This is a genomic window from Streptomyces sp. NPDC029151 (assembly GCF_055564315.1).
In genome coordinates, this window is sequence record NZ_JBVHWQ010000001.1 from 1,698,819 (window position 1) to 1,814,161 (window position 115,343).

General features: G+C 74.2%; 55 protein-coding genes and 1 pseudogene (1 of these 56 only partly in view). 23 read left to right on the plus strand and 33 right to left on the minus strand.

The features are described 5' to 3' along the window. The 3 genes in view from scpA to ACZ4VF_RS06900 are tightly spaced (at most 21 nt apart) and all read left to right on the plus strand, a layout consistent with a single transcriptional unit that may run on beyond the window. A protein-coding gene (scpA, locus tag ACZ4VF_RS06890; RefSeq protein ID WP_467923573.1) for a methylmalonyl-CoA mutase crosses the window boundary here: on the plus strand, positions 1 to 7 show its 3' portion. It extends 2,168 nt beyond the left edge of the window; the window shows 7 of its 2,175 coding nt (coding positions 2,169–2,175); the start codon falls outside the window, past its left edge; its stop codon occupies positions 5 to 7. A 7-nt stretch (positions 8 to 14) separates the two neighbouring features. Further along, on the plus strand, positions 15 to 1,019 hold the full coding sequence (gene meaB, locus ACZ4VF_RS06895) for a methylmalonyl Co-A mutase-associated GTPase MeaB (RefSeq protein WP_467923574.1): 1,005 nt from the start codon (positions 15 to 17) through the stop codon (positions 1,017 to 1,019). Between the two features lie 21 nt (positions 1,020 to 1,040). Next, on the plus strand, positions 1,041 to 1,337 hold the full coding sequence (locus tag ACZ4VF_RS06900; protein ID WP_467923575.1) for a wHTH domain-containing protein: 297 nt from the start codon (positions 1,041 to 1,043) through the stop codon (positions 1,335 to 1,337). 46 nt (positions 1,338 to 1,383) lie between these two features. On the opposite strand, the gene ACZ4VF_RS06905 is transcribed toward ACZ4VF_RS06900, so the two are convergent. The 6 genes and pseudogenes from ACZ4VF_RS06905 to ACZ4VF_RS06930 all read right to left on the minus strand — a co-directional run. Further along, positions 1,384 to 1,839 (minus strand): nuclear transport factor 2 family protein, encoded by a 456-nt coding sequence (locus tag ACZ4VF_RS06905; RefSeq protein WP_467923576.1) that lies wholly within the window; start codon positions 1,837 to 1,839, stop codon positions 1,384 to 1,386. Between the two features lies 1 nt (position 1,840). Beyond that, on the minus strand, positions 1,841 to 13,798 hold the full coding sequence (locus tag ACZ4VF_RS06910) for an SDR family NAD(P)-dependent oxidoreductase (RefSeq protein WP_467923577.1): 11,958 nt from the start codon (positions 13,796 to 13,798) through the stop codon (positions 1,841 to 1,843). Then, a complete protein-coding gene (locus ACZ4VF_RS06915) occupies positions 13,798 to 23,916 on the minus strand; it encodes a type I polyketide synthase (protein WP_467923578.1) in 10,119 nt (3,372 codons plus the stop codon). The genes ACZ4VF_RS06910 and ACZ4VF_RS06915 overlap by 1 nt, the downstream gene beginning before the upstream one ends. A 78-nt stretch (positions 23,917 to 23,994) precedes the next feature. Continuing rightward, positions 23,995 to 41,643 (minus strand): SDR family NAD(P)-dependent oxidoreductase, encoded by a 17,649-nt coding sequence (locus ACZ4VF_RS06920; RefSeq protein WP_467923579.1) that lies wholly within the window; start codon positions 41,641 to 41,643, stop codon positions 23,995 to 23,997. Between the two features lie 29 nt (positions 41,644 to 41,672). Beyond that, entirely contained in the window at positions 41,673 to 42,569 is an 897-nt protein-coding gene (locus tag ACZ4VF_RS06925) for a methylenetetrahydrofolate reductase (protein ID WP_467923790.1), read from the minus strand. Further along, positions 42,552 to 42,926, minus strand: a pseudogene (locus tag ACZ4VF_RS06930) (chorismate synthase); the annotation flags it as partial. The gene ACZ4VF_RS06925 and the pseudogene ACZ4VF_RS06930, both read right to left, overlap by 18 nt. A 346-nt stretch (positions 42,927 to 43,272) precedes the next feature. On the opposite strand from ACZ4VF_RS06930, the gene ACZ4VF_RS06935 reads away from it, so the two are divergent. Then, on the plus strand, positions 43,273 to 44,532 hold the full coding sequence (locus tag ACZ4VF_RS06935) for an MFS transporter (RefSeq protein ID WP_467923580.1): 1,260 nt from the start codon (positions 43,273 to 43,275) through the stop codon (positions 44,530 to 44,532). Positions 44,533 to 44,611: 79 nt separating this feature from the next. Here ACZ4VF_RS06935 and ACZ4VF_RS06940 read toward each other — a convergent pair whose 3' ends face one another. Beyond that, a complete protein-coding gene (locus ACZ4VF_RS06940) occupies positions 44,612 to 45,475 on the minus strand; it encodes a helix-turn-helix transcriptional regulator (RefSeq protein WP_467923581.1) in 864 nt (287 codons plus the stop codon). A gap of 218 nt (positions 45,476 to 45,693) precedes the next feature. On the opposite strand from ACZ4VF_RS06940, the gene ACZ4VF_RS06945 reads away from it, so the two are divergent. The 3 genes from ACZ4VF_RS06945 to ACZ4VF_RS06955 are packed head-to-tail and all read left to right on the plus strand — an operon-like array spanning position 45,694 to position 58,957. Then, positions 45,694 to 52,008, plus strand: coding sequence for a protein kinase domain-containing protein (locus tag ACZ4VF_RS06945; RefSeq protein ID WP_467923582.1), 6,315 nt, complete (start codon positions 45,694 to 45,696; stop codon positions 52,006 to 52,008). A gap of 23 nt (positions 52,009 to 52,031) precedes the next feature. Then, complete coding sequence (locus ACZ4VF_RS06950; RefSeq protein WP_467923583.1) at positions 52,032 to 54,968, plus strand: helicase-related protein; 2,937 nt, start codon at positions 52,032 to 52,034, stop codon at positions 54,966 to 54,968. Then, on the plus strand, positions 54,968 to 58,957 hold the full coding sequence (locus ACZ4VF_RS06955) for an Eco57I restriction-modification methylase domain-containing protein (RefSeq protein WP_467923584.1): 3,990 nt from the start codon (positions 54,968 to 54,970) through the stop codon (positions 58,955 to 58,957). The genes ACZ4VF_RS06950 and ACZ4VF_RS06955 overlap by 1 nt, the downstream gene beginning before the upstream one ends. A gap of 169 nt (positions 58,958 to 59,126) precedes the next feature. Here ACZ4VF_RS06955 and ACZ4VF_RS06960 read toward each other — a convergent pair whose 3' ends face one another. The 3 genes from ACZ4VF_RS06960 to ACZ4VF_RS06970 all read right to left on the minus strand — a co-directional run bounded on the left by ACZ4VF_RS06960 (position 59,127) and on the right by ACZ4VF_RS06970 (position 70,514). Next, a complete protein-coding gene (locus tag ACZ4VF_RS06960; RefSeq protein WP_467923585.1) occupies positions 59,127 to 65,378 on the minus strand; it encodes a hypothetical protein in 6,252 nt (2,083 codons plus the stop codon). Positions 65,379 to 65,503: 125 nt separating this feature from the next. Continuing rightward, a complete protein-coding gene (locus ACZ4VF_RS06965; protein WP_467923586.1) occupies positions 65,504 to 67,924 on the minus strand; it encodes a hypothetical protein in 2,421 nt (806 codons plus the stop codon). 214 nt (positions 67,925 to 68,138) lie between these two features. Continuing rightward, on the minus strand, positions 68,139 to 70,514 hold the full coding sequence (locus ACZ4VF_RS06970; RefSeq protein ID WP_467923587.1) for a DUF2786 domain-containing protein: 2,376 nt from the start codon (positions 70,512 to 70,514) through the stop codon (positions 68,139 to 68,141). Between the two features lie 130 nt (positions 70,515 to 70,644). On the opposite strand from ACZ4VF_RS06970, the gene ACZ4VF_RS06975 reads away from it, so the two are divergent. From ACZ4VF_RS06975 to ACZ4VF_RS07000, 6 genes are all read left to right on the plus strand, one after another. Further along, positions 70,645 to 72,453: a DUF4357 domain-containing protein gene (locus tag ACZ4VF_RS06975; protein ID WP_467923588.1), complete on the plus strand. Its 1,809-nt coding sequence runs from the start codon at positions 70,645 to 70,647 to the stop codon at positions 72,451 to 72,453. After that, positions 72,450 to 73,661 carry an McrC family protein gene (locus ACZ4VF_RS06980; RefSeq protein WP_467923589.1) on the plus strand — a complete coding sequence of 404 codons (1,212 nt, stop codon included), beginning with the start codon at positions 72,450 to 72,452 and terminating at the stop codon, positions 73,659 to 73,661. Before ACZ4VF_RS06975 ends, ACZ4VF_RS06980 begins: the two co-directional genes overlap by 4 nt. 38 nt (positions 73,662 to 73,699) lie before the next feature. Next, positions 73,700 to 75,829, plus strand: a complete 2,130-nt coding sequence (locus ACZ4VF_RS06985) for a UvrD-helicase domain-containing protein (RefSeq protein ID WP_467923590.1) — start codon at positions 73,700 to 73,702, stop codon at positions 75,827 to 75,829. 406 nt (positions 75,830 to 76,235) lie between these two features. Beyond that, a complete protein-coding gene (locus ACZ4VF_RS06990) occupies positions 76,236 to 77,093 on the plus strand; it encodes a LysR family transcriptional regulator (protein ID WP_467923591.1) in 858 nt (285 codons plus the stop codon). A gap of 174 nt (positions 77,094 to 77,267) precedes the next feature. Then, on the plus strand, positions 77,268 to 77,672 hold the full coding sequence (locus tag ACZ4VF_RS06995) for a tautomerase family protein (RefSeq protein WP_467923592.1): 405 nt from the start codon (positions 77,268 to 77,270) through the stop codon (positions 77,670 to 77,672). 157 nt (positions 77,673 to 77,829) lie between these two features. Continuing rightward, positions 77,830 to 78,570 (plus strand): hypothetical protein, encoded by a 741-nt coding sequence (locus tag ACZ4VF_RS07000; protein ID WP_467923593.1) that lies wholly within the window; start codon positions 77,830 to 77,832, stop codon positions 78,568 to 78,570. A 100-nt stretch (positions 78,571 to 78,670) separates the two neighbouring features. On the opposite strand, the gene ACZ4VF_RS07005 is transcribed toward ACZ4VF_RS07000, so the two are convergent. Next, entirely contained in the window at positions 78,671 to 79,237 is a 567-nt protein-coding gene (locus ACZ4VF_RS07005; RefSeq protein ID WP_467923594.1) for a TetR/AcrR family transcriptional regulator, read from the minus strand. 153 nt (positions 79,238 to 79,390) lie between these two features. Here ACZ4VF_RS07005 and ACZ4VF_RS07010 point away from each other — a divergent pair, with 153 nt between their 5' ends. Next, positions 79,391 to 80,902: an MFS transporter gene (locus ACZ4VF_RS07010; protein ID WP_467923595.1), complete on the plus strand. Its 1,512-nt coding sequence runs from the start codon at positions 79,391 to 79,393 to the stop codon at positions 80,900 to 80,902. 116 nt (positions 80,903 to 81,018) lie between these two features. On the opposite strand, the gene ACZ4VF_RS07015 is transcribed toward ACZ4VF_RS07010, so the two are convergent. After that, complete coding sequence (locus ACZ4VF_RS07015; RefSeq protein ID WP_467923596.1) at positions 81,019 to 82,449, minus strand: non-reducing end alpha-L-arabinofuranosidase family hydrolase; 1,431 nt, start codon at positions 82,447 to 82,449, stop codon at positions 81,019 to 81,021. A 617-nt stretch (positions 82,450 to 83,066) separates the two neighbouring features. On the opposite strand from ACZ4VF_RS07015, the gene ACZ4VF_RS07020 reads away from it, so the two are divergent. Together ACZ4VF_RS07020 and ACZ4VF_RS07025 are read left to right on the plus strand one after the other, a co-directional pair. Further along, the gene (locus tag ACZ4VF_RS07020) at positions 83,067 to 84,500 is read left to right on the plus strand and encodes an endo-1,4-beta-xylanase (protein ID WP_467923597.1); all 1,434 of its coding nucleotides are present in this window, start codon (positions 83,067 to 83,069) and stop codon (positions 84,498 to 84,500) included. A gap of 100 nt (positions 84,501 to 84,600) precedes the next feature. After that, a complete protein-coding gene (locus ACZ4VF_RS07025) occupies positions 84,601 to 85,899 on the plus strand; it encodes an RICIN domain-containing protein (protein ID WP_467923791.1) in 1,299 nt (432 codons plus the stop codon). A 639-nt stretch (positions 85,900 to 86,538) separates the two neighbouring features. On the opposite strand, the gene ACZ4VF_RS07030 is transcribed toward ACZ4VF_RS07025, so the two are convergent. The 6 genes from ACZ4VF_RS07030 to ACZ4VF_RS07055 form a co-directional block, all read right to left on the minus strand. Then, positions 86,539 to 88,224 (minus strand): ribonuclease J, encoded by a 1,686-nt coding sequence (locus tag ACZ4VF_RS07030; protein WP_467923598.1) that lies wholly within the window; start codon positions 88,222 to 88,224, stop codon positions 86,539 to 86,541. A 295-nt stretch (positions 88,225 to 88,519) separates the two neighbouring features. Beyond that, positions 88,520 to 89,032 carry a hypothetical protein gene (locus tag ACZ4VF_RS07035; protein WP_467923599.1) on the minus strand — a complete coding sequence of 171 codons (513 nt, stop codon included), beginning with the start codon at positions 89,030 to 89,032 and terminating at the stop codon, positions 88,520 to 88,522. Positions 89,033 to 89,267: 235 nt separating this feature from the next. Then, positions 89,268 to 89,792 (minus strand): hypothetical protein, encoded by a 525-nt coding sequence (locus tag ACZ4VF_RS07040; RefSeq protein ID WP_467923600.1) that lies wholly within the window; start codon positions 89,790 to 89,792, stop codon positions 89,268 to 89,270. 18 nt (positions 89,793 to 89,810) lie between these two features. Further along, entirely contained in the window at positions 89,811 to 90,050 is a 240-nt protein-coding gene (locus ACZ4VF_RS07045; RefSeq protein WP_467923601.1) for a NucA/NucB deoxyribonuclease domain-containing protein, read from the minus strand. 748 nt (positions 90,051 to 90,798) lie between these two features. Continuing rightward, complete coding sequence (locus tag ACZ4VF_RS07050) at positions 90,799 to 92,130, minus strand: class I SAM-dependent RNA methyltransferase (RefSeq protein WP_467923602.1); 1,332 nt, start codon at positions 92,128 to 92,130, stop codon at positions 90,799 to 90,801. A gap of 197 nt (positions 92,131 to 92,327) precedes the next feature. Continuing rightward, a complete protein-coding gene (locus ACZ4VF_RS07055) occupies positions 92,328 to 94,376 on the minus strand; it encodes an APC family permease (RefSeq protein ID WP_467923603.1) in 2,049 nt (682 codons plus the stop codon). A gap of 371 nt (positions 94,377 to 94,747) precedes the next feature. On the opposite strand from ACZ4VF_RS07055, the gene ACZ4VF_RS07060 reads away from it, so the two are divergent. Together ACZ4VF_RS07060 and ACZ4VF_RS07065 are read left to right on the plus strand one after the other, a co-directional pair. Then, on the plus strand, positions 94,748 to 95,419 hold the full coding sequence (locus ACZ4VF_RS07060; RefSeq protein ID WP_467923604.1) for a potassium channel family protein: 672 nt from the start codon (positions 94,748 to 94,750) through the stop codon (positions 95,417 to 95,419). Next, entirely contained in the window at positions 95,419 to 96,087 is a 669-nt protein-coding gene (locus ACZ4VF_RS07065; RefSeq protein WP_189305043.1) for a potassium channel family protein, read from the plus strand. Before ACZ4VF_RS07060 ends, ACZ4VF_RS07065 begins: the two co-directional genes overlap by 1 nt. Positions 96,088 to 96,170: 83 nt before the next feature. On the opposite strand, the gene ACZ4VF_RS07070 is transcribed toward ACZ4VF_RS07065, so the two are convergent. The 8 genes from ACZ4VF_RS07070 to ACZ4VF_RS07105 all read right to left on the minus strand — a co-directional run bounded on the left by ACZ4VF_RS07070 (position 96,171) and on the right by ACZ4VF_RS07105 (position 103,591). Continuing rightward, a complete protein-coding gene (locus ACZ4VF_RS07070) occupies positions 96,171 to 96,971 on the minus strand; it encodes a DUF3159 domain-containing protein (protein WP_467923605.1) in 801 nt (266 codons plus the stop codon). A 3-nt stretch (positions 96,972 to 96,974) separates the two neighbouring features. Further along, the gene (locus ACZ4VF_RS07075) at positions 96,975 to 97,373 is read right to left on the minus strand and encodes an OB-fold nucleic acid binding domain-containing protein (protein WP_467923606.1); all 399 of its coding nucleotides are present in this window, start codon (positions 97,371 to 97,373) and stop codon (positions 96,975 to 96,977) included. Positions 97,374 to 97,436: 63 nt separating this feature from the next. Further along, the gene (locus tag ACZ4VF_RS07080; RefSeq protein WP_467923607.1) at positions 97,437 to 98,123 is read right to left on the minus strand and encodes a response regulator; all 687 of its coding nucleotides are present in this window, start codon (positions 98,121 to 98,123) and stop codon (positions 97,437 to 97,439) included. Continuing rightward, positions 98,120 to 100,678: an ATP-binding protein gene (locus ACZ4VF_RS07085; protein WP_467923608.1), complete on the minus strand. Its 2,559-nt coding sequence runs from the start codon at positions 100,676 to 100,678 to the stop codon at positions 98,120 to 98,122. The genes ACZ4VF_RS07080 and ACZ4VF_RS07085 overlap by 4 nt, the downstream gene beginning before the upstream one ends. 136 nt (positions 100,679 to 100,814) lie before the next feature. Next, on the minus strand, positions 100,815 to 101,507 hold the full coding sequence (locus ACZ4VF_RS07090; protein WP_467923609.1) for an ABC transporter ATP-binding protein: 693 nt from the start codon (positions 101,505 to 101,507) through the stop codon (positions 100,815 to 100,817). Between the two features lie 188 nt (positions 101,508 to 101,695). Continuing rightward, a complete protein-coding gene (locus tag ACZ4VF_RS07095; RefSeq protein ID WP_467923610.1) occupies positions 101,696 to 102,457 on the minus strand; it encodes a DUF3710 domain-containing protein in 762 nt (253 codons plus the stop codon). A 1-nt stretch (position 102,458) separates the two neighbouring features. Next, complete coding sequence (dut, locus tag ACZ4VF_RS07100; protein ID WP_467923611.1) at positions 102,459 to 103,010, minus strand: dUTP diphosphatase; 552 nt, start codon at positions 103,008 to 103,010, stop codon at positions 102,459 to 102,461. After that, on the minus strand, positions 103,007 to 103,591 hold the full coding sequence (locus ACZ4VF_RS07105) for a PaaI family thioesterase (RefSeq protein WP_467923612.1): 585 nt from the start codon (positions 103,589 to 103,591) through the stop codon (positions 103,007 to 103,009). Before ACZ4VF_RS07105 ends, dut begins: the two co-directional genes overlap by 4 nt. A 58-nt stretch (positions 103,592 to 103,649) precedes the next feature. Here ACZ4VF_RS07105 and ACZ4VF_RS07110 point away from each other — a divergent pair, with 58 nt between their 5' ends. Beyond that, positions 103,650 to 104,114, plus strand: coding sequence for a DUF3093 domain-containing protein (locus ACZ4VF_RS07110; protein ID WP_467923613.1), 465 nt, complete (start codon positions 103,650 to 103,652; stop codon positions 104,112 to 104,114). A gap of 46 nt (positions 104,115 to 104,160) precedes the next feature. Here the strand turns inward: ACZ4VF_RS07110 and ACZ4VF_RS07115 are convergent, their stop codons facing one another. The 4 genes from ACZ4VF_RS07115 to ACZ4VF_RS07130 all read right to left on the minus strand — a co-directional run bounded on the left by ACZ4VF_RS07115 (position 104,161) and on the right by ACZ4VF_RS07130 (position 107,694). Further along, entirely contained in the window at positions 104,161 to 105,075 is a 915-nt protein-coding gene (locus ACZ4VF_RS07115) for a hypothetical protein (protein ID WP_467923614.1), read from the minus strand. Positions 105,076 to 105,088: 13 nt separating this feature from the next. After that, on the minus strand, positions 105,089 to 105,385 hold the full coding sequence (locus tag ACZ4VF_RS07120; RefSeq protein ID WP_005481602.1) for a DUF4193 domain-containing protein: 297 nt from the start codon (positions 105,383 to 105,385) through the stop codon (positions 105,089 to 105,091). A gap of 393 nt (positions 105,386 to 105,778) precedes the next feature. After that, entirely contained in the window at positions 105,779 to 107,035 is a 1,257-nt protein-coding gene (locus tag ACZ4VF_RS07125; RefSeq protein WP_467923615.1) for a sensor histidine kinase, read from the minus strand. A gap of 5 nt (positions 107,036 to 107,040) precedes the next feature. Beyond that, the gene (locus tag ACZ4VF_RS07130) at positions 107,041 to 107,694 is read right to left on the minus strand and encodes a response regulator transcription factor (RefSeq protein WP_007387794.1); all 654 of its coding nucleotides are present in this window, start codon (positions 107,692 to 107,694) and stop codon (positions 107,041 to 107,043) included. Between the two features lie 410 nt (positions 107,695 to 108,104). On the opposite strand from ACZ4VF_RS07130, the gene ACZ4VF_RS07135 reads away from it, so the two are divergent. Further along, entirely contained in the window at positions 108,105 to 108,278 is a 174-nt protein-coding gene (locus ACZ4VF_RS07135) for a hypothetical protein (RefSeq protein WP_023546087.1), read from the plus strand. 179 nt (positions 108,279 to 108,457) lie between these two features. On the opposite strand, the gene ACZ4VF_RS07140 is transcribed toward ACZ4VF_RS07135, so the two are convergent. Both ACZ4VF_RS07140 and ACZ4VF_RS07145 read right to left on the minus strand, forming a co-directional pair. Beyond that, positions 108,458 to 109,273, minus strand: coding sequence for an inositol monophosphatase family protein (locus tag ACZ4VF_RS07140; RefSeq protein WP_467923616.1), 816 nt, complete (start codon positions 109,271 to 109,273; stop codon positions 108,458 to 108,460). A gap of 8 nt (positions 109,274 to 109,281) precedes the next feature. Then, positions 109,282 to 110,409, minus strand: coding sequence for a ferrochelatase (locus ACZ4VF_RS07145; protein WP_467923617.1), 1,128 nt, complete (start codon positions 110,407 to 110,409; stop codon positions 109,282 to 109,284). A 161-nt stretch (positions 110,410 to 110,570) separates the two neighbouring features. Here ACZ4VF_RS07145 and ACZ4VF_RS07150 point away from each other — a divergent pair, with 161 nt between their 5' ends. Together ACZ4VF_RS07150 and ACZ4VF_RS07155 are read left to right on the plus strand one after the other, a co-directional pair. Continuing rightward, complete coding sequence (locus tag ACZ4VF_RS07150; protein WP_467923618.1) at positions 110,571 to 111,809, plus strand: MFS transporter; 1,239 nt, start codon at positions 110,571 to 110,573, stop codon at positions 111,807 to 111,809. Next, on the plus strand, positions 111,769 to 113,088 hold the full coding sequence (locus ACZ4VF_RS07155) for a D-arabinono-1,4-lactone oxidase (protein ID WP_467923619.1): 1,320 nt from the start codon (positions 111,769 to 111,771) through the stop codon (positions 113,086 to 113,088). Before ACZ4VF_RS07150 ends, ACZ4VF_RS07155 begins: the two co-directional genes overlap by 41 nt. Here the strand turns inward: ACZ4VF_RS07155 and ACZ4VF_RS07160 are convergent. Next, positions 113,012 to 113,791 (minus strand): hypothetical protein, encoded by a 780-nt coding sequence (locus tag ACZ4VF_RS07160; RefSeq protein WP_467923620.1) that lies wholly within the window; start codon positions 113,789 to 113,791, stop codon positions 113,012 to 113,014. The genes ACZ4VF_RS07155 and ACZ4VF_RS07160 overlap by 77 nt on opposite strands. Positions 113,792 to 114,271: 480 nt before the next feature. On the opposite strand from ACZ4VF_RS07160, the gene sepH reads away from it, so the two are divergent. Further along, positions 114,272 to 115,312, plus strand: coding sequence for a septation protein SepH (sepH, locus tag ACZ4VF_RS07165; RefSeq protein WP_467923621.1), 1,041 nt, complete (start codon positions 114,272 to 114,274; stop codon positions 115,310 to 115,312). The last annotated feature ends 31 nt before the right edge of the window (positions 115,313 to 115,343 follow it).

A 115,343-nucleotide genomic window follows, 5' to 3' on the forward strand; every position in this document is an offset into this window, starting at 1 on the left:
GCTGTAGCGCCGCCATGGCAGCGATCGATCTCGACACGTACGTGAAGGGCGTGCTCGACGGCAAGCGGGCCCTGGTGGCCCGCGCCATCACACTCGTCGAGTCCACCCGACCACAGCACCGGGCGCTGGCGCAGCAGTTGCTCACCGAGCTGCTGCCGCACAGCGGCCGGGCGCGGCGGATCGGCATCAGCGGGGTCCCCGGTGTCGGCAAGTCGACGTTCATCGACGCGTTCGGCACGATGCTGACCTCGCTGGGCCACCGGGTGGCGGTCCTCGCCGTCGACCCCTCCTCCACCCGCACGGGCGGCTCCATCCTGGGCGACAAGACCCGGATGGAGCGCCTGGCGGTCGACCCGGCGGCCTTCGTCCGACCCTCCCCGAGCGCGGGCACGCTGGGCGGGGTCGCGAAGGCCACCCGGGAGTCGATGGTGGTGATGGAGGCGGCCGGCTACGACGTGATCCTCGTCGAGACCGTCGGCGTCGGCCAGTCCGAGACGACGGTCGCCGAGATGGTCGACTCCTTCCTGCTGCTCACGCTGGCCCGCACCGGGGACCAGCTCCAGGGCATCAAGAAGGGCGTGCTGGAGCTGGCCGACGTGATCGCCGTCAACAAGGCGGACGGCCCGCACGAGCGCGACGCCCGCGCCGCCGCCCGCGAACTGGCGGGCGCGCTGCGCCTGATGCACGGCAAGGACGCGTTCTGGACCCCGCCGGTGCTGCACTGCAGCGCCCGCGAGTCGACCGGCCTCGACACGGTCTGGGAACGCCTGGAACAGCACCGCACGCTGCTCGACTCCACCGGCCGGCTCGCCACCAAGCGCCGCGACCAGCAGGTCGGCTGGACCTGGGCGATGGTCCGCGACGAGCTCCTCGGCCGCCTGCACTCCGACCCCGCGGTCCGCGCCACGGCCCCGGACCTCGAACAGCAGGTCAGGGACGGCCGCCTGACGGCGACGCTGGCGGCGGAACGGATCCTGGCGGCGTTCGAGGCCCGCACGCCGTCCACGCCCGGCGACTGAACGGCCGGGCCCGCCGCGTGGGTGGACGCGACGGGCCCGCCGCGGGGGTGGACGCGACGGGCCCGGCGCGGGGGTGGACGCGGCGGGCCCGGCGCGGGGACGGCGGCCCGGAGCGGGTTTGGCGCAAACCGCTCCTGGCGACCGTCGTCCTGGCGTGACCTGGACGGCGAACCACCCTGGATCGACCACGACCGGCCGGTCGACCCCCTGCACATCATGCGCGCCGCCGAGGCCACGAACCGGTCGCCCCAGGCAGTCCTCGCCCGGCTCGAAGAGCTCGGCCTCAGGCTGCACGACGCGGTGGCGCTGAGCCCCTGAGGCTCGGTCGGTGTCGCCGCCGGCCCGGGGCCGGCGGCGACGTGTCTCACGCGTACCGGCGTTCGCCGTCGCCGTCCAGCGGGGACCACCACTGGTCGTAGTTGGTCGAGCCGTCGCCGAAGAAGCCGGCCCGGCCCTCGACGATGCGGCCGTTCTCCCAGCGGAAGACCTGTATGCCGTCGGCGTCCAGGACGTCGTAGGGGGAGGTGCTGCCGTCCGGGGCGCCGGGGCGGACCGCGTGGACCTTGACCACGTCCATGCACTCGTTGCCGCTGATCATGGAGGTGACCAGCTCCACCTCGAACTTCCCGCCCGCCGCGTCCGTCAGTGCGCGCCGGAAGGCGAGGAGGGCGTCGAGGCCGACGTGCCAGCCCGCCTGGGCGTGGCGGCCGGGGACCGAGAAGCGGACGTCCTCCGACCAGTACTTGGCGGCCTCCTCCCGGTCCAGGGAGACGAGGGCGACGTACGCCTTCTCGACCAGTTCGGGGGTGATCTCGGTCATGTCATGCGCTCCTGTGCGTCGTGGTGTCGGACCGTCCGGCCCGGGAGAGCCAGGTGTGGACGGCTTGTGCGGTGGGACCGGCGTGCTCCTCCAGCATCGAGAAGTGGTCGCCGGGGGTCTCCTGCGGCGTGGCGTCGGCGGCCCAGGACGGCTGGGGCCCGGACGGGGCCCCGGGCAGTGCTTCGGCGGCGCGCAGGAAGAGGGTGGGGACGGTGGGGCGGGCAGGTGTCCAGTCGGCGAAGAGCCGGAAGTAGGCGCCCATCGCGGTCAGTGAGCGGGTGTCCGTGGCCGCCTCGGCGCCGTGCCGGGTGAACAGGCCGTCGGTCAAGGCGGTGGCCAGGGTGTCGCTCGTCTCGCTCTGGAGGTAGGTGTCGAGGAGCACCAGGGCCGCCGGGGCCTGGCCGTCCGCCGCGAGGTGCGCGGCCACCGCGTGGGCGATCCAGCCGCCCGACGAGTAGCCGAGCAGCGCGACGGGCCGGCCGGCCGCGTACCGCCGTACCGCCTCGGCCTGTGCCTCGACCACCGCCTCCCGGGTGCCGGGGAGGGGTTCACCGGGCAGGAATCCGGGCTGGGGCACCGCGGCCACCTCGCGTCGGCCGCGCAGCGCGCCCGCGAACCGGGCGAACTGGTGCGGGCCGGACATGGCCACCACCGCCGGGAAGCAGACCAGCGCGGGCTCCGTGCCGTCGCCGCTCGCCAGCCGGACGGGTCCGGACCGCTCCCCCAGCTCGGCGGGGGTGGTGAAGGAGGGGAGGAACCGGGAGGCCGTGCGGAGCAGTTCGATGCCCTCCAGGGTGCGGCCCGCCTCCCGGGCCCGCCGGAACAGCGCGCCGATGCCGTCGTCCTCGGGCGGGACCACGGTGGCAGCGGCCGTGGTGGAGGAGGGGGTCGCGGCCAGTTCGGTTCTCAGGTGGCGGACGAGGGCGGGGAGGGTGGCGTGGTCGAAGACGACGGTCGCCGCCAGGCGCAGGCCGGTGGTCCGCTCCAGCCGGTTGCGCAGTTCCACCGCGGTGAGCGAGTCCAGGCCCAGCTCGGGCAGTGACCTGTCCTCGTCCACGTCGTCGGGCCCGGAGAAGCCGAGGACGGCCGCCGCCTCCGTGCGGACGGCGGTGCGCAGCGCGTCCTCCAGGGCTGTCCCGCGCAGTCCGGCCAGGCGCGCCGGCCGGGGGGCGGTGCCGGTGGGGTGGCCGCCGGCCGGGGCCGGCGTGGGCCGTGCGGGGTGCCGGGCCAGCAGGCGCAGCGGTGCGGGCAGGCCGGGGTCGTCGGCCAGGGCGCGCAAACGCTCCGGGGCCGTGGTGAGCGGGGCCAGGACCGGGTCGGGGGCGTCCGCGCCGACGGCCGCGTCGAACAGCGCGAGTCCCCGCTCGGGGGTCAGCGCCTCGATGCCCGCGCGGGCCGTGCGGCGGAGTTCGGGGGCGCCCGCCATGCCTTCACCGCCCTGGTCCCACGGCCCCCACGCGAGGGACAGCGCGGGCAGGCCGTGCGCCCTGCGGTGCTGGGCGAGGGCGTCGAGGAAGGTGTTGGCGGCGGCGTAGTTGGCCTGGCCGGGGGCGCCGAGCAGGCCGGCCGCCGAGGAGAACAGCACGAAGGCGGACAGGTCCGCGTCCCGGGTCAGCTCGTGCAGGTGCCAGGCCGAGGCCGCCTTCGCGCGCAGCACGCGTTCCAGGTGCCGCGGGGTCAGGGAGGCCACGACCGCGTCGTCCAGGACGCCCGCGCAGTGGACGACCGCGCCGACCGGACGGTCCGCCGGGACGCCGGCCAGCACCCCGGCCAGGGCGTCCCGGTCGCCGACGTCACAGCCGGCGACCGTCGCCGTGCCGCCGAGCCCCTCGATCTCGTCGGCCAGCGCGGCCAGCCGGGGATCGTCGGCGTGCCGGCCGACGAGCAGGACGTGCCGTACCCCGTGCGCGGCGACCAGGTGACGGGCCGTCGAGCGGCCCAGGGCTCCCGCGGCGCCGGTGACCACGGTGGTGCCGCCGGGCCGGAAGGCGGCGGCGCCGGGAGCGAGGGCCGAGGGCACGAGGTGGGGCGTGCGCGGTTCTCCCCCGCGGATCGCCACCTCGGCCGCCCCCGAGGCCACGGCGGCCGGCAGGGCGTCCCAGGACTCCGGCGCGCCGTCCACGTCCACCACGGCGAACCGGCCGGGGTGCTCGGAGGCCGCGGAGCGCAGCAGCCCCCACAAGGGGGCGTGCGCCAGGTCCGGTACGTCCTCCTCCGGCCCCGCCGCCACCGCGCGGCGCGTGACGGCCACGAGCCGGGACCGTGTCAGGCCCGCGGTGGACAGCCAGGTCCGGATCAGCTCCAGTGCCCGGTGCAGGGGGGTCGTGTCGAGCGGGTCGTGCGGGTCCTGTGCCGTGAGGAACGGGACGAGGACGGTGTCGGTGCCGTCCGGGACCCGGGTCGGGTCGTCCACCCGGGGCAGGGAGCCGAGCGGGGCGGAGCCGAGGACGGCCCACGTGCGCGTGTCCGGTGTCGGCGCCGGGACCTCCGGGCGGGTCCAGGCGACGCGCAGCAGGGACCGGTCGGGGCGGGGGGACGCGGACACCGGGCGCAGGGACAGGGCGGTGACGGAGGCGACCGGAGCGCCGGCGGGGTCGGTCAGCTCCACGGCCACGGTGCCCGGGGTGCCGGCCGGGGTCAGGCGCACCCGCAGCGCCCGGGCCCCGGTGGCGTGGAGCCGGACGCCCCGCCAGGAGAACGGCAGGACGGGCGGGGCGGGGCGGTCGCCGTCCCCGACACCCAGGACGTGCAACGCCGCGTCCAGCAGGGCGGGGTGCACGCCGAAGGTGCCCGGGTCCGTGCCGTCGGGGAGCGTGACCTCGGCGAGGAGCACGTCGCCGTCGCGCCACGCGGCCCGGAGGCCCTGGAAGGCCGGTCCGTGCCACAGGCCTGCCCCGGCCATCCGCTCGTAGCCGCCGGTGAGGTCGACGGGGGACGCTGCCGCGGGCGGCCATGTCCCGGCCGACGGGGGCGGGTTCTGGCCGGCGGCGGACAGGGTGCCGGTGGCGTGCCGGGTCCAGGTGCCGCCGGTGAGGGCGTGGACGCCGAACGACCGCCGGCCGTCGGCGTCCGGTTCCTGCACGGACAGCCTCAGGGGCACGGGGCCGTGGTCGGGGACGGCGAGCGGGGCCTCCAGGACGAGGTCCTCGACCGTCGGGCAGCCCAGCTCGGCGCCCGCGCGCAGGGCCAGTTCCGCGAGGGCCGCGCCGGGCAGGACCGCCGTACCGGCGACGCGGTGCTCGGCCAGCCAGGGCAGGGTCCGCGCGTCGAGTTCGCCGGTGAAGACGGAGCCCCGGATGTCGGGGGCGGAGACGGCGGGGCCCAGCACGGGGTGTTCCCGGTCCGCCTGCCGGGGGGCGGCCGCGAGCCAGTACCGGCGGCGCTGGAAGGGGTAGGTCGGCAGGTCCACCCGGCGTGCCCCGGTGCCGTCGAAGTACTCCGTCCAGTCGACGTCCACGCCGTGGACGTGCGCTTCGGCGAGGGCGGTGGTCAGGGCCCGGGGTTCCGGGAGGCCGGGCCGGAGCAGGGGCACCACGGTGTGCCCGCGGTCGGCGAGGCAGTCCCGGGCCGCCGCGGTGAGCGCGGTGCCGGGGCCGACCTCCACGAGGACGGCCGCGCCGTCGGCCTCCAGCCGGGCCACGGCGTCACGGAACCGCACCGGCTCCCGCAGCTGGCGCACCCAGTACTCGGGCGAGCACAGGTCGGCGGCGGAGGCGGGCCGGCCGGTGGTCGCGGAGACCACGGGCAGTGACGGTTCCCGGAAGGTGACGCCCTGCGCGACCCGCCGGAACTCGTCGAGCATGCCGTCCATGTGCGCGGAGTGGAAGGCGTGGCTGACACGCAGCCTCCGGGTCCGGCGGCCGGCCCGCGTGAGCCGGGCGGTCAGCGCGTCCACCGCGTCCGCGTCACCGGAGACGACCACGGAGGCGGGCCCGTTGACGGCGGCGAGCACGACCCCGTCCGTCAGCAGCGCCGCGACCTCCTCCTCGGGTGCCTGGACGGCCGCCATCGCGCCGTGGACCGGCAGCGCCTGCATCAGCCGGCCGCGCGCCGCCACCAGCGTGGCCGCGTCCTCCAGGCTCAGGACGCCCGCGACATGGGCGGCGACCAGCTCGCCGAGGGAGTGTCCGGCGAGCGCGTCGGGCCGTACGCCCCACGACCGCAGCCGGTGCGCCAGCGCCGTCTCCACGGCGAACAGGGCCGGCTGGGTGTAGTCGGTGCGGTCCAGCAGGGCGGCGTCGGCGGTGCCCGGTTCGGCGAACAGCACGTCACGCAGGGGCCGTTCGAGGAGCGGGTCGAGGTATCCGCACACCTCGTCCAGGGTCTTGGCGAACACCGGGTCGGCCGTGGCCAGTTCGCGCCCCATGCCGGGCCGCTGGCTGCCCTGGCCGCTGAAGAGGAAGGCCACGGTGCCGTCGGCGGTGTGTCCGGTCAGGGCGCCGGGCCCGGGCGTCCCGGTGCCGGCGAGCCGTTCCAGGGCGGCCGTCCGCTCCTGGGGTCCGACGGCGACGACGGCCGCGCGGTGGCGGAGTGCGGAGCGGGTGGTGGCGAGGCTGAAGGCGAGGTCGGCGGCGGGGGTGTCCGGCCGGGCGCGCAGGTGTTCCAGCAGGCGCCGTGCCTGGTCGCGCAGGGCCGACGGGGTCGAGGCCGACAGCAGCCAGGGCGCGCCGTCGTCCCGCGGCTCCCGGGCGGGGTCCGCGGGCGCCGGGTCCGGGCCGGGTGCGGCCGGTTCCTCGGGGGCCTGTTCGATGACGGCGTGGGCGTTGGTGCCGCTGATCCCGAAGGAGGAGACGCCGGCCCGGCGCGGCTCCCCGGTGTCGGGCCAGGCGACGGCGTCGGTCAGGAGCCGTACCCCGCCGGCCGACCAGTCGACGTGGGGGGTGGGGCGGTCGATGTGCAGGGTCCGCGGGAGCGTCCCGTGGCGCATGGCCTGCACCATCTTGATCACGCCGCCGACGCCCGCCGCGGCCTGCGCGTGCCCGATGTTCGACTTGAGGGAGCCGAGCCACAGGGGCCGGTCCGGCTCGTGCTCGCTGCCGTAGGTGGCCAGCAGGGCCTGGGCCTCGATGGGATCGCCCAGGACCGTTCCGGTGCCGTGCGCCTCGACGGCGTCGACCTGGCGGGCGGTCAGTCCGGCGGCGGCCAGCGCCTGCCGGATGACCCGCTCCTGCGCCGGTCCGCTGGGCGCGGTCAGCCCGTTGCTGGCGCCGTCCTGGTTGACGGCGCTGCCGCGCACCACCGCGAGGACGCGGTGGCCGTTGCGGCGGGCGTCCGAGAGCCGTTCCACGAGGAGGACCGCGACGCCCTCGCCCCAGCCGGTGCCGTCCGCGCCGGCGGCGAACGACTTGCACCGGCCGTCGGGGGCGAGGCCCCGCTGACGGCTGAACTCGATGAACGGCCCCGGGGTCGCCATGACGGTGGCGCCTCCGGCCAGGGCGAGGGAGCACTCGCCGGAGCGGAGCGCCTGGGCGGCGAGGTGCAGTGCCACCAGCGACGACGAGCAGGCGGTGTCCACGGTCACGGCGGGGCCTTCGAGGCCGAGGGCGTAGGCGACGCGGCCGGAGGCGACGCTGCCCGCGGTGCCCGAGCCGAGGTAGCCCTCCACGTCCTCGGGGGCGCCGTCCGCGGCCCAGGAGCCGTAGTCGTGGTACATCACGCCCGCGAAGACGCCCGTGTCGCTGCCGCGCACCGACAGCGGGGCGATGCCCGCCCGTTCGAACGCCTCCCACGACACCTCCAGCAGCAGCCGCTGCTGCGGGTCCATGGCGAGGGCCTCGCGCGGGCTGATGCCGAAGAAGCCGGGGTCGAAGTCGGCGGCGCCGTCCAGGAATCCGCCGTGGCGGGTGGCGATGGTGCCGCGCCGGCCGGGTGCGGGGTCGGGGTCGTAGCGGCCGTCGATGTCCCAGCCCCGGTCGCGGGGCATCTCGGCGATGGCGTCGCGGCCGGACACGACGAGGTCCCACAGGTCCTCGGGGGAGGTCACGCCACCGGGGTAGCGGCAGGCCATGCCGATGATGGCGATCGGCTCGTCGGCGGGGGCCGCGGGGCCGCGGACCGGGGCCGCGGCCGCCGCCGCGGTGCCGGACAGCAGCACGCGCAGGCGTGCGGCGAGGGCGCCGGGAGTCGGGTGGTCGAAGACCATGGTCGTCGGCAGCCGCAGGCCGGTGCGGGCGCCGAGCCGGTTGCGGAGTTCGATCGCCGCGAGCGAGTCGAAGCCGGCTTCCGCGAAGGTGCGGTCGTCGGGGACGTCCCGCGCGCTCTCGTGGCCGAGGATCGCCGCGGCCTCGGCCCGCACCAGCTCGGTCAGCTCGCGCAGCTGCTCGGCCTCGGGCAGGGCGGCGAGGCGTTCGGCGGGGCCGGTGCCGCCCGGCTCCGCGGGGGACGCCGTGCGCCGCCGGGGTGCGGGCCGCGCCAGGGCGCGCAGCAGCGCGGGTGCGGTGGCCGCGTCGAGCCGGCGCGGGTCCAGGTGGAGCGGCGCCACCAGCGGCTCGTCACCGGCGAGGGCGGTGTCGAACAGGGCCAGCCCGTCCGCCTCGGGGATCGGCCGCATGCCGAGGGCCGCCAGCCGGCGGCGCGCCGGGGCGTCGACCCCGCCGACCATGCCGGTGGTGCCCTCCCACAGGCCCCAGGCCAGGGACAGGGCGGGCAGTCCGCGGCGGCGGCGGTGTACGGCGAGGGCGTCCAGGAAGCCGTTGGCCGCGGCGTAGTTGGCCTGGCCGGGGGCGCCGAGCAGACCGGCCGCCGAGGAGAACAGCACGAAGGCGGACAGGTCCATGTCCCGGGTCAGCTCGTGCAGATGCCAGGCGGCGTCGGCCTTCGGCGCCATGACGCGGCGCACCCGGTCCGGGGTCAGCGCCTCGACGGTGCCGTCGTCGAGGATGCCGGCCGCGTGGACGACGGCGGTCAGCGGACGCTCCGGCGGCAGCGCGGCCAGCAGGCCGGCCAGGGCCTCCCGGTCGGCGGCGTCGCACGCGGCGACGGTCACCTCGGCGCCGAGGTCGCGCAGCGCGGCGGCGAGGCCGTCCGCGCCCTCGGCGGCCGGGCCGCTGCGGCTGGTCAGCAGCAGGTGCCGCACGCCGTACCGGGCGACGAGGTGCCGCGCCAGCAGTCCGCCGAGCGCCCCGGTGCCGCCGGTGATCAGGACGGTGCCGTCCGGGTCGAACACGGGGGGCGGGCCGGCCGGGGTGCCGGTGGCCACGGGGACGGACGGGTGGGCGGGCGGGGTGTCGGTGGGGGGCGGGGGGGACGACTGGACCGGTGGGGTGCCGGTGGGGGGCGGGGCTGACGACTGGACCGGCGGCACGCCAGTGGGGGTCACGCCGGACGGCCGAGCGGATGCGTTGCCGGCCGGGGCCGCACCGGACGACTGGACCGGTGGGGTGTCGGTCGGGGCCGGAGCGGACGACCGAGCGGATGCGTTGCCGGCCGGGGCCGCACCGGACGGCTGGACCGGCGGCACGCCAGTGGGGGTCACGCCGGACGGCCGAGCGGATGCGTTGCCGGCCGGGGCCACACCGGACGACTGCACCGACGGCACGCCGGTCGGGGCCGGGGCGGACGGCTGGACCGGCGGCACGCCGGTCGCGGGCACGCCGGACGGCCGAGCGGTCGCGTTGCCGGACGGGTTCACGCCGGGCTGCCGGGCGGCCGGGGGGTCGGTGGGGATGAGGCGGGGGACGAGGAGGCGGCCGGCCCGGACGGCGACGGCCGGTTCGTCCGAGCCGAGTGCCGTGGGCAGGTCCCGGGGCAGTTCGCCGGGGGCGTCGGTGTCCACCAGGAGGATCCGTCCCGGATGCTCCGACTGGGCCGACCGCAGCAGACCGAGGGCGGCGGCGCCCGGCAGGTCGGTGACGTCCTCGTCGGGTCCGGCGGCCACGGCCCCGCTGGTGACGACGGCCAGGCGGGTGCCGGTGAACCGGTCGTCGGCGAGCCAGGCCCGCAGCTGCTCAAGGGTGTGGGCGGCGCGGTCCGCCGCCGCACGGTCCGGCCGGTCGGCGGGCGGGGTGTCGAGGAGCGGCAGGAGCAGTACCCCGGGGGGCGCGGCGGCCGAGCCGAGCGCCTCGGCGAGCGGTGCGGCCGCGCCGTACGACGCCGGTACGACGGGTGTCCGCGGCGGGACCCAGGTGGGGCGGAGCAGCGGTTCACGGGGGCCGGCGCCCTCGGTGAGCTTCCCGGCCGGGCGCAGTGCCAGCGACCCGGCGGTGAGGACCGGCCGACCGGCCGGGTCGGCCACCTCGACGGTGACGGTGCCGGGTCCGCCCGGGGTGAGCCGTACGCGGGCGGCGACGGCACCGGCCGCGTGGAGGGACACGCCGTGCCAGGAGAACGGCAGGGAGGCGGTGTCGGGGGTGCCCGGGAGCGTGCCGAGTCCCAGGGCGTGCAGGGCGGCGTCGAGCAGGGCGGGGTGCAGGCCGAACGCGCGGGCGCTGTCGTGCTGTTCGCCGTCCAGGGCGACCTCGGCGAACAGCTCCTCGCCGCGCTGCCAGGCCGCGCGCAGGCCCTGGAAGGCGGGGCCGTACTGGAGGCCTTCGGCGGCCAGGCGGTCGTAGAGCCCGTCCAGGTCGAGGGCGGTCGCGTCGGCGGGCGGCCAGGGCGCCGGGCTGTCGCCGGTCCGGGGCGGCTGCGGGGCCGTGCCGGTCAGCACACCGGTGGCGTGCCGGACCCAGGGCTGCCCGGTCAGGGCGTCCTCGTCGCGCGCGTACACCTCGACCGGCCGCCGGCCGTCCTCGCCGGGCGCGCCGACGCGGATCTGCAGGTGCGCGGCCCGGTCGGCCGGGATCACCAGGGGGGCGGTGAGGGTGAGCTCCTCGACGTGGTCGCAGTCCGCGTGCAGGCCCGCGCGCAGCGCCAGTTCCAGGAACGCGGTGCCCGGCAGCAGCACGGACCCGCCCACGGCGTGGTCGGCGAGCCAGGGCTGGGCGGTGGGCGTCAGCCGGCCGGTGAACAGGTACTCCTCGGAGTCCGCCACGAGCACGCTCGCGCCGAGCAGCGGGTGGTCGGGGAAGCCGAGACCGGCCGCGGAGACGTCGACCCGGTCGCGGGCCGGTGCCGTGAGCCAGTGGCGCCTGCGCTGGAAGGCGTACGTCGGCAGCTCCACCCGGCGCGCGTGCGTGCCCTGGAAGAACGCCTCCCAGTCGACGCCGGCGCCACGCGTGTGGAGGTGGCCGGCGGCGGTGGTCACCGTGGCGGCCTGCGGGCGGCCGGCGCGCTGTGCCGGTACCGCCGCGGAGGCGGCGGTCAGGCAGGCCTCGGCCATGGGTGCGAGGGCCGCGTCGGGTCCGAGTTCGAGGAAGGTCCGCACCCCGGCGGCTTCGAGGTGGCGTACGGCGTCGGCGAACCGGACGGGCCGGCGGGCGTTGCGCACCCAGTACTCGGGGGTGCACAGCTCGTCGGCGTCCGCGGGCGCCCCGGTGACGGTGGAGACGAAGCCGATGCGGGGCGGCCGGAGGTCGAGGCCGGCGGCGATCTGCCGGAGTTCGTCCAGCATGGGGGTGACGCGCGCGGAGTGCGAGGCGTAACTGACGTTCAGCCGACGGGTCTTGCGGCCCTGCCGGGCGAAGTGGCCGGCGAGCGCGGTGACGGGCTCCTCGTCGCCGGTGAGGACCACCGCGCCGGGGCTGTTGACGGCCGCGATCTCGGCGCCGTCGGTGAGCAGGGGGCGGACCTCGTCCTCGGCGGCGGCGACGGCCACCATGGCGCCGCCGACGGGGAGTTCCTGGGTGAGCCGGCCCCGCGCGGCGACCAGGGCCGCCGCGTCGGCGAGGGAGAGCACGCCGGCGACGTGGGCCGCGGCCAGTTCGCCGCCGGAGTGGCCGAGGACGTGGTCGGGTTCGACCCCCCAGGAGCCGAAGAGCCGGAACAGGGCCACCTCCACGGCGAACAGGGCGGGCTGGGCGTAGGCCTGCCCGGACAGGAGCGTGGCGCCGTCCGGGCCCGGTTCGGCGAAGACGGCGGGACGCAGGGGGGCGGGCAGGTGCCGGTCCAGTTCCGCGCAGGCGGCGTCGAACGCGTCGGCGAAGGCGGGGAACGCGGCGTACAGGTCGCGGCCCATGCCCGGGCGCTGGCTGCCGCCGCCGGTGAACATCATCGCGAGGCCGCCGGGGGCGGTGCGTCCGTGCAGCAGTCCGGGCGCGGGCCGTCCGGCCGCGAACTCCTCCACGGCGCACAGCAGTTCCTCCCGGTCGTCGCCGGTGAGGACCGCGCGGTGCTCCAGGGGGGTGCGGGTGGTGAGCAGGGAGTAGCCGACGTCGAGCGGGCTGGGCCCGGGGTGGCGGCGCAGGTGCGCGCAGAGGCGGGCGGCCTGGGCGCGCAGGGCCTGTTCGGAGGCGGCGGTCAGGGCCCACAGGGCGGGTCTCGACGGTGCCGTGCCGGCCGCGGACCGGGGCTCGTCGGACGGCGGTTCCCCGGACCGGCGGACCCCGGACGGCCTTTCCCCGGCCGATGCTTCCCCGCCCGGCTTTTTCCCGACCGGCTTTTCTCCAACCGGCTTTTCCCCGACCGGCTTTTCCCCGACCGGCTTTTCCCCGACCGGTGTTTCCCCGGCCGACGGCTCCTCCGACGGTGGCTCCTCGATGACGACGTGGGCGTTGGTGCCGGAGAAGCCGAAGGACGAGACGCCGGCGCGCCGCGGTGTCGCGGCGCGGGGCCACGGGCGGGGCTCGGTGAGGAGTTCCAGGGTGCCGGAGGACCAGTCGACGTGCGGGGTGGGCTCGTCGACGTGGAGGGTCCTGGGCAGCAGCTGCTCGCGCAGGGCGAGGACCATCTTGATGACGCCGCCGACGCCGGCGGCGGCCTGGGTGTGGCCGATGTTCGACTTGAGGGAGCCCAGCAGCAGGGGGTGTTCCGGGGCGCGGCCCCGGCCGTAGGCGGCGAGCAGGGCCTGGGCCTCGATGGGGTCGCCGAGCGTGGTGCCGGTGCCGTGCGCCTCCACGGCGTCGACGTCGCCGGGGCCGAGGCCGGCGTCGTCGAGGGCCTGCCGGATGACCCGCCGCTGCGCGGTCCCGTTGGGGGCGGTCAGGCCGTTGCTCGCACCGTCCTGGTTGACGGCGGTGCCGCGGACGACGGCGAGGACGCGGTGGCCGTTGCGGCGGGCGTCGGAGAGCCGTTCCAGCAGGAGCATGCCGGCGCCCTCCGCCCAGCCGGTGCCGTCGGCGGCGGCCGCGAAGGACTTGCACCGGCCGTCCGAGGAGAGGCCCTCCTGGCGGCTGAAGTCCACGAAGGGCAGCGGGGAGGCCATCACGGTGGCGCCTCCCGCCATGGCGAGGGAGCACTCGCCCTTGCGCAGCGCGGTGACGGCCAGGTGCAGGGCGACCAGGGAGGAGGAGCAGGCGGTGTCGATGGTGACGGCCGGCCCCTCCAGACCGAAGGTGTAGGCGATGCGGCCGGAGGCGATGCTGCCGGAGGTGCCGGTGCCGAGGTAGCCCATGACCTCCTCCGGCAGTTCCCTCAGCCGGGCGGCGTAGTCGTGGTACATGATCCCGGCGTAGACGCCGGTGCGGCTGCCCCGCAGGGTGGCCGGGTCGATGCCCGCGTGCTCGAAGGCCTCCCAGGCGGTCTCCAGCAGCAGCCGCTGCTGGGGGTCCATGGCCGTCGCCTCGCGCGGGCTGATGCCGAAGGGCGCCGGGTCGAAGTCGGCGACGTCGTACAGGAATCCGCCCGCGTGGGCGTGGCTGGTGCCGGCGTCCTCGGCCCGGGGGCCGTGCAGGGCGCCGAGGTCCCAGTCGCGGTCGGTGGGGAAGGCGGAGACGGCGTCCCGGCCCTCGGCGACGAGCTGCCAGAGGTCCTCGGGGCTGCGGACGCCGCCGGGGTAGCGGCAGGCCATGCCGACGACGGCGACGGGTTCGCGGGCGGCGTCCTCGGTCTCCCGCAGCCGCTTGCGGGTCTGGCGCAGCTCCGCGGTCAGCCGTTTGAGGGAGTCGAGGACCTTGTCGTCGTACGGTGTCCGGTCGGTGCCCGTCATCAGGCGTTCCCCAGTTCTTCGTCGATGATGTCGAGCAGCTCGCCGAGGTCGGCGGCGTCGAGTGCGTCGTCCGCGTCGTCCGTGCCGTCGGCGGCGCCGGCGCCGGCGCCGGTGGTGGCCTCGTCCCAGGCGGCGAGCAGGCCCTTCAGCCTGAGCCGGATCTGTGCGGCCGCCTCGGGGTCGCCGGACAGCTGCGGGAGGGTGTCGCGGAGCCGGTCGAGGTCCGCGAGGGCGGTGTCGGCCGGGTCGGGCGCGGCGGGGACGAGGGTCTCCTTCAGGTGGGCGGCGAGCGCGGCGGGTGTGGGGTGGTCGAAGACCACGGTGGCCGGGAGCCGGACGCCGGTGGCGGCGTCGAGCCGGCCGCGGATCTCCACGGCCGCGAGGGAGTCGAGCCCGGACTCGGTGAAGGACCGGTCCGCCGGGACGGCATGCGGCGAGCTGTGGCCGAGCACCGCGGCGGCCTGGGCGAGGACGAGGTCGAGCAGCAGGCTCTCCCGTCCGGCGTCGTCCAGCGGGAGCAGCCGGTCGGTGAGCGACGGCCCGCCCACGGCCGCGGCGGCGGTGGCCGCGGGGTCGGTCGCGGGGGTGCGGGCCGGGGGCACCAGGCCCCTGAGCACCGGCGGGAAGTCGGGGTTCTGGCTGCGCGGCCGGAGCAGCGGCAGGTCGAACCGGGCGGCGACGAGGACGGGCTCCGGCCGGTGGAGCGCGGCGTCGAACAGGGCCAGTCCGGTGTCGGGGGCGATCGCGCCGAAACCGGCGCGGGTGATGCGGTCGCGCTCGGCGTCGGTCAGGCCGCCCGCCATGCCGCCCCGCTCCTGGTGCCACAGGCCCCAGGCGAGGGAGGTCGCGGGCAGTCCGGCGGCGGCGCGGTGCGCGGCGAGTCCGTCGAGGAAGCCGTTGGCGGCGGCGTAGGCGCCCTGCCCGGCGGAGCCGAGGACCCCGGCCGCCGAGGAGAACAGGACGAAGGCGGCGAGCGGCAGCTCCCGGGTCAGCTCGTCCAGGTGCCGGGCGGCGACGGCCTTCGGTGCCATGACGCCGGCCAGGCGCCGCGGGGTGAGGGAGCCGAGCACGCCGTCGTCCAGGACGCCCGCGGCGTGCACCACCGCGGTCAGCGGCCGGTCGGCCGGTACGGCGGCGAGCAGCGCGGCCAGCGCGTCACGGTCGGCCGCGTCGCAGGCGGTCACCGTCACGTCGGCGCCCCGCGCGCGCAGTTCGGCGGCGAGTTCGGCCGCGCCCTCGGCTGCCGGGCCCCGGCGGCTGGTCAGCAGGAGGTGGCGCACGCCGTGCGCGGTGACGAGGTGCCGGGCGAGGAGCGCGCCGAGGTCGCCGGTGCCGCCGGTGATCAGGACCGTGCCGTCCGGGTCGAGGACGGTCCCGGGGCCGTCGCCCGGTGCGGGGGTGCGGTCCAGCCGGGGCACGAGCAACCGGTCGCCGCGCAGCGCGAGTTGCGGCTCGTCCGTGGCGAGGGCGGCGGGCAGGGCGGCCCAGGCCGCGTCACTGCCGTCCAGGTCGGCGACGACCACCCGGCCGGGGTACTCCGCCTGCGCGGCCCGGGCCAGCCCCCAGACGGCCGACTGGGCGGGAGCGTCCAGTCCCTCCTCCGGGGTGCAGGCGACGGCTCCGGTGGTGACCAGCACCAGCCGCCCGCGCGCGGACCGCTCCGTGTCGGCCAGCCAGGACTGGAGAGCGGCGAGGGCCGCTGCCGCGGCGGCGACGGGGTCCGGGGGGCCGTCGTCGGCGGTGGTGAGCGGTACGAGGGTGAAGTCGGCGTCCGTGCCGGGGTGGGCGCCGGTGAGGACGGCGGGTGCGGGGGGAGCGCCCAGCCAGGTGAGGGTGGGGAGTTCGGTGGGTGTGGGGGCGGGGGCCGGGGTCCAGGCGACGCGGTAGAGGTCCGCCGGCTCGTGGGCGTGCCCGGCGCCGAGGTGGCGGGCGGACACGCGGCGTGCGGTCAGCCGGGCGACGCCGGCCACCGGGTCGCCCCGGCCGTCGGCGATCCGCAGGGTGACGGTGTCCTCGCCGGCCGGGGCGATCCGCACCCGCAGGCGGGTGGCCCCGGCGGCGTGCAGCCGGACTCCGGCCCAGGAGAACGGCACCGCCGCGCCCGGTCCGGAGCCCAGTCCGTCCATGGCGGCCAGGTGCTGGGCGGCGTCCCAGAGGGCGGGGTGGACGGCGAAGGCGCCGGCGTCGGCGCCGTCCGGGAGGGCGACGTCGGCGTAGAGCACGTCGCCGTCGCGCCAGGCGGCCCGCACGCCCCTGAACAGCGGGCCGTAGCGGACGCCCTGGGCGGCGAAGTCGTCGTACAGGCCGTCGACCGGGACGGGGACGGCGCCCTCCGGGGGCCAGACACGCAGGTCGGGTTCGGGCGTGGGATCGCCGTCGGCGAGCGCGCCGCTCGCGTGCAGGGTCCACCGGTCCGGGTCCGTGCCGTCGTACGGGCGGGCGTACAGGCGCAGGGGCCGGCCGCCGGAGTCGTCCGGTTCGTCGAGCAGCAACTGGAGTTCGAGGTCGTCGCCGGGGCCGAGGAGCAGCGGGGCGTGCAGGGTCAGTTCCCGCACCACCGGGCTGCCCACGGCCTCCGCGGCCTGCACGGCGAGTTCCAGGGGGAGGGTGCCGGGTGCGACCGTCGCGCCGAACACCTCGTGCTCGGGGAGCCACGGCACGGTGGCCGTGGAGAGCCGGCCCGTGGCCAGGAACCGGTCGCTGTCGCCCAGCCGTACCAGCGGGCCGAGCACGGGGTGCCCGGCGCCGGGGTCGAAGCCGGTGCCGGGTCCGCTGCCGCGGGCGGCCCCGCGGCGCGGCCAGTAGCGGCTGCGCCGGAAGGCGTACGTGGGCAGCTGGACCGTGCGCGCGCCGCGCCCGGCGAGGACGGCGGCCCAGTCCACCGGGACGCCGTGGGCGTGCAGGGTCCCGACGGCGTGCAGCAGCGTGGCCTCCTGCGGCCGGTCCCTGCGCTGCGCGGCCACGACGGTGCCGCGGCCGTCGAGGCTGTCGGCGGCCATGGGGCCGAGCGCGCCGAGGCCCAGCTCGACGTAGAGGCTCGCCCCGGCCTCGTCCAGGGAGCGGACGGCGTCGTGGAAGAGCACGGTGTCGCGGACGTGGCGGACCCAGTGGCCGGGCGAGCACAGCTCCTCGGCGGTCGCGGGGCGGCCGGTGAGGGTGGAGACGACGGGGATGCGCGGCGGGCTGTACGTCAGCCGCCGTGCGACCTGCTCGAACTCGGCGAGCATCGGGTCCATGAGCGGGGAGTGGAAGGCGTGGCTGACCCGCAGCCAGGAGACGCGCCGGCCCCGATCCCTGAGGACGGCGACCACCTCGGCCACCGCCTCGCGCGCACCGGAGAGCACGGTCGCCCGGGGCCCGTTGACCGCCGCGACGGCGACACGGCCGCCGGTGTCGCCGAGCAGGTCGGCCGCCTCCGCCGGGGCGGCCTCCACGGCGGCCATGGCGCCGCCCTCCGGCAGGGCCTGCATCAGCCGGCCCCGGGCCGCGACCAGGGCCGCGGCGTCGGCGAGGGAGAGCACCCCCGCCACGTGCGCGGCGGCGATCTCGCCGATCGAGTGCCCGGCGAGAAGGTCGGGGCGGACGCCCCAGGACTCCAGCAGCCGGAACAGCGCCACCTCGAACGCGAACAGCGCCGGCTGCGCGTACTCGGTACGGTCGATCGGCCCGGCCGTAACGGTGCCGGCCCCATCGCCGTCGGCCGACCCGGCCGTAACAGGACCGGCCCCATCGCCGCCGGCCGACCCGGCCGTAACAGGACCGGCCCCGCCGCCGGCCGACCCGGCCGTAACAGAACCGGCCCCGCCGCCGCCGGCCGACCCGGCCGTAACAGAACCGGCCCCGCCGCCGCCGGCCGACCCGGCCGTAACGGAACCGACCCCGCCGCCGCCGGCCGACCCGGCCGTAACGGAACCGGCCCCGCCGCCGCCGGCCGACCCGGCCGTAACGGAACCGGCCCCGCCGCCGCCGCCGTCGCCGTCGCCGGCTCCGGCTCCGGCTCCGGCTCCGGCTCCGGCTCCGGCGAACACGATGTCGCGCAGCGGCCGCGGCAGATGCGGGTCGAGCGCGGCGCACACCGCGTCGAAGGCGTCGGCGTAAGCGGGGTGGGCGGCGTACAGCTCCCGTCCCATGCCGACGGCCTGGCTGCCCTGGCCCGCGAAGAGGAACGCCGTACGGTGGTCCTCGCGGGCCTGTGCGTGGACGACACCGGCGGCGTCCTCGCCGGCTGCCAGGGCGGCGAGCGCGGCGGACGCCCGCGCGGCGGCCTCCGTGTCCCGGGCGTCCTCCACCAGGACGACGGCCCGGTGCCGCAGGGCCGCGCGGGTCGTGGCGAGGGACCAGCCGACGTCCAGCGGGCGTGGCGCGGGTGCGGCGGACGCCAGGTGCCCGGCCAGGTTCCGGGCCTGGGCGCGCAGGGCGTCGGGGCTCTTGGCGGACAGCGTCCACACGACCGGGCGGCCGTCCGGCCCGGAGCGGGCGTCCTGCTCCGAGGGCGTCTCCCCCGGGGTGTCCGTTGCGGGGACCGCGGGAGGTTCCTCGATGATGACGTGCGCGTTGGTGCCGCTGATGCCGAAGGAGGACACCCCGGCCCGGCGGGGGCGCCCGGCGCGCCGCCAGTCACGGGGCTCCACCAGCAGTTCCACCGCCCCCGCCGACCAGTCGACGTGCGGGGTCGGCTCGGTCACGTGCAGGGTCCGCGGCAGCCGCTCGTGCCGCAGCGCCTCGACCAGCTTGATGATCCCGGCGACGCCGGAGGCGGCCTGGGTGTGGCCGATGTTCGACTTCAGCGAGCCCAGCAGCAGCGGAGCGCCGGCGGGGCGGCGCTGCCCGTAGGTGGCGATCAGTGCCTGGGCCTCGACGGGGTCGCCGAGCTTGGTGCCGGTGCCGTGCGCCTCCACCGCGTCCACGTCGGCGGGGGTGAGGCCGGCGTCGGCGAGCGCGCTGCGGACGACCCGTTCCTGGGCGGGGCCGTTGGGGGCGGTCAGGCCGTTGCTGGCGCCGTCGGAGTTGACGGCGGAGCCGCGGACCACGGCCAGCACCCGGTGCCCGTGGCGCCGCGCGTCGGAGAGCCGCTCCACGAGCAGGACGCCGACGCCCTCGCTCCAGCTGGTGCCGTCCGCGTCGGCGGAGAACGAACGGCACCTGCCGCCCGGGGAGAGCACCTTCTGCCGGTTGAACTCGGTGAACAGCAGCGGGCTGGTCATCAGCGTGACGCCGCCCACCAGCGCGAGCGAGCACTCGCCCCGGCGCAGCGCCTGCGCGGCCCAGTGCAGCGCCACCAGGGAGGAGGAGCAGGCGGTGTCGACGGTGACGGCGGGGCCGCCGAAGCCGAACGCGTAGGCGAGGCGCCCGGCGAGGACGCTGGCGGCGTTGCCGGTGCCGACGTAACCCTCCAGGTCGTCCTTGCCGGTGGCCAGCACCCGGGGGTAGTCCTGCCCGTTGGTGCCGACGAAGACGCCGACCTGTCCGGCGGTCACCCGGGTGGGGTCGATGCCGCCGCGTTCGAACGCCTCCCAGGTGGTCTCCAGCAGCAGCCGCTGCTGGGGGTCCATCGCGAGGGCCTCGCGCGGCGAGATCCCGAAGAAGTCCGCGTCGAAGTCGGCGACGGTGTCGAGGAAGCCGCCCTGGCGGGCGTACGTGGTGCCGGGCCGGTCGGGGTCGGGGTGGTGGAGTTCGGCGAGGTTCCAGCCGCGGTCGTCGGGGAAGTCGCCGATGGCGTCGACCCCGTTGTCGAGCACCTGCCAGAGCTGTTCCGGTGAGTGCACGCCGCCCGGGAAGCGGCAGCTCATCGCGACGATCGCGAGGGCGTCGGCGGCCGGATCGGGCCGGTCGCCGGGGTGCGCGGGCGCGGTGTCGGCCGGTGCCGCGTCCGCGCCGCGGGCCGGCTGCCCCTCGGTGCGGGCGAGGACGTGTTCGGCGACCGCCCGCGGGGTGGGGTGGTCGTAGACGAGGGTCGCCGGGAGCCGCAGCCCGATCGCCGTGCGCAGCCGGTTGCGCAGCTGCACCGCGGTGAGCGAGTCGAGCCCGAGTTCCTGGAAGTTCTGGTCGTACCCGACGGTGCGCGGGTCGTCGTGGCCGAGGACCGCGGCGACCTGCGTGCGGACGGCGTCCAGCACGAACGCGCGGCGGGCGGCCGGGTCCATCCCGCCCAGCGCGCCGGCGTCCGCCGGGGCGAGGGGCGCGGCGGTGCCGGGGTGTCCGGGCTGCGGCAGGACGAGGACCGCCTGGCCGGCGTGCCGGTCCGCGGCGAGCCGTTCCAGCGCCTCGGAGGCCCGGTCGACGTCCCAGACGGGTACGGACGGCGGGTGCAGCGTCCCGTCGGCGAACAGCGCGGCGAGTTCGGTCAGGGCCGCGTGGATCCGGTCCGGTCCGGCGTCGGCCAGATCGGCCGTCAGGTAGACGACGCCGGGGTGGTCCGCGGCGACCCGGCCGGCGTCGCGGATCTCCGTGCGGCCCGTCTCCACGAACCGCCCGCCGCGCGGCAGCATCCGCAGGCCCTCGTCGGTGAACTCCCCCGTCAGGCAGTTGACCACGACATCGGCGCCCTGTCCGCCGGTGGCGGCGAGCAGCGGTGCGGCGAAGTCGGGGCCGGCCGAGGAGGCGAGCCGGTCCTCGGGCAGGCCGAGCGCGCGCAGGGCCTCCGCGTGGTCGGGGGTGTCGGTGGCGAGTACCCGGGCCCCGTGGTGCAGGGCCAGTTGGACGGCGGCGCGTCCCGTGCCGCCGCTCGCGGCGTGGACCAGCACCGTCTCGCCGGGGCGCAGCGCGGCGAGCGTGAACAGGGCGTGGTGGGCGGTCAGGAAGGCCAGCGGGGCCGCGGCCGCCTGGGCGAAGGACCATCCGTCGGGGACGCGGACGGTGTAGCGGTGGTCGGTGACCGCGAACGGGCCGGCGGCGCCCCGGGGGAACAGACCCGTCACCGCGTCGCCCACGGCGATGTCCGTGACGCCGGCTCCGGTGTCGAGGACGACACCGGCGGCCTCCACGCCGGGTGCCGTGCCGCCCTCGCCGTGCGTGGCGAGGCCGAGGCCCACGAGGACGTCCCCGAAGTGCAGTCCGGTGGCGCGGACGGCGACGCGGATCTCGTGGGGCGCGAGCCGGTCCCGTACGTCGGAGGCGGGCACGGGGGCGAGGCTGGCGAGGTCGCCGGGCTCCGTCACCTCCAGCCGCCAGGGTTCCTCGGACGCGGCGGCGGGCCGCGGTGCCGGGGCGGCGTCGCCCGCCAGCCAGAACCGGGTGCGCTGGAAGGCGTAGGTGGGGAGGTCGACGCGGTGCGCGGCGCCGAAGTACCGGTCGGCGTCCAGGCGTGCCCCGGCCGCGACCGCCTCGGCGACCGCGTCGGCGAACCGGCGCGGACCGGTGTCGCCGCGCTGCGGGAGGCCCACGACGGCCGCCGCGTCCTCCACGGTCTCGCCCAGGGCGCGGGTGAGGACGGGCTGCGGAGCACACTCGATGAACAGGTCGTAGCCGTCGGCGAGCAGGGCCCGCGTGGCCTGCTCGAACTCCGCCGGCTGCCGGGGGTGCCGGTACCGGAGGCCGCCGTCCTGGGCGGCCGGTTCCACGAGCCCGCCGGTGGCGGCGGAGTAGACGGGCAGCCGTCCGGGCCGCGGCACCGCCGAGGCGAGCGCGGCGGCCGGGTCCTCGTGGGCCGCTTCGGCCCGCGGCGTGAGCGCGTCGTGGGCCGCCGGGAGGCGTCGCGCCGGGACTCCCTCGGCCTCGCACCGCGCGCGCAGCGCGTCGAGGTCCGCGTCGGGCCCGGTGACGACCACGGACCGGGGCCCGTCGACGGCCGCGAGGGTCAGCGAGCCGGCCCCGGCCGCCAGCCAGGCGCGTACGGTCTCGGGTGTCGCGGAGACGGACAGCAGGCCGCCGCCGCGCAGCGGCCCGGGCGCCCGGGCGCCCGACGCCACCAGGCGGGCGGCGTCCGGCAGGGTGAGCCAGCCGCTGACGGTGGCCGCGGCGATCTCGCCGTCCGCGTGGCCCAGGACGGCGGATATCCGCACGCCGCAGGACTCCCAGAGGGCGGCCAGGGCGACCATGACGGCCCACAGCGCGGGCGGGGCGACCTCGGCGCCGGCCGGCGCGGGCGCCCCGGGCACGCCGCGCAGGACGTCGGTCAGCGACCAGCCGGTGTACGGGCGCAGGGCCTCGGCGCACTCCTCGATCCGCCGGGCGAACACCGGTGAGGCGTCCAGCAGTTCGCCGGCCGTGCGGACCCACTGGTCCCCGGTCCCGGGCAGGGCGCCGGGCAGGCCTCGGAAGGAGACGCCGGGGAAGGTCTCCGGGAGGGCTTCGGGGGAGCTTCCGGGGAAGACGAGGACGGCCCGGCCGGTGCCGGCGGGGGTCCGCACGCCGTCGCCGACCGCCCCGGCCGCCAGCGCGTCGACGGCCGCCAGGAGTTCCTCGCGGTCGGCTCCCACGACGGCGGCGCGGTACGGGAACGCCGTGCGGGTGCGGACGAGCGACCAGCCGATGTCGGCGGGCCGCAGCTCCGGGTGGGCGCGTACGTGCCGGGCGAGCCGCCCGGCCTGGGCGACCAGCGCCTCGGGGCTCTTGGCGGACAGCGCCCACAGCGGCGGCAGTCCGCCGTGCACGCGGCCGGCCTGCCCGGGCGACGACGCGTGGCCTGCCTGCTCGGACGACGGCACGTGGCCTGCCTGCTCGGACGACGCGTGACCGGCCTGCTCGGGCGACGGCGCGTGACCGTTCCGCTCGGTCTGCTCGGGTTCCGGGGCGGCCGGGGCCTGTTCGAGGAGCACGTGCGCGTTGGTGCCGCTGATGCCGAACGCGGAGACGCCCGCCCGACGGGGCTCGCCGGTGTCGGGCCAGGGACGCGCCTCGGTGAGCAGCGCCAGGGTGCCGGCCTGCCAGTCCACGTGCGGGGACGGCTCGTCGGCGTGCAGGGTCCGCGGCAGCACGCCGTGCCGCATCGCCATCACCGTCTTGATCACCCCGGCGACCCCCGCCGCCGCCTGGGTGTGCCCGATGTTGGACTTCAGCGAGCCGAGCCACAGCGGCCGGCCGTCCGTCCGTTCCCTGCCGTACACCGACTGCAGCGCCCGGGCCTCGATGGGGTCGCCGAGCACGGTTCCGGTGCCGTGCGCCTCGACGGCGTCGACCTGGTCCGGCCGCAGCCGGGCGTTGGCCAGGGCCTGCCCGATGACACGTTCCTGCGCGGGCCCGTTGGGTGCGGTGAGCGCGCCGCTGGCGCCGTCCTGGTTGACCGCGCTGCCCCGGACGACGGCCAGGACCGGGTGGTTGTTCGCGCGGGCCGTGGAGAGCCGTTCCAGCAGGAGCAGACCGGCGCCCTCCGCCCAGCCGGTGCCGTCCGCGCCGGCCCCGAACGCCTTGCACCGGCCGTCGGGGGCCAGACCGCGCTGCCGGCTGAACCCGACGAAGGTGGCCGGGGTGGCCATCAGCGACACCCCGCCGGCCAGGGCGCGTTCGCAGTCGCCCTGGCGCAGCGCCTGGACGGCGAGGTGGAGGGCGACGAGCGAGGAGGAGCAGGCGGTGTCGACGGTGACGGCCGGGCCCTCCAGGCCGAACGTGTAGGCCACGCGGCCGGAGGCGACGCTGCCGGCGCTGCCGGTGCCGAGGTAGCCCTCGATGTCCTCGGCGGGGTGGCTCACCCGGCTGCCGTAGTCGTTGTACATCACTCCGGCGAACACGCCGGTGCTGCTGCCGCGGACCTCTTCGGCGGGCAGACCGGCCCGCTCGAACGCCTCCCAGGCGAGCTCCAGGAGCAGCCTCTGCTGGGGGTCGGTCGCGAGGGTTTCCTTGGGACTGATCCCGAAGAAACCGGGGTCGAAGTCGGCGCAGCCGTCCACGAATCCGCCGTGGCGGGTGTACGACGTGCCCGCACGGTCCGGGTCCGGGTCGTACAGGGCGTCCAGGTCCCAGCCCCGGTCGGTGGGGAAACCGGTGACGGCGTCGGTACCGGCGGACACCAGCCGCCACAGCTCCTCGGGCGAGCCGACGCCGCCGGGCAGGCGACAGCTCATCGCCACGATGGCGATGGGCTCCTGCGCCGCCTGTTCGACCTCGTCGAGCCGCCGGCGGGTCGCCTGCAGGTCGGTGGTCACCCACCGGAGGTACTCGACGAGTTTCTCGTCCTCGGCCATCGATCCTCACTCGTGTGTCATGGTCGGTCGCGGGTTGTCGGGGCGGTCAGGACCTTCTGCGATCGGGGCCTTCCGACGTCATGGCCTTCCGACGTCAGGCCTTCTGAGGTTCTTGTCGATGAAGGCCAGGAGTTCGTCGGCGGTGGTGGCGTCGGCCAGACCGCCGTCCTCCCCCACCGGGGCCGGGGAGTGCTTCGGCGCCGCCTCGACCGGGTCCCGTCCGGTCGGCCGGGAGCCGGTGGTGTCCGCCAGGGAGGCCGACAGGTGACCGGCCAGACGGGCGGGTGTCGGGTGGTCGAAGACCAGCGTGGTGGGCAGGTCCAGGCCGGTCAGTTCACCGAGCCGGTTGCGGAGTTCCACGGCCGTGAGGGAGTCGAAGCCCAGGTCGAGCAACCGGTCGTGGGCGTCCACGCCCGCGGGGGACGGCCTGCCGAGGACCCTGGCCACCTCGCGGCGCACCAGGGTGAGCAGTACGTCCTCGCGCTGCCCGGGGCCGGTGTCCCGCAGCCGTTCACGCCACGGCGCGGTCTCCGGAGCCCGGTCGGCGGGCGACGGGGCCCGGCCCTCGGCGACCGGCGCCAGGTTCCCGGGGGCCGGTGACGGGTCGGCGACCAGCTCCCGCAGGACCGGCGGGAGCGTTCCCTGCCGGGCCCGCTCCCGCAGGGCTTCGGTGTCCAGGCGGACCGGCACGAGCACCGCCGTCTCCCGGCCGAGGGCCGTGTCGAACAGGGCGAGCGCCTCCGCGGGGGCGAAGGCGGCGACGCCCGTCCTGGCCAGCCGGGTCCGGTCGGCGGCGCCGAGTCCGCCCGCCATGCCCTCCGCGCCGCCCCACCAGCCCCAGGCAAGCGCCGTACCGGGCAGGCCCTGGGCGCGGCGCAGCGAGGCGAGGGCGTCGAGGAAGGCGTTGGCGGCCGCGTAGTTGCCCTGCCCGGCGGCGCCGAGGACACCGGCGACGGACGAGAAGAGCACGAACGCGCCGAGCTTCCGGTCCGCGGTCAGCTCGTGCAGGTACCAGGCCGCGTCGGCCTTCGCCCGCAGGACCCGGTCCACGCGCTCGGGTGTGAGCGACTCCAGCACCCCGTCGTCCAGCACCGCCGCGCAGTGCACCACGGCCGTGAGGGGCCGGTCGGCCGGCACGGAGTCGAGGAGCCGGGCGAGGGCGCCGCGATCGGACACGTCACAGGCGGCGACGCGCACGTCGGCGCCGGCCCCGGCCAGCTCGGCGGCCAGCCGCGACGCCCCCGGCGCCGCCTCCCCGCGCCGCCCGGCCAGCAGCAGGTGCCGCACGCCGTGCGCGGAGACGAGATGCCGGGCGACCAGCGCACCCAGCCCCCCGGTGCCACCGGTGACCAGGACGGTACCGGCGGGGTCGAAGGGAGGGAGGGGGGCGGCGGGTCGGGCAGGGGCGGTGGCGGGCTCGTCAGCACCGGGAGCGGACCCGGCCGCCGCGGGGAGGGACCCGGCCGCCGCGGGAGCGTGCCCGGCCGGGGAGGGAACGTGCCCAGCCGACGCGGGAGCGTGCCCGGTCGGGGAGGGAGCGTGCCCGGTCGGGGAGGGAACGTGCCCGGTCGGGGAGGGAACGGGAGCGGCCGGGGAAGTAACGGGAGCGGCCGGCGCAGCCGAAGGAGCGTTCGGCGAGGGAACGGACCCCGACGACGCGGGAGCGGATCCGGCCGACGCGGTGACGTCCCCGGCCGGCGCGGGAGCGAGCCCGGCCGACGCGGGAGCGAGCCCGGCCGACGCGGGAGCGGACTCGGCCGGGGAGGGCGGGTTCCCGGTCGGGGAGGGAGCAGACTCGGCCGGGGAGGGCGCGTTCCCGGTCGCGGAGGGAACGGGAACGGCCGGGGAGGGAACGGAGCCCGTCGGCTCGGCGGCGGACCCCGTCGGCGCGGATGCGGGCCCGTTCCGGGTGGGGGTGAGCCGGGGGGCGGTGACGGTGCCGGTGCGCAGGGCGATCTGGTGCTCGCCGGTCTGAAGGGCCCCCGGGAGTACGGCGGTCGAGGCGGGGTCGTCGTCCGTGTCCACGAGGACGACCCGGCCGGGGTGTTCGCCCTGCGCCGAGCGTCCGAGGCCCCACACCGCGGCGGCCGCCGGGTCGGGTGCCGGGTCACCGGGTACGGCGGCCACCGCGCCGCGGGTCAGCAGCACCAGGCGGGTGGCGGCCAGCCGCGGCTCCGCCGACCAGCGCCGCAGCAGGCCGACGGCCGTGTTCAGGGCGGCGCGGGCACGTGCGGTGACGTCCGCGTCCAGGGCCCCGGTGCCAACCGGCGCGAGGAGCAGCTCCGGTGCCGCCGCACCCCCGTCGAGCGCCGCGAGCAGGGCGTCGAGGCCGGCGTACCGGACGGCTCCCGGCACGGCGGCCGGACCATCCGCCGACACGCGCTCCGGCGCCGCGTCCGGGCCACCGACCGCCCCGGCACCCGGCACCCCGGCCGAGCCGGCCACCCGTGCCACACCGGGCTCACCATCCGCACCGTCCACCGGCACGGCACCCGGGACCGTGTCCCGGCCGTCCAGCCTCACGGCACCCGGCGCAGTGTCCAGACCACCGACCGCCCCGGCACCCGGCACCCCCTCCGGACCGCCCACCGCCCCGGCACCCGGCACGGCGTCCGCACCGTCCGCCCGTACGGCGTCCAGCAGGGCCACCGGGCTCGTTCCCGTCGGGGCCGGGCCTGTGGGGACGGGGGGCCAGTGCAGTTCGTAGAGGGACGGGGGCCGTTCGGCCGCCGTGGCGGTCGGGCGCAGCAGGAGTGAGCCGATGGTGCCGGCGGGGTGTCCGGCCGCGTCCGTGAAGCGGAGCGTCAGGGCGTCGCCGCGTGCCGTGAGCCGTACCCGGAGTCGGTCCGGGCCGTCGGCGGGCAGCGCCACGTCGGACCAGGCGAACGGCAGGCGCGGGCCGGGGGCGTCGCCGCCGCGCGGCGCGAGCAGGGCCGCGGCGTGCAGGGCCGCGTCCAGCAGGGCGGGGTGGAGGCCGAACCGTACGGCGTCCTGGGCGGCCTCCTCCGGCAGCGCCACCTCGGCGAGGACGTCGCCGTCGTGCAGCCAGGCCGCGCGCAGTCCGCGGAACGGGCCGTCGTACTCCACTCCGGTCGCGGACAGTTCGCCGTACAGGCCCTCGACCGGCACCGGTACCGAGCCGGGCGGCGGCCAGGCGCCGGCGGGCGGGCGGTCCCCGGCGGGTGCGGGCCGGGCCAGCAGGCCGGTGGCGTGCCGGGTCCACGGTTCCGTGGGCGCGGCGCCGGCGCGGCGGGCGTGGACCGTCAGCCGGCGTCGGCCGTCGTCGGCGGGCCCGCTCACCCGTACCCGCAGCTGCACGGCCCCGTGGGCGGGCACGACGAGGGGGGTGTGCAGGGTCAGGTCGGCGAGGTGGCCGCAGCCGAGCCGGGCTCCGGCGTGGCGGGCGAGTTCGACGAAGGCGGCGCCGGGCAGCAGGATCTCGCCGCGCACCCGGTGGCCGGCCAGCCACGGGTGCGTGTCGGTCGACAGCGCGCCGGTGAGCACCAGTTCGTCGGTGTCCGGGAGTTCGACGCAGGCTCCCAGCAGCGGGTGGCCGGGGGCGTCGAGTCCGGAGTGCGCGAGGTCCGGGGCGGACGGCTCCGCCGCGGCGGGCAGCCAGAACCGCTCCGGCCGGAACGCGTACGTCGGCAGGTCCACGCGCCGGGCGCCGGTCCCGGTGAAGTACGCCTCCCAGTCGACCGCGACCCCGCGGACGTACAGCCGGCCGAGGGCGTCGGCCAGTGTCTCCGTCTCGGGGCGGTCCCGGCGCAGTGCGGGGACGGCCGCCACGCCCGGGTCCCCGGCGCCCGCGGCGAGACCGGCGAGCGAGCCGTCGGGCCCGACGTCCAGCAGGGTCCGCGCGCCGTCCCGCACCAGTCGTCGTACCGCGTCGTGGAAGCGGACGGGCCGGCGTGCCTGTTCGGTCCAGTACGCCGGTGAGGTCAGCTCCTCGGCGGTCGCCGGCTGTCCGGTCACCGTGGACACGAGGGGGATCCGCGGCGGATGGAACGTCAGGCCCTTGGCCACGGCGCGCAGGTCGGCGAGCATCGGCTCCATCCGGGGCGAGTGGAAGGCGTGGCTGACCCGCAGCCGGGTGACCCGGTGCCCGCGCTCGTCCAGCCGGTCCGCGACCGCGACGACGTCCTCGGTCCGCCCGGACAGCACCACCGCGGCCGGGCCGTTGACGGCGGCGATCGCGACGTGCTCGGTGAGCAGGGGCAGCACCTCCGACTCGGGGGCGCCCACCGCGACCATCGCCCCGCCCGGCGGCAGGGACTGCATGAGCCGGCCCCGGGCGGCCACCAGCGCGGCCGCGTCGGGCAGGCTCAGCACGCCGGCGACGTGGGCGGCGGCCAGTTCGCCGACGGAGTGCCCGGCCAGCACGTCGGGGCGGACACCCCAGTGGTCGAGCAGCCGGAACAGGGCCACCTCGACCGCGAAGAGGGCCGGCTGGGCGTACTCGGTGGTGTCGAGCAGCGCCGACTCCTCCGTGTCGTCCTCCGCGTCGACGACCTCGCGCAGCGGCCGTGCCAGGTGGCGGTCCAGCTCCGCGCGGACCGCGTCGAACGCCTCGGCGAAGACGGGGTACCGGGCGCGCAGCCGACGGCCCATGCCGAGGCGCTGGCTGCCCTGTCCCGCGAACAGGAAGGCCAGTCGGCCCCCGGCGGCACGGCCCTGCGCCGGGCCGTCCCCGTCGTCCCCGGAGCACAGCTCGTCCAGCCGCTCCAGGAGGTCCTCGCGGCCGGCGCCGACGAGTGCCGCCCGGTGCTCGAAGGCGGTGCGGCCGGTGGCCAGCGAGTAGCCGACGTCGACCGGGCGCAGGTCGGGGCGCTCGGCGAGGCGCTGCCGCAGCCGCACGGCCTGGGCGCGCAGTCCCTCGGCGCTGCGGGCCGACAGCAGCCAGGGCACGGTCTCGCCGGCGGCCGCCGGCCCCGGCGGCTGCGGGGGCCGCAGGGCGTGCGGGCGCCGGGCGGCGGCCGGTTCCGGCGGGGCCTGTTCGAGGATGACGTGGGCGTTGGTGCCGCTGATGCCGAAGGAGGAGACACCGGCCCGCCGGGGCCGGCCCGTCGCCGGCCAGGGCACGCTCTCGTCGAGCAGCCGTACCGCGCCGGAGGACCAGTCGACGTGCGGTGTCGGCTCGTCGAGGTGCAGGGTCTTCGGCAGGGCGCCGTGCCGCATGGCCATCACCATCTTGATGACGCCGGCGACGCCCGCGGCGGCCTGGGTGTGGCCGAGGTTGGACTTGACCGACCCCAGGAGCAGGGGCCGCTCCGGCGGGCGGCCCTCGCCGTAGACCGCGAGGAGCGCCTCGGCCTCGATCGGGTCGCCCAGCGAGGTGCCGGTGCCGTGCGCCTCGACGGCGTCCACGTCGGTGGCGGTCAGTCCGGCGGCGGTGAGCGCCTGGCGGATCACCCGCTCCTGGGAGGGGCCGTTGGGCGCGGTCAGCCCGTTGCTCGCGCCGTCCTGGTTGACGGCGGTGCCGCGCACCACGGCGAGCACGGGGTGGCCGTGGGCACGGGCGTCCGACAGCCGCTCCAGGAGGAGGACGCCGACGCCCTCGCCCCAGCCGGTGCCGTCGGCGGCCGCGGCGAACGGCTTGCAGCGCCCGTCGGCGGCGAGCCCGCGCTGGCGGGAGAACTCGATGAAGGGCGTGGGCGTCGACATCACCGTCACACCCCCGGCCAGCGCCAGGTCGCTCTCGCCCGAGCGGAGGGACTGCACCGCCAGGTGCAGCGCCACCAGCGAGGAGGAGCAGGCGGTGTCGACGGACACGGCGGGGCCTTCCAGGCCCAGGGTGTACGCCACCCGGCCCGACGCCACGCTGCCCGCCGTGCCGGAGCCGAGGTAGCCGGCGACCTCCTCGGGCACGCGGCGCGCCCAGGAGCCGTAGTCGTGGTACATGACGCCGGCGAAGACCCCGCTGCGGGTGCCGCGCAGGGTGGCCGGGTCGATGCCGGCCCGTTCGACGGCCTCCCAGCCGGCCTGGAGGAGCAGCCGCTGCTGGGGGTCCATGGCGAGGGCCTCGCGCGGGTTGATGCCGAAGAAGTCGGCGTCGAAGTCGGCGGCGCCGCGCAGGAACGCGCCCCGGCGGGTGTAGGTGCGGCCCGGGCGGCCCGGCTCGGGGTCGTACAGCTCTTCCACGTTCCAGCCCCGGTCGTGCGGCATGTCGCCGACGGTGTCGGCTCCGGCCGCCACCAGTGCCCAGAGGGCGTCGGGGGTGGTGATGTCGCCGGTGTCGGGGGTGCCGGGGTAGCGGCAGGCCATGGCGACGATCGCGATGGGCTCGTCGTCGGCGGCCCGGGCGGGCTGCCGGGCCGGGCCGGGTTCGGGGGCGTCGGAGCCGAGGAGTTCGGCCGCCAGCCACCCGGCCAGCTCGCCCGGTGTGGGCTGGTCGAACACCAGCCCGGCGGGGAGGGTGAGCCCGGTCAGCGCGGCCAGTCTGTTGCGCAGTTCGAGCCCGGTGAGGGAGTCCATCCCCAGGTCGGCGAAGGCCCGTGTGTCGTGCGTGTCGTCCATCGGGTCCAGGCCGAGCACGGCGGCGGACTCCTCGCGCACCAGGCCGGCCAGGACGCGCAGGCGCTCGGTCCCGGTCATGGCGCGCACCCGCTCGGCGAACGCGCCGGCCGGGGCGGCCGTCCGCCGGGAGCGGCGCGGGCGGCCGGGCGCGGCGGGGCGCGGCAGTGCGCGCAGCGGTGCCGGCAGCGGGCCGGCCGCCGCCTGACCGGGGCCGCGGTCCAGGTGCGCCGGTACCAGGGCGGGCTCGTCGGCGGCGAGGGCCGCGTCGAGGAGCGCGAGCCCGTCCTCGGTCGTCAGCGGCCGGACCCCGGTCCGTGCGAGGCGCCGCACATCGGTGCCGTCGAGTCCGGCGGTCAGCGCGCTGCGCTCCTCCCACAGCCCCCAGGCCAGTGAGGTGGCGGGCAGGCCCTGGGCCCGGCGGTGGGCGACGAGGGCGTCGAGGAAGGCGTTGGCCGCCGCGTAGTTGCCCTGCCCGGCCGAGCCGAGCACCCCGGCGGCGGACGAGAACAGCACGAAGGCGGACAGGTCGAGGCCTCGGGTCAGCTCGTGCAGCCGCCAGGCCGCGTCGGCCTTCGGGCGCAGCACGCGGTGCAGGCGCTCGGGCGTCAGCGATCCGACCGGGCCGTCGTCCAGCACGCCGGCGGCGTGCACCACGGCCGTCAGCGGGTGTGCGGCCGGGAGCGCCGCCCACAGCGCGGCCAGGGCGTCGCCGTCGGCCAGGTCGCACGCGGCCACGGTCACCCGGGCGCCGTGCCCGGTGAGTTCGGCCCGCAGTTCCCCGGCGCCGGGTGCGTTCTCACCGCTCCGGCTGACCAGCAGCAGGTGGCGTACGCCGTGCTCGGTCACCAGGTGGCGGGCGACGAGCCGGCCCAGCAGGCCCGTGCCGCCGGTGACGAGGACGGTGCCGTCCGGGTCGAACACCGGGGCGGCCGGCCGCGCCGGCGCGCCGTGCCGGACCAGGCGGGGGACGTGCGGTGTGCCGTTCCGCAGGGCCAGTTGGGGTTCGTCGCCGGCCGCCGCGGACACCAGCGCGCGTGCCGAGGCCTCCGTGCCGTCCACGTCGGCGAGCACGAAGCGGCCTGGGTGCTCGGTCTGCGCGGAGCGCAGCAGGCCCCAGACGGCGGCTCCGGCGGGGTCGGCCGGCTCGGCCGCGGACACCGCCACGGCCGCCCGGGTCACCAGCACCAGCCGGGCGCTGCCCAGCCGGTCGTCGGCGAGCCACTCCTGGACGAGCTCCAGGACACGGGCGACCGTCTCGGCCGCCGCACCGGGGAGCGCCTCGGCGGGGGCGGGGTCAGGCGCGACACCGCCGGGCCCCTCGGCTCCTGCGCCATGGGGTACCACGCCGGCCAGGACGAGGTCCGGGACCGGAGCGCCCGCGGTGATCGCGGTGCGCAGGGCGGTGAGGTCGGGGTAGCGGGGCATCGGTGTGCCGGTGGCCGGGGCCGTGGGCAGCGGGGTGGTGTCCGGGGCGAGCAGGGCCGTGCGGGGTCCGGCGTCCCCGTCGGGTGTGGGCGCGAGGGGGGCGGCCGGCCAGTCCAGGCGGTACAGCGCCGTCGCCCCGGCGGGCGGGCCGGCCGTCAGGTCGTCGGGTACGGGGCGCAGGACGACGGAGCCGATGGCCGCCACCGGGCGTCCTTCCTCGTCGTACGCGGTCAGCGCGGCCCGCGCCGGTCCGGTCATCGCCAGCCGTACCCGCAGGGCGGCGGGTCCGCGGGTCGTGACGGACACCTCCTGCCAGGTGAACGGCAGCACGGCCGGGGTGTCGTCGGTCCCGCCGGCCGCGAGGGCGATGGTGTGCAGGGCGGCGTCGAGCAGGGCGGGGTGCAGCCCGTAGCGGTCGGCCTCGGCCGCCTCGGTGTCGGCCAGGGCCACCTCGGCGAGGACGTCGTCGCCGTGCCGCCAGGCCCGCGACAGACCCTGGAACGCGGGGCCGTAGCCGTAGCCGCGGCGGGCCAGCCGCTCGTAGAGGTCGCCGACGGCGACGGGCGACGCGCCGGGCGGCGGCCACGCGCCGGGGTCTCCCGTTCCCTCGCCGGACTCCGTTCCCTCGCCGGGCTCCGTGGCGGTGCCGAGCACACCGTCGGCGTGCCGGGTCCAGGGCTGGTCGGCGTCCGCGTCCTCGGGACGGGAGAAGATCCGCACGGGGCGGCGGCCCGTCTCGTCGGGGGTGCCGACGGACACCTGGAGCGCGATGCCGGCGGAGGGCGGGGCGAGGAGCGGGGCGGTCAGGCTGAGTTCGTGCAGGGTGTCGCAGCCGAGGTGGGTGCCGGCGCGCAGCGCGAGTTCGACGAAGGCGGTGCCCGGCAGCAGCACGGTTCCGGCGACCTGGTGGTCCTCCAGCCACGGGTGCGCCCGGCCGGCGAGGCGGCCGGTGAACACGTGGTCGCCGGTGCCCGCCAGGTGGACGACCGAGGACAGCAGCGGGTGGTCCAGCGGCCGGCCGGCGCCGGGTGCGGCCGGGGCGGCGGGGGCGTCCAGCCAGTACCGCTTGTGCTGGAAGGGGTAGGTGGGCAGCTCCGCCGGCGGCCCGTCGGCGCGGCCGAGGACCGCCGTCCAGTCCACCTCGCCGCCCCGGGCGAAGTCCGCGGCGGCCTCCGCCACCGGCCCGGCTGCGGGCACGCCGCCCTCGGCGGCCGGCGCCACCACGCCCTGGGCGCCGGCGGCGACGTCGGTCAGGCCCGCGAGGAGCTCCTCGCGGCTGCCGCCGAGCACCACGGCGCGGTACTCGAACGCCGAGCGGGTGGTGGCGAGGGCGCGGGCGACGGCGAGCGGGTCGGCGGTGCCGGGGCTCCGCGTCACGGCGTGCGTCAGCCGGGCGGCCAGGGCGCGCAGCGCGCCGGGGGTGCGTGCGGAGAGCGTCCAGGGGACGGTGTCCGGGCCGCCGGACGGCGCGGGCGAGGAGGCGTCGGCGGGCCGGGGACCGGGCTCTTCGAGGATGACGTGGGCGTTGGTGCCGCTCATCCCGAAGGAGGACACGGCCGCCCTGCGCGGTCCGTCCGCCTTCTCCCAGGGGGTGTTCCCGGTCAGCAGCGCGACCGCGCCGGCCGACCAGTCCACGTGTGGTGTCGGCTCGTCCACGTGGAGCGTGCCGGGCAGCACGCCGTGCCGCATCGCCATCACCATCTTGATGACGCCCGCGACGCCGGCGGCGGCCTGGGAGTGTCCGATGTTGGACTTCAGCGAGCCGAGGCGGACGGGCCGCTCGGGGTTGCGGCCGCGGCCGTAGGTCGCGAGGATCGCCTGCGCCTCGATGGGGTCGCCGAGCCGGGTGCCGGTGCCGTGCGCCTCGACGGCGTCCACGTCGGCGGCGGTCAGCCCGGCACCGGCGAGGGCCTGGCGGATGACGCGTTCCTGGGAGGGGCCGTTGGGCGCGGTGAGGCCGTTGCTCGCGCCGTCCTGATTGACGGCGGAGCCGCGGACCACGGCGAGCACGCGGTGCCCGTTGCGCCGGGCGTCCGACAGCCGTTCCAGCACCAGCACGCCGACGCCCTCGGCCCAGCCGGTGCCGTCGGCGGCGGCCGCGAAGGCCTTGCAGCGCCCGTCCGGCGCCAGCCCCCGCTGCCGGGAGAACTCCAGGAACACCCCGGGGCCGGACATGACCGTGACGCCGCCGGCCAGGGCCAGCGAGCACTCCCCCTGGCGCAGTGCCTGCGCGGCCAGGTGGAGCGCGACGAGCGAGGAGGAGCAGGCGGTGTCGACGGAGACCGCGGGGCCTTCGAGTCCGAGCGTGTAGGCGAGCCGGCCGGAGATCACGCTGGCGGCGCCGCCGGTGAGGGCGTAGCCGTCGGCGCCGCCGGCCGGGTCGGCCAGGCGCGGGCCGTACTCGCCGGCGGACGCGCCGACGTAGACGCCGGTGTCCGTGCCGCGCAGGGCGGCCGGATCGATCCCGGCCCGCTCGACGGCCTCCCAGCCGGTCTCCAGCAGCAGACGCTGCTGGGGGTCCGTCGCGAGCGCCTCACGCGGGCTGATGCCGAAGAACTCGGCGTCGAAGTCGGCGGCGTCGTACAGGAATCCACCGCTGCGGGTGTACGTGGTGCCGGGCCGGCCCGGTTCCGGGTGGAAGAGCCGGTCCAGGTCCCAGCCCCGGTCGCGCGGCATCTCGCCGATCGCGTCGCCTCCGGACGCGACGAGCTCCCACAGTTCCTCGGGCGAGGTCACCGCGCCCGGGTACCGGCAGGCCATGCCGACGATGGCGATCGGCTCGGCGGGGCCGGCGGTGCGCGGGGCGTCCGGGTGCGGGGCGTCCGGGCGGGTGGAGCGGTCCGGGGCGGTGGCGTCCTCGCCGGTGAGCAGGCCGAGGACGAACCGGGTGACGGCCCGGGGCGTGGGGTGGTCGAAGACGAGGGTCGTCGGCAGCCTCAGGCCGGTGGCGGCGCCCAGCCGGTTGCGCAGGTCCACCGCCGTGAGGGAGGTCAGGCCGAGTTCGTGGAAGGTGCGCCGGTCGCGGATCCGCCGCGTGGAGTCGAAGCCGAGCACGGCGGTGACGGTCCGGCGGACGACGGCGGCCACCTCCTCCTCGCGCTCCGCCGCGCCGAGACCGGTCAGTCTCCGTGCCAGGTCGGCGGCGGAGGGCCGCTGGGGGGCGGCGGCCGCCCTGCGGGCCTCGGGGAGCGTGTCGAACAGGGGGCGTGGACGGGCCGCCGCGGCGGCGGGCAGGAAGGTGTCCCAGTCGACCCGTGCCACGGTGACGCAGACGTCCTCGTTCGCGAGGGCCCGGCCCAGCGCGTCGAGGCCCTCCTGGGGGCGGATCCGTCCCAGGCCGATGCGGGCGAACTCCCGGGCCACGGCCGTGCCCTCGGCCATTCCGGCGCCGTCCCAGGCGCCCCAGGCGAGGGAGGTGGCGGGCAGGCCCTCGGCTCGCCGGCGTTCGGCGAGGGCGTCGAGGAAGGCGTTGCCGGGCGCGTATCCGCCCTGTCCGGGCAGGCCCCAGGTGGCGGCCACGGAGGAGAAGAGGACGAACGCGGTCAGGTCCCGGTCCCGGGTCAGCTCGTCCAGGTTGCGGGCCGCCGTCGCCTTGGCGCCGAGCGCCCGCCCCAGCTGGGCCGGGGTCAGCGTGTCGAGCAGGGCGTCGTCGAGCTGCCCGGCCGCGTGCACCACGGTGGTGAGGGGCAGGTCCGCCGGTATCGCGGCGAGTACGGCGCCGAGGGCGTCGCGATCGGCGGCGTCGCACGCGGCGAACGTGACGCGCGCCCCGAGCGCCTGGAGTTCGGCGCGCAACTCCCCGGCACCCGCCGCCCGTTCGCCGCTCCGGCTCACCAGCAGCAGATGCTCGGCGCCGGCCGCGGCCAGCCACCGCGCGACCTGGCCGCCCAGCGCGCCCGTGCCCCCGGTGACCAGCGCGGTACCGCGGGTCCGCCAGGGCCGGCGGGCGGCCGCCCTGGCCGGGGCGTGCTCCAGGCGGCGGGCCAGTACGCCGTACGGCCGTACCGCCACCTGGTCCTCGGCGCCCGCGGCACCGGCGAGCACACGGCCCAGGTGCTCGGCCGAGGCGTCGTCGGGGTGTTCGGGCAGGTCGAGGAGGCCGCCCCACCGCTCGGGGTGCTCCAGCGCGGCGATCCGCCCCAGCCCCCACAGCTGGGCCTGTCCGGCGTCGCGCACCGGGTCGTCGGGGCCGGTGCCGACGGCTCCCGTGGTGGCGCACCAGAGAGGGGCGGCCACCTCCAGATCGCCGAGGGCCTGGACGACGGCGAGCAGACGGGCCGGCCCGGCCGGCAGGTGCGGGTGCCCGACCGAACGCCCCGGCTCGGGGGCCGGCAGCAGCAGGATCCCGGCCGGCTCGTCGGCCTCCACGTGCGGCCGGAGCAGCTCCCCTACGGCCGTACGGTCGGCACCGGGGGTGAGACGGACCTCCCGGACGCCGGCGCCGTGGGCGGTGAGGGCCCGCACCGCCGCCTCGGCCCACGGACCGGGCGGGGTCCCACCGGGCAGCACCACGAGCCACGTCCCGCGGACCACGGCGGCCGGAACGGGCCCGAGCCGCCGCCAGCCGATCCGGTACCGCAGCCCGTCCACGACGCTCTCGGCCTGCCGCCCGCTGTACCAGCGGGACAGCAGGGGGAGGGCGGCGGTCAACGCGGTGGCGCCGGTGGCGGTGGGGGCTCCGGGGCCGGCGGACGTACCGCCGTCGCCAAGGCCGCCGGACGCGCCCCCGTCACCGGCCGTGCCGGGGTCGTGGAGCCCGAGTTCGTCCGCGAGTGCCCGGGGGTCGCCCTGCTCCACCGCTGCCCAGAACCGTCGTTCCGCGTCCGGCGCGGCGGACGCGGGGGTGCCGGTGCGGGGGGCGGGGGTGTCGAGCCAGTGCCGTTCCTTGCGGAAGGGGTAGACGGGCAGCTCGGCCGGGCGCGCGCCGCTGCCGGCGAAGAGGACGTCCCAGTCCACGCCGACGCCCTGGACGACGTCCTCCGCGGCGGACGCCACCAGCCCGGGTACGGCACCGGCGTCCCCCTCCGTCGCCGGCGCCACCACGCCCTGGGCGCCGTCGGCGACGGCGGCCAGGCCCGCGAGGAGCTCCTCGCGGCCGCTGCCCAGCACCACGGCCCGGTGTTCGAACAGCGACCGGGCCGTCGCCAGGGTGTACGCGACGTCCACCGGACGCGGCGGGTGCGCGGCCGTCAGGTGCCGGGAGAGCCGCAGCGCCAGCTCGCGCAGGGCGTCGGGGTGCTTGGCCGACAGCACGAACGGCAGCGTCTCCAGGGGACCCGGCGACGCCGCGGGCTCCGCCGTATCCCCGGAACCCGCCGACGCCACCGACTCCACCGGACCCACGGGCGCCACCGGTTCCACCGAAGCCACGGCACCCGCGGAGCCCCCGGACCCCCCGGTCTCCCCCGCCCCGCCGGCTTCCGGCTCCCCCACCGGCTCCTCCAGGATCACGTGCGCGTTGGTGCCGCTGATCCCGAACGAGGACACCGCCGCCCGCCGCGGCCCGTCCGTCTTCTGCCAGGGGGTGTTCTCGGTCAGCAGCGCGACCGCGCCGGCCGACCAGTCCACGTGGGGCGACGGCTCGTCTACGTGCAGCGTCCGGGGGAGCACGCCGTGCCGCATCGCCATCACCATCTTGATGACGCCGGCGACGCCCGCGGCGGCCTGCGGATGGCCGATGTTGGACTTGACCGAGCCGAGCAGCACGGGCCGCCCGGCCGGGCGTTCCCTGCCGTACGTGGCGAGGATCGCCTCGGCCTCGATGGGGTCGCCGAGCCGGGTGCCGGTGCCGTGCGCCTCGACGGCGTCCACGTCGGCGGCGGTCAGCCCGGCACCGGCGAGGGCCTGACGGATCACCCGTTCCTGGGCGGGGCCGCTCGGCGCGGTGAGGCCGTTGCTCGCGCCGTCCTGGTTGACCGCGGAGCCGCGGACCACGGCGAGCACGCGGTGCCCGTTGCGCCGCGCGTCCGACAGCCGCTCCACGAGCAGGACCCCGACGCCCTCGCCCCAGCCGGTGCCGTCGGCGGCGGCCGCGAACGCCTTGCAGCGCCCGTCCGGCGCCAGCCCCCGCTGCCGGGAGAACTCCACGAACGTGCCGGGGTTCGGCATCACGGTCACCCCGCCCGCCAGGGCCAGCGAGCACTCCCCCTGGCGCAGCGCCTGCACGGCCAGATGGAGCGCGACCAGGGAGGAGGAGCAGGCCGTGTCGACGGAGACCGCGGGGCCTTCGAGACCGAAGACGTAGGCCAGCCGTCCGGAGGCCACGCTCCCGGCGGTGCCGGTGAGCAGGTGTCCGTCGGTGCCGTCCCCGGCCTCGTGCAGGCGGGGCCCGTAGTCGGATGCCATCAGACCGGTGAAGACGCCGGTGCGGCTGCCGCGCAGGGCGGCGGGGTCGATTCCGGCCCGTTCGAACGCCTCCCAGGCCGTTTCGAGGAGGAGCCGCTGCTGGGGGTCGGTCGCCCGGGCCTCGCGCGGGGACATCCCGAAGAACTCGGCGTCGAACCGGTCGGCGTCGTGGAGGAATCCGCCGTGCCGGGTGTAGGAGGTGCCCGGGTGCGCGGGGTCGGGGTGGTAGAGGGCGTCGAGGTCCCAGCCCCGGTTGTCCGGGAACGGGGTGATCGCGTCCCGGCCGTCGGCGACCAGCCGCCACAGGTCGTCGGGGCCCTCGACGCCGCCCGGGAAGCGGCAGGCCATCCCCACGATGGCCACGGGGTCGTCGGCGGGGACGGGGACCGGTTCGGCGGCGGGCGCCACGGCGGGGGCGGTGCCGAGCAGTGCGGCGCTGAGGTGGGCGGCGAGGGCCTGCGGGGTGGGGTGGGCGAAGACGGCGGTGGCGGGCAGGCGCAGGCCGGTCGCGGCGCTCAGGCGGTTGCGCAGGTCGACCGCGGCGACGGAGTCGAAGCCGAGCGCCTTGAAGTCCTGCCGGGTGTCGACGGCGGCGGCCGTGTCGTGGCCCAGCACGGCGGCGGTCTCCTCCTGGACCAGTTCCAGCAGCAGGGCCTCCCGCTCCGGCTCGGTCGCCGCGGCCGGCAGCCGCGCCGGCGACCGCGGCGAGGCGGCGGACGGCGCCCCGTCCGGGGAGGCCGTGCCGGTCGCCCGGCCGGCGGGCGCCTCGCCCGGCAGCCAGTACACCCGCCGCTGGAACCCGTACGTCGGCAGGTCCACCGCCCGGGCTTCCCCGAACACCGGCGTCCAGTCCACGTCCGCCCCGGCCGTGTGGGCCTGTGCGAACGAGGTCAGCAGCCGGACCGGGTCGTCCTGGCCTCGGCGGAGGGTGCCGACCGTCACCGCCGGGTCGTCCGGGGTGGTGGCCAGGTCGATGGTCTCCTGGACGCCGACGGTGAGCACGGGGTGCGGGCTGGACTCCACGAACAGGCGGTGGCCGTCGGCGAGGAGCGCGCGGACGGTCTCCTCGAACCGGACAGTCCGGCGCAGGTTGCGGTACCAGTACTCGGCCCCCAGCCGCGTGGTGTCCTCGACGCGGGACGCGGTCACGGTGGAGTAGAACGCGGTGCCGGCGGCGGGTCGCGGGGCGATGTCGGCGAGGGCGTCGAGGAGTTCCTCCCGTACGGCCTCGACGCCCGGCGAGTGGGAGGCGTAGTCGACGTCGATGCGCCGTGCCCGTACCCCCTCGGCCTGGTAGGCGGTCAGCAGCTGGTCGAGGACGGCGCGCTCGCCCGCCAGCACGGTGGAGGACGGTCCGTTGACGGCGGCGACGGCGAGCCGGTCGCTCCAGGGGGCGATGCGGTCGGCGACCTCGGCGACGGGCAGGGGCAGGGAGACCATGCCGCCGGTGCCCGCGAGCCGGGCGAGGGCGCGGGAGCGCAGGGCGACGATCTTCGCGGCGTCGCGCAGCGTCAGTACGCCGGCCACCTGGGCGGCGGCGATCTCGCCCTGGGAGTGGCCCACGACCGCGTCGGGTGTCACTCCGTGGGCCCGCCACACCTCCGCGAGGGACACCATGACCGCCCACAGCACGGGCTGCACGACGTCGACCCGCTCCAGCGAGGGCGCGCCGGGGGCCTCCCGCAGCACCTCGGTCAGGGACCAGTCGACGAACGGCGACAGGGCCTGTTCGCACGCGGCGATCCGCCGCGCGAAGGGCTCGCTGTCGGTGAGCAGCCGGCGTCCCATCCCGGCCCACTGGGAGCCCTGGCCGGGGAAGACGAGGACGGTCCGGCCACGGGCGGCCGGGCCGGTGGAGACGACGGTGTTCCTGGCCGACCGGCCCTCGCGTACGGCGGTGAGTCCGGCGAGGAGTTCCTCGGTGCCGGTGCCCACGACGACCGCGCGGTGCTCGAACGACGACCGGGTGGTGACCAGGGAGTGGCCGACGTCGGCCGGGTCGGGGCCCGGCCGGTCCGTCAGGAAGCCGACGAGGCGCGCGGCCTGTTCGCGCAGCGCCTCGCCGGTGCGCGCCGACAGGACCCAGGGCACGGCGGCCGTCTCGCGCGGGCCGGTCGCGGGCTGCCGCGGCGCGGGGCGGGCGGCGGGCGGGGCCTCGGCGAGCACCACGTGGCAGTTGCTGCCGCCCACGCCGAAGGAGCTGACGCCCGCCACGAGGTCGCGGCGTTCGTCCGGCCAGGGTGTCAGCTCGGTCTGGACGCGCAGGTTCAGCTCGTCCAGCGGGATGCGGGGGTTCGGGGTCTCGTGGTGGAGGGTCGGCGGGAGCCGGCGGTGCTTCAGGCTGAGGGCCACCTTGACCAGCCCGGCGATGCCCGCGGCGCCCTCCAGGTGGCCGATGTTGGTCTTGACGGACCCGACGCGCAGCGCGGGGGTGCCCGGGGTGCGGGGCCGGCCCAGGGCGGCGCCGAGCGCGGCGGCCTCGACCGGGTCGCCGACGGGCGTTCCGGTGCCGTGGAGTTCGACGTACTGGATGTCGTCGGGGCGGGTGCCGGCGCGTGCGTGGGCCTGCCGGACGACCTCTTCCTGGGCGCGGGGGTCGGGGGCGGTCAGGCTGTCGCCGCCGCCGTCGTTGTTGGTCGCGCTGCCGCGGATCACGCACACGACCGGGTCGCCGTCGGCGAGGGCCCGTCCGAGGGGTTTGAGGACGACGAGGGCGCCGCCCTCACCGCGCACGTAGCCGTTGGCGCGGGCGTCGAAGGTGCGGACGCGTCCGTCCGGGGACAGGGCGCCCATCGCCTCGGAGACGGCGGCGCTCTCCGCGGCCAGGGCCAGGTTGACCCCGCCGGCCAGGGCGAGTTCGCTCTCGCCGCGGCGCAGGCTCTCGCAGGCGAGGTGCACGGCGACCAGCGAGGAGGACTGCGCCGAGTCGACCGTCAGGCTCGGTCCGCGCAGGCCCAGGCCGTAGGACAGGCGATTGGCGATGACGCCGCGCTGGAGCCCCGTCAGCCAGTGCCGGCCGGCGGCGTCGGTGCCCTGGCGGCGCAACAGGGTCGCGTAGTCGTCCCAGATGGCGCCGACGAAGACACCGGTGCGGCTGCCGGCCAGGTGCCCGGGGACGATGCGGGCGTCCTCCAGGGCCTCCCAGCCCAGTTCGAGCATCAGCCGCTGCTGGGGATCCATCGCCAGGGCCTCGCGCGGACCGATCCCGAAGAAGGCCGCGTCGAACCCGGTGACGGCGGACCAGTCGAGGAACCCCCCGTGCCCGCCACCCCACCGCTCGGGGGGCGTGGGCACGACGGCGTCCACTCCCTGCGTGAGCAGACGCCAGTACGCCGCCGGGGAGGAGGCACCGGGCAGCCGGCAGGAGACGCCGACGACCGCGATCGGGGTGTCCTCGGCGCGGGAGGGCGTGGCGTCCGCCTCGGGATGTCCGCTGTCCATGGGAACGCGACCTTTCGTGTTCTGGGCGGTCAGCCGGTGAGGGACAGGGCGGCCGGCCGGGGGGCCGGTGAGCGGTGGGGGGCGAGGTCGTCGTGGATGCCGAGCGCGGCGGACGACCGGTTGAGCGTGATGCGGTGCGGCCCCGGTGCGCCTTCGGCGAGCGGCCGCCGGCCGAGCGCGGTGGTGTGGTCCACGCCGACGCGGTGGGCGGCGGCCGGATCGTCGCGTGCGCCGTCCAGCGCCTCGGCGAGCGGGGCGGGGAAGGCGGCGTTGCCGAGTTCGACGAGGCGCCGGATCTGCCGTACGTCGCCGGCGGGCGTGATCGCCGGGATGATCGGGGTGTCGCGGCCGGCGGCGGCGACGCGGTCGCGCAGCCGCGGGTGATCCTCCGCGTGGGAGAACATCCGGGTGATGGTGTGGTCGGCGCCCGCCTGGCACCTGGCGGCGAAGTGCCGGATCTCGCTCTCCCGGTCCGGCGACCGCGGATGGCGTTCGGGGAAGGCCGCCCCGCCGACGCTGAAGTTCCCTGATCCCGTGGTGAGGCGGGCGAGTCCACGGGCGTGGGTGAAGCCGTCGGGGTGGGGCGCCCACGGGCCTCGCGGGTCGCCCGGCGGATCGCCCCGCAGGGCCGGCACGTCGTGCACGCCGACGGCGGCGCAGGAGCCGATGATCTGCGGGAGCTCGGTCATCGAGTGGCCCACCGCGGTGAGGTGGGCGACCGGGCGCAGGGTGGTCTCCGCGGCGATCCGGTGCGTCGGTTCCACGGTGCGCTGCCTGGCGGATCCCGACCGTAACGGCCTTTCGGCCAAGGGTAACTCGGGTGGGGGGAACCCCGACGCGTAGCGAGCCCGACCCGGTTCCGGCAGACGGCGGGGTGTGGCTGGGGAATCCGTGCCCGGTTCCTTCACGTGCGCCCGGCCCACCATGTGCAGCGCCCCACGCTTCGCGGTCTCCCGAGCCGAGGCGTGGGTGTCGTCGAAGCCGTGGTTCCGCAGGCCCGCCAGGTCGGCGCGACCCGGACGGGGGCGAGTCGGCGGCGCGTCACGGGCCGGCGCCTCCGGCCCGGTGGCCATGACCTCGGGAAGCGACACCGAGTGGCCTAAGCGGGCGGAGTTCCGCACGAACGTCACCCGCGCACCGCGTCCATGCCCCGAGCGCCGTCGCGCCAGGCGGTCCGCCACCGTCTCCGTGGTGACCGGCACGCCGACGGGAAGGCCCCCCCACGTCGCGACCGGTGCCGGACCGTGCGTTTCCCCCGCGGTCAGTAAGCGCAACCTGCTCAAGGCCGCTCCTCACCGCGGCGCGTGCGTAAGCCCACTCCGCTGCCCCCGTTCATCTCGACGATCATAAAAGCGAGTTCGAGCGACTGGCTCCGATTGAGGCGGGGATCACACGCCCTCGCATCGCTGCCGCAGGTCGCCATCCCCGTCAGTTCCCCCAGGGGCCCCCGGGGACGACAACACCGCCGTGCGGAGCGTGAGTCGGGCTGCACTCGCCGAAGCTGCCGTAGGCATTACTTCCACTCACCGGACCAACGCCTGGCTGGTTGGCCCGCGCGGGGGTCGCCAAGGTGGTCGAGCCGGCAGCCGGAATTCCCCGACCGCTCTCGCCCGAAAGGCAGTTCCCCCCATGGACAGTCCACCCACCGCACCCGCCACCCCGGCTTCCGCCCCGGCACGGCTCCGCTGGGGCCCCTACGCCTCGGTGTTCGTGCTGCTGTTCCTGTTCGGCACCGAGACGTTCCTGGTGTCCCCGCTGCTCCCGACGATCGCCGACGACCTCGGCATCTCCGAGCAGTCGGCGGCGTACAGCGTGACGGCGTACGTGCTCGTGTACGCGGTGTGCGCTCCGTTCCTCGGCCTGCTCAGCGACCGCGTGGGACGCCGTCGCACGCTGTTGCTGGGCTCGGCGCTCTTCCTGCTGTCGAACGTCGCCGCCGCCCTCTCCGACGACCTGACGCCGCTGGTGCTCTCGCGTGCCCTGGCCGGTCTCGCGGCCGCCGCGGCGGGCCCCGCGATCTGGGCGCACATCGCGGAGACCACCGAGGACACGGTGCGCGGCCGCGCCCTGGGTCTGGGCATGGCGTTCTTCTCGTGCGGCCAGGTGCTCGGTGTACCGCTGGGCAGCCTCCTGGCGGGCGCCGCCGGCTGGCGGGCCGCGTTCTGGGCCATGGCCGCGGGCACACTGCCGGTCGTCCCGATGCTGCTGAAGCAGATCCCGGCCGGTGCCTCCCGGGCCGCCGGCGGCCTGGGCGTCGGAGCGGTGTTCGCCGCCTGGGGTCACCCCGCGCTGCGCAAGGCGCTGCTGGTCAACACCGCGTTCAACGCGGCCGGCCTGGGCGCCTACACGTTCATGGGCGCGGTGCTCGCGGAGCGCTTCGACCTGTCCGTCTCCGCGCTGGGTCTGGTCGGCGTCCTCGTCGGCCTCGGCAGCGTCGTGGGCTCCACGGCCGGCGGCCGGCTGGGCGACCGGGCCCGGGCCCGGGGCCGTACGCACCTGCCGATGCTCGCCGTGTGGGGTCTGCTGCTGGCCGCCGGTGTCGCGCTCACCGTCCGGGGCCCCGGTCTGGTCCTCTCCCTGGCGGGTGTCGCCCTCTGGTTCTTCGCCGGCGGCGGCTTCGTCACCGATCAGCAGACGCTGGCGGGTACGGCCGCCCCCGAGCTGCGGGCGACCTCCAGCGCCTGGATCACCTCGACCATGTACGCCGGTACCGGTGTCGGTGCCTGGGCGATCGGCCGGTTCTCCGACCTGACCCTCGCCACCGCCGTGGTCGGTGTCGGCCTGGCCCTGGTCGCCTCCCTCGGCGCTCTGCTGGTCGGCACCCAGCTGCGGCGTGACACCGGCGCCCGGCCGGCGGTCGACGGGGTGGGAGCCCCGAAGGAGGTCTGAGCTGCGGCTCGGGCAGTGCTCCCCCACCCCGGGGACAGGGCTGTAGGCGCGGTCGACCGATCCCGCACGGGACGCGCCTTCAGCCCGCTTTGCGTGCCGGGCCGACACGGCGCAGGGGCCGGTTCACCAGAGCCGACACCCTGGCTCCGTCGTCCTGGCTCTCCGGCGTGAACAGCAGGATCAGCGACGCGGGGTCGTCCACCGGGCGCAGGGACGACAGGGACATGCGGATCGGCTCGCCGCCGGCGGGGGTGGCGGTGACGACGCGGCTGGTCAGCTCCCCCACCGAGTGGCAGCTCCACCAGTGGCTCAGCTCGGGCACGTCCGCCGCCAGCCGGCCGTACACCGCGGCGATGCGCTCGTCGGAGGGGACCCGGCCGGCCTGGGCGCGGAAGTGCTGGAAGACGCTCATGGCGAGCGGTTCCCAGTCGGTGTCCGGCAGGGCCCCGCGCAGCCGCTCGTCGGCGGTGACGAACCACATCAGGTTGCGGCGGTCGGCCGGCACCGCCGAGGGCTCCCCCCAGACGGCGGACCACGCCGCGTTCCAGGCGACCAGGTCGAAGTTCCGGTCGAGCAGGACGGCCGGGCTCACCGGCCAGGAGTCCAGCATGGGCTGCACCGCCCCGTTCGCGGCCCCGTGGGCCGGGCTCGCCTCCGGCTCGTAGTAGCCGGCCAGTCTCAGCACATGGCGCAGCTCGGCGTCGTCGAGGCGCAGCGCCCGGCCGACGGACTCCAGAACCTGCCGTGAGGCGGTGACCCTGCCCTGTTCCAGCCAGGTGTACCAGGCGATGCTCACCCCGGAGAGGGAGGCGACCTCTTCCCTGCGCAGGCCGGGGGTCCGGCGGCGGGAGGTGGGCGGGAGGCCGACCTCCTCCGGCTTGAGCAGGGCGCGGTGAGCCCGCAGGAACGCTCCGAGTTCCTGGTGTGCGGCGGGAGTTGACATGGCGTGTGACTCCTTACGCGGGCCGTGAGGGCCCGGGCCATGATAGGCCGCGCTCGAAGAGTCCGATCCGATTCCAACCCGGACGCATTCACCGCGTTGACATTGTCAACGTGCACGCACTTCACCAATCCTGCCTCCTCGTGTACGGTTCGAGGTGCCTCACCGCCACCCCTGACAGGATGGGCAGCGCGAAGGCAGCACAGGGCAGAGGAGCGGCAGTGGGCCACCAGCTCATCGACGGCAGATTCCGCATCGGACGCGCCATCGGCAGGGGCAACATGGGAGAGGTCCATCAGGCCGAGGACCTCCGGGTGCCCGAGGGGGCTCCCGGGCGTACGGTCGCCGTCAAGACCGTCCTGCGCCGCCGCACCGGCATCCGCGTGGCCACCGGAAGCGACACCAAGGCCGTGGAGCGCTTCGCCCGCGAGGTGGCCATCATGCGCCGCCTCGACCACCCCAATCTCACCCGGCTCGTCGCGGGCGGCATCGCCGGGGACTGCGACGACCTGCCCTACCTGGCCATGGAGCTGCTGGACGGCCGCTCGCTGCGCGACCTGGTCGAGGAGGAGTCCCAGCTGCCGGTCGCCTGGGCCGCCGCCGTCGGCGCGCAGATCGCCGCGGGGCTCGCCGCCGCCCACGCGCAGGGCGTCGTCCACCGTGACCTGAAGCCCGCCAACGTCATGCTCACCCGCGGCGGCACGGTGAAGGTGCTCGACTTCGGCATGGGCAGCATCGTGGAGGACCCGGACCAGACGCGGCTGACCAGCACCGGCGTCAGCGTGGGCACGGCCCGCTACATGGCGCCGGAGCAGTGCCAGGCCAGGCAGGTCACGCAGGCCGCCGACCTGTACGCGCTGGGCTGCGTGCTGTACGAGATGCTGGTCGGGGTCCCCCCGTTCACCAGCGAGTCCGCCTACGAGCTGGCCGAACGGCACGTCCACCAGGAGCCGGCCCCCGTCCGCCGGATCCGCGACGGCATCCCCGCGGAGCTGGCCCGCCTCGTGGAGCGGCTGCTGGCCAAGAACCCCGCGGACCGCCCGGCCGACGCCGTGACCGTGCGGGACGCGCTGCTCCCCCTCGCCGTACCCGCGGACGAGCGGAGCCTCGTACCCGCCTGGGACGAACTGGACCCGACGCGGCCCCTGCGGCGGGCGGCCCCGGAGCCGGTCCGGGCCCCCGCCGAGCAGCCGGCTCCGGTGGCCGCGTCCGGTTCGGGCATGGACGTCTTCCGCGTCCACGAGGCCCTCATCCGCGACTACCGCTCCTTCACGGAGGGCGGCACCGTCATCCGCGACGACCGCGTCAAGGCGTACGTCGCGAAGGACCTGGACGACAAGTCCCAGTGGCCGAATCCCTGGCTGTCGCTCAACCCCTTCTTCCAGGGCGGCGGTTCCGTGGTCGAGCTGGCCCAGCAGAAGGTGCTGCACCCGGAGTGCGCCCGCGTCTTCCAGGCGAGGAAGACCAAGGGCGGCACCGTCTGCGACGGCCGTCCGCTCACCCTGCACCGGCACCAGCGCGACGCCATCGACGCCGCCGCGTCCGGCGCCTCGTACGTGCTGACGACCGGCACCGGCTCCGGCAAGTCGCTGTCCTACATCGTCCCGATCGTCGACCGGGTGCTCCGCCGGCGCGACGAGGAGGGCCCGAACGCCCCGAAGCGCGTCCGCGCGATCATCGTCTACCCGATGAACGCGCTCGCCAACAGCCAGCTGGAGGAGCTGCGGAAGTTCCTCCACGACGGCTACGGCGAGGGCCGGGAGCCCGTCACCTTCGCCCGCTACACCGGCCAGGAGGGCGACCTGAGGCGCAGGGAGATCCGCGACAACCCGCCGGACATCCTGCTCACCAACTACGTGATGCTGGAGCTGATGCTGACCCGCCCGGCCGACCGGGCGAGCCTCATCCGCATGGCCCGCGGCCTGGAGTTCCTCGTCTTCGACGAACTGCACACCTACCGGGGCCGCCAGGGAGCCGACGTCGCCCTGCTGATCCGCCGCGTCCGCGAGGCGTGCCGGGCGCAGGACCTCCAGTGCATCGGCACGTCGGCCACCATGTCGACGGAGGGCACGCCGGAGGACCAGCGCCAGGTGGTCGCCCGTGTGGCGAGCACGCTGTTCGGTACGCCGGTGCGCCCCGAGCACGTCATCGGCGAGACCCTGGTCCGCGCGACCGGCGAGGCCCCCGCCGCCGTACCCGCCGAGCGGCTGGCCTCCCCCGCCCCGCGCGGCTACGACGACCTCGTGCGCGACCCGCTGGCCCGCTGGATCGAGGACCGCTTCGGGCTGGCCGAGGACGCGGCCGGGGGTCGGCTGGTGCGGCGGCCCCCGACGCAGGTCGAGGTCGCCGCACGGGAGCTGCACGAGCTGTCCGGGGTGGACGAGGAGAGGTGCGCGCAGGCCATCCGCGACACCCTGGAGGCCGGCGCGCAGGCCCGCAACCCGCGCACCGAGCGCCCCCTGTTCGCGTTCCGTCTGCACCAGTTCCTGTCCAAGGGCGACACGGTGTACGTCACCCTGGAGGACAAGGCCTCCCGTCACCTCACCCGCTCCTACCAGCTCGAACAGCCGGGAAGTGGCGGCAAGTTGCTGATGCCGCTGGCCTTCTGCCGGGAGTGCGGGCAGGAGTACCTGACGGTGTGGCGCACGGAGAAGGACGGCGAGGTGCGCTACGAGGCCCGCCGCGACACCTCGGCGACGGGCGGCAGGCAGGGCGACGGCTACCTCTACGTCGACCACGAGCGGGAGTGGCCGTCCGACGTGCGGTACGCCGTGCACGACCGCCGGCTGCCCGAGTCCTGGCTGGAGCTGGACGACACGGGCCAGGAGGTCGTCAAGCGCGCCTACCGCGACCGCGTCCCGAAGGCCGTCACCGTGGACCCGTTCGGGCAGGAGGGCCGGGGCGAGCTGAAGGCCGCGTTCATCCCGTCGCCGTTCCTGTTCTGCCTGCACTGCGGTGTGGCCTACGAGCAGACGCGCGGCCGGGACTTCGCCAAGCTGGCCACGCTCGACCAGGAGGGCCGCTCCTCGGCGACCTCGCTGGTCTCGGCGTCGATCGTCCGCTCGCTGAAGTCGGTACCGCGGGAGGCGCTCGACCCGCGGGCCCGCAAGCTGCTCACCTTCGTCGACAACCGGCAGGACGCCTCCCTCCAGGCCGGTCACTTCAACGACTTCGTGCAGATCACCCAGCTGCGCGGCGCGCTGTACCGGGCGGCCTTGGAGGCCGGCGAGGAGGGCCTGCACCACGAGGAACTGGCCTCGGCGGTGACCGGCACGCTGGCCGTCAGCCCCGGCGACTACACCGGCGAGAGCGACCTGCCGCCGTCGCTGGCCCGCAACGCGGCCCGCACGCTGCGCGACGTGGTCGCCTTCCGGCTCTACCTCGACCTGGAGCGCGGCTGGCGCGTCACCATGCCCAACCTGGAACAGACCGGGCTGCTGGAGATCGACTACGAGGACCTGGACTGGGTCGCCGCCAGGCAGGACCGCTGGGACGGCACCCACCGGGCGCTGCGGGACGCCGACCCGGCGCTGCGGGCCGAGATCACCAGGACGCTGCTGGACGAGATGCGCCGCTCGCTGGCCATCGACGTGTCGTACTTCCGTGACGACACCTTCGACTCGCTCCAACGGGCCAGCGAGGAGCGGCTGGTGGACCCCTGGGTGCTGTCCTCCGCGGACAAGCCCCGGGTGGGCACCGCCTACCCGCACCCCTCCCGGCCCGGCATGGACCGCTCCGGCCTGTTCCTGTCGGCGCGCGGCAAGTTCGGCAAGTACCTGCGCCGGGCCGACCGCGCCTTCCGCGACCTCGACCAGGACGACGTCCAGCTGATCATCACCGAGCTGCTGAAGGTGCTGGCCGGGGCCGGCCTGGTCAAGGAGGTGGAGGCGGCACCGCAGCGGGCCGGCCGCTACCGCAGGGCGTCCTCCGCCACCACGACCGGGTACCGGGTGGCCGCCCAGTCGCTGGTGTGGCGGGCCGGCAAGGGCGAGTCGGGCGCCCACGACCCGCTGACCCGCACCTACCAGAGCGGCGACGGTCCCCGCATCAACACGTTCTTCCTCACGCTGTACCGGGAGACGGCCGACGCCCTGTCGGGCCTGTACGCCCGGGAGCACACGGCGCAGGTGTCGCCGGAGGACCGCGAGGCGCGCGAGAAGGCCTTCCGCGAGGCGGAGCTGAAGCTGCTGTACTGCTCCCCCACGATGGAGCTGGGCGTCGACATCTCCGAGCTGAACGCGGTGATGATGCGCAACGTGCCGCCCACCCCCGCCAACTACGCCCAGCGTTCGGGCCGCGCGGGCCGCAGCGGTCAGCCCGCGCTGGTGACGACGTACTGCGCGACGGGCAACAGCCACGACCAGTACTACTTCCGCCGCTCCGAGCGCATGGTGGCCGGCTCGGTCGCCCCGCCCCGTCTGGACCTGGCCAACGAGGACCTGGTCCTCTCCCACCTGCAGGGCCTGTGGATCGCCGAGGCGGGCCTGCGCCTGGGCCGCTCGGTCCCCGACGTCCTGGACGTCTCGTACCCGGACTCCGGCGACCGCCCCGACCCGGCCCTGCACCTGCTGCCCGACATCCGGGACGCGGCGCACGACGAGAGCGCCCAGCGGCGCACGGTGGACGCGGCCCTGCGTGTCCTCGGCCCGCTGTTCAGGGACTTCGCCGAGACGACGTGGTGGCACGACGACTGGATCGAGGACCGGGTGCGCACGGTCGCGTTGCGCTTCGACCGCGCCTTCGACCGCTGGCGGAGCCTGTTCCGGGCGGCGCTGAACGACCAGTACGTCCAGAACCGGCGGCGCCTGGACTACAGCCTCACCGAGGCCGACCGCAACCGCGCCAACGCCCGCCGCCGCGAGGCCGAGACGCAGCTGAACCTGCTGATGAACGAGAGCGTGGACAGCAAGTCGGTGCTGTCCGACTTCAACCCCTACCGCTACCTGGCCTCCGAGGGCTTCCTGCCCGGTTACAGCTTCCCGCGCCTGCCGCTGGCCGCGTACATCCCGACGGTCGGCCGCCGCCGCGGCGACGGCGACTACCTCCAGCGCCCCCGTTTCCTCGCGATCCGCGAGTTCGGCCCGGGTGCGCTCGTGTACCACGAGGGCGCCCGCTACCAGGTGACCCGCGTCCAGCTGCCGCCGGACTCCTCGGGCGAGCTGACCACCGGCGAGGCCCGGCGCTGCGCGCACTGCGGCTACCACCACGATCCCGAGGACCGCGAGGACCGCTGCCGGTTCTGCGACGAGCCGCTCGGCGCGGCGACGTACGGCCTGCTGCAGCTGCACACCGTCTACACCACCCGCCGCGAGCGGATCTCCTCGGACGAGGAGGAGCGGCGTCGCGCCGGTTTCCGGCTGGAGACGTCGTACCGCTTCCACGACCACGGTGTCCGCAAGGGCCGCCTGAACGCCACGGTCGCCGACGGCGGCGGGCAGCTCGCCCGGATCACCTACGGCGACTCCGCGACCGTCCGCATCACCAACACCGGCCGGGTCCGCGCCCGTACCGACGAGCCGGCGGGTTACTGGCTGGACCTCGCCGACGGCCGCTGGATGAACGACAAGGACGCGGCGGAGGCGTCCGGCGACTCCGCCGAGCTGCCGCTGGTGGACGCCGACGGCAACGAGCGGCGCCGCAAGAAGCGGGTCATCCCGTACGTGGAGGACCGGCGCAACATCCTCGTCGTCACCCTGGACGAGGCGCTGCCCGAGCCGGTCGCGCTGACGTTCATGTACGCGCTGGAGCGGGGCATCGAGGCCGCGTTCGAGCTGGAGGACGCCGAGCTGGCCGGGGAGCTGCTGCCGCCGGACCACGGCCCGCGGCGCCGCATCCTGTTCATGGAGGCCGCCGAGGGCGGCGCGGGTGTGCTGCGCCGGCTCCAGGCCGAGGACGAGGCCCTCGCCAGGGCGGCCCGCCGCGCACTGGAGATCTGCCACCTCTCCCCCGAGGGCGAGGACCGGGGCGGCGAGGAGCACCGTCCCGGGCGCCCCTGTGCGCGCGGCTGCTACGAGTGCCTGCTCACCTACGGCAACCAGCTCGACCACGCGCAGATCGACCGGCGCACGGTGGCCGCCCTCCTGGTCCGGTTCGCGTCGGCGACGGCCCGCCGCGAGGAGCGGGGCGAGTCCCGCTCCGAGCAGTACCGGCGGCTGCTCGCCGGCCCGGCCGCGGCGAGCGAGCCCGCGCCGGCCGAGCCCGCGCCGGCCGAGCGCGCCGACGCCGAACCGGCCGCGCAGGGCGACTTCCTGGGCTGGGTGAAGGCGCGGGGCCTGCGCCTGCCGGACGAGAAGGACGTCTTCCTCACCGAGGCGAACGCCGCACCGGACTTCGTGTACCGGCTCCCCGGCGCGAACGTCGCGGTGTTCGTGGACGGCCCCGGCACCGAGGAGAACGCCCTGCGCGACGCCGACGCCGAGGAGCGGCTCTACGACGCGACCTGGGACGTCGTCCGCTTCCCGCACGGCGCCGACTGGGACGTCATCGCCCGGGCCCACGCACGCTACTTCGGCTCTCCGGCCGCGAACCGACCCTGAACCAAGAGGATTTGACGATCACCATGGCATTCACGTTCTCCGCCGGATCCCTGGTCAGGGCACGCGGCCGCGAGTGGGTCGTACTCCCCGAGAGCGAGCCCGACCTGCTCGTGCTGCGTCCGCTGGGCGGCTCGGACGACGACATCGCGGCGGTCCTCCCCTTCGAACCCGTCGAGGAGGCCCGTTTCGCCCCGCCCGAGCCGTCCGACCTCGGCGACCAGCGCGCGGCCGGTCTGCTGCGCACGGCACTGCGGGTGGGCTTCCGCTCGGGCGCGGGCCCGTTCCGCTCCCTGGCGGGCATCGCGGTGGAGCCCCGCGCCTACCAGCTCGTCCCGCTGCTGATGGCGCTGCGGCAGAAGACCGTCCGCATGCTGATCTCGGACGACGTCGGCATCGGCAAGACGGTCGAGGCGGGCCTGATCGCGAGCGAGCTGCTGGCGCAGGGCGAGGCGACGGGCCTGGCCGTGCTGTGCTCGCCCGCGCTGGCCGAGCAGTGGCAGCAGGAGCTGCGCGGCAAGTTCGGCATCGACGCCGAGCTGGTGCTGGCCTCGACGGTGTCCCGGCTGGAGCGCGGCCTGGACCTCGGCCAGTCCCTGTTCGACAGGTACCCGAACGTGATCGTCTCCACGGACTTCATCAAGTCCCCGCGCCACCGCGACGACTTCGTGCGGCACTGCCCCGACCTGGTGATCGTGGACGAGGCGCACACCTGCGTGGCCGCGGACGACACCTCCGCGAGCGCCCAGAGCCAGCTGCGTCACGAGCTGCTGCGCCGGGTGGCGGAGGACGCCGACCGCCACCTGCTGCTGGTCACGGCGACCCCGCACAGCGGCAAGGAGTCGGCGTTCCGGAACCTGCTCGGCCTGGTCAAGCCGGAACTGGCGCACGTCGACCTGGAGTCGGAGGCGGGCCGGAAGCTGCTGGCCCGGCACTTCGTGGCGCGCAAGCGGGCGGACGTACGGCGGTACCTCACGAAGGAGGACGGCCTGGCGGACGACTCGCTCGCCGAGCGCACCGCGTTCCCCTCGGACCGCTACTTCAAGGACGAGACGTACAAGCTCTCCCCCGACTACCGGGCCCTGCTCGACGACGCCATCGCGTACGCCGGCGAGCGGGTAGAGGAGGCCGGTGTCCGGGGCCGCCGCGAGGCACGGATCGCCTGGTGGTCGGCGATCGCGCTGCTGCGCTCGCTGGTGTCCTCGCCGCGGGCGGCCGCGCAGACCCTGACGACCCGTTCGGCCGCGGCGATCGCGGCCAGCGTGGAGGAGGCCGACAAGCTGGGCGCCCCGCTGAACAGCGACGCGGCCGACAGCGACGCCCTGGAGGGCATGGACGTCGCACCGGGCGCCGAGACGGACGAGGGTGCGCCGAAGTCCCGGCTGGCGGAACTCGCCGAGCGGGCCCGGCAGTTGGAGGGGCCGGAGCAGGACCTCAAGCTGAAGGCGCTCATCAGGCAGCTCAAGGCGCTGCTGGCCGACGGCTACCACCCGATCGTCTTCTGCCGCTACATCCCGACGGCCAAGTACCTGGCCGAGCAGCTCGCGAACGACCCGGAGAAGAAGAAGCGCGGCCCGCTGGGCGCCAGGACGGTGGTGAAGGCGGTCACCGGTGAGCTGTCGCCGCAGCAGCGCATCGAACGCATCGAGGCGCTGGCGGCGGAGGCCGGCGAGGACGCCGCGGCCCGCCGGGTCCTGATCGCCACCGACTGCCTGTCCGAGGGCGTCAACCTCCAGCACCACTTCGACGCCGTCGTCCACTACGACCTGGCCTGGAACCCCACCCGCCACGACCAGCGCGAGGGCCGCGTCGACCGCTACGGCCAGCGCCGCGACGAGGTCCGGGTCGTCACCCTGTACGGCGACGACAACGGCATCGACGGGAAGGTCCTGGAGGTGCTGATCAAGAAGCACCGCCAGATCAAGAAGGACCTCGGTATCTCCGTGTCGGTCCCGGACGAGCTGTCCACGGGCGTGACGGACGCGATCGTGGAATGGCTGCTGATGCGCGGCCGCGAGGACCAGGACGCGCTGTTCGGCGCGGACGGGTTCAGGGCGAGCCGGGCGAGGCTGGAGAACGACTGGAACTCGGCGGCCGAACGCGAGCGGACCTCCCGCTCCCGTTTCGCGCAGCGCTCGATCCACCCGGAGGAGGTGGCCCGCGAGGTCGCCTCGATCCGTGCGGCGCTGGGCGGCGCGGGCGAGATCCGGACGTTCGTACGGGAGGCCCTGGGCGCGCTAGGCGCGGTGCTGCGCGACCACGGCGACGACTTCACCGCCCAGGTCGGCGGCACCCCGGTGGGCCTGCGGGACGCGCTCGCGTCGACCGTGGGCGCGGAGATCATCGAGAAGGACCGCGAGATCCCGTTCCGCGGCGACCCCGCGGTGGGGCGCGGGGAGGCGGCCCTGGTCCGCACGGACCCGGTGGTGGGCGCGCTCGCCTCCCACGTCCTGAACGCGGCCCTGGACCCCCGGGCGGAGGGCGCCCGCCCGGCCCGCCGCTGCGGTGTGGTCACCACGGACGCGGTGACCACGCGGACCACCCTGCTGCTGGTCCGCTACCGCTTCCACCTGACGCTCCCCTCGCGGGGCGGTGAACGGCAGCTGGTGGCGGAGGACGCGAGGCTGCTGGCCTTCGAGGGCGCGCCGCGCAACGCGGTCTGGCTGCCGCGGGAGCGGGCGGCGGAGCTGCTGGACGCCACCGCGACGGAGAACACCGACCCGCACTTCGGCGAGCGGACGATGACCCGCATCCTCGGGCAGCTCCCCGACGTCCACGCGCACCTGGAGGCGTACGGCGACGAGCTGGCCGCCGACCTGGACGCCGCCCACCGCAGGGTCCGTGCCGCCTCCGGCGAGATCGTCCGCGGCCTGTCGGTGACGGCCCAGAAGCCGGCGGACGTGCTGGGCGCGTACGTCTACCTGCCCGCCGCCCCGTCCGCTTCCGCTGGAGCCCCCGCCTGATGTCCGCCACCACCCGCAACCAGGTGTTCACCGCCGTCCACACGGTCGGCGGACTGCTGCCGGCCGACATGCTGCTGCGCATCGCGGAGGACAGGGACGTCCCCGGCTCCCGGCCCGCCGACTACGGCCTGCCCTCGTCCCGTTCGGTACGGGACGAGGCGGAACGCAGCTGGGAGTACCTGAAGCCGCTGTGGCGGGAGCTGCGCGAGCGCCTGCCGGAGGACCGGGAGACGGGCGTCCCCGCCGCCGACCCCACGGGCATCGCCCTCTCCGACTGGCTGACCCCCCTCTGGCGGGAACTGGGCTTCGGCCGGCTCACCCCGGTCGGCCGGGCGGGCATCGCCGCCGACTCCGACCCGGAGAAGACGTTCCCGGTCTCCCACCGCTGGGGCCACGCCCTCGTCCACCAGACCCCCTGGAACACGGAGCCCGACAGGCGACCGGGCGGCGCGGGCACGGTCCCGCCGCAGTCCATGCTCCAGGAGTGCCTGAACCGCACGGAGGCCCACCTGTGGGGCGTCCTGACCAACGGCCGCCGGCTGCGCCTGCTGCGCGACTCCAGCGCGCTCGCCACGGCCTCGTACGTCGAGTTCGACCTGGAGTCGATCTTCGACGGCGAGCTGTTCAGCGAGTTCACCCTGCTGTACCGGCTGCTGCACGCGTCACGGTTCGAGGTGGCGGAGGGGGCGGCGGCCGGGTGCCGGCTGGAGCAGTGGCGCACGGAGGCGATCGCGTCCGGCACGCGCGCCCTGGACCAGCTGCGCAAGGGGGTGCAGGAGGCGATCACCACGCTCGGTACGGGCTTCCTGCGCCACCCGGACAACGCGGCCCTGCGCGAGCACCTCGACGTGGGGGCGCTGCACACGGCCCTGCTCCGGCTCGCCTACCGGCTGCTGTTCCTGTTCGTGGCGGAGGACCGGGACGTGCTCCACGGCCCCGGCGCGTCGGCGCGGGCACGGGAGCGGTACGCCGGGTACTTCTCCTCGGCGCGCCTGCGCGCCCACGCGCGGCGCCGCCGGGGCACCTCCCACGGCGACCTGTACCAGTCCCTGCGCATCGTCCTGGACGCCCTCGGCGACGAGAACGGCCGGCCGGAGCTGGGGCTGCCCGGCCTGGGCGGCATCTTCACCGACACGGAGGCGGACGCCCCGCTGCGCGGGCTGTCCCTGTCGAACGAGTACCTGCTGACCGCGGTACGGCACCTGTCCCAGGTCCGGGACAGCGGCTCACGGCGCCGGCGTGCCATCGACTACCGCCACCTGGACGCCGAGGAACTGGGTTCGGTCTACGAGTCCCTGCTGGAGCTGGTCCCGCAGCACAGCGCGGCCGAGCGCACCTTCGAGCTGGTGGAGCTGGTCGGCAACGCCCGGAAGACGACGGGCAGTTACTACACCCCGTCCGGGCTCATCGAGCGCCTGCTGGACACCACCCTCGACCCGGTGCTCGACGACGCCGTCAAGCGCGGCGAGGCCGCCGCCTCGGCGGCCGGCGCGGCGGACGCGACCGACGCCATCGTGCGTGAGCTGCTGTCCCTGACGGTCTGCGACCCGGCCTGCGGCTCGGGCCACTTCCTGGTGGCGGCGGCGCGCAGGATCGCCAAGCGCGTGGCGGCGGTGCGCGAACGCCTCCCGGAGCCCCCCGTCGAGGCGGTGCGGCACGCCCTGCACGAGGTCGTCGCCCGCTGCGTGTACGGCGTGGACCTCAACCCGATGGCCGTGGAACTGGCCAAGGTGTCCCTGTGGCTGGAGGCCCTCGAACCCGGCAAACCGCTCGGCTTCCTGGACGCCCACGTCAAGCGCGGCAACGCCCTGGTCGGCGCGACACCCGCCCTGCTGGAGAACGGCGTGCCCGACGACGCGTTCAAGCCGATCGAGGGGGACGACAGGAAGTTCGCCAAGGCCCTGGAGAAGCAGAACCGGCGGGAACGCGCCGGGCAGGGCGGCCTGTTCGACCTGGACACGGAGACGAAGGTCGCCAACGACGCCTTCGCGTCCCGGTTGCGCCGCATCACCACGGCCGGATCCGACACCCTGGCCGAGGTCCGCCGCCAGGAGGCCGCCTACCTCGACTGGTCCCGCTCGGCCGAGTACACGCACGCCCTGCACGTGGCGGACGCGTGGTGCGCCGCGTTCGTGTGGCCGAAACGGCCCGGGGCCCCGCTCGCGGTCACCCAGGACGTCTTCCAGCGCCTCCAGGACCCGTCGGCCGACGCCGCGCCGCGGTCCACGCACGAGGAGATCGTGCGCCTCAGGGACCAGTACGCCTTCTTCCACTGGCACCTGGAGTTCCCGGAGGTCTTCTCGGTACCGGAGGCGGGCGCGGCGGGCGGTGCCGTCGACCCGGCGACGGGGTGGGCCGGAGGGTTCGACTGCGTGGTGGGCAACCCTCCCTGGGAACGCATCAAGCTCCAGGAGCAGGAGTTCTTCGCGCAGCGCGACCCCGCCATCGCGAACGCCGGGAACGCGGCCGCCCGGAAGAAGCTCATCTCCGGACTCCGGGACACCCACGACGGGCACGTCCTGTACGCCGCGTACGAGGCGGCGAAACGGAGGTCGGAGGGCGAGAGCCATTTCCTGCGCGACGCCGGCCGCTGTCCGCTGACGGGCCGCGGGGACATCAACACGTACGCCGTCTTCTCGGAGACGGACCGCCTGCTGACGAGCCCGCACGGCCGCATGGGCGTCGTCGTGCCCACGGGGATCGCCACCGACGCGACCACGCAGTACTTCTTCAAGGACCTCGTGCACACCGGGGCCCTCGCGGCGCTGTACGACTTCGAGAACGCCGCGCCGCTGTTCCCGAACGTCCACCGCTCCTTCAAGTTCAGCATCCTGTCCCTCACCGGCCGCGCGGCGCGGGAGCCGGAGGCCGAGTTCGCCTTCTTCCTGCACGGCCCCCACGAACTGGACGAGCCCGGGAGGTCCTTCACGCTGACCCCGGAGGAGATCACCCTGCTCAACCCGAACACGGGCACGTGCCCGGTGTTCCGCTCCCGCCGCGACGCCGAGATCACCCTGGGCGTCTACCGTCAGGTCCCCGTCCTGGTCGACGAGGCCGCGCCCGGCACCAACCCCTGGGGCTTCCAGTACGTCGAGGTGCTGCACCTGTCCCACGCGGCCGGGGAACTCCTGGACGACGAGCCGGAGGGGGAGGCCGCGTACAAGGTGTACGAGGCCAAGATGCTCCACCACTACGACCACAGGTGGTTCACCTACGGCGACGAGGACGCCGTCGTCCGCACGGACCCCGCCGCGGAGGCCCGGCCCCGCTACTGGGTGCGCCGCGGTGTGGTGGACGACCGGCTGGCCGGGCGGTGGGAGGCCGAGTGGATGCTGGGCTGGCGGGACATCTGCCGGTCCACCGACGAACGCACGGTGATCGCGGCGCTCCTCCCCCGGGCCGCCCTGGCGAACACCCTGCCCCTGGCGTCCCTGGCCGACCCCCGCCACGCGCCCCTGCTCGTGGCCGCGCTGTCCTCCTTCGCGCTGGACTACGTGGCACGGCAGAAGGTCGCCGGCACCCACCTGACCATGATCTACCTGCGTCAGCTCCCGGTACCGTCCCCGCGGACGCTGGCCGTCCACAGCGCGTACGTGGTGCCGCGCGTCCTGGAACTCGTCCACACCGCGGCGGACATGACTCCCTTCGCGCGCCACCTGGGCGACGACGGGGCGCCGTTCCGCTGGGACGAGGAACGCCGCCGGCGGATCCGGGCGGAGCTGGACGCCTTCTTCTTCCACCTGTACGGCATCTCCCGCGAGGACGTCGTCCATGTCCTCGACACCTTCCCCATCGTCAGACGGAAGGACGAGGCCCGGTACGGCGCGTACCGCACCAGGGAACTGATCCTCAAGGAGTACGACCGCATGACGGAGGCCGGCCTCACGCCGGACACCCCCCTGGTGGAGGGCGACACCTACACCTCCACCCTCACACCGCCCCCGGGCCACGGCCCCCGCCACCCGGGCGGCTCTCTCCCGGCCTCCTGACCTGGCGGTCGCGCGGAGGGAACGGCGACGGATGCTCTCCTCTCGACAGCATCCGGCGTGACGGCGCACCGTCCGTGGATCGGGCCCGCACGCCGACGCGGCGCACGGAACGCACCGGCCGCCCGGGTGTCCGGGCGGCCGGTACGGTCTCACGCGCCGTCAGCCGCAATCAGGAGCGCAGTGCCACGCACTCCCGCAGCAGGGGTTCCAGGCGGAGCTGCGTGTTCTCGCGGTCGAAGACCTGGAGGGCGTCGAGGCAGGCGACGATCCAGCGGGCCTCGGCCTCGTCGTCGATGTGGACGGCCACGGCGGTCACCGCGCTCTCCAGGTCGAAGACGGAGTCCGCGAACTCCTCGGCGAGCGCCCGGTAGCCCGAGGCGACGAGCGGGTCCGCGTACACGCCGGTCGCCTCGGCGAAGGCGCGGGCCTCGGTGCGGTCCGTGCGCAGGCCGGCCAGGCGGCGCAGCACCTCGTCGGGGTCGCCGAGCTCGGTGTGCAGGCGGTGTGCCCGGCCGACGAGGAGCGGCCAGCCGCTGGTCAGCTCGTGGAGGCGGTCCAGGCGGTCCTCCGTGTGGAACATCTCCACGCGCTGCGCCCAGCCGCGCAGGCTGCGGCGGTCGTGGCGGCGCAGCACCACGGGGGCGGCCGAGGTGGGTTCGCCGCCCGTCAGCAGGGAGCGCCACAGGGCAAGCTGGGTGGGGTCGGTGACGAGGACGACGGCCCGGGTCACGCCCGGGGTGGCGGGCAGCAGGGTGTCGGCCAGGTCGATGGCCTCGCGGCAGGTCTCCGGCCGTACCGGGTCCCGGTAGTTGACGAAGTCACTGATCACGACGCGTCGTTCGCGGGGGCGTCCGCCGGTGAGTTCCTGCTTGTAGACGCTGGGCTTGCCGACGGGGGGCAGCGTCCAGCCCTCGATCGGTGCGGCGATCGTCCGCAAGGTGTGAGCGACGTCCTTGACCCCGGTGGCGGACGTGCCGAGGACGACCCGGGTCCGGTTGGACCGCTCACCCAGGAGGTCGTCGAGCTGGGTGTTGGTCAGGGGAGCCGGCCGGCCGTCGGGCAGCTCGGGGCGGCCCTCCTGCACGATGCTCTCCTGCAGTTTGCAGTCCTGTTCGGCCCTCAGCAGGCGCGCTTCGACCTCGTGGGACGTGCCGATCATGCGCAGGGCGTTGGGGCCGCGCAGGTGCCAGCCCAGGCCGTCGTGGTTGGGCGCCAGGATGCCGAGGCCCACCATCTCGGAGAGGTAGGCGCGGAAACCCTCGGTGTCGAGCTGTTCGAACCCCTTGCGCCAGTAGGTCTCGCACTCCTCACGCAGTTCGGTGTCGCTCAGCCGCACCTCCAGACCACGGTGACGGGCGTGGTACGCCAGCACGTTGGCGATGACGTCGTAGCGGTGGTCGAGGCTCAGCGTGTCCTTGAAGGCGGCCGAGATGCCGTCCCTGAGCGCGGCGTCCGATTCCACGACCTCGATGTCGGACGCCTCCACCTCGTAGGGAGGCCGCCCCTTGGCTCCGTACCGCGCTCGCTTGCGGTGCATCAGCTCCACCAGCCGGTGCCCGAACATCTGGAGCAGGAAGGGCTGGTAGGAGCAGTAGCCGAGCACCCGGTTGACGAGGTCCAGGTCCTTGAACTCGAACCCGAGCGCCCGCATCGGCTCGACCAGCAGGTCAGCCGCGTACTGGGGGGCGAGGGGGCCGATCACCTTCGGGGTCTGCGCCAGGTGACCGAAGGGGCCGTTGCTCGCGAGCTTGGAGAACCGCTGCACGGAGTGCAGTCCGGCGAAGACGACCTTGGCGCGGTCCTTCGTGTCGGATCCGAGGCCCTTGAGCTTCTTGGTGTGGTCGAAACGCGGGGCGTCCGCCTCGAAGAACTGGTCGCACTCGTCGAGCAGGATCAGCAGCCGGCGGCGCGAGTCCCCGTCCAGCCAGGTCCGGATGCCGGAGCGCACGCGGTCGGAGATCTCCTGCCGTTTCCTGCGCCCCTGCGGCCGGTCGTCGAGCACCTGCGACTCGGTCAGCTCCCGCTCCAGGACGCTCCACAGCGTCTCCGGTCCGAACGAGCTGCCCTTGCCGATGTTCTCCTGGTCGAGGTTGACGTAGACCGCCTGGTGGTAGCCGGGGCGCTGCTCCGTGAACCGTTCCCCGGCGTCCGCGAGCAGTGCCGACTTGCCCAGGCCTCGGCCGCCGTAGATGACCTGGGTGCCGCGCGGGTCGAGGATGCTCTTGCGCTCGGCGTCACGGCCGTAGAACATCTCTCCGCCGATCCGGCCGCGCTTCTCCCGGATGTACGGGTTGACGCCGGAGAAGGGCAGCAGCGTCTGTGTGGCGGTGCTCACCTGACGGTTGCCGTGGGCCGCGAGATAGGCGAGGGCCGCGTCGTCGACGACCAGCAGCGGCTGCAACCGCCCGGAGCCCACGGCCAGTTCGACCCGGGCTTCACGGCTCAGCGTGCCGAAGTAGACGACGAGGAGGCTCGCTCCGCTGGTGTCGCGCTCCGCCCAGCTCATGACGACCTTCGCGGGCGGCCTGCCCCACACCATCATCACCCGCAGGTTGCCGCCCTGTTCCGTGATCTGCGAACCGAACGCGGGCGCCTTCGCCTTGCCGTTGACCTCCACGCCGGTCGCTTCGAAGAGGCGGTACTCCCGCCGGTGCTGGGAGCGGTCGTCGAGCGACCTGGCGGTCTTGGCGTCGTAACCGAGGAGCTTGAGGAGCGGCGGCACCTGCTTGGTCTGGGCCACCTGGAGCCGGTCCTTCGGCTCGGCGGCGGCCAGTGCTCGCCACTCGTCGAGCGCGTCGGCCGCGAGTGCCGCCTCGTCGGTGGACAGACCGCCGTAGTCCAGGACCGGAAGCGTCGGGTGCTTGCCGCCGGACCGGACCAGGTCGACGAGGTCGCGGTCGATGCCTCGCGGCAGGCCGTCGGGCACGGCCGGGAAGAAGTCGGTCAGGTGGGACTCACCTCCCTCGATCTCCGGGACGGGTTCGCCGATCTCCAGGAAGTAGACGAGGTCGGCGGCGGTGGCCAGACCGCCGGTGTCCAGGTGCCGCAGCACCTGCGCGCGCTCCTCCTCGGTCAGGTCCAGGGCGTCGAGCCGGGCCCGGATCCGGTCGGCCGCCTGCTCACGGAAGGCGGGCAGGTCGTCGCGTACGGTGCCGAGCGCCCTGCGCACGTCCAGCAGACCGCGGGTGTCGGTGCCGTCGAGCCGGTCGCGGGCGTCGGCCAGCAGTTCCTGCAGGCGCAGGTCCTGGTCGTCGGTCACGGCGCCGTCGGCCTGCGCACGGTGCAGCTCGGCGACGAGTTCGTCGTGTTCCCGCCGCAGCCGCGTGCGCCGGTCGGCCTCCCGTGCCTCGATCTCGGCGACCGTCGGCGGGGTGAACTCCCCGGCCCGCGCGCCGGGCAGGACGCCGCGTGCGGCCAGCTCCACGATGGTCCGCGCCGCGTCGAAGGCGTCCCGGGACAGCCGCTCGGCGAGGGCGTCCTGCCAGCTCCGGCCGACCGCGGTGAGGAGCCGGCCGAGCGGCGGCCGCTCGTCCAGGGTGTCGCACACCTTCAGCAGTTCCGCGTCCAGCAGCAGTTCGGGAGAGAACGAACCACCGGGGCGGCCGGCCGCGCCGTCGCCGGCCAGCAGGGCGAACAGCTCCTCCATCGAGGTGCGCGCCGCCCACGCCGTCGCCGCGGCGAGGGCACCCGAGCGCCGCGCCAGCTGCTCCAGCTCGGCCAGTACGGCGTCCTTGCCGTCCAGCAGGGACTGGCGCAGCGAGGAGATCTCCTTGACCGCCCGGTTGCCGTCGGAGCGGTCGCCGCGGCGGATGCCGTCGACGGCCAGGGACCACTCCTTGGCCAGGCCGGCGACCCGCTCCACGAGGTGCACCAGGTCCTGCCGGCCGGAGCCCTGGAGCGGTTTGCCGCTGGACGAACGGTGCCTGCGGTCCATGCGGTCGATCTCGTTGTTGATCTCGGTCAGCTTCGACAGACGTTCGGCCTGCTCCCGCGCCTGGAGCACGGCGTCGCGGCGGTCGTGCACCACCGTCGTGAGCAGCGAGCCGAGCATCCCGTCCTCGGGGGCCAGCCAGCGCTTGGCGATCTCCGTGGCCCGCGCGAACCGCAGCCGCGGCGGGGCGAGCAGGGCGCCGCACTGCTCGCGCAGCTCCCGCAGCCGGGCCTCCGTCTCGGAGACGTCGGCGATGACGACCAACGGCGAGGCGGTCATCAGGACACCGCTGAGGGCACGGTCGGCGACGGCGGTCGCCACCTCCGCGAGCCGGTCCGGCAGCCGGGGCACCAGGGCCTTGAGCTGGGCGCCCGCCAGATGGTCGCCGGTGATCAGCGCCGTCCGCAGCAGGGCGGGCAGCAGCAGGAGTTCGCTGCCCTCCGCGTCCCGGCCCGTGTGCCCGCCGTACCTCTGGAGCAGGTCGGCGGTCAGCCGGGCGCCCCGGCTGTCACCGGAGCTGAGCAGCGCGGCGGCACCGGCCAGGCGCAGCGCCGTCACCTGCGGCTCGGCGTGCCCGGCGGCGCCCGCCAGGTGGTGGGCCAGCCCGAAGCGGCGTTCCACGACCAGCTGCACCAGGGCCCGCTCGGCGGCGGCCTCGTCGGAGTCGCCGTCCGTGGACGGAGCCGGATCCGGGGCCGGGGTCGTGACCGGGGCCGTTTCGCGGGCTGGTGCGTTCTCCTCGCCGGATGCGGCGGGGGTGAGCGTGGAGGCGGACACCGGGTCCGGGACGGCCGGGGAGACGGTGGCCGGGTCCGTGGCCGGAGCAGGGGTCGGGTCCGGTGCCGGGTCCGGGTCAGGGGCCGGGGCCGGGGCCGGGGCCGGGGCCGGGGCGTGGTCAGCGGGCGTCGGCGCCTGCGCGTCGTCGTCCCGGCGGCCCGGTTCGGCAGCCGGCGTCCCGGCAGGTGCCGCCACCCGCGGTTGCGGTGCCGCGGCTCGCGGTTCCGCGGTGCCGGCTTCCGGCTCCGTGGCTCCGGGGGCCGCCGCGGCCGCCTCCTGCGCCGGTACGGCGGCTTCCGACGCCGGTGCGGGGTCGGGCCCCGGCGTCTCCTGCCGGTGACCGGCGGGCTCCTCCGGCGCGGTGGCGCCGGTCCGCGCGGGCGGCTCGTCCGGCCCGGCGCCGTCCGCCTGCGCCAGCGTCAGTTCGGGCGCCATGACGGCCGCCATGGCACACGCGGGCAGCACCCGTACGACGTGCTGCTGGAGAGCGATGATCTCCGCCGCGGCGTCCGGCTCCCGGCCCAGCCGGACGAGTCGCGCCACGGCGGCGAGCGCGGCGCTCTCCTCCCGTTGCGGCTCCTCCCAGACCGGTGTGTCCAGCAGGCGGCGGGCCGCCCCGCGCACGGCCTCGGCGGCGGCGACGGCGCTCGCGGGACCGTTCGGGCGGGCGGCGACCTCCAGCAGTTCCCGCAGCGGCTCCCGTGCCCGCACGTCACGTTCACGGGCCGCCCGGTGTGCGTGCGCGGCCCGTGCCATGTCCTCCAGCCGGCGCGGCACCCCGTGGATCCCCGCCGCCCGGAACACCGCGTCGGCGTCGTCGAAGGCGGCGCCCAGCGCGGCGAGCGGAGCCAGGTCCTCGTTCCGCGGAGGGCGGCCGTCAGCGACCGCACCGGTCAGGTTCTCCGCGGCCGGCCGGGCTTCGGCGAGGGCCGACTCCAGCCGGCGGCAGGCGGCCTCCGGATCCGCCCCGGTCTCGGTGCGGCCGCCGTCGGGAGCCGTGGCGGCCGCGTCGTCCGAGGCGAGGGGGCCGGGGGCGGGGGCGTCTGCGGCCTGGCGGGCGGTGCCGGCAGCGGGCTCGCGCTCCCCGTCTCCCCGCAGCGCACGCTCCTGCTCCTCAGGGGAGACGGGAGCGAAGCCCGGGTAGGCCGCCATGACGGACCGCGCCGCGTCGGCGACGGCGGCGAGCCGTGCCGTCTCCTCCTCGTCGGCCGTCGCCCCGAACCAGTTCTGTCCGGCCGCCCAGGCGAGGACGGAAGCGTCGGCCACGGACGCGTTGCACCACGCGAACACCGCGGCACGGACCAGCGTCGTACCCCACCGGGACACCGGGTCGGAGACCGTCTCGTCGTCCTCCGCGAAGACGAACCTGCCCACCTGGTTCATCACGGTGAGCGTCAGGTTCCTGACGCCGCAGACGCAGTTGTGCTGCCGCGACTCCCGCCGCAGCCGGGCGAGAACGTCCCGGCACAGGGCGTTGCCGGCCCGCCGGGGAGCCGCCATGCGGATCCCCAGGCTGCCGAGCAACGCCTGCCGTTCCTTGGGCGGCAGGGAGTTGAAGGCGAGTTCCACCATGCCGACCGTGAGGTCGTGCAGCGCGGCGACGGCCGGGTTCTCCAGGGCGTTGAGCGCTTCGGCCAGGCCTTCCAGGCTCTCGGCCGGGACGTCCGGCGGGGAGAACGGCGGCCCCCCGACGACGCGGTAGCGGTCGTGCATGTACGCGTGCTCCGTTTCTGTGCTGGTGCTGCGGATCGGCTCACTCGACGCCGAGGAGCCCGACGAGAGGTGGTCAGGTCGGCGGGGGGAACGAAAGCGGGGCGAGGAGGCGGGGCCGGCTCCGCTCAGCGGCCGCGCACGTGCTCGGTGACGAACGTGTAGCCGTGGGGCAGTTCCCAGCCGTCCGCCTTGCCGAGCCGGCGGCAGTGCTCCCGGAAGGCCGTCCGCTGCGCCTGGCTGGGCGAGCAGCCCGGACGCAGGCGACGCAGGTGGCCGGGGACGAACTGGGCGGCGGACAGCGTCCCGCCGCCCGGTTCCGTGCCGCCCCAGGGGCGTATCACCCGTGGTCGTGCGGGACGGTAGCGGACGAGGGGGATGGACGGCTCCCCGGCACGCGCCGGGAAGTTCGGCTGTCCCCAGGGGTCGCGGCTGCCGTACGCCGGCTCCAGGAGCCGTTCCGCCAGCAGTTCCGCGACCGCCGCTTCCAGTGCCAGCACCTGGGACCGCGCGGGGCGACGCCCGTAGGCCGCGCTCGGCAGGACCGAACGGTCCATCAGCGCGTGGCCGTCCAGAGTGAGCAGGCCGCAGCGGCGCACTGTGCGCATGACCAGTTGCCTGGCGGTCAGGCCGGCCGCCGTGTCGCCCGTGCGGTCACTGCCCGGAGCGTCCTCCCGGGTGTGCACGCGCGGGTCGAAGCAGTGCCCGATCACCCGCCCGCCGGCCTGCACCGGCTCGCGGAGCCGTGTGGTGGCCAGCCGGATCACCGTGCCCCCGCGGGGCCAGCTCAGCTCGAACATCAGGCCGGGGAAGAAGTCGCGGGGCCAGTCCACTCCGGTCAGCCGGCCGGTGTCGGCACCGAGTTCGGCGGTGACGAGCTGCACGGTCTCGCGTGCGTCCTCGGAGGCCGAGCCCGCGCCGCGGTGGCGGAGTTCCAGGCGTGCCGCGTGGCGCGGGCCGTACGGCCTGCGCAGTTCCCGCGCCACGCGCGGGTGCAGGGGCAGCCGGCCGCCGATGAGGTCGGCCAGCCGCAGGGGCGCCCGCCAGACGATCTCCCTCGCGTCGTCCCGCAGGAGTTCACCGGGTCCGAGGGAGGCGTCGTCGGCGAGAGGCAGATCGACGGGCTCCGCTTCCGGCTCGGGTTCTGGCTCCGGTTCTGGCTCCGCTTCGGGCTCGACGTGCGGTTCCGGCGTCGCCTCCGCTTCCTGGTCCTCCACCGGTTCCGGTTCCGGTTCCGGCTGCGAGGGTGCGCCTGTCGTGGACGCCCACCCGCACCCGGCCGGCACCAGGGGGTCCCCGGGACACTCCGCGTCACCGGGGTGATGGGACCGCCATACGCCGCCGCCCTCGAACGCGTCGTCCAGTGTGATCCGGGAGCCGTTCTCGAACAGGCCCCGGTCGCTGTCCCGTTGGACGACGTCGGCGAGCGCCACGTTGGCCCGGCACACCGCTGCGGCGTACCCCACTCCGCGGAGCAGGTCCGCTGCCCCGGGGAACCCGCGGAGCCGCGGTCCGACCGCTGTGTACACGGTCACCGGGGCGGTGAGGCCGTGACGCCGCCTCGCCGGGGTGGCCGCGTGTTCCACCGCTGCCGCGAGGGACCTGAGGTCGTCGCCGCCCAGCGGTCCGGTGTCGCGCCAGCAGTCCGCGAAGGAGGCCCGGGTCATGGCGTAGTGACCCCAGGTGCGCAGCGCGTCGCTGGACCGCAGGACACCGCGCACCGTGTCGAGGAGGCCGAGCAGACCGGCCCTGAGGTCGTCGTCGTGTGTGCCGCCCACCAGGTCGGCGAGGGACACCGGAACGAAGGGGCTGAGCAGCTGCCGCCGCGCCGTCGTCAGCAGGTGGTCGGCGTACGCCGTCAGGTCGTCGCACCGGGCCGCCTCCCGGGACGGGTAGCAGACGTCCACCACGACATGGCCGTCCCCGTTGATCCAGCGGCGGCGTGTGCGCAGGCGGTGGAGCTGGGCCGGTGACAGGCTCAGGGCCGGACCGAAGGCGTCGAGGTCCGGGACCAGCAGCTCCCTCCGCCGTGGCGCGGCGCCGTCCCCGGGGCTGCCGGGCCCCTCGGCGCCCGCGGGAGCACCGGACACCCAGGCCGGTACGTCACCGATCGGACTCACGCCCGGGTGGGCACCCTCCCGGTGGACGATCTCCGCGTACAGCGGGTCCGATCCGGTCGTGACGCACACCATGGCACCGACCGGCAGTACGGGAGCGCACTCGCCGAACGTGATCACCGGGAAGTCGTCCAGGGACAGCGGGCTGCCGCCGTAGCCGTCGCCGCCGAGGTCGTACCCGAAGTACACGGCGTTGAAGGCCACGGTGGTGTGCACCGGCGCCGGGCGGATCTCGACGACCGCTTCGAGGTACCGCAGCAGCCGCTCGCGTTCCTGCTCCGGTACGGCGTCGTAGCCCCTTGTCATCGCCGGGGTCAGCAGCGCCCGGTCGCCGTACGGGTCCGGCACCCCCACCCTGTCCCGACGCGCCTGCGACAGCCCGGTCCTCCCGTGTTCGCCGACCATTGCCGATACGTACGGGTCCCCACCCATGACACCTCCGCCACACGACGGGCCACCCCGGCCCGGCCTGCGGTGAATCCGCAGACTAGGCCCGCGCGTGGCATTCCGGTGGCAATTTCGTCACTTTGCGATCGTTGACGGTTACTCACACGGACACATCCACGCACGCCCACCCCGGAGTGACGCTCACAAGGACACTACGTCCACCCTGTTGACATCGTCAACGGAAGCAATCTGACGCCTTTCAGCGCGTCAGCTCCGGTTCCGCCTCCCCCTCGCTGAACGTCGGGCCGCCGATGTCGGCGAGGCGGCCGTCGGCGATCCCCTGCCAGTAGCCGGACCCCTTGAACCGCGTGGGGCGGGCCTGACCGAGCTTCGGGTAGCGCTGGTGGAGCTGGGACTCGACCTCGGCGGACCGGTGGGCGAGGACGAGCTCGACGCTGCGTCCGGACGGGGGCGTCGCGCCGGCCGCGCCCCCCTGGTCCGCGGCCTCGCTCGCCGCCCGCTGGGCGGCGCCGATGCGCGCGGTGACCTCCCTGACGAATCCGAGCATCCAGGAGCGCTTGTAGGCGCGGGCGTCCTCGCCCGCCGGCCGGTGCCGCCGGCCGGCGTCGTCCGCGCCGGCGAGCATCTGCAACCGCAGACTGCTGAACAGCACCTCGCACGCCTGGATGTCGGACTCGTAGCCGAAGAGGTGCAGCCGGCGCCGGTTGTCCCGGGTGTCGATGAGCACGCTCTGGCAGCGCATCTCCTGCGCGATGCGGCTGAGCAGCCGGCGGACCTCCTTGGCGTACGGAGGGTGCACGTCGATCATCTTGTCCGTCGGCCGGGCGGACTCGCCGACCTCGTCGAGCATGGCCCGTTCGATCCCGTACTTGGCCATGAGTTCCATGGCCTTGTCCAGGAAGGCACGGCTCTCCTCCTGGGTCGCTCCCGCGTCCTCCGCCTTGCGCAGCAACGCCTTGACCTTGGTGAGCAGTTCGGGGGACATCGCCCGGTGTGAGGCACCGGCGGCGCCCGGGCCGGAGCCGGCCGGATCAGGGCCTCCGGAGCCAGGGCCGCCGGGACCGGGGACGCCCGGATCAGGGGCGTCCGAACCGGCGGTGTGCGGGCCGGGTGCGTCCTGCTCGTGCTCCTGCCCCTCGCCCGCTCCGCCCTCCCCCCGCCCGGTGATCAGGTCGGCCAGGTCCTCCGGGTCGGGCGCGAGTTCGGCCAGCGCGGTGAGGGCCCAGCGCCGCCAGGCGTCCGCGTCGTCCCCGCGGACCCGGGCCCGCACCGTGCGCAGACGGCCGATGCCGCCGTCGGGCCGGGGGACCAGGAACTCCAGGCGCGCATGGCCGAGTTGGGCCACGGCGAGCAGGGTGCACAGGCCGGAGGCGTCGTACGGCGCGCAGCGGACGACGATGCCGGGCTCCGGATACCAGTCGGCGGCCTCCTCGTCCTGGTCCCACATCTCCTCGTCCCACAGGTCGAAGCCCGTGCTCGCCTCGGCGTCGCCGGTGCGTACCCGGACGACCGACGCCGACGGCCGCCCCGAGTAGGCGAGCGCCGCCGCTCTCTCCTGCGGGGACCGGACGATGTGGTACCAGACGGGGATCGTGCCGAGCATGCCCTGCCAGGTGGTCTCGTGGCGCTCGTGGCGTTCCCGTGCCTCCCAGGCGAGGTCGTCGCCCAGCTCGTCGTCGTCCCAGGCGTCCACGTCGGGCTGCTCGTACCAACCGAGGAACGTCTCCAGGTAGTCGGCCGCCGTGCGCCGGGCACCGGGCCTGCTGTCGAGCAACAGGGCCCGCTCGCAGGCCGAGAGCGCGTCGACCACCGGTCGCAGGACCAGCGACACGTACCGTGCGAACGCCTCGGACAGCTCGGCGAGGAACGCCCGCTGGGCCTCCGAGCCGGTCTTCTGCTGAGCCCGCCGCCAGGCCTCCGCCTGCTCCACCACGGCCTGCTGCTCGGCCAGCCACCTGAGGTGCCCGGCGCCCCGGAGGTGTTCCTCGCGCAGGAGTACGGCGTCCTCCACCGCGGCGACCGCCGCGGGCGCGCCCATCACCGCCCGGGCCAGCAGACGGAGCGGTTCCGGTTCGCGGGCGAGGAACTCCGAGGGGGTGACGAGGGCGCGGCCGTAGTGGCGGGGCGCCTCCTCCGGCCGGTCGATGTCGCCGTTCCACGGCACCTCCGCGGACCAGCGGGCCCGCCAGTCCGCGAAGTCCCGCTCCGGGTCCCCGGTGCGCGGCTGGTGGCGGCGCCACCACCACAGCAGCATCTCCTCCCAGCCCTCGGCGTTCCAGGCCCACAGGGCCGGCTCGCCGCTGTCGGCGATCAGCGACCGCACCTCGCGGACGTCCGCCGCCAGGTCGTGCCGGTAACCGCCGGGGATCAGCCGTTCCAGCCAGCCGACGGAATCGGCCACCGGCTGCGCCCGCGCCTCGTCGGCCGCGATCCGCGCCAGGGTGACCGCCGCCGCCGTGCGCGGGTCGCCGAGGTCGGCGGGGAGCAGCCGGTACAGGCCGGGCGCGGTGGCCTCCAGGACGGCGGCCAGCTCCCGGATCCTGCCCTCGAGCCACCGGGAGCGCGCTCGCCGGAACGCTTCGGCCGCCGGGCCGTCCCGTCTGTCGTCCGTCATGTGTCCCCTCCGCATGCCGCACCGTGGTGATCATCCTAGGAGCGGTGCGGGTCCGCCCGCAGGGGGTTGTCAGTGCCGGCCAGTACGCTGCGGAGCAGATCGGGACGGCATCCACAGGGGGGCGAATTCCATGGCCGAGGGGTATCCGGAGTTCCGGCTGCGACTGCCCGGCGGCGGTCCCGAGGCCCGGGGACGGCTGCTGACGGAGAAGGGGACGAACGGGAGCCAGAAGTTCGTCGTGCTGGCCGGTTCGCCGGGACGGCCGGAGGTGGTGCCGTCCTTTCCGGTCCGGATCCCGTCGTCGTACCGGCTGCGGCAGCGGCTGATCGCGGACGACGTCTTCGTCGAGTCGGAGACCTGGCCCGGCTGGATGGAGCTCGTCGAGGACGTCGAGTGCAATTCGCCGACGGCCGCCGCCGAGATCCTGCTCGGCCGCAGTGCCAACGGCTGGCTGGAGTGGAAGTCGCCCGACGGCCATCCCCTCTCCGACTACCTCGACCAGGTGTGGTGGGGCGCCCACCGCACCTGGCTGGTCCGGGGTTCCAACGTCTCCGGTCTCGACCTCGTGCGGCGGCTGTGGCTGTCCGAGGGGCTGGTGACGCTCCAGGCACGGCACCTGCGTCAGGGCATCGAGCAGGGCGTCAGCAAGGAACGGCTGCGGACGGCAGTGGAGGAGGACTACGCCTCCACGGCGACGTACAACCAGAAGGTGCAGCTGGTCGAGGAACTGCATATGTTCCTCTCCCGGATGCGGCCGGGCGACACGGTGTGCACGATCTCGGGCGGCCGGCTGTACCTGGGAAGGATCGCGGGCGGCGCGGAACGGGTCGCGTCCGAGGACGGCCGGTCGGACCTGCGCCGTCCGGTCGACTGGGCGGAGCAGGGACACCCGTACGAGGACCTGCCGGAAGCACTTCAGCAGAAGCTGTCCGCCCAGCACGACGTGATCGACCTGACGGCGGTCCGGGACCTGGTCGAAGGACTGGGGATAAGCGACGAGGAGCTGATCGAGGAGGCCGAGGCGGCCGACCGTGACCCGAGCGTGGAGCTGCCCGTCCTCACCGCCCGCCGGGAACCGGAGCTTCCCGTCCCCACGCGGGAGCTGGCCGCCGAACTCCTCGTCCACGACGCCGACTGGCTCCGCGAGGTGCGCGACCTGCTGTGCGACGAGCGCCAGCTGGTGCTGTACGGCCCGCCGGGCACCGGCAAGACGTACCTCGCCCTGAAACTGGCCGAGTTCCTCGGTGGCGGACCGGAGCAGGTGAAGCTCGTCCAGTTCCATCCCTCCTACGCTTACGAGGACTTCTTCGAGGGCTTCCGTCCCCAGGAGGACCCGCGGACACGGCAGGTCGCCTTCCGGCTCACCGCCGGTCCCCTGCGCGAACTCGCCGATCTCGCCTCCCGTGAGGGCAACCACCACATCCCGCACTTCCTGATCATCGACGAGATCAACCGCGCCAACCTGGCGAAGGTCTTCGGCGAGCTGTACTTCCTGCTGGAGTACCGGAACAAGTCGGTGCGCCTCACCTACTCCGGCGACGACTTCGCGTTGCCGCCCAACCTGTTCGTCATCGGCACCATGAACACCGCCGACCGCTCGATCGCCCTGGTCGACGCGGCCATGCGGCGGCGTTTCGCGTTCGTGGAGCTGTCGCCGCGCACCGAGCCGACGCGCGGGCTGCTGCGCCGCTGGCTGCGGCGCGAGGGCCGCGGCGCCGAGCCGGCCGATCTGCTGGACGCGCTGAACGCGCGTATCGAGGACCCGGACTTCCGCATCGGTCCCTCGTACCTGATGAGGAAGGGCGTCTACCGGGAGGGCGGTCTGGAGCGCACCTGGCGGACCCGGATCCTGCCGCTGCTGGAGGAGCACCACTACGGCGAGGGCGTGGACGTCGAGAAACGGTACGGTCTGGCGGCTCTGCGGGAGTCGCTCGGGTGACGCCCGCCGTCGACCTGGTCGAGCACGCGCCCGCCGTCGGTGTCGCCCTGCCGGACGCCGTGGGCCGTGCGCTGGCGTCGGCGGGTGTCGTGGAGGCGGTTCCGGATCCGTGGGCCCCCGGCCGCTGGTCGCTGCGGGCCGGCAGCAAGGTCGGTGCGGTGACCGTCACGGCACCGGGCGGCGCCGGCTCGTTCACCGTGCGGATCGCGCCGAAGGTTCCGGTCGCGCGCCTGTTCTTCCTCCTCGGCCACAGCCTGAACGCCGCGGACTTCTGGCGGGACGGGGACGTGGGGACGGCCGGGCACCGCGGTCTCCTGCCCGCGTTCGCCCACGCCGTGGAGCGGCAGGTGGACCGGGCCCTGCGCCGGGGGCTCCTCCAGGGGTACCGGGCGACGGAGGAGTCCTCCCTGGTGGTGCGCGGCCGGATCCGGGAGACGGAGCAGATCCGGCGGCGGTTCGGGGCCATGCTGCCGGTCGAGGCGGCGTACGACGAGTTCACGACCGACATCGCGGAGAACCGCATCCTGCGCACGGCCGTGGAGCGCCTGCTGCGACTGCCCGGACTGCCGGGCGAGGTGCGCCGCAGGCTCCTCCACCAGCGTGCCCGGCTGGCCGACGTCGAGGTGATCGCGCGCGGGCGGCCGCTGCCGGCGTGGCGGCCGACGCGCCTGAACTCCCGTTACCACCAGGCCCTGCGCCTGGCCGGCGCCGTGCTGGAGGACACCTCGGCGGAGCACGCCCCGGGCGGACTGCGGGTCGACGGCTTCCTGTTCGACATGAACAAGCTCTTCGAGGACTTCGTGACGGTGGCGCTGCGGGAGGCCTGCCGTGCCCACGGGCACACGGCGCGGTTCCAGGACCCGCACCACCTCGACGTCGCCGCCGCGATCCGGATGAAGCCCGACTTCGTGCTCTACGGACCGGACGGCGCGGTGCGGGCCGTCGTGGACGCCAAGTACAAGGCCGAGAAACGGGACGGCTTCCCGGACGCCGACCTCTACCAGATGCTCGCGTACTGCACCGCCCTGGGCCTGCCCCAGGGGCACCTGGTGTACGCGAAGGGGAACGCCGCGCACGCCGCCCACACCGTGCGGCACACCGGCGTCGTCATCCACCAGCACGCCCTCGACCTGGACCAGGAGCCCCCGGAACTGCTCGCGGACATCGGCGAGGTGGCCGCCCGGCTGGTGGACACCCCGCGCGTATGATCCACTGCGCAGTGTCCGTCCAGGGGGGAGTCCGCCTCGTGCCGCAGCTCGCGTTCGCCAACAGCTTCTGGGAGAGCTACGACGTCCTGGAACGGCCCGTCAAGGCCGGCGTGCGCAAGGCCATGCAGAAGTTCCAGCAGCTCAGCGTGGCGCAGTTGCAGGCGGACAAGGGGCTGCACCTGGAGTCCGTGGTGAACGCCCGCGACCCGCGCATGCGGACCATCCGGGTCAACGACTTCTGGCGGGGTGTCGTCCTCGCCCCGGACGACGGCAGTGACGTCTTCCTGCTCGTCAACGTCGTCCCCCACGACGAGGCCTACTCCTGGGCCGCGAAGCGCCTGTACACGACGAACTCCGCCACGCGGGCCCTGGAGGTCCGCAACGTGGTCGCGATCGAGGAGCTGACCCCGGCCCTGGAGAAGGCGGCCGAGGCGGCGGACTCCCTGCTCTTCGCCGCGTACTCGGACACGGTGCTGCGCGATCTGGGCATCGACGACCAGGTGCTCCGTGCCGTACGGACCATCGTGAGCAAGGCGCAGCTGCGGGCCTTCGAGACGCTGCTGCCGGAGGACCAGTGCGAGGTCCTCCAGTACCTGGCCGAGGGTTTCAGCCCGGAGGAGGTGTACCGGGACGTGGTCGCGGTGCGGCGGCCCGCCGAAGCGGGCCCCGACCCGGACCGGAGCCTCGCCGCGGCCATCGCCAACACCACGAGCCGTATCACGCTGGTCACCGGCCCGGAGGAACTCGCCGGCATCCTGGAGAAGCCCTTCGCCGCCTGGCGGGTGTTCCTGCACCCCTCCCAGCGCCGCGTCGCCTACCGGGTGTCGTACGGCGGCCCCGTGCAGGTCACGGGCGGCCCGGGGACCGGCAAGACCGTCGCGGCACTGCACCGGGTGAAGCACCTGCTCACCCGCTCCCCCGACAGCCGCGTGCTGCTCACCACCTTCACGGGCGCCCTGGCGGCGTCCCTGCGGGAGAACCTGTCCGTCCTGCTGGACGGCGACGCCCGCCTCCTCACGCGCGTCGACGTCACCACCGTCGACGCCCACGCGCACGGCGTCGTCGGCCGCCTCGACGGCAGGGTGCCCGCCCCGATCGGTGACCGGGAGGAGCGGCAGCTGTGGCAGCGGGTCGTCAAGAAGCTCGGTCTGCCGTGGACCGAGCGGTTCCTGGCGCAGGAGTACCGGCATGTGATCCTCGCCCAGGACCTGCGCACCCTGGACGCCTACCGCGCCGCCTCCCGGCGCGGCCGCGGCACCGCGCTGTCCCCGTCGCGGCGCGAACGGCTGTGGCCCGCCGTCGAGTTGTTCGAGTCGATGCTCCGCGACCAGAAGGCGACCACGCACCTGCGGATATGCGCGCGGGCCGCCGAGCTGCTCGCCGCCTCCTCCCCCACCCACGACCACGTGGTGGTGGACGAGGCCCAGGACCTGCACCCGGCGCAGTGGCGTGTCCTGCGCGGCTCGGTGGCGCCCGGCAGCGACGACCTGTTCGTCACCGGCGACCCCCACCAGCGGATCTACGACTCCCGGGTGTCCCTCGCCTCCCTGGGCATCGCGGTGACCGGCCGGACCCACCGGCTGCGCGTCAACTACCGCAGCACCGAGGAGATCCTGGCCTGGTCCACGAGGATCCTGAGCCCCGTCACCGTCGAGGACCTGGCGGGTGACGGCGCCGACTCCCTCGCGGGCTACCGCTCCCTGCTGCACGGCCGCCGCCCGCACGTCGACGGTCACGGCTCCGAGCAGGCCGAGGTCGCCGCGCTGGTCGAGCGGGTGCGGGGCTGGATCGCCCAGGGCGTCCGCCCCTCGGAGATCGGTGTGTGCACCCGGTTCAACCTGCTGCTGGACAAGGCGTACGAGAGGCTGTCCGCGTCCGGGGTGCCGGTGGTCCGGGTGAAGGACCACCCCGGGCCGCAGGTCGAGGGCGTCCGGCTGGCCACCATGCACGCCATGAAGGGGCTGGAGTTCCGCTGCGTGGCGGTGCTGGGCGTGACGGCGGGCGCGGTGCCCTTCGCCCGCGAGGTCACTCCGGCGTCGGTGGACGCGCTGCAGCACGAGTCGGATCTGCTGCGCGAGCGCTGTCTGCTGTTCGTGGCGTGCACCCGGGCGCGGGAGGCGCTGGCGGTGTCGTGGAGCGGGGAGCCCAGTCCCTTCGTCCCCCGCTGAACCGGCGGAAGGCTCGGCTCGGTCGTCTTCCGCGCCGGCTCCTCGCACGTGTGCGGCGCCGGGAGTGCGGCACCGTGGCGGCGCTGTCCGGCGAGGTCCCTCCGCGGACCGCCCACGCCCACGCCCCTGTGACGAACCGGAAGGTGCCGCCTGTTCGCGGAGCGGTCCGAGTTCGCCGGGCTGCCGGAGACCGCGGCACGGGTCACGCCGGCGAGCCGGGCGGCCCCGGAACCGGTGACCAGCGGACCGGCCTGCGGGCCGGGGGTGTGGGACGTCCCGTCACCGCGGGCGACGACGGGTCCGGCCACGGACGAGCCGGAGGGACCGGAGGGACATGAGGGACCGGAGGGACCGCCGCCTAAGCTGGCGCCGTGCACCACAGGCAGCCGTGGGCGAGGGGGCCGCGATGAGCGTCGACGTCGAGCTGCGGCACCTGCGCGCCTTCGCGTGCGTGGCCCGCCACCGCTCCTTCTCGCGGGCCGCCGGGGAACTGCTGATCACGCAGCCCGCGCTGAGCCGCACCATCGCGCAGCTGGAGTCCCGGCTCAGCGTCCGCCTGCTCGACCGTTCCTCGCGGCACGTCGAACTGACCGACACCGGCACGGAGTTCCTGGTGCACGCCGAGCAGGTCCTGGCCACCCTGGACCAGGCCCTCGCCGTGGCGAGCCGCCGCGTCACCCTGCGGCTCGGTTTCAGCTGGCTGCTCCCGGACCCCTGGGCGCAGCGCACCGTCAGCCGCTTCGAGGGGGCCACGGGAGCGACGGTCACCCTGAGCCGTACCGACGATCCCCTCCAGGCCCTGCGCCGGCGCGCGCTCGACATCGCGGTGGTCCGGGGCGCCGTCGACCCACCCCGAGGCGCGCGTGTCCTGCACCTGTTCGACGAGCCGCGGATCGCCGTGTGCTCCGAGCACTGCGACCTGACCCGCCTCGGCCGTCTGGACTGGACCGACGTCCGGTCCTGGCCGCTCGTCGTCAACACCGTCAGCGGTACGACGGGCCCCTGGTCGTGGCCGGCGGACCAGCGCCCGGAACGGATCATCGAGACGTCGAACTACGACGAGTGGCTGGAGTCGGTGGCCGCGAACCGGGGCATCGGCATCGTCCCGGAGGTCGCCCGGCGCCGTACCCGGCACCCGGCGCTCCGCTTCATCGCGCTCACGGGCGCCCCGACCAGCCCCGTCAGCCTGGTCCACTTCCCCGACGTCCAGCGGACCCTGGTCCGCCGGTTCCTGGAGACCGCCGTCCGCACGGCATCGCAGTGACCGTGGCGCCCGGGGCGGTGAGCCGGGTCTATGCCCGCCGCGCATGGATGCGGTACGCCAGGCATTTCCGGCGGTGCCGGGCTCTGCCTAGCGTCGGCGGGGTGAGCGAGACGATGCCCACCCCTCGGCACCCGGGTGCCGTCGGCCCCTCCCCCAGGCAAGGAAACGGACAGCATGCCCCTCGTACGCATCGACCTCATCCGCGGACGCCGTCCCGAGGACGTCAGGGCCCTCGCCGACGCCGTCCACCGGGCCCTGGTGGAGGTCCTGGAGATCCCCGAACGGGACCGCTTCCAGATCATCACCGAGCACGACGCCGACCACGTCATCGCCGAGGACACCGGCCTGGGCTTCGAACGCACCGACGGCCTGGTGATGATCCAGATCTTCACCCGGTCCGGCCGCACCACCGAGGTCAAGCAGCTCGTCTACCGGACCATCGCCGAGCGCCTCGACCCCCTCGGCACAGCCGGCGAGGACCTCTTCATCAGCATCGTGGAGAACGGCCCCCAGGACTGGTCCTTCGGTCACGGCCGCGCCCAGTACACGGAGGGCCTCCTGCCGATCCCGGTCCGCTGACCCCCACGTCCGCTGGTCAGGGGCCCGCCGGATCCCGGAGGCCACCGGCAGTGGCGCCGGCGCTCGCCCCACGCGGCGCGTACGGACCCGACATCGGCTGGAACCCGGGCGAGCGGGGAGCTTGCCCGGGGCCGCGAGCCGCGGTCACGCTGGCGGCATGGTGCGTTCGTGGGGACCGGCCGTGCTGCGGGCAGCCGGGTACGCCGCCGGGTGGCTGGGAGCATTCACCGCGACATCCTTCGTGACGACTCTCCTCACCCTGCTCACGGCATGGGCGCCGCTGGCCCTGTGGGCCCACGGACACCGGCTTCCGACGGCCGTCTTCATGGCGTGCGGCGGGACCTCGGTCGCTCTCCTCGTCCCCGTGCCGGCGGCCGCGTACCTCCATTCCCGTGGCCGCGAGACGGCGTCCTACGTCCTGGGCGGCGGCGTGGGTCTCCTCATGGTGTGCGCGTACGGGGGTGTGCTGTATTTCGGGGAGCAGGACGCCGACCAGCAGGCCCTGCACGACCGCGGGGTCGCGGTGACCGGCGTCGTGACGCGGCGGTGGGAGTCGCCGACGCCGGACGGGACCGCGTCCGGGATCGTCGTACGGCTGCCGGACGGGACCACGCACCGACTCCGGGGAGGGCAGCCACCGGCCGGGACGCGGGTCGTGCTGACGATCGATCCGCGCCACCACGTCGCCGACCGCATGGGCCCCCCGCCCGCGGCACCGGACCGCGTCGCGCTGAAGCTGTCGGCCGCCGCGGTGGCACTCTGCTGCGCGGCATCGTCGGCGTGCTGCGCGGGGCACCTCGCGGAGGCCCTCCGGCGTCGGCTGCGCCGCCGGGGCGCACCTGCCGGCGGACGATCCGACACGGCCCCGGGCGACCGGACGTCCAGGGAAGGGGCCTGACACCAGGAGGGTGCGGCGCGGGCCTCGCCGCACCAGACGGAGCACGTCCGCCGCTCGGGCGCGTACTCCGCCCACGCCGGCCGCGGGAGCCGGGTCGAGGTCACAGCAGCCGGTCGACCAGCCCGTCGATGTACTCCGGGGTGAGCGGGACCAGGCCGAACAGGACGCGGATGTACATCGGGGCCAGGATGTGGTCCAGCACGTCGGAGGCGTCGGGTGCGGTCTCGCCGCGGTCGCGGGCGCGATCGAGCATGGCCTGCAGTTGCCGGGTGCGTTCGGCGCGGAGGGCGGCACCGGCCTGGAGGCCCCGCTGACCGCTGCTCGACAGGGCGACGGCCAGGTGCAGCACCGCCGGGCCGTCGGGTCCGGTGATCTCGCGGGCCACCTGGGCCGCGTAGGTGCGCAGGTCGCCGGCCAGGCTCCCGGTGTCGGGCATCGGCGACTGCGCGTTGAGGCGGGTGAGCGCGACGTCGGTGAGCAGGGTCTCCAGGCTGCCCCACCGGCGGTAGATGCTGCTGTCGGCCACACCCGCGCGGGCCGCGACGTCGCCGACGGTGAAGTTGCCGTAGCCGCGCTCGCCGATCAGGTCGGTGACGGCCTGGTGCACCTGCGCGCCGACGCGGGCGCTGCGCCCGCCGGGCCGCCGGGCCCGCTGTGGTTCGTTCACGCCGACCACCCTAACGCAGCTGATGCTTGCGTTTGCGGAACACCCCTCCCTATAGTCGCCTAACGCAGTCATCGACTGCTTTAGCGCGCCCAGGCGTATCGCCACCCGTGTCGACCGCGGCCGGGCGCCACCGACGAGGGAGAGGGCAACCCCATGGCCGCATCGCACACGGTCACAGGCGGACGAGCGGACCGGGCCGTGCTGCTCACGGTGACCTGCCTGGGCCAGTTCATGGTCCTGCTCGACAACACGATCGTCGGAGCGGCACTGCCCGACATGCAGCACCGGCTGCACACGCAGCTGACCGGCCTTCAGTGGATCGTCGACGCGTACGTCCTGCTGGTCGCCATGCTGCTGCTGTCCGGAGGCATCTTCGCCGACCGGTTCGGCCGCAAGCGGGTGTACCTGACCGGCGTGGTGGTGTTCACCGCCGCGTCGGTGCTGTGCAGCCTCGCACCCTCGCTCGGCTGGCTGGTCACCGGCCGGGTGCTGCAGGGCATCGGGGCCGCGGCGCTGAGTCCGGCCTCGCTCGCCCTGCTCGCCGCGGCCTATCCGGTGCCGCAGGAGCGGATCAAGGCGATCGGACTGTGGGCCGGCTTCAGCGGGATCGGTCTGGCCGCGGGCCCCGTGGCCGGCGGCGTGCTGACGGACGCCTTCGGCTGGCCGGCCGTCTTCCTGGTCAACCTGCCCATCGGCGTGGTCCTTCTGCTGGCCGGTCGGCGCGGTCTGGAAGAGACCCGCAATCCGGGCGCCCCGGCCATCGACGTCCCGGGGACGGTGCTGTCCGTGCTGGGGGTGGGGGTGCTGACCTACGGGCTGATCGAGGGCGGGGCCCGCGGCTGGACGTCACCGGTGATCCTGGGAAGCTTCACCGCCGCGGCGGTCCTCCTCGCCGCCTTCGTCGCCGTCGAAGCGCGCCGCTCCGCACCGATGCTGCCGCTGCGGCTGTTCCGGCAGCGGCTGTTCACCGTGTCCAACACCGCGATGACCGTCGTGGGGTTCGCGCTGATGGGCTCGTCGTTCTTCTTCTCCCAGTTCTTCGTGTACGTCCAGGGCAGCTCGATCCTGCGCGCCGGCCTGCAGACCCTTCCCACCTCCCTCGCCATGGTGATCGTCAGCCCGTACGCGGGCCGGCTCGCGGTCCGGTACGGCTTCCGCGTGGTGGTCACCACCGGCCTGGCCCTGGCCGGCCTGGGACTGCTGGCCCTCGGCCTGGTGCACGCCGACACCGGCTACGGGAACGTGTGGTGGCGGCTGGGAGTCGTCGGCACCGGCTTCGCCCTGACCATGTCCCCCCTGACGGGAGCCGCCATCCAAGCGGTCGGCCCGCAGGAAGGCGGCCTCGCCTCGGGCATCAGCAGCACCACCCGGCAGATCGGCGCGGTGCTCGGCGTCGCGGTACTCGGAGCCGTCGTCCGCACCCGGCAATCCGACGGCGCCTCCTTCGAGACCGGCCTCGACAGCGCCTTCCTCACGGCCGGCGCCATCACCTCGGCCACCGCCGTGTTCACCGCCCTGTGGCTGGCGAGGTCCAGGCCCACGGCAGAAGACGCCGCGCCGCGGCGTCCCATGGATCCGGACCCGGTGACCATTTCGAAGCAGGCATCCACGAACGGCCCGAACCAGGCCGGGATCACCCCATGGCCCGCTTCTCCCGAGCGTTAGGCAGCCGGCGCACGAAGCGAGTACGGCCCGGGGAGGCCTCTGTGACCCGCGTGTGCGTCGAAGAGCACACGGCGGCCGGCCCGATGGGGCCGGCCGCCGGCGGTGCACAGGCCGGTTCAGCGCTGCAGGGTGAGGACACCCGGACGCCACGGCAGCTGGTCGTACGGGCCGGTCGCGGTCGGGGACTTGCCCTGGTAGAGGAGCTGCAGGTTGCAGGGGTCGATGGTCATGGTCTGGTCGGGGTTGTTGCGGACGAGGTCACCGTGGCTGATGTCGTTGGTCCAGTTGGCACCGCTGTTGGCCTTGCCCGCGAAGGGGTTGCTCTCGCTGGCGGCCTGCGGCGTCCACGAGCCGCTGAGGCTGGTGGCGGTGAAGGAGCGGAAGTAGCGCTGCTCGTTCGCACCCCGCGCCTCGACGATCATGAGGTACTTGTTCTGGCCCTGGACCTTGTAGACCTGCGGCGCCTCGAACAGGTTCTTCGTGGTGTCGCTCATGACGGTCGTGTACGACGAGCCGAAGTTGCCCGGGAAGTTGCCGATCGGCATGCTCGCCCGGTAGATCTTGCCGTTGTCACCGGCGAAGAACAGGTACATGTTCTGACTGTCGGCGATCAGGGTCTGGTCGATCGGACCGGTGCCGGAGTCGGGGAGGCTTCCGGTGAACAGCGGCTGCGGAGCGGACCAGCCGTTGGGCTTGGTCGGGTCGCTCGACGTGCGGTAGACGAAGGGCGACGCACCCCACTGGTACGCCAGCACCCAGATGTTCTTGGGCGCGAAGTAGAACAGCGTAGGCGCCACCGCGGCCTGGCTCATCCCGGTCTGGCCGGCCGACGCCATGTCCGACCAGTTCGTGAAGGGGCTGAACATCATCGAGCCGTACGACGATCCCGACACGTTGGACGCGTAGACCAGGTGCTTGCCGTTGTACGTCACGGTGGTGAAGTCCTTCACCGAAGCCCACCCGTTGGCCGGCTGCGCCAGCACGCCCGTCGACGTCCACCGGTAGGTCGACGGAAGGGCGCACGTGCCGTCCGGCGGGGTCGAGGTTCCGGACAGGCCGGTCCACTTCTGGCTGCTGCCGCCGTTGCACGTCCCGACCTGCACCGCCGTGCCGTTGGCCGTTCCGGCGCCCGCGGCCTCCAGGCACAACCCGGACTCCACGCCGACGACCGTGCTGTCGGAGGTGACCCGCCACTGCTGGTTCGCGCCGCCGGAACAGGTCCAGATCTGCACCCGGGTCCCGGCCGTGGTGGAGTGACCCGGAACGTCCAGGCACTTGTTCCCGTACACGGTGAGCTGGCCGCTGTCCGTCAGCGTCCACTGCTGGTTGGTGCCGCCCCAGCAGTCGTACACCTGTAGGAGCGTGCCATCGGTCTGGCCGGCACCCGGTACGTCGAGGCACCGGTTCGAACCGACACCGCGCAAGGCGCCGGTGGAAGCCGCCTGAGCCGGGGTGGCGACGAGCATCGCCGCCAACGCGGACAGGACCGCAACCGCGGCGGCGAGCACCGCAGACGCATGCCTGCGGCCGAAACTTCCTCTGTGCATGGGGACTTCCTCAACCTTGAGTGGGCGGTTCCGGTCGGCCTCGTCAGAGGTGGTCCGGACTGTCGGTGCAGTGCGGTGTGCAACGGCCCGTGAGCACAGCGGCAGACCGTTCGTCGGTCGGCAGGGGGCCGGCGGTGGAGGCTGGGACGGCCGAGTGCCCGGGTCGTGCGGTGAAGCGACTCGACGCGTTCCGTATACCGAACAAGGGTCGACGTACCGAGCAAGCTGAATGATAAGGAACCGATGAACAGCGTCAACACCTCTCGCATATGTCGCCCTGCGGATCGAAACATTCGTGGACACATCGGCGCGAGACGCTGTCCATGGCGCCGAAAAATGACGGAATCGCGACCCGTCGGGCATCGAAGTGGGGGTGTCCAGCTAGGACAGCACCGCGGGTTTGCCGCCGTACGCGGGATTTCGAATGTTTCGAAGGCGAAACAGAATGTTTTCTTGTGAGGAGTATTGACGATGCCTCGTCAACACCTCAATCATTCCTGCCGGAGAAAGCGCCCCCACCGGGGCACCTGGGCCACCCTGTTCCGTTCCGGTGAGGTTCGTACCGGCGCACCCTGGCTCTTCACGCGTTCCGTGATGTCCGACTTGGAGGCACAGTCATGGGCTCGTACGCCCTTCCCAGACCCTTTATCCGCCGGAAGATCCGCGGTCTGCTGCTGACGCTGGTCGTCGGCGTCCTCGGTGCGGTCACCGCACTGGCCGCACCGCCGACCGCACACGCCGCCGAGAGCACGCTGGGCGCCGCGGCGGCGCAGAGCAACCGCTACTTCGGGACCGCCATCGCCTCGGGAAGGCTGGGCGACTCGGCGTACACCGCGATCGCCAGCCGCGAGTTCAACATGGTGACGCCCGAGAACGAGATGAAGATAGACGCCACCGAGCCGCAGCGGGGCCAGTTCAACTTCAGCGCCGGTGACCGCGTCTACAACTGGGCGGTACAGAACGGCAAGAAGGTGCGCGGTCACACTCTGGCCTGGCACTCCCAGCAGCCCGGCTGGATGCAGAGCCTCAGCGGCAGCCAGCTGCGCCAGGCGATGATCGACCACATCAACGGCGTGATGGCCCACTACAAGGGCAAGATCGCCCAGTGGGACGTCGTCAACGAGGCCTTCGCCGACGACGGTTCGGGAGGCCGCCGGGACTCCAACCTGCAGCGCACGGGCAACGACTGGATCGAGGTCGCCTTCCGCACCGCGCGCGCCGCCGACCCTGCGGCCAAGCTCTGCTACAACGACTACAACATCGAGAACTGGACCTGGGCCAAGACCCAGGGCGTGTACAACATGGTCCGCGACTTCAAGCAGCGCGGCGTGCCGATCGACTGCGTCGGCTTCCAGTCGCACTTCAACAGCGGCAGCCCCTACAACAGCAACTTCCGCACCACCCTGCAGAACTTCGCCGCTCTCGGCGTGGACGTGGCCATCACCGAACTCGACATCCAGGGCGCATCGGCCTCGACCTACGCCAACGTGACCAACGACTGCCTGGCCGTCTCCCGCTGCCTCGGCATCACCGTCTGGGGTGTGCGCGACACCGACTCCTGGCGATCGGGGGACACGCCGCTGCTGTTCAACGGCGACGGCAGCAAGAAGCCCGCCTACACCGCCGTCCTCAACGCACTCAACGGCGGCTCCACGACACCCCCCACCGGATCCGGACAGACGATCAAGGGCATCGGCTCGGGCCGTTGCCTGGACGTGCCCAACGCCGGCACCACCGACGGCACCCAGCTCCAGCTGTGGGACTGCAACGGCGCCACCAACCAGCAGTGGACGTACACCGATGCCGGCGAACTCAGGGTCTACGGCAACAAGTGCCTGGACGCCGCCGGCACAGGCAACGGCTCCAAGGTCCAGATCTACAGCTGCTGGGGCGGCGACAACCAGAAGTGGCGCCTCAACTCCGACGGATCCATCGTCGGCGTCCAGTCCGGCCTCTGCCTCGACGCCGTCGGAGCCGGCACCGCCAACGGCACCCTGATCCAGCTCTACTCCTGCTCGAACGGCAGCAACCAACGCTGGACCCGGACCTGATGGGACCTGCCACGGACGAAGGAGTGGATCGATGACGGCCTCCGGTGCGGCTCCCCCCGCCCCGCCGCCAGGACATCGCTGGTGGTCCCGGGTCGCCGCCGTGGTGGCAGCGGCCCTCGCGATCGGCGTGCTCGTCGCGGTGAACCCGGTGCCCGCCCAGGCGGCGACGGTGGACACCCAGGCCTGGTACGTCCTGGTCAATCGCAACAGCGGCAAGGCGCTGGACGTCTCCGGCGCGTCCACCACCGACGGCGCGCGGGTCGGCCAGTGGACGCGCAACGACGGAGCCAACCAGCAGTGGCGGTTCGTGGACTCCGGAGACGGCTTCTACCGGCTCAAGGCCCGGCACTCGGGCAAGGTTCTCGACGTCAGCGGCGCCTCGACCGCCGACGGCGCCGCGATCCAGCAGTGGGCCGACGCCAACGGGGCCAACCAGCAGTTCCGCCTGGCCGACTCCGACGCGGGTCACGTCCGGCTGATCAACCGCAACAGCGGCAAGGCGGTGGAGGTGCAGGGCGCCTCCACCGCCGACGGGGGCAACGTCGTCCAGTACACCGACTGGGGCGGCGCCAACCAGCAATGGCAGATGATCAAACTGTCGTCCGGTGGCGGCGGATGCGGCAGCGCCCCCACGCTGACGAGCGGTACGTACACGATCCAGAGCGGCGGCAAGAGCCGCAGCTTCATCCTCAGGGTTCCCGACAACTACGACAACAGCCACCGCTACCGGCTGATCTTCGCGTTCCACTGGCGGGGCGGAACAGCCGCCGACGTCGCCTCGGGCGGAACGAGCGGGACCGCCTGGTCCTACTACGGCCAACAGGAACAGTCGAAGAACACCGCGATCCTCGTCGCCCCCCAGGGTCTCGGCAACGGCTGGGCCAATTCAGGCGGTGAGGACGTCACCTTCGTCGACGACATGATCCGGCGGATCGAGGGCGGCCTCTGCGTCGACCCGGCGCAGCGTTTCGCCACGGGGTTCAGCTGGGGCGGCGGCATGAGCTACGCGCTCGCGTGCAGCCGGGCGAACGTCTTCAGGGCCGTCGCGGTCATGTCCGGCGCCGAGATCAGCGGGTGCGGTGGCGGCACCGAGCCCATCGCCTACTTCGGCATCCACGGCGTCGGCGACTCCGTCCTCGACATCACGCAAGGACGGTCCCTGCGCGACAGGTTCGTCCGCAACAACGGCTGCACCCCCCAGAGCCCGCGCGAGCCCGCGCCCGGCAGCCGAACGCACATCACGACCACCTATTCGGGCTGCCGTGCCGGGTACCCGGTCCAATGGGCCGCGTTCGACGGAGACCACACCCCCGGTCCGGTCGACGGCTCCTCCGGCGAGAGCGGGGTGGCCACCTGGACCAAAGCAGAGATCTGGAGGTTCTTCGCACAGTTCCAGTGACACCCCCGCGGCATGGAGTGGAGCCAGGACGATCCTGGCTCCACGGGCGAGCCGCCGAGAAGGCGACGCACACACCCCGGCCGATGCCGCACCGCACCGGCTCCTCGCCCAGCGCCGGGTTCGTCCACTCGACGCGCCATCCCTCCGCCTCCCCCACGAGGCAACAGGTCAGGCGCCATCGTGCGGCCGAGCGCGGCGCAGGCCTTCCGATGGGCGAGGACGCCTGCGACGGCGTGGTACGCGCAGTGCGACGACCTGGCGAGTACGGAGCCCGCCACCGTGGGCGTCGCCGGAGACGCGGCGACCCCCGCGACCTGCAGCGTCGAGAGGCTCCGACTGCGGGAATCCCTCTCCTCCTCCACCCGTGCACCAGGCTGTGCGCGCTGCTGTTCCCGGTGGCCGTCATGTTGCCGCTCGGGCGGCAGGTGGCTGCCGGAGCGGCTGCGGGCCGCCCGGCGCAGCCACTCCCGCCACCGGGCCGCCCGGCGCAGCCACTCCCGCCACCGGGCCGCCCCGGGCGCGTCCGGGCCGACCCGGTGGGCCGGTGGGCCGGTGAGGAAGCCTGGCATCGGGAACGGGGGGCCGATTTACACCTCGTACGCATCGGCGTCCGGCCCCGGACGCCTGCCGGGCTGTGGCTCAGGCGTCGATGATGACGGGAATGACGAGGGGCTTGCGACGGTAGGTGCGGAACGCCCAGTTCGCCACGGCGCGGGCGAGGAGCTGTTCGAGCTGGCGCGCATCCCCGACGCCTTCCTCGGCCGCGGTGGCCAGGGTCTTCTCGATGACGGGGACGACCGGCTCGAACGTGGCGTCGTCGTGAACGAAGCCGCGGGCCAGGAAGTCGGGGGCCTCGGTGAGGGCGCCGGTGTCCGCGTCCACGATCGCCACCACCGTGAGCACGCCTTCGGAGGCGAGGGTGAGGCGGTCCTTGAGGGACGCTTCGGTGGCGCCGCCGACTTCCATGCCGTCCACGTAGACGTTGCCTGCGGGGACCTTGCCGGTGATGGATGCGCGCCCGTCGACCAGGTCGACGACGACGCCGTCCTCGGCGATGACGACCCGTTCGGGGTCGACGCCGGTACGGATGGCGAGGTCGGCGTTGGCCCGCAGGTGGCGCCACTCGCCGTGCACGGGCATGACGTTGCGGGGCTTGACGATGTTGTAGCAGTAGACGAGTTCGCCGGCGCTCGCGTGCCCGGAGACGTGCACCTTGGCGTTGCCCTTGTGGACCACGTGGGCGCCCCACCGGGTGAGTCCGTTGATCACCCGGTAGATGGCGTTCTCGTTGCCGGGGATGAGGGAGCTGGCGAGCAGGACGGTGTCGTCCTTGCCGATGCGGATCATGTGGTCGCGGTTGGCCATCCGTGACAGCGCGGCCATCGGTTCGCCCTGGGAGCCGGTGCACACCAGAGCGATCTTGTGATCCGGGAGCTTCTCCAGCTCCTTCGTGCTCACGACCAGACCGGAGGGGACCTTCAGATAGCCCAGGTCACGGGCGATGCCCATGTTGCGGACCATCGACCGGCCGACGAAGGCGACCTTGCGGCCGTGCTGGTGGGCGGCGTCCAGGACCTGCTGGATGCGGTGCACGTGGCTGGCGAAGCTGGAGACGATGACCCGGCGCGGCGCGGTGCGCATCACCTGCTCGATCGCCGGGTTCAGCTCACGCTCGGAGGTGGTGAAGCCGGGTACTTCGGCGTTGGTGGAGTCGGTGAGGAACAGGTCCACGCCCTCCTCGCCGAGGCGGGCGAAGGCGCGCAGGTCGGTGATGCGGTCGTCGAGGGGGAACTGGTCCATCTTGAAGTCGCCGGTGTGCAGCACCATCCCGGCCCGGGTGCGGATCGCGACCGCGAGGCTGTCGGGGATGGAGTGGTTGACCGCCACGAACTCGCAGTCGAAGGGCCCGAAGCCACGGCGGTCGCCCTCCCGCACCCGCACCGTGCGCGGCCGGATGCCGTGTTCCTTGAGCTTGGCCTCCAGGAACGCGAGCGTCAGCTTGGAGCCGACGACCGGGATGTCCCTCCGCTCGCGCAACAGGTACGGCACGCCGCCGATGTGGTCCTCGTGGCCGTGGGTGAGGACCACGCCCACGATGTCGTCCAGCCGGTCCCGGATCGAGGTGAAGTCCGGCAGGATCACGTCCACGCCGGGCTGGGTCTCCTCCGGGAACAGCACACCGCAGTCGACGATCAACAGCTTGCCGGCGTGTTCGAAGACGGTCATGTTGCGGCCGATCTCACCCAGGCCGCCCAGGGCGATGACCCGCAGCCCTCCTTCGGGAAGGGGCGGGGCGGCTTTCAGCTCGGGGTGCGGATGACTCATACCCTGACGGTACCCGGAGAGCGGGACAAGATGATCCATTGCCTGCTCGATCTCTTCCTCGCGACAGGGCCGGGGCACCACAACGGGTGCCCGGGACGATCCGGCGACGCCGGCGGCCGGACGGCGAGGGATCAGGGCGGTACCGTCGGCGCCGTGCCGGCCAGGGCGGCAGCAACGGCTCGATCAACGCTCAGAGGCCATCGTCCACAATCCACGGTCGAACACTCACACCCTCCAAAACGGTCGAATCGTCACACCGGTCACGCCCGTCCCACTGCGGCAGCGGCAAGCACATCTACGACGGCCAGGGCGATTCGTCGGTGGCCGGGACGCCTTCCAAAGGAAGGCGATCGCGGTAGTACTCCGACTCCAACCAGTCCTCCCTCACGAAGACCGGCCGCGACATTCGCACGCCACCGACCTCCTGTGAGCGCAGAAGAACTCCCAGATCGGTCAGGGCGAGGGAGTCATCGAGGGTGTACAACAAGCAACTCCCGTGCTCGGCCGCGTAGTCAAGGAGGAACTGGTGCGCCTGCTCGAGATCGTGGCCGGCCAGCGCAAAGCCCGCCAGCAAGACCTGCGGACCCGTGACCGCATCCAGGGCAATGCACGCCAACTTGCCCGCGTCGTAGAACGCTGCCACCCCGTCGGCGAAATCTTCCTGCTCGTAGGGGCCGCCCACCCGTTTCTGCGGCTCAGAGACGCGGAGCGCGTCGGCGACCTCGGCCGGGCTCATCCCAAACCGCAGTGGCCCCACCCCGGCTCCAGGCAGCAACTCCCAGTGCTCCCGTCCCTCGCTTGCGCTCACGTGATCCGCCCCTTCAAGTGACCATCCCCAGGCCCGGCATTGCGTGCGAGACCAGCGCCCAAAGTGCCACCTGAACTGACCGAGCGCCAACTGAAACGCCTGGTCACACCGCGTACCTCAGCAAGATCGTGTTACGGGTTCCAAGGACCGACTGCCGGAACGGTAGCCACCTCGGCCGTTTCAGCGCCTGACCAAGACAGTGCGGGCAATAGGGGCGCGGCCACAGATTTGAACGTCACAAGTCACCGTCGGCGGGTTCGGGCTCTCCGGTGTAGGCGAGATCAAAGATGTAGCGCTCGGTGACCGGGCAGTTCTTCCATGCCTGGTCGAGGTGGCTCTCGAATGTGTCGTCAGGGGGGTAGTCGAGTGCCGTCTCGTAATAGTCGGCCGTTGCTTGTCGGTTCTCCCACCAGGCATGACCTTCATAGACGCCGGGTCGGGGGAGGGTCATCTGCCCGGCGGGCCCGTATTCCAGTTGGTAGATGACGAGGGTGCCAGTTTCCGATTCGATACTGATGGGAACACCGCCTTCCGCCCGCGCGGGGGCGGTCGGCGGGGCATCCCAGACGCGAATGGTGACTGCGACGTCGATGTCGGCTTGCAAGGTATGGATGTACAAGTGGTAGCCGTTGCCGGCTACCACCTGACTGCGGGCGGCAGTCGCGGCATCCTCATCGTAGAGATCAGCCTCGGCGTCCATGACCTCTACAGAGCATCGAGCTGGTTTCGCCTTGCAATTGTACTCCTGAAGCAGTTCCACGCTGCTGCCACCCAACGACTAGTTAGTGATTTTCATATAGAAGGCGTCGCCGTCTAGCATTCGATTAAGGGTATGCATCTGATCCAGCCTGCGACCGCCTGTCTCATTGTCCGTACCATCAATCAGCCTTACGGAGAACCGATTGTCGCCTTTGTTTGATCCTTCCTTCGTGGACGCGAAGGGGTATCCATCGCACTGGAGTTTGGTGCCTTTCCAGTCCCCCCCACACGTTCCCGCATTCCTTGATCGAGTGATCACGGTTCGCTTCCTGCTTATCCCTGTCTATAAGCCGGTGCAGGGGTTCCCTCCCACCCGGGACGCTCTTGCCGGGCCAGGAGGGGAAGGTGCGCTCGGGGCGGTTGAGGGCGTCGTAGATGTGCAAGGCACTTTCATTGACCGCCGGGTCCTTCTGGCTCATGGCGAGTTCCACCCGGGCCTGAGTGAAGACGGTTCCCTTGAACTTGCCCGGCACTTTGCCAGCGTAGTCGTAGCCGACGCTGGAGTTGTAAACGGTACTGCCTCCTGTGAAGGGGGCGGCGTTGGGAGAGCTGGCGCTATGTTATGGGAGACCCACTGAATGCTCATGGCGTCACGGAGCTGGCCAGTCCAAGAAGTCGTCACTCTCCACTGCTCGCTGGAACTCCGCGGGCGTCAGCAGCACGGTTTCCGGCTCGGCGGTCCCTATACGGGCACCGCCTGGAACTCGACCCCCGCGTCCTCACGGCCAACCCCCTGATTCGGCGCTACCTCGACTTGGGCGTACGCCACTCCCTGCCGACCTCATGCGCAAGCTGATGCACTATCAGAGCGGGCGTCACAGGAGCGGCAGGGGTGACCTGCGAGGACCACACGCAGACCCGGGAGCGACTTGTGCCCGTCTTCCCTTCACCGACAGAAGTCCCAGCTCAGGGGCGCTCCCCCAGCATGCTGCGCCCTCCACGTCATGTACTTCGGGAAACAGGTCGACAGCACCCGTCGGCACCTGAGCAGCCCAGAAAACCGCAGGTCAGATCCCCTTCGCAGCAGGCTCCAAAATCGCCACGCACTCCACGTGATGCGTCATCGGAAACAGGTCGAACGCCCGAAGCGTCCGCACCCGGTACCCGCCCTCCCGGAAGTACCCCAGGTCCCGGGCCAGCGCCGCGGGGTCGCAGGCGACGTAGGCGATGCGGCGGGCGCCGAGGGAGGTGAGGTGGTCGACCGTGGCGCGGCCGGCGCCCGCGCGGGGCGGGTCGAGGACGATGAGGTCGACCTCGGTGATGCCGGTGCGCGGCAGCACCGACTCGACCTTGCCCTGCTCGATGCGGACCCGCGGGAAGCCGGCCAGGTTGTGCCGGGCGTCCTCCACCGCGCGCTTGCCGGACTCGATGCCGAGGACCGCGCCCTGCTCGCCGAGGCGGTCGGCGAGGGCGCCGGCGAAGAGGCCGGCGCCGCAGTAGAGGTCGAGGGCCATCTCGCCCTTGCGGGGCAGGAGGCCCTGCATCACCGCCGTGACGAGCGTGTCGGCCGCCTTCGGGTGGACCTGCCAGAAGCCGCCGCTGCCGACCCGGTACGTGTGGTCGTCGGCACGCTCGCGCACGAACGCGCGGCCGTGCACCCGGTGGATCCCACCGTCCCGCTCGTCGACGCGCATGACGGAGACGGGCCTGTCGAGCTCGACGAGGGGCAGCCGGGCACCGGGACGCGGCTCCAGGATGACCATGCGGTCCTGGGACCCCGACGCGGCGATCGCGTCGACGGAGGCCATGCCGGTCCAGTCCCGCTTCTCGATGCCCAGCTCGCTCACGCCCTCGGCCGCGATCATGCAGTGGTCGATGATCTCGACCTCGTGCGAGCGGTGCCGGCGCAGGCCCGCCTTGCCCGTCGAGGGGTCGATCGCGTACTGCACCCGGGTGCGCCACTGCGGGACCTGCCCCGCCGGCAGCTTGTCACCCTCGGCCGGGACCACCGTGCCGTCCCAGCCCGCCTCCTCCGGAGTGAGCCCGGCGAGCCGCTGCAACTGCTCGGCGATGACGTCGGCCTTCAGCCGGCGCTGGGCTCCCGGCTTGGCGTGCTGCCAGTCGCAGCCGCCGCAGCGGCCGGGGCCGGCGAAGGGGCAGGGGGCCTCGATGCGGTCCTTGGACGCCTCCAGGATCCGTAGCGCGTCCGCGCGGAGGAAGCGGGCCCCCTCCTCGCCCTCGGTCACCTTCGCCACCACCCGCTCGCCGGGCAGCGCGTGCCGGACGAACAGCACCTGCCCCTCGGAGGTACGGGCGATGCAGTGGCCACCGTGGGCGACGGGGCCGATCTCGACCTCGTACTCCTCCCCCACCAGCGACTTCTTCGGTTCTGCGGGCATGGCGGGGAGACTCCAGATCGACGGCGGGGGGCGGCCCCGCGACGGGGCCCGACAACAGCCCACCAGTCTACGGCCTCCCCGCCCGGCCTTCGGCCTCGGTCCCGGGCCCTTCACGGTCCCGGGCACCGCCACGAGCGCACGCCGGCGCCCTCACCGGTGTCCGGGACTCCCCCTCCCCGCCGCGGCCGGAAGGCCCCTCACTCCTTGCCCGACGGCTCCTTCGGCCGCTCCACGGCCGGGCCGCGCCGGACCGCGCCCGGGGCGTTCCATTCCTGCCGCTTGCGGGCGCGGGCCCGGGCGGCCTCGGAGGACTGGAGCTGGTAGGGCACCGAGGTCACCATGATCCCCGGCGTGAACAGCAGGCGGCCCTTCAGGCGGAGCGCGCTCTGGTTGTGCAGCAGGTGCTCGTACCAGTGGCCGACCACGTACTCGGGGATGATCACGGAGACCGCGTCGCGCGGGGACTCCTTGCGCAGGCTCTTGACGTACTCGATCACCGGGCGGGTGATCTCCCGGTAGGGGGAGTCGAGGACCTTCAGCGGTACGTCGATCCCGCGCCGCTCCCACTCCTCGCGCAGTGCCTTGGTCTCCGCCGGGTCGACGTTGACGGTCAGCGCTTCCAGGGTGTCGGAGCGCATCAGCTTGGCGTAGGCCAGGGCCCGCAGCGTCGGGCGGTGGATCTTGGAGATCAGGACGACCGAGTGCACGCGGGAGGGACGGACCAGGTCGTCGCTCGGGCCCTCGGGGGCGGCGATCTCCTCGGCGACCCGGTCGTAGTGCTTCCGGATCGCGGTCATGGTCGCGTAGAAGATGCACATGCCGAGCAGGGCCACCCAGGCGCCGTGCGTGAACTTGGTGACCAGGACGACGACGAGCACCAGGCCGGTGAAGAAGGCGCCGAACGCGTTGATCGCGCGGGAGCGGACCATGTGGCGGCGCTTGGCCTGGTCCTTCTCCACGGCGAGGTGGCGGTTCCAGTGCCGGACCATGCCGGTCTGGCTGAGCGTGAAGGACACGAACACGCCGACGATGTACAGCTGGATCAGCCGGGTGGAGTCCGCACCGTAGATGAACACCAGCAGCATCGCCGCGCCCGCGAGGAGCACGATGCCGTTGGAGAAGGCGAGCCGGTCGCCGCGGGTGTGCAGCTGGCGCGGCAGGTAGCGGTCCTGGGCGAGGATCGAGCCGAGCAGCGGGAAGCCGTTGTACGCCGTGTTGGCGGCCAGGAACAGCACCAGCGCGGTGGCGGCGGCGAGGAGGACGAACAGGAAGCTGCCCTTGCCGAAGACCGCCTCGGCGACCTGGGAGATCACCGGGTTCTGGACGTAGCCGGAGCCGAGCGGGACGCCGCCCCGGAGCAGGTCGGTGGCCGGGTGCTCGGCCATGCGGACCTTGGTGACCATCGCGAGCGCGATGATGCCGCAGAACATGGTGACGGCGAGCAGACCCATCATCGCGAGCGTGGTCGCCGCGTTCTTCGACTTGGGCTTGCGGAAGGCGGGGACGCCGTTGGAGATCGCCTCGACGCCGGTGAGGGCCGCACAGCCGGAGGAGAAGGCGCGCAGCAGGAGGAAGACGAGCGCGAAGCCGGCGAGGCCCTGGTGCTCGGCCTTGATGTGGTAGCCGGCCGTCGGCGCGCGCATCGTGTCGCCGAGGACCAGGCCGCGGAAGGCGCCCCAGGCGATCATGATGAAGACGCCGCCGACGAACACGTACGTCGGGATGGCGAAGAGTTTGCCGGACTCCTTCACCCCGCGCAGGTTCATCAGCGTGAGCAGCACGATCACGGCGGCGGCGCAGAACACCTTGTGCTCGACGACGAAGGGGATCGCGGAACCGAGGTTCTCGATGCCGGAGGAGATGGAGACGGCGACGGTGAGGACGTAGTCCACGAGCAGCGCGCTGGCCACGGTGAGGCCGGCCCGCGGGCCCAGGTTGGTCGTCGCCACCTCGTAGTCACCGCCGCCGCTGGGGTAGGCGTGCACGTTCTGGCGGTAGGAGGCCACCACCGTGAACATGAGCACGACGACCGCGGCGGCGATCCAGGGGCTGAAGTGGTACGCCGACACACCCGCGATGGAGAGGACCAGCAGAACCTCCCCCGGCGCGTAGGCGACGGAGGACAGCGGGTCGGAGGCGAAGACGGGGAGTGCGATGCGCTTCGGCAGGAGCGTCTCGCCCAGCCGGTCACTGCGCAGTGCGCGCCCGATCAGGATCCGTTTGGGCACGTCGGTCAGTTTGGACACGAGAGAGGATCGTAAGCCTTCGAACTGGCACCCGCCCACCCGGCGTGCGGGATCTGCCTCACGAGTGAAATCCAGGGTGCGTGGAACTGCGGAATCCGTCGTCCATGTGCCCTCCGTGCCTAGATGGCAAACCCCGCTCGTCATCGCACTTCGGAGGTTCCATGCCCGCGACCGCGGAGCTGATCGGGGCGGTCCTCGCTCTGACCTGCCTCGGAATCCTGACCCTGTGCAGCGTGCGCAGCATCACTCGCCGGCGGGTCCGGCCCGCCGGCGCCCGCGGGTGTCCGGCACGCGGCGCCCGTGTGTAGCTTTGGGCGCCGGTCTGAGACCCTGATGCTGAGCAGTAACTTTTGGACACCGGAAGGACGGTCGTGCACATCGTCATCATGGGCTGCGGACGCGTGGGTTCCGCTCTTGCCCAGACCCTGGAGCAACAGGGACACACGGTCGCCGTGATCGACCAGGACCCCACCGCCTTCCGCCGGCTGGGCCCGGGATTCGGGGGCCGCCGGGTCACCGGTGTCGGGTTCGACCAGGACACCCTGCGCGAGGCGGGCATCGAGGAGGCCGGCGCCTTCGCCGCGGTCTCCAGCGGTGACAACTCCAACATCATCTCCGCGCGCGTGGCCCGCGAGATGTTCGGCGTGGAGAACGTGGCCGCCCGTATCTACGACCCCCGCCGCGCCGAGGTCTACCAGCGCCTGGGCATCCCGACGGTGGCCACCGTGCGCTGGACCGCCGATCAGATGCTGCGCCGGCTGCTGCCCTCCGGGGCCGAGCCGCTGTGGCGCGATCCCACCGGCGGTGTGCAGCTCGCCGAGGTGCACACCGCCGCGAAGTGGGTGGGCCACAAGATCAGCACCTTGCAGGAGGAGACGGGCGTCCGGGTGGCGTTCCTGACCCGTCTGGGCGAGGCGATCCTGCCCACCTCCCAGACGGTGCTGCAGGAGGGTGACCTCGTGCACGTGATGATGCGGACGGACGACGTGGAGAAGGTCGAGGCGGCGTTCGCCGGTGGCCCGGAAGAGGAGGGCGGTCACTGATGAGGGTCGCCATTGCCGGGGCCGGCGCGGTCGGCCGCTCGATCGCGGGCGAGCTGCTGGAGAACGGCCACGAGGTCCTGCTGATCGACAAGGCGCCGACCGCGATCTCGGTCGAGCGCGTCCCGCAGGCGGAGTGGCTGCTGGCCGACGCCTGTGAGATCACCTCCCTGGACGAGGCCGCGCTCCAGCGCTGCAACGTCGTGATCGCCGCGACCGGCGACGACAAGGTGAACCTGGTCGTCTCGCTGCTCGCCAAGACGGAGTACGGCGTCCCGCGCGTCGTCGCCCGCGTGAACAACCCCAAGAACGAGTGGCTGTTCAACGAGGCCTGGGGCGTCGACGTCGCCGTCTCCACCCCGCGCCTGATGTCCGCCCTGGTCGAGGAGGCGGTGAGCGTCGGCGACCTGGTCCGCCTGCTCCGCTTCAGCCACGGCGACGCCAACCTGGTCGAGCTCACCCTGCCGGAGGAGTCGGCGCTGGCCGGCACCCAGGTCGGCGATGTGGAGTGGCCGGAGGACACCTCCCTGGTCACGATCATCCGCGGCACCCGGGTACTGACCCCGTCCAAGGAGGACTCCCTGGAGCCGGGCGACGAGCTGCTGTTCGTGGCCGCGCAGGCCCGGGAGGAGCAGCTGGAGGACCTGCTGTCGGTGCGGCGCGAGGACTGACCGCACGCGACGCGCGGACCGCCCGCACACAGGAAGGGCGCCCTTGCCGGCAAGGGCGCCCTTCCGCGTCGTACGACGGCTGCTCAGGCCTGACGGCGGTGCCGTCCTCCGGTCGTCTCGCCGCTCTCCGCGGCCGACGGCGCCGCGCCGAGCTCCGCCTCGGCCCTCCCGGCCTTCGCGGCTTCCTCGGCCTTCTCGGCGGCCTCCATCTCCGCGAACACGTCGATCGGAGCGGGAGCCTTCGCGAGGAAGACCCAGGTCAGCCAGACCGCCAGCAGGAACGGCGGGATCTTGAGGATGACCAGGACCCAGCCGAGCTGCGCGGTGTTCGCCCACCAGTACAGCGGGAAGAGGATCGCGCACTTGGCGAGCAGGATCAGGCCCCAGGCCCAGCTGGCCTTGGCGTACGCCTTCTTGCGGCCCGGGTTGCGGGTCCGCCAGGAGAGGTTCTCCTTGAAGACCGGGCCGAGGATGAGGCCCATCAGGGGCACACCGGCCAGGGTGGTGACGATGTAGGCCAGCGCCATGCCCAGCGTGTACAGCATGCCGGGCAGGTAGAAGTCCTTGGCGTTGCCGGTGAACATCGCGAAGACCACGCCGAACGCCACGCCGAAGACACCGCTGAAGGCGTGCTTGACGGTGTCCTTCATGGCCAGCCGGACGACGACCAGGATCAGCGACAGGGCCAGCGCGGCGATCGCCGCCATGTGCAGGTTCTTGTTGACCGTGAAGATCGCGACGAAGAGCAGGCCCGGCAGGACCGTCTCGACCATGCCGCGGACCCCGCCGAACGCCTCGAACAGCGCCGCCTCGGTCACCGCACGGGCGTCGTGAGGATCGGTCGTCTGGTCGGTGTCCTGGGTCGGCTTGTCGAGGGACGTCACCGGCTACTCCCGTCCGAGGGGTCGCAGTTCGTACTTCGGGTTGAACAGCACCCGGCGGCCCCGGCTCATCGAGATCCGGCCCGATGCGAGCAGCCTGCGCCCCGGTTCTATGCCCACGATGGAGCGCCTGCCGAGCCACACCACGTCCAGCGCGGCGGAGCCGTCGAACAGCTCCGCCTCCAGGGCCGGGACTCCGGCGCGCGGGCGCAGGGTGACCGTGCGCAAGGTACCAGTTACGGTGACGATCTGCCGGTCCTGACAGTCGCCGATCTTCGTGCAGCCGGCCGTCTCCGCGTCTTCGCGCAGCTCCTCGGACTCCAGGTCCGCCTGCGACGAGGAGAGCCGGTCGAGCATGCGCCGGAACCGGCCGGCCGGCTTTTCGGAACGAGGAACAGCAGTCATATCTGAAGCGTACCGGGGAGCACCGCGGCGGCTGTAAGCCCGCTCACTTCCCGGGCGGCGGCCCTACTTCTCGAACCGGTAGCCCATCCCCGGTTCCGTGACGAAGTGCTTCGGGTGCGCAGGGTCCGCCTCCAGCTTCCGCCGCAGCTGGGCCATGTACACCCGCAGGTAGTTCGTCTCGGTGCCGTACGACGGCCCCCACACCTCCTGGAGCAGCTGCTTCTGGCCCACCAGCCGTCCGGTGTTGCGGACCAGCACCTCCAGCAGGTGCCACTCGGTGGGGGTGAGCCGGACGTCCCTGCCGCCGCGGTTGACCTTCTTGGCGGCGAGGTCGACGGTGAAGTCCTCGGTCTCGACGGTCGTCAGGTCGTCCTCGCCCGGCCTGACCGGCTCGGCCCGGCGGACGGCGGCCCGCAGCCGGGCCAGCAGCTCGTCCATGCCGAACGGCTTGGTCACGTAGTCGTCGGCGCCCGCGTCCAGGGCCTCGACCTTCTCGTCGGAGGAGTGCCGGGCGGACAGCACCAGGATCGGCACCCGCGTCCAGCCGCGCAGGCCCCTGATCACCTCGACGCCGTCCATGTCGGGCAGGCCCAGGTCGAGGACGACCACGTCGGGGTGGCGGGAGGCGGCCGTGTCGAGTGCGGTCCGTCCGTCGGGGGCGGCGTCGACCTCGTACTTGCGCGCCTTGAGGTTGATCACGAGGGCGCGCACGATCTGCGGCTCGTCGTCGACCACGAGCACCCGGGTCATGGGGCTGCCTGCCTTTCCGGTTCGGTACGGGACTCCCCGACGGGGAGCAGCTCGGGGCGCGGTCCTGCCGCACGGAGGCTGAGCACCATGGTGAGCCCGCCGCCCGGCGTGTCCTCGGCGTCGAGGGTGCCGCCCATGGCCTCGGCGAACCCCCGGGCGACGGCGAGACCGAGCCCGACGCCGGTGCCGCGCGGAGCGTCACCGTACCGCTGGAAGGGCTCGAAGATACGGTCCTTCGCCTCGTCCGGCACGCCCGGGCCGCGGTCCACCACGCGCACCTCCACCCGGTCGGCGATGGCGCTCGCGGCGACCAGGACGCGCCGCCCGCGCGGGCTGTACTTGACGGCGTTCTCCACCAGGTTGGCCACCGACCGCTCCAGCAGCCCGGGGTCGACGGCGACCATCGGCAGCGTCTCGGGCACGTCCAGCCCGACGCTGTCCTCGGGGACGCCGACGAGGGCCATCGGGACGACCTCGTCGACGTCGATCTCGCGGATGAGCGGTGTGACCGTGCCGGTCTGCAGCCGGGACATGTCCAGGAGGTTGCCCACGAGGTGGTCGAGCCGGTCGGCGCCCTCCTCGATGCCCTCCAGCAGCTCGGCCTCGTCCTCCTCGGACCAGGCGACGTCGTCGGAGCGCAGGGACGACACGGCGGCCTTGATGCCGGCCAGCGGGGTGCGCAGGTCGTGGCTGACGGCGGCCAGCAGGGCGGTGCGGATGCGGTTGCCCTCGGCGAGCGCGCGAGCCCGGTCGGCCTCCTCCTGGAGGCGCCGGCGGTCCAGGACGACGGCGGCCTGGGCGGCGAAGGCGGCCAGCACCCGGCGGTCGGCGGCGGGCAGCACCCGGCCGGTGAGCGCGAGCGCCATGTGGTCGCCGACCGGCATGTCGACGTCGGCGTCCTCGGGGCGCTCCAGCGGCGGCCCGACGCCGGCGCGGCCCGCGCAGGTCCAGGGCGCCACGTCGCTCTCGCGTTCCAGCAGGGCTGCGGACTCCAGGGCGAAGGTCTCGCGGACCCGTTCCAGCAGTTCCTCCAGGCTGGTCTCGCCGCGCAGCACGTTGCCGGCGAGGAAGGACAGGATCTCGGACTCGGCGCGCAGCCGGGCGGCCTGGTGGGTGCGCCGGGCGGCGAGGTCGACCACCGAGGCGACCGCCATGCCGACCCCGAAGAAGATCGCGATGGCGACGATGTTCTTCGGGTCGGCGACGGTCAGCCGGTGCAGCGGCGGGGTGTAGAAGTAGTTCAGCAGCAGCGAGCCGAAGGCCGCCGAGGCCAGCGCGGGCAGCAGGCCGCCGAGCAGGGCCGCGGCGACGGTGACGGCCAGGAACAGCAGCATGTCGTTGGCGAGGCCGAGGTCGACGGTGTTCAGCAGCACCGCGAGGACCGCCGGGCCGACGAGGCCCACCGCCCAGCCCCAGACGATCCGGGCCCGCCCGAGCCGGCCACCGCGGGCCACGGGCAGGCCCCGGCCCTTGGCGACCTCCTCGTGGGTGACGATGTGCACGTCCAGGTCGGGGCCGGAGTCCCGGGCCACCGTGGCACCGACACCGGGCCCGAAGACGTACTGCCAGGCCTTGCGGCGCGAGGAGCCGAGCACGATCTGGGTGGCGTTCACCCCGCGCGCGAAGTCGAGCAGGGCGGCCGGGATGTCGTCGCCGACGACGTGGTGGAAGGTGCCGCCGAGGTCCTCGACGAGGGTGCGCTGGACGGCCAGTTCCTTCGGGGAGGCCGAGGTCAGCCCGTCGCTGCGGGCGATGTACACGGCGAGGACCTCGCCGCCCGCGCCCTTCTCCGCGAGCCGCGCGGCGCGCCGGATCAGGGTGCGCCCCTCGGGGCCGCCGGTCAGGCCCACCACGATCCGCTCCCGGGAGCCCCATATCCTCGAGACCCGGTGCTCGCTGCGGTACTCGTTCAGGTGTTCGTCGACCCGGTCGGCCACCCACAGCAGCGCCAGCTCGCGCAGGGCCGTGAGGTTGCCGGGGCGGAAGTAGTTCGACAGGGCCGCGTCGACCTTGTCCGGCTGGTAGACGTTGCCGTGCGCCATGCGGCGGCGCAGGGCCTGGGGGGACATGTCGACCAGCTCGATCTGGTCGGCCCGCCGTACGACCTCGTCCGGGACGGTCTCCCGCTGCCGCACCCCGGTGATGGACTCCACCACGTCGCCGAGTGACTCCAGGTGCTGGATGTTGACGGTGGAGACGACGTCGACGCCGGCGGCGAGGAGCTCCTCCACGTCCTGCCAGCGCTTGGCGTTGCGGGAGCCGGGGATGTTGGTGTGGGCGAGCTCGTCGACGAGGGCGACGGCGGGCGCCCGGCGCAGTACGGCGTCGACGTCCATCTCGCCGAAGACGGCGTCCCGGTACTCCAGCTGCCGGCGCGGCACCTGCTCCAGGCCGTGCAGCAGCACCTCGGTGCGCGGCCGGCCGTGGTGCTCCACGAACGCGACGACGCAGTCGGTGCCCCGCTCGACCCGGCGGTGCGCCTCGGCGAGCATGGCGTAGGTCTTGCCCACGCCCGGCGCCGCGCCGAGGTAGATCCGAAGCTTGCCGCGTGCCATGGCCCCATTGTCTTCCCGTGCCTGTTGCCTGCGCAGCGTCGACCCTACGGCCGGCCGTCACGGCGAACGGGGCGCGGGGGGCCGGCGGCGGACAACTTTGACGCAACCCTGATGACCAGCGCGGACGAACGGGGGGTCAGTGCTCGGTGATCTCCCCGTCGCGCAGCTCCAGCACCCGGTCGGCCAGGTCCAGCAGGGTCGCGTCATGGGTGGCGACCAGCGCGGTGACCCGCTCGCTGTGGACGACGGCCCGCAGCAGCTCCATGACGGCGTGTCCGGTCTCGGCGTCGAGCTGGCCGGTGGGTTCGTCGGCGATGAGCAGGGCCGGCCGGTTGGCGAGGGCCCGGGCGACGGCGACCCGCTGCTGCTGGCCGCCGGACAGCTCCCCCGGCCGCTGCGCCGCGTGCCCGGCGAGCCCCACGAGGGACAGCAGCAGTTCGACCCGCTCCTCCCGCTCCCGCGGCTCGGCCCGGCGCAGCCGCAGCGGTACGCCCACGTTCTCGGCGGCGCTGAGGATCGGGATCAGCCCGAACGACTGGAACACGAACCCGACCCGGTCCCGCCGCAGCCGCAGCAGCTCGCTCTCCCCGAGCCGGGCGAGGTCCCGCCCCTCGACCTCCACCCGCCCCTGGTCGGGCGCGTCGAGTCCGCCGACGATGTTCAGCAGGGTGGTCTTGCCGGATCCCGACCGGCCTCTGAGCGCGACGAGTTCGCCCTTCGGCACCTCGAAGGACACCCCGCGCAGGGCGTGCACGGCGGCGGCGCCCCGTCCGTACGACTTGTGCACGTCCTCGACCCGCACCATGGTCTCGGTGACCACGTGACTCATGTCCCCTCCCCCGGTCGACCGCGCATCAGTATCACCGGTCGGAGTCGGGCTCCGTAAGGGGCGCGGGGAACCGCGCGAGCGGGCGGGCCCGGACCGGGCACACCGTGGGGCACCCCCGGCGGCGCGCCCGCGCAAGGGAACGGGCCGCACCCCCGAGGGGCACGGCCCGTGTACCGCTGCGGAAGCCGTCAGCGGACCTCGGTGATCTCGGGTCCCCGCTGCAGCTGGCCCATCCCCCCGGAGAAGCGCGAGCCCTCCTCCTGCTGGACGCCTTCGGGGACCATCTGCGCGTCGTTGGGCAGCTTCAGGACGATCGGGTCGCGCGGAGCCATCGGCCCCTCGCCGCGGACCACCACGGTGTCCCGGAAGATCTGCTCCAGCAGTCCGGCGGCCTGCGGCTGCACCGCGCCCTGGCCGGAGATCACGCCGCGCAGGAACCAGCGCGGGCCGTCCACACCGACGAACCGCACGACCTGGAAGCCGCCGGTGCCGTCCGGCAGCTGCACCGGCACCTGGGCGCGCAGCTCCCAGCCGAGCGGGCCCTCCACCTCGTCGACGATGCCACCCTGCTGGGTGATGCCGGACGCGATCTCCTCGCGTACCTCGCCCCAGATGCCCTCGCGCTTGGGCGCGGCGAAGGCCTGGAGCTGGACGGCGCTGTCGCGCAGCACGACGGTCGCGGCGACGATGGCGTCACCGGCGACCTCGACCCGCAGCTCCATGCCGTCGACGCCGGGGATGAAGAGACCGCCGAGGTCCACGCGGCCCTCGGCCGGGTCGCGCACCTCGCTGCTGTCCCACGGCCCGTCGGGCCGCGGCCCGGGCTCCAGCCGGACGCGCTCGCGCTCGGCCTCCTCCTCGTCCGCCTCGGTGTCGACGCTGTCGACGACCTGCTCGGCCTCGCCGGCCGCGTCCTCGGCGGCACCCTTCTTCTTGCGACGTCCGAACACGTCACTGTCCTTCCCGGTCGGATACGACCGAAGCGTATCGATTCCCACCCGTCGGACCGCCCTCGGCGGCCTGACCGCTTGTGCCGCTCCCGCCGCCCACGGCGGCATGGCCACCGGTGGACCCGAAGCCCCCCTCGGCCCGCGCCGAGCCGGGAAGCTCCGCGACCTCCTGGAAGCGGACCTTCTCGACCTGCTGGACGACCAGTTGGGCGATCCGGTCGAAGCGCTCGAACCGCACGCTCTCGCGCGGGTCGAGATTCACCACGATCACCTTGATCTCTCCACGGTACCCGGCATCAACCGTCCCCGGGGCATTGACGAGGGCGACACCGCAGCGGGCGGCGAGACCGGAACGCGGATGCACGAAGGCCGCGTACCCGTCGGGCAGGGCGATCGACACCCCCGTGGGCAGGACGGCCCGCTCGCCGGGCTTCAGCTCGCAGGCCTCGGTGGTGCGCAGATCGGCGCCGGCGTCGCCGGGGTGCTCGTACGCCGGAAGCGGCACGTCCGGATCGACGCGCCGGATCAGCACGTTCAGGGGGTCTCGGCTCACGGGTTCACCTCGAAGGCGCGGGCGCGCCGGATCTGGTCCGGGTCGTTCATGGCGGCCTGGATCTCCTCAGCGCGGCCGTGGTCGACGAAGTGATCGACCTTGACCTCGATGAAGAGGGCGTCGGCGCGGACGGCGACCGGCCCATCGGGGCCGCCGATGCGCCCGGTGGCGGTGGAGTAGATCTTCCGCCCGGCGACGGCGGTGACCTCGGCCTCCAGGTACAGCGTGGTGCCGACGGGCACGGGCCGTACGAAGTCCGTCTCCAGCCGTCCGGTGACGGCGATGGTCCGCAGCAGCCAGTTCAGCGAGCCGAGGGTCTCGTCCAGGGCGGTGGCCAGCACGCCGCCGTGCGCGAGGCCGGGGGCGCCCTGGTGGGCGGGCTGCACGGTGAACTCGGCGGTCAGCGAGACACCGTCGCCGGCGCGGGCCTCCAGGTGCAGTCCGTGCGACTGCCCGGGGCCGCATCCAAAACAGTGTTCGTAGTGGGCGCCGAGGAGCTCCCCGGGTGCGGGCGCGTCGGGGTGCCGTACCGGTTTCGCCGCGTCGGCGGGGGGCTGAAGAGCTGCGGAACTACCTCTCACAGCCGCAGACCTTACCCGCGCGCCGGGGCGATGCGGATCCCGTGCCAAGCTTGGTTTCATGCAGCTCTCCGCCACCCCCTACGAAGAACGCCTCACCGCCCCCCGCTCGTGGTGGCTGGTCAGCTTCCTGGTGGGCGTCTCGTTCGCCCTGATCCTGCTGCCCTTCGGCACCCTGCCGCTGCTCGGCGGCCTGGTCGGCGGCACGGCGGCGGCCGCGGTGGTGGCCAGCGCCTACGGCTCCCCGCGCATCCGGCTCGTGGGTGACTCCCTGGTCGCGGGCGAGGCGAAGATCCCGGTGTCGGCGCTGGGCGCGACCGAGGTGCTGGACGCGGAGGAGGCCCGCGCCTGGCGGACGTACAAGGCCGACACCCGTGCCTTCCTGCTGCTGCGCGCCTACATCCCGACCGCGCTGAAGGTCGAGGTCACGGACCCCCAGGACCCGACGCCGTACCTGTACCTGTCGACGCGGGAGCCGGAGAAGCTGGCCGCGGCGATCGAGGCGGCGCGCGCGGCGCACGCCTAGAGCGCCGGAGCGCGCGTCCCCGGCGCGCGTCGTGAGCTCCGGCGGGTTACGACCCGTCGGGCAGTTCGCGCAGTCTCAGGGGTTCCTCGGGCTTCTCCAGGGCCGGCAGTTCGGGCAGCTCGTCCCAGGGCACCTGGAGTTTGCGCAGGTCGGCTCGTACCTGGGCCGCGAGTCTCTTCGTGTCCCGGCGGTTCATGACCGCCCCTACCGCGGCTCCCACCATGAACGGCATCAGGTTGGGCAGGTTGCGGACCATCCGCTTCATGATCCGCTGGCGCAGGTCGCGCTTCATCCGGCCGCCCAGGGCCGTGTCGTACGTCGACGGCTTCAGCACGTCGATGCCGCGCTCCCCCGACCAGGAGGACAGATACGCGGCGGTACGGGTCTTGAGGTTGCCCGGCGGGCGTACGCCGTAGACCTCGTGCAGTTCGGCGACCAGTTTCAGTTCGATCGCGGCGACCCCGGTGATCTCCGCGGCCAGCTCGGTCGGCATGGCGGGCGGCACCGGCAGCATCGCCGCCGCTCCGATCCCTGCTCCGACCGTCGATGTGGCGGTGGCGGCGCCGGCCACCAGTTTGTCGGCGAGTTCCTCCGGTCCGAGGCCGGGGAACTGCCTGCGCAGGGTCGCGAGGTCGCGTACGGGGACGCGCGGGGCGATCTCGATGATCCGGTCCGCGAGGTACCCCAGCCCGGCGCGGGCGCGGCTGCCGCCCTTCCGGGCGCCTTCCTGGGCCAGTTCCCGGGCCTTGTCACGCATCACCGCCGCCCGGCGCCGGGCGACGGGTGCGGGATGCCGGGCCGACGCGGGCGGGTTCTCCCGGTCGGCCGCCGGTCCGAGCGGGGCTCCCGCTCCAGGGGAGCCCCGCTCGTCGTCACGCGCGCCGTGCGGGCCGTCGAGGGGCCCTTGGTCCGCTTTCCGCAGGGAGAAGCGGCGCTTCCGGGGAGGGGTCGAGCCAGACACGGCCGACCCGTCCTCAGTCGCAGTCGCGGCAGATCGGCTGGCCGTTCTTCTCCCGGGCCAGCTGGCTGCGGTGGTGCACCAGGAAGCAGCTCATGCAGGTGAACTCGTCCTGCTGCTTGGGCAGCACTCGGACTGCCAGCTCCTCGTTCGAGAGGTCGGCGCCGGGCAGTTCGAGGCCCTCGGCGGCCTCGAACTCGTCGACGTCCACCGCCGAGGTGGACTTGTCGTTCCGCCGGGCCTTCAGCTCTTCCAGGCTGTCCGAGTCGACGTCGTCGTCGGTCTTGCGTGGAGTGTCGTAATCGGTTGCCATATCGCTCTCCCCCTCTGGGTGTCTGCGGTGTCTCCAGCGCACGTAACGCGTGAGAGGCCGGACTTGTGCCCGACCTGAGGCGGAGATTTTGCCTCACATCAAGGTCTGTTACTCAATCGACACCCAACCCGACCCCTCAAGAGTGATCGGCTTGGATGGCGGTGAGGACCGTACACGGTTCGAATGCCGCACCTCAAAGGCGCCTCACCGTGTACTTCCCGTGATCAAGTGCCCTGAAAACCAGGACTTTCCCGGCTTTCCCGCTTCTGTCATGATCACCCTGCGTACATGGCCGGAAATCCGTCCATGTGATCGATCACACAAGAAGAAGCCCATCCGGCCGCCGAAAAATTCCGCGTACAGCGAACAATCTTCGCGTGCGTCGGTCCCGTCTCACGACGGCAGCGTGACGCGCATCACCAGACCACCGCCCTCGCGAGGCTGGGCCAGGATGTGGCCGCCGTGCGCGCGGGCCACGGACCGGACGATGGACAGGCCGAGGCCCACCCCCTTGTCACTGCCCGTGCGCTCGGTGCGCAACCGCCGGAACGGCTCGAAGAGGTTGTCGATCTCGTACGCCGGCACCACCGGCCCCGTGTTCGTGACCGTCAGCACCGCCTGCCCGTGCTGGATGTCGGTGGTGACCTCCACCCAGCCGCCCTCGGGCACGTTGTACCGTACGGCGTTCTGCACCAGGTTCAGCGCGATCCGCTCCAGCAGAACGCCGTTGCCCTGCACCACGGCCGGTGCGCGCTCGCCGCGGATGCCGACGCCCTTGGCCTCCGCCTCGGCGTGCACCTGGTCGATGGCCTGCGTGGCGACCTCGGCCAGGTCGACCGGCTTGCGCTCGACGATCTGGTTGTCACTGCGGGCGAGCAGCAGCAATCCCTCGACCAGCTGTTCGCTGCGCTCGTTGGTGGCGAGCAGGGTCTTTCCGAGCTGCTGGAGTTCCACCGGCGCGTGCGGATCGGACAGGTGCACTTCGAGGAGCGTGCGGTTGATCGCGAGCGGGGTGCGCAGTTCGTGCGAGGCGTTCCCGACGAAGCGCTGCTGGGCGGTGAAGGCCCGCTGCAGGCGCTCCAGCATGTCGTCGAAGGTGTCCGCCAGCTCCTTCAGCTCGTCGTCCGGCCCGTCCAGCTCGATCCGGCGGGACAGGTCCGAGCCGGCCACCTGGCGCGCGGTGCGGGTGATCCGGCCGAGCGGGGAGAGCACGCGGCCGGCCATCGCGTACCCGAACGCGAAGGCGATCACCGCGAGGCCGAGCAGGGCCAGCAGGGAGCGGCTGAGCAGGTTGTCCAGGGCCCCCTGGCGCTGCTGGTCCACGCAGTGGGCGATCGCGTCGTTGAAGTCCGACAGCGGCAGGCTGGTGGTGTTGATCGCGGGGCAGTTGTCGCTGGAGACCCGGATCTGGGTCCCGCTGACGATCTTGAACAGTGGCTGGTTGCCGGTGCTGATCGCCTGGGCGGCGAGCAGGTAGATGATCGACAGCAGCAGGATCCCGGCGATCAGGAACATGCCGCCGTACAGCAGCGTCAGCCGTATGCGGATGGTCGGGCGCAGCCACGGGAAGGGGGCCTGCGGCCTCCTGGGGTCCCAGGTGGGCTTCGGTGGCGCATGGGGCGGCGCGGGTGTCGTGGGTGTCGTGGCCACGGCGATCAGATCCGGTAGCCGGAGCCGGGGACGGTGACGATGACGGGCGGCTCGCCCAGCTTGCGGCGCAGGGTCATCACCGTCACGCGCACCACGTTGGTGAACGGGTCGGTGTTCTCGTCCCAGGCCTTCTCCAGCAGCTGCTCCGCGGAGACGACCGCGCCCTCGCTGCGCATCAGCACCTCCAGCACCGCGAACTCCTTGGGCGCGAGCTGGACCTCCTTGCCGTCGCGGAAGACCTCGCGGCGGTTGGGGTCGAGCTTGATGCCGGCGCGCTCCAGGACCGGCGGCAGGGGCACGCTGGTCCGGCGGCCGAGGGCGCGGACGCGCGCGATCAGCTCGCTGAACGCGAACGGCTTGGGCAGGTAGTCGTCGGCGCCGATCTCCAGGCCCTCGACGCGGTCGCTCACGTCGCCGGAGGCGGTGAGCATCAGCACGCGCGTGGGCATCCCGAGCTCCACGATCCTGCGGCACACGTCGTCGCCGTGCACGAGCGGGAGGTCGCGGTCGAGGACGACCACGTCGTAGTCGTTGACGCCGATGCGCTCCAGGGCGGCCGCACCGTCGTACACGACGTCGACGGCCATGGCCTCCCGGCGCAGCCCGGTGGCCACCGCATCGGCGAGCAGTTGCTCGTCCTCGACGACGAGTACGCGCACGTCCCTTGTCCTTCCTGTGTCCACCCGCGTAGCGCGCCGTGGGCGCGTGCGGGCAGGGGTGTCCGTGAGGTGTGACCCCCATCCTGCCCTTTTCGACCATAAGTCGGCTGTAAGGCGGGGGCCTGGCCACGGGGACGGGGTCCCGGGGCGGGAATACGAGAATTTCTCCTCCGGTTGAGGTTTCCGCGGGAGGGAGCGGGGGGAGGACGGCTTTACACCCCGCGATCACGCTCTGCATGTGCCGCAGCACCATGCGGTACTGCTTCATCCGCTTCGCAGAGCGGACGCGGATGTCCGGCACCGTCGCCGCCCGGCAGGGCAGCGCTGGGCACCCGCGAGAGACGTGATCGCCCCTTCCCTACGGCACATCCGTGCCACCCGACCCACGACCCAGGACGAGGGGGCGCAGCATGGACGCTTTCACCGCAGGACTTCTGCAGCGCATAAGGGCGACCGAGTCCGACCTGTCGCGGGCTCGTGACGAGGGCGACGACTTCCTCGTCGAGGTGGAGCAGGCAGAGCTCGACGACCTGCGACGCCTCGCCGCCGAACACGGTGTGGAGGTCGGCGCGTCACGCGTCTGATCGGCCCGAAAGCGCGACGAGGGACCCCGGCGAATCCAGCGCCGGGGTCCCTTCGCGTACGTACCCCCGTGATCGGCGTGCATGCCCGTGGGCCGGGGTGCGTACGCCTGCGACGGGCGCGCATGCCCATGGGGGGTCGGCGAGCGTGTCCCCACAGGCCCGGCGCGTGCCGCCCGCGCTCAGTCGTGCCAGGCGCCGAAGTCCTCCAGCAGCCGCTGGAGCGGCTCGAACACCCCCGGCGACCCGGCGACGGTCAGATCCCTCGACGGCCGCTCTCCGGGCCGTCCACCGGTCAGCGCGCCCGCTTCCCGGGCGATCAGGTCACCCGCCGCGTGGTCCCACGCGTTGAGCCCCCGCTCGTAGTACCCGTCGAGCCGGCCGGCGGCCACGTCGCACAGGTCGACCGCCGCGGAGCCGCTGCGCCGGATGTCCCGCAGCAGCGGGACGAGCCGGGCGGCGACCTCGGCCTGGTGGGTGCGGACCTCGGTGACGTAGTTGAACCCGGTGGAGACCAGGGCCTGGTCCAGCGGGGGCGCGGGGCGGCAGGCGAGCGCCCGCTCACCCTCCCAGGCGCCGACGGCCCACGCCCCGCCGCCGCGCACGGCGTGGTAGGTCTCGCCGCGCATCGGGGCCGCGACGACCCCGACGACGGTCTCGCCGTCCTGCTCGGCCGCGATGGACACCGCCCACGTCGGCAGGCCGTACAGGTAGTTGACGGTGCCGTCGAGCGGGTCGATCACCCAGCGGACGCCGCTCGTCCCCGCGACGGAGGCGCCCTCCTCGCCGAGGAAGCCGTCCTCGGGGCGCTGCCCGGAGATCAGATCGGTGATCAGTTTCTCCGCGGCGATGTCCATCTCGGTGACGACGTCGATGGGGCTGGACTTGGTCCTGGCCACGGCCAGGTCGGCGGGGCGGCCGTCGCGCAGCAGTTCGCCGGCGCGGCGGGCGGCCTCCCGGGCGAGTGCGAGCAGGTCCCGGTGCAGGGCGTCGGTCACGGCTCTCCTCACGCGTAGGGGCTGTCGGCGCCCGCGGCGGCGGGACGGGGGGCGCGGGCCGGGCAGCAGCCGACCGGGCACAGGTGGTGGCTCGGCCCGAGCGCGCCGAGGGCGCAGGGGGTGACCTGCTCGCCGCGCTCCACCGCGGCCCGCTCCAGGATCAGCTCGCGGACGGCCGCGGCGAACCGCGGGTCCGCGCCCACGGTGGCCGAGCGGCGCACCGGCAGGCCCAGCTCCTCGGCCTTGGCCTTCGCCTCGGTGTCGAGGTCGTAGAGGACCTCCATGTGGTCGGAGACGAAGCCGATCGGGGCCATGACCACGGCCGGGACGCCGGCGGCGTGCCGTTCCTGGAGGTGGTCGCAGATGTCGGGCTCCAGCCAGGGGATGTGCGGGGCGCCGGAACGGGACTGGTAGACGAGCCGCCAGGGGTGGTCGACGCCGGTGCGCTCGCGGACCGCGTCGGCGATCAGCCGGGCCACGTCCAGGTGCTGCTCGACGTAGGCTCCGCCCTCGCCGTGGGCCTCGACCGGGCCGGAGGTGTCGGCTGCGGAGGTGGGGATGGAGTGGGTGGTGAAGGCGATGTGGGCGCCCGCGCGGACGTCCTCGGGGAGGTCCTCCAGGGCGCGCAGCACCCCGTCGGTCATGGGCTCGACGAAGCCGGGGTGGTTGAAGTAGTGCCGCAGCTTGTCGATCCTCGGCGGCTCCAGGCCCTCGGCCTCCAGGGCGGCCAGCGCGTCGGCGAGGTTCTCCCGGTACTGGCGGCAGCCCGAGTAGGAGGCGTAGGCGCTGGTGGCGAGGACGAGGACGCGGCGGTGGCCGTCGGCGACCACCTCGCGCAGGGTGTCCGTCAGGTACGGCGCCCAGTTGCGGTTGCCCCAGTAGACCGGCAGGTCGAGACCGTGGCCGGCGAAGTCCTCGCGCAGGGCTTCCAGGAGGGCGCGGTTCTGGTCGTTGATGGGGCTGACCCCGCCGAACAGGAAGTAGTGCTGCCCGACCTCCTTGAGGCGTTCCTTCGGGATGCCGCGCCCGCGCGTGACGTTCTCCAGGAAGGGGACCACGTCGTCGGGGCCTTCGGGGCCGCCGAAGGAGAGCAGGAGCAGGGCGTCGTACGGGGTGGCATCGAGCGCGTCTGACATGGGTCGATCCTGCCACCCGGCACCGACGGCGGGGAAACAGCGGGATGAAGAGTCGGGTTGGCGTGGTGTGCGGGATAAGCCCCCGACGGACAATCCGCGAGACTTAGGGTGACCTAACCCGTAAGCTGTTAGCCCCTTCTTCACGCCTTACGGAGACCCGCGTGCCCAGCCCCTACAGAGCCCTGTTCGCCGAGCCCGGCACCAAGGCCTTCTCCGCCGCGGGGTTCCTCGGCCGGATGCCGCTGTCGATGATGGGCATCGGCGTGGTCACGATGGTCTCCCAGCTCACCGGCCGGTACGGCCTCGCCGGCGCCCTGTCGGCCACCATGGCGCTGTCCGCGGCCGCGATCGGGCCGCGGATCTCCCGGCTGGTGGACCGGCACGGGCAGCGCCGGGTGCTGCGCCCCGCGACCCTGGTGGCCCTGGCCGCGGCGGCCGGCCTGCTGCTCGCCGCCCATCTGCGCGGTCCCGACTGGGTGCTGTTCCTCTGCGCGGCCGGGATCGGGGCGGTGCCGAGTGTGGGCGCGATGATCCGGGCCCGCTGGGCGGCGCTGTACCGGGGCACCCCGACACTGCACATCGCCTACTCGTTCGAGTCGGTCGTGGACGAGGTCTGCTTCATCTTCGGGCCGATCATCTCCATCGGCCTGTCCACCATCTGGTTCCCGGAGGCGGGCCCCCTGCTGGCCGCCTGCTTCCTGGCCGCCGGCGTCTTCTGGCTGACCGCCCAGCGCGCCACCGAGCCGGAGCCGCACCCGCGCGGGAAGCACGGCGGCGGCAGCGCCCTGCGCTCGGCGGGGCTCCAGGTGCTGGTGGCGACCTTCGTGGCGACCGGCGCGATCTTCGGGGCCGTGGACGTGGTCACCGTCGCCTTCGCCGACGAGCGCGGTCACAAGGGTGCCGCGAGCGTGGTCCTCGCGCTGTACGCGGCCGGTTCCTGCGTGGCGGGCGTGGTCTTCGGGCTGCTGCGCTTCCGGGGGGCGCCGGAACGCCGCTGGCTGCTGGGCGTGGGGGCGATGGCCGTGAGTATGATCCCCCTCCTACTGGTCGGAAACCTGCCGCTTCTGGCCGTGGCGCTGTTCGTAGCGGGGCTGTCCATCGCGCCGACGATGATCACGACGATGTCCCTCATCGAAGAGCACGTACCCCGCGCGCGGCTCACCGAGGGCATGACCTGGGTGAGCACCGGCCTCGCCGTCGGCATCGCGGTCGGCTCCTCCGTGGCCGGCTGGGTGATCGACGCGGCCGGGGCGCGGGCCGGGTACGGGGTTCCGGCCGTGTCCGGCGCCGTCGCGATCGCGGTCGGTTTCCTCGGGTACCGCCGGCTGCGCAGGCCGGCCGCGGGTCGGGGAGGCACCGTTGAGCAGCACAGCGAGCGGGAAGAACGGCACCTGGCGTAACTGGGGCGGCAATGTCGCGGCCCGGCCCGCCCGGCAGGTCGAGCCGGCCTCGGTGGAGGAGCTGGCCGCCGCGGTGCGGCGGGCCCGGGAGGACGGCCTGAAGGTCAAGGCGGTCGGGACCGGGCACTCCTTCACCTCGATCGCCGCCACGGACGGTGTGTTGATACGCCCTCACCTGTTGACGGGCATACGCACCGTCGACCGGGAGTCCATGACGGTCACGGTGGAGGCGGGCACCCCGCTCAAGAGGCTCAACGCGGCTCTCGCGCGCGAGGGGCTGTCGCTCACCAACATGGGCGACATCATGGAGCAGACGGTCTCGGGGGCCATCAGCACCGGGACGCACGGCACGGGCCGGCTGTCCGGCTCCATCGCCGCCCAGATCAAGGGGCTCGAACTCGTCACGGCGGACGGCTCGGTGCTCACCTGCTCCGAGAAGGAGAACCCGGAGGTCTTCGCCGCGGCCCGGATCGGCCTCGGAGCCCTGGGCGTCGTCACCGCGATCACCTTCGCCGTGGAGCCGCTCTTCCTGCTCACGGCGCGCGAGGAACCCATGCCCTTCGAGCGGGTCGTCGCCGAGTTCGACCAGCTGTGGGCCGAGAACGAGCACTTCGAGTTCTACTGGTTCCCGCACACCGGCAACACCAACACCAAGCGGAACAACCGCAGCGCCGGCCCCGAACAGCCGGTGGGGCGGCTGGCCGGCTGGTTCGAGGACGAGTTCCTCTCCAACGGCGTCTTCCAGGTGGCCCAGTGGGCCGGCCGCGCCGTCCCGGCCACGGTTCCGGCGATCGCGCGGATCTCCAGCAAGGCCCTGTCCGCGCGGACGTACACGGACATCCCGTACAAGGTCTTCACCTCGCCGCGCCGGGTGCGCTTCGTGGAGATGGAGTACGCCGTCCCGCGCGCGGCCCTGGTGACGGTGCTGCGCGAGCTGCGGACCATGGTCGACCGCTCGGGGCTGCGGATCAGCTTCCCGGTCGAGGTGCGCACCGCCCCGGCCGACGACATCACCCTGTCCACCGCCTCCGGCCGGGACAGCGCCTACATCGCCGTGCACATGTTCCGGGGCACGCCGTACCAGGCGTACTTCACCGCCGCCGAGCGCATCTTCACCGCGCACGAGGGGCGTCCGCACTGGGGCAAGGTGCACACGCGGGACGCGGAGTACCTCGCCCGGGTGTATCCGCGCTTCGGCGAGTTCACGGCGCTGCGGGATCGTCTCGACCCGGATCGGCTGTTCCGGAACGACTACTTGCGGAGGGTGCTGGGGGCGTAGGCGCCGGGGCGGACACGCTCGGCGTACCGGGGGTGGCGGCCGGGGTGCCGCCCGGTTCCCCGCTCTCCGTGCCGCCTGCGCTCGCCCCGCCGTTCCCGCCACTGTCCCCGCCCGGCTCGCTGCTCGGCTCCCCGCTCGGGGAGGTGCCGGGAGCCGGGGAGGTGCCGGGAGCCGTACCGCCGCCGGTGGACGGGGTGTGCTCGGGGGACGGGGTGTCCGATGGGGCGGGCCGGTCGTCGGACGTGGCGCCGGAGGAGCCCCGGCCGGCGACGGCGTCGCTGACCGTCGTCCCTCCGCCGCCGCTGAAACTGCCGCCCGACACCAGCTCGTACGCCGTGATGCCGGCCATGGTGACCCCGAAGACCAGGGCCGCGGCGACCAGCGGGCGGCGCCGGCCCCTCACCCGCGCGCGGTAGACGGTGCCCTCGGTGAACTCGCCCGGCGGCGCGGGCGCTTGTTCCCTCGGCGGGGCCGCCACGGCGGTCTTCTCCCGCAGCTGCTCCCCGGTCCGCTTGAAGAAGTGCTGGAAGACCGAACCGCCGCAGGTGGCGACGACGCTGACGACGCCGGCGCCCAGGATCGTGCCGTACACCCCGAAGTACGAAGCCAGTTTGGCCGCCACGACCGCCGCCAGGGCGCTGCCCGCGACCTGGGGGACGTTCAGATCGATCCGCTTCCGCCCCGTATCGGGTGTCTCGCGCATACCCGGACCTTGCCTGCCTTTCCCGTATGTGGCCGACATCGGCCGACCGACTGCACGAGAAGGGGACGTACGGACGAAACCATTAGTTCCGTTTCTGGCGATTGCGTGAAGTTCGCCACGTTCATGATCGGGAAAACCGGTTGCGGAGGGCCAAGTCGCATCCCTTGCCAGAAGTTGGGCGGCGCGCCAATCCACGCACGTGGTCCGAATGGAGTACTGTTGCGAGCCCTGGGTCCGGTCTCCCACCAGGGTGCCCGCGGCCAGCCAGGACCGCCGGGAGGGGGCTAGTTGCACAGGGTGACGGAGTTGGTCACTTAGCGTTGCGAACAGGTAACCGTGCCATAACGGCGGTCCCGGGCCCGTGCCCGACACGCCGGGCAACTCGGCAAGGTTGTGGCAGGCTGCACCCGGGCAGGCCACACTCGACTAGCGGAAGCAGCGACGCACGTGACGTCGGCAGGCACCACCCGGGAGGTCCCCATGCCCGAACTGCGTGTCGTGGCCGTCTCGAATGACGGCACACGGCTGGTGCTGAAGGCTGCCGACTCTACGGAGTACACGCTTCCGATCGACGAACGCCTGCGCGCCGCCGTGCGCGGCGACCGGCCACGTCTCGGCCAGATCGAGATCGAGGTCGAGAGCCATCTGCGCCCGCGGGACATCCAGGCGCGGATACGAGCCGGTGCCACCGCGGAAGAGGTCGCCCAGCTCGCCGGCATCCCCGTCGACCGGGTACGGCGCTTCGAGGGGCCGGTACTGGCCGAACGCGCCTTCATGGCCGAGCGGGCCCGCAAGACCCCGGTCCGCCGCCCCGGTGAGAACTCCGGCCCGCTGCTCGGCGAGGCCGTGCAGGAGCGGCTGCTGCTGCGCGGTGCCGAGAAGGACACCGTGCAGTGGGACTCCTGGCGCCGCGACGACGGCACCTGGGAGGTGCTCCTCGTCTACCGGGTCGCGGACGAACCGCACTCGGCGAGCTGGACGTACGACCCGCCCCGGCGGCTCGTACAGGCCGTGGACGACGAGGCGCGCTCGCTGATCGGCGAGTCCGACGACCTGGCCGTTCCGGAGCCGAGCTTCCCGTTCGTCCCGCGCATCGCCCGGCTGCCGCGCGAGCGCTCGATGGACCGCGCGCTCGAACGGCTCGACCGCGACCGGCCCGGCCTGCCCGCGCAGCCGTCGGAACCGGAGGAGGACGGCACGGGCGAGCGTGACTCGCTGACCAGCCTGCTGGAGGCCGTACCGAGCTTCCGGGGCGACCTGGTGGTCCCGGAACGCCCGGCGGAGCCCTCGGAGGAGCCCGACGACGAGCCCGCCGCCGAGGAGCCGCCGGCGCCCGCCGCGTCCGCCGGCTCCGCCTACGCGGACGTCCTCATGCCGCGCTCGGTCAGCAGCCACCGCGACCGGCTCGTCGGCGCGACCGACCGGCAGGCGGAGGCCGACGGCGTCCGCCCCGGCCGCCGTGCCGCCGTCCCGAGCTGGGACGAGATCGTGTTCGGCACCCGGCGCAAGAAGCAGGAGTAGCTCTCCCTGGGAGGGGGCACGCGCGCGTGCC

Bases quoted from the DNA above. Each gene is read 5' to 3' on its own strand.
- meaB (WP_467923574.1), top strand. From the start codon at position 15: ATGGCAGCGATCGATCTCGACACGTACGTGAAGGGCGTGCTCGACGGC.
- ACZ4VF_RS06905 (WP_467923576.1), bottom strand. From the start codon at position 1,839: ATGACCGAGATCACCCCCGAACTGGTCGAGAAGGCGTACGTCGCCCTC.
- ACZ4VF_RS06910 (WP_467923577.1), bottom strand. From the start codon at position 13,798: ATGACGGGCACCGACCGGACACCGTACGACGACAAGGTCCTCGACTCC.
- ACZ4VF_RS06915 (WP_467923578.1), bottom strand. From the start codon at position 23,916: ATGGCCGAGGACGAGAAACTCGTCGAGTACCTCCGGTGGGTGACCACC.
- ACZ4VF_RS06920 (WP_467923579.1), bottom strand. From the start codon at position 41,643: ATGGACAGCGGACATCCCGAGGCGGACGCCACGCCCTCCCGCGCCGAG.
- ACZ4VF_RS06925 (WP_467923790.1), bottom strand. From the start codon at position 42,569: ATGGTGGGCCGGGCGCACGTGAAGGAACCGGGCACGGATTCCCCAGCC.
- ACZ4VF_RS06935 (WP_467923580.1), top strand. From the start codon at position 43,273: ATGGACAGTCCACCCACCGCACCCGCCACCCCGGCTTCCGCCCCGGCA.
- ACZ4VF_RS06940 (WP_467923581.1), bottom strand. From the start codon at position 45,475: ATGTCAACTCCCGCCGCACACCAGGAACTCGGAGCGTTCCTGCGGGCT.
- ACZ4VF_RS06950 (WP_467923583.1), top strand. From the start codon at position 52,032: ATGGCATTCACGTTCTCCGCCGGATCCCTGGTCAGGGCACGCGGCCGC.
- ACZ4VF_RS06955 (WP_467923584.1), top strand. From the start codon at position 54,968: ATGTCCGCCACCACCCGCAACCAGGTGTTCACCGCCGTCCACACGGTC.
- ACZ4VF_RS06960 (WP_467923585.1), bottom strand. From the start codon at position 65,378: ATGCACGACCGCTACCGCGTCGTCGGGGGGCCGCCGTTCTCCCCGCCG.
- ACZ4VF_RS06965 (WP_467923586.1), bottom strand. From the start codon at position 67,924: ATGGGTGGGGACCCGTACGTATCGGCAATGGTCGGCGAACACGGGAGG.
- ACZ4VF_RS06970 (WP_467923587.1), bottom strand. From the start codon at position 70,514: ATGACGGACGACAGACGGGACGGCCCGGCGGCCGAAGCGTTCCGGCGA.
- ACZ4VF_RS06975 (WP_467923588.1), top strand. From the start codon at position 70,645: ATGGCCGAGGGGTATCCGGAGTTCCGGCTGCGACTGCCCGGCGGCGGT.
- ACZ4VF_RS06990 (WP_467923591.1), top strand. From the start codon at position 76,236: ATGAGCGTCGACGTCGAGCTGCGGCACCTGCGCGCCTTCGCGTGCGTG.
- ACZ4VF_RS06995 (WP_467923592.1), top strand. From the start codon at position 77,268: ATGCCCCTCGTACGCATCGACCTCATCCGCGGACGCCGTCCCGAGGAC.
- ACZ4VF_RS07000 (WP_467923593.1), top strand. From the start codon at position 77,830: ATGGTGCGTTCGTGGGGACCGGCCGTGCTGCGGGCAGCCGGGTACGCC.
- ACZ4VF_RS07010 (WP_467923595.1), top strand. From the start codon at position 79,391: ATGGCCGCATCGCACACGGTCACAGGCGGACGAGCGGACCGGGCCGTG.
- ACZ4VF_RS07015 (WP_467923596.1), bottom strand. From the start codon at position 82,449: ATGCACAGAGGAAGTTTCGGCCGCAGGCATGCGTCTGCGGTGCTCGCC.
- ACZ4VF_RS07020 (WP_467923597.1), top strand. From the start codon at position 83,067: ATGGGCTCGTACGCCCTTCCCAGACCCTTTATCCGCCGGAAGATCCGC.
- ACZ4VF_RS07030 (WP_467923598.1), bottom strand. From the start codon at position 88,224: ATGAGTCATCCGCACCCCGAGCTGAAAGCCGCCCCGCCCCTTCCCGAA.
- ACZ4VF_RS07050 (WP_467923602.1), bottom strand. From the start codon at position 92,130: ATGCCCGCAGAACCGAAGAAGTCGCTGGTGGGGGAGGAGTACGAGGTC.
- ACZ4VF_RS07065 (WP_189305043.1), top strand. From the start codon at position 95,419: ATGAGGGTCGCCATTGCCGGGGCCGGCGCGGTCGGCCGCTCGATCGCG.
- ACZ4VF_RS07075 (WP_467923606.1), bottom strand. From the start codon at position 97,373: ATGACTGCTGTTCCTCGTTCCGAAAAGCCGGCCGGCCGGTTCCGGCGC.
- ACZ4VF_RS07080 (WP_467923607.1), bottom strand. From the start codon at position 98,123: ATGACCCGGGTGCTCGTGGTCGACGACGAGCCGCAGATCGTGCGCGCC.
- ACZ4VF_RS07085 (WP_467923608.1), bottom strand. From the start codon at position 100,678: ATGGCACGCGGCAAGCTTCGGATCTACCTCGGCGCGGCGCCGGGCGTG.
- ACZ4VF_RS07090 (WP_467923609.1), bottom strand. From the start codon at position 101,507: ATGAGTCACGTGGTCACCGAGACCATGGTGCGGGTCGAGGACGTGCAC.
- ACZ4VF_RS07110 (WP_467923613.1), top strand. From the start codon at position 103,650: ATGCAGCTCTCCGCCACCCCCTACGAAGAACGCCTCACCGCCCCCCGC.
- ACZ4VF_RS07120 (WP_005481602.1), bottom strand. From the start codon at position 105,385: ATGGCAACCGATTACGACACTCCACGCAAGACCGACGACGACGTCGAC.
- ACZ4VF_RS07135 (WP_023546087.1), top strand. From the start codon at position 108,105: ATGGACGCTTTCACCGCAGGACTTCTGCAGCGCATAAGGGCGACCGAG.
- ACZ4VF_RS07145 (WP_467923617.1), bottom strand. From the start codon at position 110,409: ATGTCAGACGCGCTCGATGCCACCCCGTACGACGCCCTGCTCCTGCTC.
- ACZ4VF_RS07160 (WP_467923620.1), bottom strand. From the start codon at position 113,791: ATGCGCGAGACACCCGATACGGGGCGGAAGCGGATCGATCTGAACGTC.
- sepH (WP_467923621.1), top strand. From the start codon at position 114,272: ATGCCCGAACTGCGTGTCGTGGCCGTCTCGAATGACGGCACACGGCTG.